115 protein-coding genes, 1 tRNA gene, 2 pseudogenes, 2 riboswitches and 1 other annotated feature (2 of these 121 cut by a window edge) are annotated in these 113,999 nt (G+C 39.1%); of the genes and pseudogenes, 84 read left to right on the top strand and 34 right to left on the bottom strand.

What is annotated here, in order from left to right; genetic code table 11:
- Together U9R83_RS19910 and U9R83_RS19905 are read right to left on the bottom strand one after the other, a co-directional pair.
- Positions 1-941 carry the 5' portion of a GerAB/ArcD/ProY family transporter gene (locus U9R83_RS19910; protein ID WP_014458583.1) on the bottom strand. 163 nt of this gene lie to the left of the window's left edge, so the window shows 941 of its 1,104 coding nt (coding positions 1-941); its start codon is at positions 939-941; the stop codon falls past the left edge of the window.
- Positions 942-962: 21 nt separating this feature from the next.
- Positions 963-2,393 (bottom strand): spore germination protein, encoded by a 1,431-nt coding sequence (locus U9R83_RS19905; RefSeq protein WP_014458584.1) that lies wholly within the window; start codon positions 2,391-2,393, stop codon positions 963-965.
- A gap of 118 nt (positions 2,394-2,511) precedes the next feature.
- Between U9R83_RS19905 and U9R83_RS19900 the strand changes: the two genes are divergently transcribed.
- The 3 genes from U9R83_RS19900 to U9R83_RS19890 all read left to right on the top strand — a co-directional run bounded on the left by U9R83_RS19900 (position 2,512) and on the right by U9R83_RS19890 (position 3,723).
- Positions 2,512-2,916, top strand: a complete 405-nt coding sequence (locus U9R83_RS19900; protein WP_208732936.1) for a secondary thiamine-phosphate synthase enzyme YjbQ — start codon at positions 2,512-2,514, stop codon at positions 2,914-2,916.
- Between the two features lie 103 nt (positions 2,917-3,019).
- Entirely contained in the window at positions 3,020-3,145 is a 126-nt protein-coding gene (locus U9R83_RS19895) for a hypothetical protein (protein WP_014458586.1), read from the top strand.
- Positions 3,146-3,597: 452 nt separating this feature from the next.
- On the top strand, positions 3,598-3,723 hold the full coding sequence (locus tag U9R83_RS19890; RefSeq protein ID WP_013058681.1) for a hypothetical protein: 126 nt from the start codon (positions 3,598-3,600) through the stop codon (positions 3,721-3,723).
- A gap of 130 nt (positions 3,724-3,853) precedes the next feature.
- Here the strand turns inward: U9R83_RS19890 and U9R83_RS19885 are convergent, their stop codons facing one another.
- Together U9R83_RS19885 and U9R83_RS19880 are read right to left on the bottom strand one after the other, a co-directional pair.
- Positions 3,854-4,396 (bottom strand): 5' nucleotidase, NT5C type, encoded by a 543-nt coding sequence (locus U9R83_RS19885; protein ID WP_057242965.1) that lies wholly within the window; start codon positions 4,394-4,396, stop codon positions 3,854-3,856.
- Between the two features lie 144 nt (positions 4,397-4,540).
- Positions 4,541-5,218, bottom strand: a complete 678-nt coding sequence (locus U9R83_RS19880; protein WP_014458588.1) for a C40 family peptidase — start codon at positions 5,216-5,218, stop codon at positions 4,541-4,543.
- 345 nt (positions 5,219-5,563) lie between these two features.
- Between U9R83_RS19880 and pfkA the strand changes: the two genes are divergently transcribed.
- Positions 5,564-6,523 (top strand): 6-phosphofructokinase, encoded by a 960-nt coding sequence (gene pfkA / locus U9R83_RS19875; protein ID WP_013058678.1) that lies wholly within the window; start codon positions 5,564-5,566, stop codon positions 6,521-6,523.
- Between the two features lie 26 nt (positions 6,524-6,549).
- On the opposite strand, the gene U9R83_RS19870 is transcribed toward pfkA, so the two are convergent.
- Positions 6,550-6,693, bottom strand: a complete 144-nt coding sequence (locus U9R83_RS19870) for a hypothetical protein (protein ID WP_013058677.1) — start codon at positions 6,691-6,693, stop codon at positions 6,550-6,552.
- A 158-nt stretch (positions 6,694-6,851) separates the two neighbouring features.
- Here U9R83_RS19870 and U9R83_RS19865 point away from each other — a divergent pair, with 158 nt between their 5' ends.
- The 5 genes from U9R83_RS19865 (at position 6,852) to safA (ending at position 11,067) form a co-directional block, all read left to right on the top strand.
- Positions 6,852-7,250 (top strand): universal stress protein, encoded by a 399-nt coding sequence (locus tag U9R83_RS19865; protein ID WP_013058676.1) that lies wholly within the window; start codon positions 6,852-6,854, stop codon positions 7,248-7,250.
- A 12-nt stretch (positions 7,251-7,262) separates the two neighbouring features.
- Entirely contained in the window at positions 7,263-7,982 is a 720-nt protein-coding gene (locus U9R83_RS19860) for an NAD-dependent protein deacylase (protein WP_014458589.1), read from the top strand.
- A 114-nt stretch (positions 7,983-8,096) separates the two neighbouring features.
- Complete coding sequence (locus U9R83_RS19855; RefSeq protein ID WP_140451039.1) at positions 8,097-8,327, top strand: hypothetical protein; 231 nt, start codon at positions 8,097-8,099, stop codon at positions 8,325-8,327.
- A gap of 612 nt (positions 8,328-8,939) precedes the next feature.
- On the top strand, positions 8,940-10,304 hold the full coding sequence (locus U9R83_RS19850; RefSeq protein WP_014458591.1) for a hemolysin family protein: 1,365 nt from the start codon (positions 8,940-8,942) through the stop codon (positions 10,302-10,304).
- A 139-nt stretch (positions 10,305-10,443) separates the two neighbouring features.
- A complete protein-coding gene (gene safA, locus U9R83_RS19845) occupies positions 10,444-11,067 on the top strand; it encodes a SafA/ExsA family spore coat assembly protein (RefSeq protein ID WP_080564747.1) in 624 nt (207 codons plus the stop codon).
- A 40-nt stretch (positions 11,068-11,107) separates the two neighbouring features.
- Here safA and U9R83_RS19840 read toward each other — a convergent pair whose 3' ends face one another.
- Positions 11,108-12,214, bottom strand: a complete 1,107-nt coding sequence (locus U9R83_RS19840; protein WP_014458592.1) for a mechanosensitive ion channel family protein — start codon at positions 12,212-12,214, stop codon at positions 11,108-11,110.
- 292 nt (positions 12,215-12,506) lie between these two features.
- On the opposite strand from U9R83_RS19840, the gene U9R83_RS19835 reads away from it, so the two are divergent.
- Positions 12,507-13,472, top strand: a complete 966-nt coding sequence (locus U9R83_RS19835) for a bile acid:sodium symporter family protein (protein ID WP_042991950.1) — start codon at positions 12,507-12,509, stop codon at positions 13,470-13,472.
- Positions 13,473-13,629: 157 nt separating this feature from the next.
- On the top strand, positions 13,630-14,082 hold the full coding sequence (locus tag U9R83_RS19830; protein ID WP_182421317.1) for a CBO0543 family protein: 453 nt from the start codon (positions 13,630-13,632) through the stop codon (positions 14,080-14,082).
- Between the two features lie 61 nt (positions 14,083-14,143).
- On the opposite strand, the gene U9R83_RS19825 is transcribed toward U9R83_RS19830, so the two are convergent.
- Entirely contained in the window at positions 14,144-15,577 is a 1,434-nt protein-coding gene (locus tag U9R83_RS19825; RefSeq protein WP_208732938.1) for an alanine/glycine:cation symporter family protein, read from the bottom strand.
- Between the two features lie 277 nt (positions 15,578-15,854).
- Positions 15,855-16,475, bottom strand: a complete 621-nt coding sequence (locus tag U9R83_RS19820) for a LysE family translocator (RefSeq protein WP_243549873.1) — start codon at positions 16,473-16,475, stop codon at positions 15,855-15,857.
- 221 nt (positions 16,476-16,696) lie between these two features.
- Between U9R83_RS19820 and U9R83_RS19815 the strand changes: the two genes are divergently transcribed.
- The 4 genes from U9R83_RS19815 (at position 16,697) to U9R83_RS19800 (ending at position 20,119) form a co-directional block, all read left to right on the top strand.
- Positions 16,697-17,179, top strand: coding sequence for a GNAT family N-acetyltransferase (locus U9R83_RS19815; protein ID WP_014458596.1), 483 nt, complete (start codon positions 16,697-16,699; stop codon positions 17,177-17,179).
- Complete coding sequence (locus U9R83_RS19810) at positions 17,176-18,102, top strand: DMT family transporter (RefSeq protein ID WP_014458597.1); 927 nt, start codon at positions 17,176-17,178, stop codon at positions 18,100-18,102. Before U9R83_RS19815 ends, U9R83_RS19810 begins: the two co-directional genes overlap by 4 nt.
- Before the next feature lie 24 nt (positions 18,103-18,126).
- Positions 18,127-19,065: an MBL fold metallo-hydrolase gene (locus tag U9R83_RS19805; RefSeq protein WP_208732940.1), complete on the top strand. Its 939-nt coding sequence runs from the start codon at positions 18,127-18,129 to the stop codon at positions 19,063-19,065.
- 202 nt (positions 19,066-19,267) lie between these two features.
- Entirely contained in the window at positions 19,268-20,119 is an 852-nt protein-coding gene (locus U9R83_RS19800; RefSeq protein ID WP_014458599.1) for a VOC family protein, read from the top strand.
- A 474-nt stretch (positions 20,120-20,593) separates the two neighbouring features.
- Here U9R83_RS19800 and U9R83_RS19795 read toward each other — a convergent pair whose 3' ends face one another.
- A complete protein-coding gene (locus U9R83_RS19795) occupies positions 20,594-21,979 on the bottom strand; it encodes a protoporphyrinogen oxidase (protein WP_014458600.1) in 1,386 nt (461 codons plus the stop codon).
- A gap of 221 nt (positions 21,980-22,200) precedes the next feature.
- On the opposite strand from U9R83_RS19795, the gene U9R83_RS19790 reads away from it, so the two are divergent.
- From U9R83_RS19790 to U9R83_RS19765, 6 genes are all read left to right on the top strand, one after another.
- Positions 22,201-23,526 carry a metallophosphoesterase gene (locus U9R83_RS19790; protein ID WP_115654772.1) on the top strand — a complete coding sequence of 442 codons (1,326 nt, stop codon included), beginning with the start codon at positions 22,201-22,203 and terminating at the stop codon, positions 23,524-23,526.
- A gap of 158 nt (positions 23,527-23,684) precedes the next feature.
- A complete protein-coding gene (locus tag U9R83_RS19785) occupies positions 23,685-24,107 on the top strand; it encodes a GtrA family protein (protein ID WP_115654771.1) in 423 nt (140 codons plus the stop codon).
- Positions 24,108-24,144: 37 nt separating this feature from the next.
- The gene (locus U9R83_RS19780; protein ID WP_243549871.1) at positions 24,145-25,830 is read left to right on the top strand and encodes a DUF6044 family protein; all 1,686 of its coding nucleotides are present in this window, start codon (positions 24,145-24,147) and stop codon (positions 25,828-25,830) included.
- Between the two features lie 12 nt (positions 25,831-25,842).
- Positions 25,843-26,832 (top strand): glycosyltransferase family 2 protein, encoded by a 990-nt coding sequence (locus tag U9R83_RS19775; RefSeq protein WP_115654769.1) that lies wholly within the window; start codon positions 25,843-25,845, stop codon positions 26,830-26,832.
- 107 nt (positions 26,833-26,939) lie between these two features.
- Positions 26,940-27,380 carry a hypothetical protein gene (locus U9R83_RS19770; protein WP_014458605.1) on the top strand — a complete coding sequence of 147 codons (441 nt, stop codon included), beginning with the start codon at positions 26,940-26,942 and terminating at the stop codon, positions 27,378-27,380.
- Positions 27,381-27,460: 80 nt separating this feature from the next.
- Entirely contained in the window at positions 27,461-27,907 is a 447-nt protein-coding gene (locus U9R83_RS19765) for a GNAT family N-acetyltransferase (protein WP_042991951.1), read from the top strand.
- Positions 27,908-27,919: 12 nt separating this feature from the next.
- On the opposite strand, the gene U9R83_RS19760 is transcribed toward U9R83_RS19765, so the two are convergent.
- Positions 27,920-28,216 carry a hypothetical protein gene (locus U9R83_RS19760; RefSeq protein ID WP_115654767.1) on the bottom strand — a complete coding sequence of 99 codons (297 nt, stop codon included), beginning with the start codon at positions 28,214-28,216 and terminating at the stop codon, positions 27,920-27,922.
- Positions 28,217-28,337: 121 nt separating this feature from the next.
- Positions 28,338-28,439: riboswitch (SAM riboswitch) on the top strand.
- A gap of 69 nt (positions 28,440-28,508) precedes the next feature.
- On the opposite strand from U9R83_RS19760, the gene U9R83_RS19755 reads away from it, so the two are divergent.
- From U9R83_RS19755 to U9R83_RS19740, 4 genes are all read left to right on the top strand, one after another.
- On the top strand, positions 28,509-28,847 hold the full coding sequence (locus U9R83_RS19755) for a hypothetical protein (RefSeq protein WP_014458608.1): 339 nt from the start codon (positions 28,509-28,511) through the stop codon (positions 28,845-28,847).
- A 100-nt stretch (positions 28,848-28,947) separates the two neighbouring features.
- Positions 28,948-29,106, top strand: a complete 159-nt coding sequence (locus tag U9R83_RS19750; RefSeq protein ID WP_016765258.1) for a DUF1540 domain-containing protein — start codon at positions 28,948-28,950, stop codon at positions 29,104-29,106.
- Between the two features lie 315 nt (positions 29,107-29,421).
- A complete protein-coding gene (gene alaP, locus U9R83_RS19745; protein ID WP_243549868.1) occupies positions 29,422-30,825 on the top strand; it encodes an alanine permease AlaP in 1,404 nt (467 codons plus the stop codon).
- A gap of 226 nt (positions 30,826-31,051) precedes the next feature.
- Positions 31,052-31,891, top strand: a complete 840-nt coding sequence (locus tag U9R83_RS19740) for a GNAT family N-acetyltransferase (protein ID WP_209367663.1) — start codon at positions 31,052-31,054, stop codon at positions 31,889-31,891.
- A 29-nt stretch (positions 31,892-31,920) separates the two neighbouring features.
- On the opposite strand, the gene U9R83_RS19735 is transcribed toward U9R83_RS19740, so the two are convergent.
- Positions 31,921-32,319 carry a GNAT family N-acetyltransferase gene (locus tag U9R83_RS19735; protein ID WP_209367661.1) on the bottom strand — a complete coding sequence of 133 codons (399 nt, stop codon included), beginning with the start codon at positions 32,317-32,319 and terminating at the stop codon, positions 31,921-31,923.
- A gap of 112 nt (positions 32,320-32,431) precedes the next feature.
- Between U9R83_RS19735 and pdxR the strand changes: the two genes are divergently transcribed.
- Together pdxR and U9R83_RS19725 are read left to right on the top strand one after the other, a co-directional pair.
- Positions 32,432-33,841: a MocR-like pyridoxine biosynthesis transcription factor PdxR gene (gene pdxR, locus U9R83_RS19730; RefSeq protein WP_209367659.1), complete on the top strand. Its 1,410-nt coding sequence runs from the start codon at positions 32,432-32,434 to the stop codon at positions 33,839-33,841.
- A 22-nt stretch (positions 33,842-33,863) separates the two neighbouring features.
- Positions 33,864-34,373, top strand: a complete 510-nt coding sequence (locus U9R83_RS19725; RefSeq protein ID WP_014458614.1) for a hypothetical protein — start codon at positions 33,864-33,866, stop codon at positions 34,371-34,373.
- A gap of 51 nt (positions 34,374-34,424) precedes the next feature.
- Here the strand turns inward: U9R83_RS19725 and U9R83_RS19720 are convergent, their stop codons facing one another.
- Positions 34,425-35,144 carry a poly-gamma-glutamate hydrolase family protein gene (locus tag U9R83_RS19720; protein ID WP_243549866.1) on the bottom strand — a complete coding sequence of 240 codons (720 nt, stop codon included), beginning with the start codon at positions 35,142-35,144 and terminating at the stop codon, positions 34,425-34,427.
- Positions 35,145-35,199: 55 nt separating this feature from the next.
- Positions 35,200-35,298 (bottom strand): annotated as a pseudogene (locus tag U9R83_RS19715) (class I SAM-dependent methyltransferase); the annotation flags it as partial.
- Between the two features lie 105 nt (positions 35,299-35,403).
- Here U9R83_RS19715 and U9R83_RS19710 point away from each other — a divergent pair.
- The 4 genes and pseudogenes from U9R83_RS19710 to U9R83_RS19695 all read left to right on the top strand — a co-directional run bounded on the left by U9R83_RS19710 (position 35,404) and on the right by U9R83_RS19695 (position 37,600).
- The gene (locus U9R83_RS19710) at positions 35,404-36,066 is read left to right on the top strand and encodes an MgtC/SapB family protein (RefSeq protein WP_014458617.1); all 663 of its coding nucleotides are present in this window, start codon (positions 35,404-35,406) and stop codon (positions 36,064-36,066) included.
- Between the two features lie 76 nt (positions 36,067-36,142).
- Positions 36,143-36,340: pseudogene (locus U9R83_RS19705) on the top strand (hypothetical protein); the annotation flags it as partial.
- Positions 36,341-36,390: 50 nt separating this feature from the next.
- Positions 36,391-37,032: an NAD(P)-dependent oxidoreductase gene (locus U9R83_RS19700; protein WP_116739418.1), complete on the top strand. Its 642-nt coding sequence runs from the start codon at positions 36,391-36,393 to the stop codon at positions 37,030-37,032.
- Between the two features lie 73 nt (positions 37,033-37,105).
- Positions 37,106-37,600: a GNAT family N-acetyltransferase gene (locus tag U9R83_RS19695; protein ID WP_116739416.1), complete on the top strand. Its 495-nt coding sequence runs from the start codon at positions 37,106-37,108 to the stop codon at positions 37,598-37,600.
- A 21-nt stretch (positions 37,601-37,621) separates the two neighbouring features.
- Here the strand turns inward: U9R83_RS19695 and U9R83_RS19690 are convergent, their stop codons facing one another.
- Positions 37,622-38,371 (bottom strand): sulfite exporter TauE/SafE family protein, encoded by a 750-nt coding sequence (locus U9R83_RS19690; RefSeq protein ID WP_016765247.1) that lies wholly within the window; start codon positions 38,369-38,371, stop codon positions 37,622-37,624.
- Positions 38,372-38,526: 155 nt separating this feature from the next.
- Here U9R83_RS19690 and U9R83_RS19685 point away from each other — a divergent pair, with 155 nt between their 5' ends.
- The 4 genes from U9R83_RS19685 (at position 38,527) to U9R83_RS19670 (ending at position 42,108) form a co-directional block, all read left to right on the top strand.
- Complete coding sequence (locus U9R83_RS19685) at positions 38,527-39,426, top strand: LysR family transcriptional regulator (RefSeq protein ID WP_014458621.1); 900 nt, start codon at positions 38,527-38,529, stop codon at positions 39,424-39,426.
- A complete protein-coding gene (locus U9R83_RS19680; RefSeq protein WP_140451048.1) occupies positions 39,423-40,061 on the top strand; it encodes a hypothetical protein in 639 nt (212 codons plus the stop codon). Before U9R83_RS19685 ends, U9R83_RS19680 begins: the two co-directional genes overlap by 4 nt.
- Positions 40,062-40,183: 122 nt before the next feature.
- Complete coding sequence (locus U9R83_RS19675; protein ID WP_014458623.1) at positions 40,184-40,750, top strand: TetR/AcrR family transcriptional regulator; 567 nt, start codon at positions 40,184-40,186, stop codon at positions 40,748-40,750.
- Between the two features lie 131 nt (positions 40,751-40,881).
- Positions 40,882-42,108: a DUF819 family protein gene (locus tag U9R83_RS19670; RefSeq protein WP_042991952.1), complete on the top strand. Its 1,227-nt coding sequence runs from the start codon at positions 40,882-40,884 to the stop codon at positions 42,106-42,108.
- A 42-nt stretch (positions 42,109-42,150) separates the two neighbouring features.
- On the opposite strand, the gene U9R83_RS19665 is transcribed toward U9R83_RS19670, so the two are convergent.
- Entirely contained in the window at positions 42,151-43,521 is a 1,371-nt protein-coding gene (locus U9R83_RS19665) for an amino acid permease (RefSeq protein WP_014458625.1), read from the bottom strand.
- A 67-nt stretch (positions 43,522-43,588) separates the two neighbouring features.
- Positions 43,589-43,820: a binding site (T-box leader), on the bottom strand.
- Positions 43,821-44,048: 228 nt separating this feature from the next.
- Here U9R83_RS19665 and U9R83_RS19660 point away from each other — a divergent pair.
- The 7 genes from U9R83_RS19660 to U9R83_RS19630 all read left to right on the top strand — a co-directional run bounded on the left by U9R83_RS19660 (position 44,049) and on the right by U9R83_RS19630 (position 51,393).
- Positions 44,049-44,942, top strand: coding sequence for a DUF4405 domain-containing protein (locus U9R83_RS19660; protein ID WP_243549864.1), 894 nt, complete (start codon positions 44,049-44,051; stop codon positions 44,940-44,942).
- 109 nt (positions 44,943-45,051) lie between these two features.
- On the top strand, positions 45,052-45,237 hold the full coding sequence (locus U9R83_RS19655; protein ID WP_033580328.1) for a Fur-regulated basic protein FbpA: 186 nt from the start codon (positions 45,052-45,054) through the stop codon (positions 45,235-45,237).
- Positions 45,238-45,431: 194 nt separating this feature from the next.
- Positions 45,432-46,559, top strand: a complete 1,128-nt coding sequence (locus tag U9R83_RS19650; RefSeq protein ID WP_115654755.1) for an NADH-dependent flavin oxidoreductase — start codon at positions 45,432-45,434, stop codon at positions 46,557-46,559.
- Between the two features lie 151 nt (positions 46,560-46,710).
- Positions 46,711-47,610 (top strand): DMT family transporter, encoded by a 900-nt coding sequence (locus U9R83_RS19645; protein WP_243549862.1) that lies wholly within the window; start codon positions 46,711-46,713, stop codon positions 47,608-47,610.
- Positions 47,611-47,654: 44 nt separating this feature from the next.
- Positions 47,655-48,008 (top strand): cupin domain-containing protein, encoded by a 354-nt coding sequence (locus U9R83_RS19640; RefSeq protein WP_226554981.1) that lies wholly within the window; start codon positions 47,655-47,657, stop codon positions 48,006-48,008.
- Between the two features lie 406 nt (positions 48,009-48,414).
- Positions 48,415-50,337: an LTA synthase family protein gene (locus U9R83_RS19635; protein WP_042991954.1), complete on the top strand. Its 1,923-nt coding sequence runs from the start codon at positions 48,415-48,417 to the stop codon at positions 50,335-50,337.
- A gap of 87 nt (positions 50,338-50,424) precedes the next feature.
- A complete protein-coding gene (locus U9R83_RS19630; protein WP_243549859.1) occupies positions 50,425-51,393 on the top strand; it encodes an LCP family protein in 969 nt (322 codons plus the stop codon).
- 37 nt (positions 51,394-51,430) lie between these two features.
- Here the strand turns inward: U9R83_RS19630 and U9R83_RS19625 are convergent, their stop codons facing one another.
- Complete coding sequence (locus U9R83_RS19625; RefSeq protein ID WP_043978354.1) at positions 51,431-52,012, bottom strand: YitT family protein; 582 nt, start codon at positions 52,010-52,012, stop codon at positions 51,431-51,433.
- Between the two features lie 200 nt (positions 52,013-52,212).
- On the opposite strand from U9R83_RS19625, the gene U9R83_RS19620 reads away from it, so the two are divergent.
- A complete protein-coding gene (locus U9R83_RS19620) occupies positions 52,213-52,710 on the top strand; it encodes a GNAT family N-acetyltransferase (RefSeq protein WP_115654752.1) in 498 nt (165 codons plus the stop codon).
- A 43-nt stretch (positions 52,711-52,753) separates the two neighbouring features.
- On the opposite strand, the gene U9R83_RS19615 is transcribed toward U9R83_RS19620, so the two are convergent.
- Positions 52,754-54,796, bottom strand: coding sequence for a catalase (locus U9R83_RS19615; protein WP_328575398.1), 2,043 nt, complete (start codon positions 54,794-54,796; stop codon positions 52,754-52,756).
- 172 nt (positions 54,797-54,968) lie between these two features.
- Between U9R83_RS19615 and U9R83_RS19610 the strand changes: the two genes are divergently transcribed.
- A complete protein-coding gene (locus U9R83_RS19610; protein WP_226554984.1) occupies positions 54,969-55,940 on the top strand; it encodes an NAD(P)H-dependent flavin oxidoreductase in 972 nt (323 codons plus the stop codon).
- A 70-nt stretch (positions 55,941-56,010) separates the two neighbouring features.
- Positions 56,011-56,406: a hypothetical protein gene (locus U9R83_RS19605; protein ID WP_014458637.1), complete on the top strand. Its 396-nt coding sequence runs from the start codon at positions 56,011-56,013 to the stop codon at positions 56,404-56,406.
- A 27-nt stretch (positions 56,407-56,433) separates the two neighbouring features.
- On the opposite strand, the gene U9R83_RS19600 is transcribed toward U9R83_RS19605, so the two are convergent.
- Positions 56,434-57,786, bottom strand: coding sequence for a C4-dicarboxylate transporter DctA (locus U9R83_RS19600; protein WP_014458638.1), 1,353 nt, complete (start codon positions 57,784-57,786; stop codon positions 56,434-56,436).
- A gap of 233 nt (positions 57,787-58,019) precedes the next feature.
- The gene (locus U9R83_RS19595; RefSeq protein ID WP_013058623.1) at positions 58,020-58,784 is read right to left on the bottom strand and encodes a sulfite exporter TauE/SafE family protein; all 765 of its coding nucleotides are present in this window, start codon (positions 58,782-58,784) and stop codon (positions 58,020-58,022) included.
- Positions 58,785-59,055: 271 nt separating this feature from the next.
- Here U9R83_RS19595 and U9R83_RS19590 point away from each other — a divergent pair, with 271 nt between their 5' ends.
- From U9R83_RS19590 to U9R83_RS19565, 6 genes are all read left to right on the top strand, one after another.
- Positions 59,056-60,330, top strand: a complete 1,275-nt coding sequence (locus U9R83_RS19590) for an ATP-binding protein (RefSeq protein ID WP_014458639.1) — start codon at positions 59,056-59,058, stop codon at positions 60,328-60,330.
- 147 nt (positions 60,331-60,477) lie between these two features.
- Positions 60,478-61,494, top strand: a complete 1,017-nt coding sequence (locus U9R83_RS19585) for a LacI family DNA-binding transcriptional regulator (protein WP_243549855.1) — start codon at positions 60,478-60,480, stop codon at positions 61,492-61,494.
- An 87-nt stretch (positions 61,495-61,581) separates the two neighbouring features.
- Positions 61,582-63,702, top strand: a complete 2,121-nt coding sequence (locus tag U9R83_RS19580) for an amylo-alpha-1,6-glucosidase (RefSeq protein ID WP_243549853.1) — start codon at positions 61,582-61,584, stop codon at positions 63,700-63,702.
- 66 nt (positions 63,703-63,768) lie between these two features.
- Positions 63,769-65,010, top strand: a complete 1,242-nt coding sequence (locus U9R83_RS19575; protein WP_140451056.1) for an ABC transporter substrate-binding protein — start codon at positions 63,769-63,771, stop codon at positions 65,008-65,010.
- Positions 65,011-65,033: 23 nt separating this feature from the next.
- Positions 65,034-65,936: a carbohydrate ABC transporter permease gene (locus U9R83_RS19570; RefSeq protein WP_016765225.1), complete on the top strand. Its 903-nt coding sequence runs from the start codon at positions 65,034-65,036 to the stop codon at positions 65,934-65,936.
- 14 nt (positions 65,937-65,950) lie between these two features.
- On the top strand, positions 65,951-66,772 hold the full coding sequence (locus U9R83_RS19565; RefSeq protein WP_014458643.1) for a carbohydrate ABC transporter permease: 822 nt from the start codon (positions 65,951-65,953) through the stop codon (positions 66,770-66,772).
- Positions 66,773-66,878: 106 nt separating this feature from the next.
- Here the strand turns inward: U9R83_RS19565 and U9R83_RS19560 are convergent, their stop codons facing one another.
- Positions 66,879-67,781: a TetR/AcrR family transcriptional regulator gene (locus U9R83_RS19560; RefSeq protein ID WP_208732958.1), complete on the bottom strand. Its 903-nt coding sequence runs from the start codon at positions 67,779-67,781 to the stop codon at positions 66,879-66,881.
- A gap of 266 nt (positions 67,782-68,047) precedes the next feature.
- Here U9R83_RS19560 and U9R83_RS19555 point away from each other — a divergent pair, with 266 nt between their 5' ends.
- On the top strand, positions 68,048-69,571 hold the full coding sequence (locus tag U9R83_RS19555) for a DHA2 family efflux MFS transporter permease subunit (RefSeq protein ID WP_243549851.1): 1,524 nt from the start codon (positions 68,048-68,050) through the stop codon (positions 69,569-69,571).
- Positions 69,572-69,605: 34 nt separating this feature from the next.
- Here the strand turns inward: U9R83_RS19555 and U9R83_RS19550 are convergent, their stop codons facing one another.
- A complete protein-coding gene (locus tag U9R83_RS19550) occupies positions 69,606-70,658 on the bottom strand; it encodes an aromatic ring-hydroxylating oxygenase subunit alpha (RefSeq protein WP_014458646.1) in 1,053 nt (350 codons plus the stop codon).
- Positions 70,659-70,867: 209 nt separating this feature from the next.
- On the opposite strand from U9R83_RS19550, the gene U9R83_RS19545 reads away from it, so the two are divergent.
- The 5 genes from U9R83_RS19545 to U9R83_RS19525 all read left to right on the top strand — a co-directional run bounded on the left by U9R83_RS19545 (position 70,868) and on the right by U9R83_RS19525 (position 75,396).
- A tRNA-Thr gene (locus U9R83_RS19545) sits at positions 70,868-70,940 on the top strand.
- A gap of 250 nt (positions 70,941-71,190) precedes the next feature.
- Positions 71,191-72,141, top strand: a complete 951-nt coding sequence (locus tag U9R83_RS19540; RefSeq protein WP_014458647.1) for an ABC transporter ATP-binding protein — start codon at positions 71,191-71,193, stop codon at positions 72,139-72,141.
- Entirely contained in the window at positions 72,141-73,664 is a 1,524-nt protein-coding gene (locus U9R83_RS19535; protein WP_014458648.1) for an ABC transporter permease/substrate-binding protein, read from the top strand. The genes U9R83_RS19540 and U9R83_RS19535 overlap by 1 nt, the downstream gene beginning before the upstream one ends.
- Before the next feature lie 332 nt (positions 73,665-73,996).
- Positions 73,997-74,752 carry a YwaF family protein gene (locus U9R83_RS19530; RefSeq protein WP_226554988.1) on the top strand — a complete coding sequence of 252 codons (756 nt, stop codon included), beginning with the start codon at positions 73,997-73,999 and terminating at the stop codon, positions 74,750-74,752.
- Positions 74,753-74,874: 122 nt separating this feature from the next.
- Positions 74,875-75,396 (top strand): NAD(P)H-dependent oxidoreductase, encoded by a 522-nt coding sequence (locus U9R83_RS19525; RefSeq protein WP_014458651.1) that lies wholly within the window; start codon positions 74,875-74,877, stop codon positions 75,394-75,396.
- A 24-nt stretch (positions 75,397-75,420) separates the two neighbouring features.
- Here U9R83_RS19525 and U9R83_RS19520 read toward each other — a convergent pair whose 3' ends face one another.
- Together U9R83_RS19520 and U9R83_RS19515 are read right to left on the bottom strand one after the other, a co-directional pair.
- Positions 75,421-75,786: a hypothetical protein gene (locus tag U9R83_RS19520; protein WP_014458652.1), complete on the bottom strand. Its 366-nt coding sequence runs from the start codon at positions 75,784-75,786 to the stop codon at positions 75,421-75,423.
- 223 nt (positions 75,787-76,009) lie between these two features.
- A complete protein-coding gene (locus tag U9R83_RS19515; RefSeq protein ID WP_371129326.1) occupies positions 76,010-76,741 on the bottom strand; it encodes an LCP family protein in 732 nt (243 codons plus the stop codon).
- 537 nt (positions 76,742-77,278) lie between these two features.
- On the opposite strand from U9R83_RS19515, the gene U9R83_RS19510 reads away from it, so the two are divergent.
- The 3 genes from U9R83_RS19510 to U9R83_RS19500 all read left to right on the top strand — a co-directional run bounded on the left by U9R83_RS19510 (position 77,279) and on the right by U9R83_RS19500 (position 79,932).
- A complete protein-coding gene (locus U9R83_RS19510) occupies positions 77,279-77,953 on the top strand; it encodes a hypothetical protein (protein WP_115654742.1) in 675 nt (224 codons plus the stop codon).
- A gap of 75 nt (positions 77,954-78,028) precedes the next feature.
- The gene (locus tag U9R83_RS19505; RefSeq protein WP_140451059.1) at positions 78,029-79,129 is read left to right on the top strand and encodes a M24 family metallopeptidase; all 1,101 of its coding nucleotides are present in this window, start codon (positions 78,029-78,031) and stop codon (positions 79,127-79,129) included.
- A gap of 224 nt (positions 79,130-79,353) precedes the next feature.
- Positions 79,354-79,932, top strand: a complete 579-nt coding sequence (locus tag U9R83_RS19500) for a suppressor of fused domain protein (protein ID WP_116739365.1) — start codon at positions 79,354-79,356, stop codon at positions 79,930-79,932.
- Between the two features lie 41 nt (positions 79,933-79,973).
- Here the strand turns inward: U9R83_RS19500 and U9R83_RS19495 are convergent, their stop codons facing one another.
- The 3 genes from U9R83_RS19495 to U9R83_RS19485 form a co-directional block, all read right to left on the bottom strand.
- Positions 79,974-80,915 carry a DMT family transporter gene (locus tag U9R83_RS19495; protein WP_208732959.1) on the bottom strand — a complete coding sequence of 314 codons (942 nt, stop codon included), beginning with the start codon at positions 80,913-80,915 and terminating at the stop codon, positions 79,974-79,976.
- Positions 80,912-81,592 carry a GntR family transcriptional regulator gene (locus U9R83_RS19490; RefSeq protein WP_208732960.1) on the bottom strand — a complete coding sequence of 227 codons (681 nt, stop codon included), beginning with the start codon at positions 81,590-81,592 and terminating at the stop codon, positions 80,912-80,914. Before U9R83_RS19490 ends, U9R83_RS19495 begins: the two co-directional genes overlap by 4 nt.
- A 74-nt stretch (positions 81,593-81,666) precedes the next feature.
- Positions 81,667-82,185 carry an acyl-CoA thioesterase gene (locus U9R83_RS19485; RefSeq protein ID WP_014458660.1) on the bottom strand — a complete coding sequence of 173 codons (519 nt, stop codon included), beginning with the start codon at positions 82,183-82,185 and terminating at the stop codon, positions 81,667-81,669.
- 150 nt (positions 82,186-82,335) lie between these two features.
- Between U9R83_RS19485 and U9R83_RS19480 the strand changes: the two genes are divergently transcribed.
- Positions 82,336-83,328, top strand: coding sequence for a D-cysteine desulfhydrase (locus U9R83_RS19480; RefSeq protein WP_208732961.1), 993 nt, complete (start codon positions 82,336-82,338; stop codon positions 83,326-83,328).
- Positions 83,329-83,363: 35 nt separating this feature from the next.
- Here the strand turns inward: U9R83_RS19480 and U9R83_RS19475 are convergent, their stop codons facing one another.
- Together U9R83_RS19475 and U9R83_RS19470 are read right to left on the bottom strand one after the other, a co-directional pair.
- Positions 83,364-84,713 carry a sensor histidine kinase gene (locus U9R83_RS19475; protein ID WP_243549847.1) on the bottom strand — a complete coding sequence of 450 codons (1,350 nt, stop codon included), beginning with the start codon at positions 84,711-84,713 and terminating at the stop codon, positions 83,364-83,366.
- Positions 84,710-85,381: a response regulator transcription factor gene (locus U9R83_RS19470; protein WP_014458663.1), complete on the bottom strand. Its 672-nt coding sequence runs from the start codon at positions 85,379-85,381 to the stop codon at positions 84,710-84,712. The genes U9R83_RS19475 and U9R83_RS19470 overlap by 4 nt, the downstream gene beginning before the upstream one ends.
- A 222-nt stretch (positions 85,382-85,603) precedes the next feature.
- Here U9R83_RS19470 and U9R83_RS19465 point away from each other — a divergent pair, with 222 nt between their 5' ends.
- A complete protein-coding gene (locus U9R83_RS19465; RefSeq protein ID WP_243549846.1) occupies positions 85,604-86,878 on the top strand; it encodes a S1C family serine protease in 1,275 nt (424 codons plus the stop codon).
- Positions 86,875-87,777 (top strand): peptidyl-prolyl cis-trans isomerase, encoded by a 903-nt coding sequence (locus U9R83_RS19460; RefSeq protein WP_243549843.1) that lies wholly within the window; start codon positions 86,875-86,877, stop codon positions 87,775-87,777. The genes U9R83_RS19465 and U9R83_RS19460 overlap by 4 nt, the downstream gene beginning before the upstream one ends.
- 318 nt (positions 87,778-88,095) lie before the next feature.
- Here U9R83_RS19460 and U9R83_RS19455 read toward each other — a convergent pair whose 3' ends face one another.
- Positions 88,096-88,551 (bottom strand): Lrp/AsnC family transcriptional regulator, encoded by a 456-nt coding sequence (locus U9R83_RS19455; RefSeq protein ID WP_209367621.1) that lies wholly within the window; start codon positions 88,549-88,551, stop codon positions 88,096-88,098.
- A gap of 120 nt (positions 88,552-88,671) precedes the next feature.
- Between U9R83_RS19455 and U9R83_RS19450 the strand changes: the two genes are divergently transcribed.
- The 4 genes from U9R83_RS19450 to U9R83_RS19435 all read left to right on the top strand — a co-directional run bounded on the left by U9R83_RS19450 (position 88,672) and on the right by U9R83_RS19435 (position 91,900).
- Positions 88,672-89,130, top strand: a complete 459-nt coding sequence (locus tag U9R83_RS19450; RefSeq protein ID WP_014458667.1) for a hypothetical protein — start codon at positions 88,672-88,674, stop codon at positions 89,128-89,130.
- A gap of 115 nt (positions 89,131-89,245) precedes the next feature.
- Positions 89,246-89,390: riboswitch (cyclic di-AMP (ydaO/yuaA leader) on the top strand.
- A 124-nt stretch (positions 89,391-89,514) separates the two neighbouring features.
- Positions 89,515-90,174, top strand: coding sequence for a potassium channel family protein (locus U9R83_RS19445; protein WP_014458668.1), 660 nt, complete (start codon positions 89,515-89,517; stop codon positions 90,172-90,174).
- A 3-nt stretch (positions 90,175-90,177) separates the two neighbouring features.
- Entirely contained in the window at positions 90,178-91,497 is a 1,320-nt protein-coding gene (locus tag U9R83_RS19440; protein WP_209367618.1) for a TrkH family potassium uptake protein, read from the top strand.
- Positions 91,498-91,819: 322 nt separating this feature from the next.
- On the top strand, positions 91,820-91,900 hold the full coding sequence (locus tag U9R83_RS19435) for a YjcZ family sporulation protein (protein ID WP_016765202.1): 81 nt from the start codon (positions 91,820-91,822) through the stop codon (positions 91,898-91,900).
- Between the two features lie 188 nt (positions 91,901-92,088).
- Here U9R83_RS19435 and U9R83_RS19430 read toward each other — a convergent pair whose 3' ends face one another.
- Positions 92,089-92,175, bottom strand: a complete 87-nt coding sequence (locus U9R83_RS19430; RefSeq protein ID WP_016765201.1) for a YjcZ family sporulation protein — start codon at positions 92,173-92,175, stop codon at positions 92,089-92,091.
- A gap of 173 nt (positions 92,176-92,348) precedes the next feature.
- Here U9R83_RS19430 and U9R83_RS19425 point away from each other — a divergent pair, with 173 nt between their 5' ends.
- The 5 genes from U9R83_RS19425 to U9R83_RS19405 all read left to right on the top strand — a co-directional run bounded on the left by U9R83_RS19425 (position 92,349) and on the right by U9R83_RS19405 (position 98,304).
- Positions 92,349-92,846, top strand: coding sequence for a tetratricopeptide repeat protein (locus tag U9R83_RS19425; protein ID WP_115654734.1), 498 nt, complete (start codon positions 92,349-92,351; stop codon positions 92,844-92,846).
- 409 nt (positions 92,847-93,255) lie between these two features.
- Positions 93,256-95,334, top strand: a complete 2,079-nt coding sequence (gene ggt, locus U9R83_RS19420; protein ID WP_115654733.1) for a gamma-glutamyltransferase — start codon at positions 93,256-93,258, stop codon at positions 95,332-95,334.
- A gap of 64 nt (positions 95,335-95,398) precedes the next feature.
- Complete coding sequence (locus U9R83_RS19415) at positions 95,399-95,650, top strand: hypothetical protein (RefSeq protein ID WP_181170509.1); 252 nt, start codon at positions 95,399-95,401, stop codon at positions 95,648-95,650.
- 89 nt (positions 95,651-95,739) lie between these two features.
- Complete coding sequence (rocF, locus tag U9R83_RS19410) at positions 95,740-96,639, top strand: arginase (protein ID WP_013084571.1); 900 nt, start codon at positions 95,740-95,742, stop codon at positions 96,637-96,639.
- A 231-nt stretch (positions 96,640-96,870) separates the two neighbouring features.
- Entirely contained in the window at positions 96,871-98,304 is a 1,434-nt protein-coding gene (locus U9R83_RS19405) for an amino acid permease (protein WP_014458672.1), read from the top strand.
- A 49-nt stretch (positions 98,305-98,353) separates the two neighbouring features.
- Here U9R83_RS19405 and U9R83_RS19400 read toward each other — a convergent pair whose 3' ends face one another.
- Positions 98,354-99,526: a hypothetical protein gene (locus tag U9R83_RS19400; protein ID WP_226554992.1), complete on the bottom strand. Its 1,173-nt coding sequence runs from the start codon at positions 99,524-99,526 to the stop codon at positions 98,354-98,356.
- Between the two features lie 167 nt (positions 99,527-99,693).
- Entirely contained in the window at positions 99,694-99,927 is a 234-nt protein-coding gene (locus U9R83_RS19395; protein ID WP_014458674.1) for a hypothetical protein, read from the bottom strand.
- 156 nt (positions 99,928-100,083) lie between these two features.
- Between U9R83_RS19395 and U9R83_RS19390 the strand changes: the two genes are divergently transcribed.
- The 3 genes from U9R83_RS19390 to U9R83_RS19380 are packed head-to-tail and all read left to right on the top strand — an operon-like array spanning position 100,084 to position 104,058.
- A complete protein-coding gene (locus U9R83_RS19390; protein WP_182421285.1) occupies positions 100,084-101,706 on the top strand; it encodes a spore germination protein in 1,623 nt (540 codons plus the stop codon).
- Entirely contained in the window at positions 101,696-102,925 is a 1,230-nt protein-coding gene (locus U9R83_RS19385) for a Ger(x)C family spore germination protein (protein ID WP_014458677.1), read from the top strand. Before U9R83_RS19390 ends, U9R83_RS19385 begins: the two co-directional genes overlap by 11 nt.
- A 17-nt stretch (positions 102,926-102,942) precedes the next feature.
- The gene (locus U9R83_RS19380) at positions 102,943-104,058 is read left to right on the top strand and encodes a GerAB/ArcD/ProY family transporter (protein ID WP_014458678.1); all 1,116 of its coding nucleotides are present in this window, start codon (positions 102,943-102,945) and stop codon (positions 104,056-104,058) included.
- 28 nt (positions 104,059-104,086) lie between these two features.
- On the opposite strand, the gene U9R83_RS19375 is transcribed toward U9R83_RS19380, so the two are convergent.
- Entirely contained in the window at positions 104,087-105,496 is a 1,410-nt protein-coding gene (locus U9R83_RS19375) for a polysaccharide deacetylase family protein (RefSeq protein ID WP_226701586.1), read from the bottom strand.
- Positions 105,497-105,654: 158 nt separating this feature from the next.
- Here U9R83_RS19375 and U9R83_RS19370 point away from each other — a divergent pair, with 158 nt between their 5' ends.
- The 3 genes from U9R83_RS19370 (at position 105,655) to U9R83_RS19360 (ending at position 107,743) form a co-directional block, all read left to right on the top strand.
- Positions 105,655-106,155 carry an RNA polymerase sigma factor gene (locus U9R83_RS19370; RefSeq protein WP_116739324.1) on the top strand — a complete coding sequence of 167 codons (501 nt, stop codon included), beginning with the start codon at positions 105,655-105,657 and terminating at the stop codon, positions 106,153-106,155.
- Positions 106,152-107,015, top strand: a complete 864-nt coding sequence (locus U9R83_RS19365) for an RsiV family protein (RefSeq protein WP_140451072.1) — start codon at positions 106,152-106,154, stop codon at positions 107,013-107,015. Before U9R83_RS19370 ends, U9R83_RS19365 begins: the two co-directional genes overlap by 4 nt.
- Before the next feature lie 197 nt (positions 107,016-107,212).
- The gene (locus U9R83_RS19360) at positions 107,213-107,743 is read left to right on the top strand and encodes an HTH-type transcriptional regulator Hpr (protein ID WP_115654725.1); all 531 of its coding nucleotides are present in this window, start codon (positions 107,213-107,215) and stop codon (positions 107,741-107,743) included.
- A 40-nt stretch (positions 107,744-107,783) separates the two neighbouring features.
- Here the strand turns inward: U9R83_RS19360 and U9R83_RS19355 are convergent, their stop codons facing one another.
- Complete coding sequence (locus U9R83_RS19355) at positions 107,784-109,073, bottom strand: globin-coupled sensor protein (RefSeq protein ID WP_208732968.1); 1,290 nt, start codon at positions 109,071-109,073, stop codon at positions 107,784-107,786.
- A 197-nt stretch (positions 109,074-109,270) separates the two neighbouring features.
- On the opposite strand from U9R83_RS19355, the gene U9R83_RS19350 reads away from it, so the two are divergent.
- The 6 genes from U9R83_RS19350 to U9R83_RS19325 form a co-directional block, all read left to right on the top strand.
- Positions 109,271-109,945, top strand: coding sequence for a C40 family peptidase (locus U9R83_RS19350; protein WP_014458683.1), 675 nt, complete (start codon positions 109,271-109,273; stop codon positions 109,943-109,945).
- Between the two features lie 258 nt (positions 109,946-110,203).
- Positions 110,204-110,551, top strand: coding sequence for a DUF2642 domain-containing protein (locus U9R83_RS19345; protein ID WP_014458684.1), 348 nt, complete (start codon positions 110,204-110,206; stop codon positions 110,549-110,551).
- Positions 110,552-110,569: 18 nt separating this feature from the next.
- Complete coding sequence (locus tag U9R83_RS19340; RefSeq protein WP_014458685.1) at positions 110,570-110,770, top strand: hypothetical protein; 201 nt, start codon at positions 110,570-110,572, stop codon at positions 110,768-110,770.
- 2 nt (positions 110,771-110,772) lie between these two features.
- A complete protein-coding gene (locus tag U9R83_RS19335; RefSeq protein WP_042991957.1) occupies positions 110,773-112,299 on the top strand; it encodes a glycosyltransferase family 2 protein in 1,527 nt (508 codons plus the stop codon).
- Positions 112,292-113,515 (top strand): nucleotide sugar dehydrogenase, encoded by a 1,224-nt coding sequence (locus U9R83_RS19330; protein WP_042991958.1) that lies wholly within the window; start codon positions 112,292-112,294, stop codon positions 113,513-113,515. The genes U9R83_RS19335 and U9R83_RS19330 overlap by 8 nt, the downstream gene beginning before the upstream one ends.
- A gap of 44 nt (positions 113,516-113,559) precedes the next feature.
- A protein-coding gene (locus U9R83_RS19325; protein ID WP_328575397.1) for a glycosyltransferase family 2 protein crosses the window boundary here: on the top strand, positions 113,560-113,999 show its start. 982 nt of this gene lie beyond the right edge of the window; only the first 440 of its 1,422 coding nucleotides appear in the window; the start codon lies at positions 113,560-113,562; its stop codon lies beyond the right edge, outside the window.

Raw genomic sequence — 113,999 nt, 5'->3', positions numbered from 1 at the left:
ATAATATTCGTCGTTGATCGATTTTTGAAGATCTTTTTAAAGCCTGAAACAGCTAAAAAGAAATACATTACAAAGGTTAAAAAAAACTGAAGAAGCCAGACAATAAGCAAAAATAATTCAAGTCTCTCAAAGAAAATTCCTTTTACTTCATGTGTTTGAACAAATTCGATTGTAGGCCAAACGGTTGTTTTTACTTCTGGAACGGATAAAGCGCCGACAACTAATACGTAAGTGATAATATATAAAAGTAAAGGAATAGAAAATCCGATGATGGAAACTTTTCGTAAATGCTTTTTGTTTTTCATATGTTTCGGTAGAAATACAATCGTTTCGATGCCTAAAAAGGAAACAGAGACGGTTGTAAAAGCAGAAAGAAGCGGGCTGAATCCATCAGCTAACACGGGCTGCAAGTTTTTTAAATCCACCATTCCGATGCTAAGAGCATATAAAGTAAGAAGGATAATGATGGTTATAGGTGTACATAGCGCCATTACTTTCCCAATAGAATCAATACCGCCAGTGATTAAATAGACGCCTGTTAAAATAAACGAAAGGATAATTAATTCAATAGGCATCGTTTCCAGTAAATAAAAATGAATCATTTCTGCCATAGCTCTTACTTCAAAACTTGCCACAGATGTGAAATAAACGACCATAGCAAAATTAAATATATTTCCAATCAGCTTGCCGGTTACTTCCTGTGTGAAATCAAACATACAGCTAATCGTAAAATACTTAACCATCCAGACTAAAAACAGAACAATTCCTATGAACAAAAGACCGTCCATAATCAGTACAATCCATCCATCTGCATTATTTGTCTGATTTGTAATGCTGCTTGGCAGTGTTAACAAACCGACGCCCAGCATAGTTGAAGAGATAATTGAAATGGCATAAAAGTCTGAAAGAAGCTTGCTTGATTGTGACTGTGATTGTCCCATATGGTCCTCCTTTTGTCAGTTTTATTCGGCTTTATTTTTAGACTGTTTTAGACTTTTGTTTGGCAGACGAATATAAGAGTCTTTCCACGCTTTTTTATTTAACGCAAAAAACGGTTTGAAGTAAGCCATACCAAAACTTTCGAGCTTGGTCAGATGAATGACAAGAACAAGAAAAAACATGGTAACTCCGTATAATCCAAAGATTGCTGCAATCATCATAGATACGAAACGCAAAATTCGAAACGAAAGGCCAATTCCGTACTGAGGAACTGTGAAGGACGCAATTGCCGATACGGATACAACAATAATCATAACGGAGCTAACGATATGGGCTTCCACCGCTGCTTGACCAATCACAACCCCGCCTACAAGTCCAACTGTTTGTCCAACAGGAGTAGGGAGACGCAGCCCGGCTTCGCGCAATAATTCAAGCGTCACTTCCATGACCACTGCTTCGATAAAAGGAGAAAAAGGAACGTTTTCTCGTGTGGCCGCAATAGTAATAGCTAGTTCGGTCGGAAGCAGGCCTTGGTTAAACGAAACGAGTGAAATATAAATAGCTGAAAAGAATAGGGTAATAAAAATAGACAAGTACCTTAGTAATCTTAGCAATGAACCAGCTATCCATCTTTCGTAATAATCATCGGGTGATTTCATAATCATATCGAAAGTTGTAGGCACTAAAAGAGCAAAAGGCGAGCCATCTACTAAAATGGCTACTCGCCCTTCATTCACCGCAGCGAGAACACGATCCGGTCTTTCTGTATTTTGTACTTGAGGAAACGGTGAGTAAGGCGCTTCTTCTAAAAATTCTTCAATCATTCCTGAGTCTTGAATGTTATCTAACGGAATGTCTAATAATTTCTCTCGGACTTGATTCACGATGTGAGTTTGACAGTGTTTATTATGAAAAACGATACTTGTTCGATGTTCCTTTGCATTTCCAATATAAATGTCTTCAATAACCATTTCTTCTTCGGTAGAACGCTGCCTTAAAAGACCAAGGTTTTCATCTAAGTTTTCGATAAGAGCAATTTTAGGGCCGCGCACTACTTTTTCTGTTGTAGGTTCGCTTAAAGAGCGCTGTTTGGTCATAGACATATTCAATGAGTATGCCGTTGTGCTTTCGCTAATAAACAGCAGGGGCTGACCTTTAAAAAAACACGAGATCGCTTGCTTGTATGTATAAACTTCTTTGTCTTTAATGACAGAAATAAACGAATCGATGTCATCGAGTGTTTGCGTTTCACTTTTTGCTTTGGTCTCAACAACATGCTGAGTAAGATTATCAAGTTTTTCTCCGTCGACTAATCCTTGGAGATAAATAATGCATATATATTTTGTGGGAGACAGCCATAATTTTTTGGAACCAACATCCGTATTTTGACCCACCAAATCTAGAAACGTTTGAACGGTGTAGTCTGCATTGGGCTGAAATTTTGAATCGAGCATAAATAAACTCACCGCCTGTTGTGTTAATGAGCTTAGTGTTTACGATGTAAAAACGAGTTATGCGAAAAATGTGGAAGAATAGAAAAGATATGTTATGGTAAAGAAAAGAGGTGATGGTATGCTACATTCATTTACGTTAAAAACGAATAAGCGTGACGAAATGATTGCCGTAACAAGTCAGGTGCAGGCAGTACTAAGAACAGAAGGATTAAAAGAAGGGGCTGTAGTGGTTTACTGTCCTCATACAACCGCTGGTATAACAATTAATGAAAATGCGGATCCCGATGTAAAAACTGATATGATTCGCCGTTTTGATGAAGTATATCCTTGGGAACATGAGTTAGATCTTCATATGGAAGGAAATACAGCGGCGCATCTCAAAGCGAGCACGGTCGGCTCCTCTCAGCATATAATCGTTCACGATGGGCAGCTGCTGCTGGGAACGTGGCAAGGAATTTATTTTTGTGAGTTTGATGGACCGAGGACTCGTACGTATTATGTAAAAATTTTATCCCTACAATAACTTTTTTTTATAAGTCGTTGTCCAACTTTTTTCTGAAAATTGTTATAAAACAAAGTTAATTTAATATAAATGTTATATAACAGTTAAAGGGAGAGATTGAACAATGGAAAAGATAGCTGCAGAACAAGAAACAGTGAAAAAAGAAAATGAAAAAACAAATTTTACATGGGTGGAAGAATATCCAACTATTTTAGACATTGTCAATGAGTATTACAGTACGTGTCGATAAAATAGGGAAGGCCGGGACAAAAGTATTTTAGTTGAAGGAGGATCCGAACGATTCACCGTTCGGGTTTTTTCATTGTGATGGTGAATGCAGGTTTACTGTATGTAGCTATGTCTCAATATGTTTTTTATAAAAAATATATAATAGTAGCAATTTTCCTGAAAGGTTTAATATAATAAATATTAGGGTACTGAATTGTATGAAATAAAGATAAAACGCATCGTTTCATACTATTTCCTTTTTTACCGCTAGTATAGCCTTGAAGAAAAAGTTTCACTTGATATACTAACTATACGCTTAGTCTTTAAGATAAAGATAAAGATGAAGATTCATTGTCATTGTTACACGCAGTGAATGAGCTGCCTTTGCTTGGCGAAAACGTCGTACAAACAAAGACAGATAGCGAATTGTTTTGGGTGCGTTCATTTAGTTCAAAACAGGGAGGCGATTAGTCTATGTTACTTGTACGTATGGCCATGATTGGTTTCTTTTCATTAACAGCCATATCATTGTTTTCTTTTCAGTCCGTTGAGATTATCCATGCTATTATGGACTTTTTCTCATCAGCTGATAAATATTAAAAACTCATATATTTCTTAAATAAAAAGCGGATAGCCCTTAGTGGGCTATCCGTCAAAAACCGCCCCGCAAGGCGGTTTTTTTATGCCTGTATTTGTTTTCTGATGACGAATTCTACATGTTTTTTTGAGCTCAACATTCGTTGAAATAAGTGTTCACGTACTGTTCAAACTGAAGCCAATCGTCCACGCGAGGGACATTTACTTCTTCGTTATACGGGTAGCTCATGGCAACAGCATGGCGACCTGTAGCTTGAAAAGCCTTCAAATTATGCGGTGCATCATCAAATAGCAAGTCTCCGTATATTTTATCTTTTTGGTGTGTAAACACGATATTGTACTTTCCGATAAACGGAAGGTGTTTTTCAACCCACTGCTCTTTTTCGGTATAAGCATAGGTACGACTGCTTGTGACAATTAAAATGGAAAACCTTTCATAAAGTCGTTTAAGAACCTCAACAGCATGAGGCAGAGGTTTTAAATGTAAAAAAAGCCCCGGCTGATCGAGGTAGTCATAAATTTTTGTGCCGCACTCCGGCTTTACATACTTTTCTGATTCCCAGCATTTTAACTTTTCAACCGATAAGCTGTCGCAATAATCTTTGTTATATTGGTTATGCCAATCCGTCATAAGATCACAAATGACAGAATCCATGTCAATTAAAAGGGTGTGCATTTATTCAACTTCCTTTACAGTATTCATCTACACGCTTGGTTTTGCAATGTAATGTAATGTGCTGCTTCTACTATACCAAATCTTTTACATGCATAAAAAGAGCAAGCCGCATCAAAATCGCACAGCTTGCCCTTTTTATCGAAACTACATTCTTTTAGCACCTAAATAGCGTTTGCTCCAATAGCTCTCTTTTAGAGAAGAGATGCTCACACCTTTAGATGAAGAGCAGTGAAGAAACTGGTTATTTCCTAAATAAATTCCTGCATGAGAAGGCCCTTTTGTATAGGTTTGGAAGAACACAATATCTCCAGCTTTTGGACTTGAGACGCGCGTTCCTTTTTGATAAATTTGCGCTACTGTTCGAGGAAGCTGAACCCCGCCGCCATGCTTGAACGCATAGCCAATAAAACCGCTGCAGTCAAAGCCGCTTGGCGTTGTTCCACCCCAGCGATAGCGAACGCCCATATACTGTTTTCCTTTGTTGATCACTGCGTTAGGATTATAGCGCGCTGAGCTAGAAGGCGATTTGCCCTTTGCTGAAACGCCTAGTTTAGCATATGTTCCTTTTCCGACAATACCATCTGCTGCTAGTCCGTTCTTACGCTGAAACGATTTTACAGCAGAAGCTGTAACAGTCCCAAAGTATGTAGTCGTATTCCCTTTAAAATAGCCTTTATTTTTCAACGTTTGTTGTAATTGTTTAACATCTTGGTGATTCATGCCTTGGCGCAGCGTTTGGTCGCCTAGAGCCGCTTGGCTGACAATCGGGCTAGTAGAAACAATAACGCCAGCAAGCGTGAGAGCTGCTATTACTTTTTTCATAAAACTAGTACCCCCTGAAAATTTTTCCTGATTTGAGTAAATTCATCATATCATCTTTCGACAGTGTTCTACGTTACAATTTCATTACATATATGAAAAAAATGAAATATAACGGTGAATATAGTCGTATAAAAGCTGTGTTTAAAAGGGTTCTTTAGGCGTGTAATTTTACTAGAAAAACTTTGAATATTTGACGGTAAATAACTAAAAGATATGAAAAAGTATGTACATTTAAAATTTAACAAAGAAATATGTTGTGAATTACTACACAAAAAGTTCGAACTCGGGTAAAATGTAGAACTATAATATAGTAGTCATGTATGTGACTTTGATGAGGTGAAAGTAATGAAAAGAATAGGTGTATTAACAAGCGGCGGAGATTCTCCAGGTATGAATCCTGCGGTTCGTGCTGTTGTGCGTAAAGCAATTCATGAAGGTATGGAAGTTTACGGTATCTATCAAGGATATCAAGGCTTAATAGAAGGAAATATTAAAAAGCTAGAAGTTGGAGATGTTGGTGACATCATTCAACGCGGTGGAACTATGCTTTATTCTGCAAGATGTCCAGAATTCAAAACAGAAGAAGGGCGTTTAAAAGGTATTGAAAACCTTAAGAAGCACGGTATTGAAGGCTTAGTAGTTATTGGTGGAGACGGATCGTATATGGGAGCTGTAAAACTAACAGAGCTTGGTTTCCCTTGTATCGGTATCCCAGGAACAATTGATAACGACATTCCAGGAACAGATTTTACATTAGGATTTGATACGGCTCTTCATACGGTTATCGATGCAATTGATAAAATCCGTGATACGGCTACTTCTCATGAACGTACGTTTATTATTGAAGTTATGGGTCGTAATGCAGGAGACATTGCTCTTTGGTCAGGTCTTGCTGGCGGTGCAGAAACAATCCTTATCCCAGAAGCAAAAGATGAGTTCCAAGAAATGGTTGATCGTTTGAGAAAAGGACAAGAGCGCGGTAAAAAGCACAGCATTATCGTAGTAGCCGAAGGTGTAGCTAATGGTAATGAAGTAGCGAAGCAGCTTCATGAAGCTGCAGGCATTGAAACGCGTGTAACAGTATTAGGACACATTCAGCGCGGTGGTTCCCCAACTGCTCAAGATCGTGTGCTAGGAAGCCGTTTCGGCGGTCGCGCAGTCGAACTTCTGCTAGAAGGTAAAGGCGGCCGTGCAATCGGTATCCGTAAAAATGAAATTGTAGATTATGATATTATGGAAATTTTAGGTGAACCTCACCATATCAATGCTGATATGTACCGTTTATCTAAAGAACTTTCAATTTAATCCCAGTGTTTCTGAGGCGAAACTTCTTATATAGAAGGAGTTTCGTCTTTTTTTGATTGCATGCCTGTCCCTTCGCAGTGTTTGCATGTTTTCATGTAACCGATACCAGGAATAACGGCTAGCTTTCCGAGTCCTTTGCAAAAAGTGCAAATTAATTCAAAACCAAACATTGGTTCATCCCCTCTGTACACGTTTTCTTTCAGTTTATCATAAAAGTAGACAAATAATTTTAAAAATTATAGAAATAATCAAAAAAATGATTACATTTGAACAGCGAGTGATATAGTAAAGAGAGAAGAACATTTTATAAAAGAGGAGAGGAAGCGTGATGTTTAAACGAATTTTACTTGCCTCAGATGGCTCAGAGCATGCAGCTAAAGCAACAGAAAAAGCCGTTCAGCTGGCTCAGCTGACGGAAAACAGTTTTATTCAAGTTATTTATGCAGTAGAGGGTGATTCAAGGTTAAAATCACTTAGCCGCGACGAGGAACGGGAAAGTCGGATACATACAACGGATGAAATTTTAAAGCAAGGAAATGTGGAGTATGAGATTACCTTTATGCACGGAGACGCGGCTAAAACAGTGATTCAATTTGCTAATCAAAATTCATTTGACCTTGTGGTAATAGGAAGCAGAGGGTTAAACCCTGTAAAAGGCATGCTGCTTGGAAGCGTTAGTTCTAAGATTGCACAGCAAGTAACGATTCCTGTGCTAATTGTTAAATAGGAGAGAAATGCAATGTCAAAACAATATAAAGAATTAAAACAGCTCATTGATGATGCTAAACACATTTGTTTTTTTACAGGAGCTGGAATGAGCACAGAGTCGGGCATACCTGACTTTCGCTCTCAAAACGGCTTATATCGCCAAAACAAAAGCTTTGTGGACATAGTAGCTGCTGACTTCTATGAACAGTATCCTCATGAGTTTTGGCCGCTGTTTAAAGAAATTTTTCATATTAAAATGCTGCATCAGTACAAAGCAAATACGGGCCATCGCTTTATTGCTGAACTAGAAGAAGCCAAAACCGTGCATGTGATTACGCAAAATATTGATGGCTTGCACCAAGATGCAGGAAGCACGAACGTTTTTGAAATTCATGGGTCCATTAAGAGAGCTCATTGTCCGAGCTGTAAAAAAGAGTATGACTTAGCGTATTTAAATCAGTCAGCCCTCCCACAATGTACAGCGTGTGAGCGCCTTTTAAAGCCAAATGTTGTTCTCTTTGGAGATGCCATTCATCAGTTCGATGAAGCAGTTACAGCAGCGCTGTCATCTGATTTATTCATCGTGCTTGGTTCATCGCTTGAAGTAGCACCGATTAATCAGATTCCGCTGCTTGTGAGCCGGTACAATCGTACAAATATGGTGATGATTAATAAAGAACCTACGCATTACGATTATTTGTTTGATTTGGTTATCTACGATTCCATTGGACAAGTGGTCGCAAATTTATAAGCGTCTATGTATGAACATAGCGCTTTTTTAGCATTTAGTGATAAAGTGTAGGGATGTATCATATGGTGTAGTACATCATCCATTCGCTAATGGATAGAAGGGATGTTTTTGCATATGAGTGTAGGCTTGAGAGTTTGTCTCTTCATTGTTGGTATTGCACTCAAAGTGACAGCTGTTTTGACTTTGATTTTTGAAATGAATCTTGTCCCTATTCACGGAAGGAGTCTTACTTATTATGCTGAAGCGATAGGTATGAAACTCCCCATTATCTGTTTTATCCTTGGTTTTTTTTGTGTAGCAGCAAGCTTTTATTTACCTGCTAAAAATCGCCGCACCAGTAAATAGCAAGGGCAGGAGACTAACTAAAACGTTTGACTGCAAAGTTTTTAACATTTAAAATAAAGTCAATAAGTTTAAAAAGAAATAGGATAATTATTCCTTAATCTTTTTAGATATACGGAAATAGAGGTGATTGGATGGGGCAGTGTACCACGTTGGCGAAGTAGCATTATATGCACCAGTGTCAAAGCGTACAATACAGTATTATACAAACCTACATTTGCTTCACGCATATCGCTCTTTATCACATAATCGCTCTTTTAAGACGTTAACAGACTTTAACTTTATAAAGATTGGAAACTACTAAATTTTTTATAAATGAATAGAAGAGAGAATCAGCGCTGAAGCAACATCATGAAATGAAGCGATGTGAGCCATTGCTTCACATCTAGAACAGCTGAATAAAGAATGACCTGCTACATTAACGAGTGAAACGTGAGATAAGGAAGAAAGACTGGCAGTTTTGCTCCATATAAAAATGTTTATACATTTATCATGTGATTCCTCCTTATATGCACTTTTCCATGTGATCAGTACAGGGATAGAGTTCTTTATCCAAATTTTTTATTTTTTAGGAGGTGAGTCCTTACTCGTTTTTAAACGAGCTAAGGAACTTGATTGGACATATTTAACTTGATTTTACTAGCGGTACTGATTGCATTAACTGCTTTTTTCGTTGCTACCGAGTTTGCGATTATTCGCGTGAGGAGTTCCAAAGTGGATCAGCTTATAGCAGAAGGGAGCAGCAATGCAAAAGCTGCGAAGCAAGTTATTTCAAATTTAGATGAATACTTATCTGCGTGTCAGCTTGGTATTACGATTACTGCGCTGGGAATTGGTTGGTTAGGAGAGCCTACACTTTCGCATCTCCTGTCACCATTACTTGATCAACTAGGGATAAGCGGAGCTTTAACAAAAGTATTATCTGTTGCGATTTCTTTTGCGATTGTTACATTTATAAACGTTGTGGTCGGAGAGCTTGCTCCGAAAACATTTGCAATTCAAAAAGCAGAGAAAGTCACTTTATTATTTGTTCGTCCGCTTATACTCTTTTATAAAGTAACCTATCCTTTCATTTGGCTATTAAACAGTTCTTCTCGTTTAATAACAGGGTTATTTGGTCTAAAGCCTGCTTCAGAAAATGAGCTTGCACACAGTGAAGAAGAGCTTCGCATCTTGTTATCAGAAAGCTATAAAAGCGGTGAAATCAATCAATCGGAGTTTAAATATGTAAGTAAAATTTTTGACTTTGATGATCGCGTTGCCAAAGAGATTATGGTGCCGCGTACGGAAGTCGTTTCGATTGATCAAGAAGATACGGTCGAATATATCCTTGAGATGGTCCAAGAAGAACGGTTTACCCGCTATCCCGTCATCGATGGAGATAAAGACCATATTATTGGAATGGTCAATATGAAAGAGATTTTAACCGAGATTGTCATGAACAACAGCAAGGAAAAAATAGACTTAAAACAGTATATCCGTCCTGTTATTGAAGTAATTGAATCGATTCCTATTCATGATTTGTTGCTTAAGATGCAGCGTGAACGTATCCATATGGCTATTCTAATTGATGAATACGGTGGAACAGCAGGGATTGTAACAGTAGAGGATATTTTAGAGGAAATTGTCGGTGAAATTCGTGATGAATTTGATGCGGATGAACTTCCATTAATTCAGAAAGTCAAACCCGATCATTATATTGTAGATGGAAAATTATTAGTAAGTGAGCTTAACGAGCTGCTTGGCACAACAATTGATGATACGGATGTTGATACAATTGGAGGCTGGGTCTTAACGGAAAAATATGACGTCAAGCAAGGAGAAAGCCTTAGCTTTGATCAGTATGACTTTACCGTTACGAAAATGGAAGGCCATCACATTCAATATATTGATGTGATTAAAAAACGTCAGGTGCATCAAAGTACGGATGAAGCGGTTAACGTGTCGGACATGAACCAGTCACAGGCTTTATCTTCATAATAAGAAGGCGCATTGCGAAAGAGCAGTGCGTCTTTTTGTTATAGAAAAAGTGTGCGGGGAAGATAATAAAGTAATATGATGGAACTAAAGGATAATATTACTGCTATGAATCTTAAAATCAATTTGCTTTAATAAAAATATGAAAACTCTATCAAAACTTTTATTAGTAACATTGTTGTCTGTCACTCTAGCTTTTGGTCTTAATAACACTGCGCAAGCAGCAACCGTACATACCGTTCAACCCGGAGATACGATGTGGAAAATAGCAGTAAAATATCAGGTTGGTGTTTCCGAGCTGATTGAAGCGAACTCCGCTATTAAAAACCCTAATTCGATCTATCCGGGACAAAAAATTACCATACCAACAGATAAAGCGGGAAGTTCATACGAAGAGCAAGTGGTTCAGCTAGTGAATCAAGAACGTGCTAAAGTAGGGCTTAAACCTTTAAAATCTAATTGGGAAGTAGCTCGCGTTGCTCGCTATAAATCGCAGGATATGATTGATAAAAACTATTTCAGTCATACATCGCCTACATATGGAAGTCCGTTCGACATGATGAAAAAATTTGGTATTACATACAGTACAGCAGGTGAAAATATCGCTGCTGGACAAGCGACTCCAAAAGAAGTGGTTAACGCATGGATGAATAGCGAAGGCCACCGTAAAAACATACTATCGAGTCAATTTACTGAAATTGGAGTAGGTTACGCTAAAGGCGGAAGCTACGGCCATTACTGGACTCAAATGTTCATTTCAAACTAAAAAAGAAAGGAAAAAAAGCTGACTACTAAGTCAGCTTTTTTTAGCTTCGAGCACTTTCTAGAAATTCTTTTGGATTGCCAGAAAGCTTTCCGTCCTGCTCAACAATGAGCGTACGCGTAGGGAACGCAAATTCTACGCCTTCTTCTTCAAGAATGTCCATAATTTCGAAGTTTATATTTTCTTTTACATCTAAGTAATCAGCAAAAACGGTTGTATTTGTAAAGAAATACAAATAGATATTTAAGCTGGATTCATAGAAACCGTCAAAGTTAACCAGAATCGTTTCATTATGAATTTCTTCGTGGTCAGTCAGCATCTTTTTAATTCTTGCCACAACGGTTTCTAATTTTTCTTTTGGTGTATTATAATTCAAGTTTAAATGAAAGGCAATTTGACGTTTTCCCATCTTTGCCCAGTTAATAATAGGTTCATTAGAAAGAGTAGCATTTGGAACCGTTACGACTGCTTGAGCGAACGTTCGAACTTTGGTGCTTCGAAACGTAATATCTTCTACAACGCCTTCAACACTCGGTGTTTTAATCCAATCTCCAATGGTAAAAGGCTTTTCGGTAATAATTACAATTCCGCCGAATAAATTACTAACGGTGTCTTTTGCGGCTAGGGCAAAAGCAAGACCACCTAAGCCAAGACCCGCTACAAAGCCGTTTACGTTAAAACCCCATTCTTCTGCGATGATGGAGATAGAAAGCATAACAACAACGATGCGGATGAACTTTTCAATAAAAGGAATAATGATTCGATCCACTTGGATATCAAAATTTTTGGCAAACGTTGCAAAAAATAAATTGGTAGAAGCAGCTAGATTATACAAGCCCCATCCTGCAAGGCCAACAGAAGCTGAACGAACTAAATGTCTTTCCGTGTCGGCTGTTAAAACATCAAAGGGAAGATAGGGAAGAGCAAGCTTGAAACCAATAATTACAAAAATCCAGCGCAGCGGCTTTTCAAAAGCTTCTAAAACGCTCGTAATCAAATTGATTTTTTTATTTTTGACAAAACCAATAATAAACTTAAACAAATAAGTCGTGAAAAGCTTGCGAAGAATTAAAAAGATCAAAAAGATCCCAATCGCAATCACGATTTTTTTCCAATCATCTAACGATGACAGAGACTTCAAAAAATCCATACAATCCTCCTAGTTACCAAAACTGTGCTACAGTCCATTTATATCCGTCAATTGAAAGCATTTCTATGTAGAGTGTTCTCTACCCTAAATTCATGCTTTTTAAAAGCTTCTTCCCTATTAAAATAGCACAAAAATACCTGTAAATCTATTTAAGTGATAATTATGAATATATCTCTTTTAGGTAAAAGAGACAGACAATAGTCTGAAAATAAGTTGTATAATAAATAGGTGATATTATAAACGTTAATTTATCTTATTATTTATTTAAAACGTTCGTTGGAGGGAGAAAGCTTTGTTAAGTCAATTAAATAGAATGCTAGAAAAATTGATGCCGTTTATTACGCCGGTCAGCTTGCTCATAGGAGTTCTTATCGGTTCGTCATTAAGTCAGTATACCTTCTTAATTCCATGGCTTTTTGCATTAATGACGTTTGCCGGAAGTTTGAATTCAAACTTTCACCAGTTAAATGCCACGATACACCGTCCATTTCCAATCATTATGGCCCTGTTTGTTTTACATATTTTTATGCCAGCATGGGCTTGGAGCGTTGGTCAAGTGATTTTTCCACATGATGTATTTACAAGCACGGGTCTTTTGCTAGCAGCAATTATTCCAACAGGAGTGACTAGTTTTATATGGGTCTCTATTTACAAAGGAAGCATTCCTCTTGCACTATCCATTATTTTAATTGATACTCTTTTAGCGCCGCTTATCGTTCCTTATACGCTTTTATTGGTGGTTGGAGACACCGTACATCTGGAAGCGCTAAAGTTAGTCAAAGATTTATGTTTTATGATTGTCCTTCCATCTCTGTTAGGTATGTGCTTAAATCAATATACAAAAGGAACAATTAAGCAGACATTAGGACCAAAGCTGGCACCTGTTTCGAAAATAGGGTTAAGTGTGATGGTTATGGTAAACGGGGGAGTGATTGCACCTTATTTAAAACATATTGATAAAAAACTGCTGTTTATCATCTTGATCGTCTTTTTAATGAGTTCAGCTGGTTATTTCTTCAGCTGGATGATTGGCAAATGGCTAAGATGGGACCGAGCAAAAGTTGTGACGCTTACTTTTTGCGGAGGCATGAGAAATATTAGCGCTGGAGCCGTATTAGCCGTATCTTATTTTCCAGCTCCCGTTGCTGTACCCGTCGTATTAGGGATGTTATTTCAGCAGGTATTAGCTGCTTTATCAGGGCGTTTAGTTCAAAACTATTACCAGAAAAAAGACGCTGAATTTGCTTCATTAAAATAAATGGAAAAAGCAAGGGACGAACTACAGTAATCATAAATTAAGCACTCTGCTTTAACGATCAGAGATAAGGTACTTTTACACTTGCTCAGTTCAATATAATGAGATGATTAGAAAAAGGTACGGTGTGACATACTAGAAAGAAAAAGGTCGGATATTCTTGCTTATTAATATAGCGCTGGCGTTTGTTTTACCTTGGGTTTTCGGCACCCTCTATTTACATCCTAAAAATCGTCGTTTACTACCTTTAGTAGGAACTGCTTTTTGCATTTTAGCAATCGTTATCAATGAATTAGGGAGCTATTATGGCTTTTGGAAACTCCGGACTTCTTTAGAAAATGAAGCATTAGAAGCGCTGCCTTTTAATTTAGGTGTCTATCCTGTATTAGCCAGCTATATGATTTTTTTAATCCAGCGAATCGGAAAGCCTCATTTTTTTATTTTTCTTATTGCGCTGCTTACAACATTTTTAGAAGGAACGTATATGTATACGGACAGAGTGATATACGGAAACGGATGGAATCTCGGCTGGACATTTTTTTCCTACTGGATTCCGTACATCGTAATTTATTTATACTATAGGTATTTGGTTAGTCTTAGACTGCTTCACTAGAAGAAAAAAAGAAGTAAATTTGCACAATAAAAAAAGCCGTGAATATTCACGGCTTTTTTTGTTAGATCGCTTCTTTCGAGCTAGATTTATCTTCTGAATGATCCCATGCATCAATATTATCAAGTCCAGAAATGCTGTCTTGATAGAAGACAGGGTCTTTTCCAGCTTTCTTTTGGGCAAGATAATCTTTGAGTGCAGAAAAGGCCACTTTCGAGAGCAAGAGAATGGCAATTAAGTTGACTACTACCATAAAGCCCATAAACAGGTCTGCTAAGTCCCATACAAGCTGAATTTGAGAAATAGAACCGAACACAATCATTGCAAGTACAGCAACACGATAAGTCATCAGCCAAGCTTTATTTGTGTTCAAGAACTCAATATTTGTTTCTCCGTAGTAGTAGTTACCAATTAACGTACTAAAAGCAAATAGGAAAATCATAATCGCAAGAGCGCCTGCTGCCCAAGAACCAATATGAGTGCTTAAAGCAGCCTGTGTTAACTCAATACCGCTTAAATTTTTATTTGTGTAAGCACCTGAAAGTAAAATGATAAAGGCAGTACTACTACAAATAATAAGCGTATCCGTTAATACACCAAAGGCTTGAATCAACCCTTGTTTTACCGGGTGGCTTGTTGTTGCAGCGGCTGCGGCGTTTGGCGCGCTACCCATACCCGCTTCATTTGAGAATAATCCGCGTTTAATTCCTTGCATAAGAGCTGCTCCAAGAGAACCTCCGGCAACTTGTTCAAAACCAAATGCATTCTTAACGATTTGAGCGATAAGAGAAGGCATTTCTTGAATGTTCATGATAATAATGAAGAATGCTACACCAATATAAGCAACAGCGAGTACCACAACAATGTATTCTGACATTTTTGCAATACGCTTAACTCCGCCAAAAATAATGGCAGCGAAAGCCACTGTCATAATAATTCCTAACACTAGACGATTCGTTCCGAACGCATTTTCAAACGCAAGGGTAATCGTGTTTGATTGTACAGCATTAAAAATTAAGCCGAATGATAAAGTAATTAAGATGGCAAAAAGTCCGCCCATCCAGCGCTTTTTTAACCCTTTTTCCATATAGTAAGCCGGTCCGCCTCGGAAGCCGCCGTCTTTGTCTTTTACTTTGTATATTTGTGCTAACGTACTCTCGATAAATGCTGAAGCTGAACCAATAACGGCAAGCACCCACATCCAAAATACAGCACCAGGTCCCCCTAAAGCGATCGCAATCGCAATACCTGTAATGTTCCCCGTACCAACGCGGGCTGCCATACTGATACAAAACGCTTGGAATGGCGAAATTCCGTCTTTAGAAGAGCTATCTGCACCTTCTTTTAATACACGAATCATTTCTTTTAACAGCCGAATTTGTAAAAACTTTGACCTGAATGTAAAAAACAAACCAAATGCAATCAGCATCGCAATCAGTAAGTAGGACCAAAGAAATTCGTTAATTGAACTAACAAAACCTTGAACTACTTCTTGCATAGTTTCACCTCTTCATGAATTATAGTAGAATAATAATAAAAAACGTGAATTTATAGAATTTTCCCTCTATTTAGATAGATTTCCCTATTTCCCCGCTGTTTTTCTTCATTATCCTTGTCGAATCCTGTTGCTAAATCTGAACCTTATATATATATAAAATAATAATTTTGGTCTTTTGTCAACTAACCTCACATGGAAAAATAGGGTGATATGACAAATGAAGCGGGTATGAAAAGGCGATAACAGCAGGGATGAAAGAAATTTCATTTTGTTTTACTTAATTGTTGCTAGAAAATAAAAGTTTTAGGCCAAGTACCCCAAAAACCGTTCCTTTTACATATTTTAATGTGTGCTGAAAGATACGGCTTTTTTTGACTTTTTTCCCAAGGCCAGAAGCAAATAGCGCAATAAGTGAAAAGATGATGAGCGTTTCGGCGATAAAGATGATACCAAACAAAATCATTTGCAAACTTACATATCCAAGAGACGAATTAACAAACTGCGGTAAGAACGTAATGAAGAAAATAGCTACTTTTGGATTGGTTAAGTTGCTAACAAATCCTTTTCTAAAGTGATGGTGCTGCTGAACGTTTTCTGTTAATTCCAACGGACCGCTTTTTTCGCGAAACGATTGGTAGGCTAAAAACAGCAGGTACAGAACACCTACAACCTTTAGAATCGTAAAGGCAATAATTGATTTTTGAAAGATAATAGATAGCCCTACTGCGGCTAAAAGAGTATGTACGAATGTTCCCGTGATAGATCCCAATACGGTTTTGATGCCTGCTTTGACGCCTGAAGCAATACTTTGTGTCATTACAAAAATCATGTCTTGTCCTGGTATTAAAACGATGATAAGTGACACGGCTATGTAAGGTATAAGCCAAGAAAATGTCATGATGATTCCCTCCCAACAGAATTTTAACCATTTCGACAAAAAGTTCTCAAGAGTGTGTGCTAATGAATTAATAGACTAATGGAGTAAAGTTAAGAAGGTGTAAAAGCGTAAAAAGAGGTTATTCTCCTTAATAAAAATCAATAAAAGGTGTAGGAAAAAAATAGGTGGTGTTGTATAATAATTCGATATACTTAATTTTTATAGAAAGAGGGTAAAAATTTATGAAGTACTGCTTAGCACAGCCGGAGGACGCTGCTACAGTTCACGATCTTATGTTGCAAGCCTTCTCCGTCTATCGCGATTCTGTCCCACCGTCCAGTGCTCTTGATGAAACAACGGAATCTATTATGCAATCGTTAAAGCATGGAAAAGAAGCTGTCATTTTATACGTCGAAAATAAGCCAGTAGCGATGGCGCGTTTTACGCTAGAAGAAACGAGCTTATATTTTTACCGTCTGTCTGTTGTTCCTGCTTTTCAAGGGAAAGGAATGGCTAAGCAGCTTATTCAATGGTTAGAAGCGTACGCCAAAGAGTGTGGTAAGGAAAGTTTATCATGTAAGGTGAGAATGAGTGTTTCTCGTAATATAGCTTTGTATGAATCAATCGGCTTTTACATAGAGGAAAAAGAAATGGTGCATAGAGGGGGAGTGGATATTCCTGTAGTAAATATGAAAAAAGAGATTCTAAAAGGAGTAATGGCATGAATAAATCAACTCTTCCTTTACCGCCTCCTGTCTTTCTTTTAATCGGTGTATTAGCCGTGTCCTTTTCTTCTATTTTAATTAAATGGTCGGACGCGCCTGCTTCTATTTTAGGCATGTATAGACTGCTGTTTACCGTCCTTTTATTTTTACCGTTTTTACCATGGAGGAAAATGAGCATCCTTTTAAAAAATAGCACGGTAAAGGAATGGATTATGCTGTCTGTATCAGGCTTGTTTTTAGGGCTTCATTTTCTGTTTTGGATGGAGTCTTTTTCACACACAACAGTTGCTAGCGCTATGATTTTGACTGCGCTTGAGCCAGTCTTCGTAGTGATAGGAGCTTATTTTTTATTTAAAGAAAAAACAAGCAAAGTAGGGATCATCAGTATTTTAATTGCTGTTAGCGGATCGGTGATTATCGCATCAGGCGATATCGGAGTATCCAAAACGGCTCTTTACGGAGACTTACTTTCTGTTTTAGGTACAGTGGCCGTTTCTGTTCATATGCTGGCGGGGCAAGATCTATGCAGGAAAATGCCTCCAATCATCTATAGCTTCGCCGTTTTTTTAATCGGTGGACTGGTTCTATTTGTCTACAATATTTGTGCAAACGTATCGCTGACTCAGTATGACACAAAGGACTGGTGGATTTTTTTGCTTTTAGCGCTTATTCCTAATATTTTTGGTCATGCCTTATTTAACTGGCTGTTAAAGTACGTAGATGCTACAACGATTTCAATGGCTATTTTAGGAGAGCCAATTGGTGCCATCATTCTCGCTTATTTCTTGCTTGGAGAAATGACAACCGTTTCTCAGCTAGTGGGAGGAATGATTGTGATGATTAGTGTGATGATCTTCTTAAAGTACAAAGCAGCAGAGCTGGAAAAAGTCATGGCTCTTCAAGAAAAGTCCAATATCAGCTAATTGGATAGGCAAGCAGCACCGAGTATGATACAGTTTATTTATCATTATTTACCATTTGGTAAAGAGGCTTTTATTAAACTACATAAAGCAGGTGTAAATATGCTGAAAAAACTAACGGACCACGTTTATTACTTTCCTCATTCTGAAGAAACGGATCGGCCGGTGCTCGGGCTTATATGCGGGGAGAAGTATAGTTTCGTCGTAGATGCTGGGAATTCTCCCGCGCATGCATCATCATTTTTAGAAGAAGTGGAAAAAATGGGAGCCCCTCCAATCAAAGGAGTAGCTATTACGCATTGGCACTGGGATCATACATTTGGCATTCATGCAATGAACAAGTATACAATCAGCCATCATTTAACGAAGAAAAAGCTGGCCTATTTAAAGACACTGCGCTGGGACGAGGATGCCTTGGATAAACGTGTTCGGGAAGGTGAAGAAATTGAATTTTGCCGGGACATGATAAAGAAAGAAATGCCGAGTCGAGAGATGTTAATTTTACAGGAGCCGGACGTAACGTTTCATCATCATATGGAAGTTGACCTAGGTGGAATCACTTGTTGGATTCAGCATATTGGAGGGGTACACGCGCAGGACTCTTCCGTTGTCTATGTCCCCAAAGAAAAAGTACTGTTTTTAGGTGATTGTCTATGTCCAGATTTTTATAGCGGTGACTGGAGCTATGATAAAGAAGACCTTGAGCGGATTCAGAGAGAACTTAAAGAATATGATGCGCAGTATTATCTTTCATCTCATTTTGACCCTGAAACTTCTGAGGAACTTTGGCGAGATTTAAACCAATTGAGTGCGATTGGAGAAATTGTAGGAAATGAAGTCGATTTAGAAAAAGCATGTTTTCAGTTTGAATGTGAAACGTATAAGAAGCCAACAAATGAGCAAAAAGAGAGAATACAGTATTTTGTTAATGGAAATGTCAAACGCAAAAGCAGAGAACTGTTTTGATAGTTTATGCATAATGGTAAATAAGCCCGCCTGTTCATACTATATTATGAGCAGGCGGGCTTATTCAATTGGTTGTGCTGTGATATAAGCTTTAAGTTATGATAGTAAAATAAATAACTTGACGAAACTAAGTTATAAAAATATAATAAGTTACATAAAGTAAGTTGATTAAAAAATGATATATTCAAAAGGAGAAATAATCATGAACTTTCACCGTGCACCCCATGTATTTGTTGGGAAAGTAAATTTAAAAGTAGAAAATTTAGAGCGTTCACTTGCTTTTTATCAGCAAATAATCGGGTTTAAACTTTTAGGGAGAAAAGAGAACAAAGCCTTGCTAACAGCTGATGGACGCACGGCGCTTTTATCGATTGAACAGCCGGAAAATGTTACAGCAAAACAGCCTCGTACAACAGGCTTATATCATTTTGCTCTATTGTTGCCGACTCGTTCTGATTTAGGAAATGTTCTTCAGCATTTGTTAAATAGCGGTTATCCGCTTCAAGGGGCGTCTGATCATCTAGTGAGCGAAGCGCTGTACTTGGCAGATCCAGATGGAAACGGCATAGAGATTTATCGAGATCGTCCGTCAAGTACATGGGAATGGAATGACAGTGAAGTAGTAATGGCTACAAAGCCTTTAGATGCAGAAGCGATATTATCTGAAGGAAACGGTAAACCATGGACAGGATTACCTTCAGCTACCTTAATGGGACATATTCACCTTCACGTTTCTGAATTAGAGCAAACGGAAAACTTTTATCGAAATGGATTAGGTTTTGAGGTTGTTAGCAATTACCATAATCAAGCATTGTTTATTTCAACTGGGCGCTATCATCATCACATCGGACTAAACGTTTGGAATGGAATTGGAGCGCCTAGTCCTCTTGAAAGCAGCGTTGGTTTGGAGTCATTTACACTTGTTTTTCCAGCTGAAGAAGCAAGGGAGCATGCAATAAGTCAGCTTCGTGAAATTGGAGCAGCTGTGTCTAAAGAAAACCAAGATTTCATCACAAAAGATCCATCAGGCAATATAATTAGATTAGTCCTTTAACATAAAAGCTGCCGCAGTTGGCAGCTTTTATTTATCGCAATGTTCGTCAAAATAGGAAAGAAATGTACACTTTTTTCTCAAATAGCAAGATGATAATGGCGAAAATAGTGTTATTTTCAGGGAAATAAACGAAGAGTCTTATGCTTAAAAAAGTTTGTAAACAAGCGGGCGTGGGAATAAAATACATATCTAGCATCATTTCTTATCGTTATTGAATCTTTATATAAAGTCTTTTCATATAAAACCTTGAAGGAAGGGAGCGGAAACCTGTGAGATATAAAGTGAAACATTGGCTTAGATTAACTTCAGACGAGCGCTATCTTGTATTGTTTGCTACTGCTGCTTTGCAAAAAGAAAAGCGATAAAAGAGTTGTTAATAGTAAGGAAAGTAGCTTTATATGCTAACGAAAAGGTAATAAAAGGCCTGAAAATAATATATTTATTTTCAGGCCTTTTATTGTTTTCAATCCTTGTTTAAGTCAACTGTTGAGAGATAGCTTCGGCCGTTTGTTTGCCGTTTGTTATACACGCTGCAATGCCTACTCCATAGTAAGAACAGCCGGCTAATGTAATAGCGGGGTGCTTGTCATGCAATTTTTGAGTCAAGCTGCGTACGAGTTCACCGTGTTTAAGGTGGTAGGTAGGCATCAATTTATCCCAATTTGTTACGTCGCTTTCAATGGGCTGCTCTTTGATCCCTAAGCTGTTTTCAATGTCCTTTTGTGCCACTGCTAGCAGCTCTTCTTTTGACATCGCCCGCAGGCTGTCAAAGTGGTGACTCGTGCTTTTATAAAACAGGCGAACTAACAAATTCCCTCGCTTAGAAGTATGAGCCCATTTTTTGCTCGTCCACGTGCAGGCATTGGCGATTAAGTTGCTTGATTGAGAAGCAATAAACCCGGTGCCTTCAGCGGGAAGGTATTCGTCTGGAACGTCATAGCCGATGTACACGCTAATGAGAGAAGAATCTTTTAACTGCTCAAAGTCTTCGTTTAATTCGCGATCGTTCAACAGGTGCTGAGCAGTCGTGTGCGGTGTAGCTAACACCACGTAATCTGCTGAATAGGCTTGCCCCGGCGTACTGATTTGGTAGCGCTCACCGTTCCGTTTTATGCTGGTGGTTGGCGTATCTTTTAAAATCGTTACATCAGAAAGCTCTTCTTCTAAGCGGTGAATAATCGTTGATAAACCTTGTTTAAACGAAATGAATTTTTTATTTCCTGCCGTTTTAAATTTCTTTTCATTGGCGCCCATTCCTTTAATGATGCTGCCGTACGTGTTTTTGTAGTCGAGCAAATACGGGAGAGTCGAAGAAATCGTGAGTTTGTCTAAATCGCCAGAGTAGACGCCGGATAAAATAGGTGCAATTTGTTTTTCTACTAGCTCTTCTCCTAAAAAATGTTTTAAAAAGAGTCCAATTGAGCTGTCTTTCGTAAACGTTGTATTTTTAGTGATTAAGTCTTTTAAAGCTGTAATTTTAGCTTTTGAAGAAATCAGCTCGCTTTTAAAAAGAGATTCCACGCTTGTTGGAATACCGAACATGGTATCTTCAGGAATTGGCAGCAGCTCATTAGCAGAGTAAATAAACGATTTGCCCGTTTCGTTATAGACTAAATCGTTTGTTAAGTACAGCTCTTCTAGCAGAGGCATAACGTTTTCTTTTCGAGCCACAATAGAATCTGCCCCTGTTTCCATAATAAATTCCCCAGCTTCACGCGTATTGATTTTCCCTCCTAAATGGGCATGTTTCTCTAGTAATAATAATTTGAGCGGGAGATTACGTTCTCGTTTTAGTTTCTGCAAATAGTACAGAGTGGTTAAGCCCGTAATTCCTCCTCCAATAACAGCGACCGTTTTCAAAATATTCACTCCTACATTTTCAACAATTAGTCTGTAATATACGAAAATCATACCACTATGACTAGGAAAAGTGTAATGAATTGATTGTGAACATAGTGTGTGCAAACACGAAAAGAAATATTGAAACTATACGATTAGATATTTTGAAATTACATAAAATAAAAGCTCATACACGTAGAGAAAATGACTGAGACGCAGCAGTGAAGAAAGGAGGAAGCATCATGCTCGGCGGTTTTATGGAAACGCTGAAAAAAGACTGGCTCGCTTTAGTATTAATAAGTGTTCTTATATGCGGGATTACCTTAAACGTACGAGCCGAAGAGAAGAGCGGACGAAGCGGATACATCGAACCAAAGCTAGTTTTTCCTGTGATCAGTGATGTTCATATTAAGGAAACAGGAACGCTTGATTTGCGTACTTTTCAACATGCATTAACGCAATTAAATGAACAGGCACCGAAACAAGATGCATTTGTAGTAGTAGGAGATTTGGCTGATACCGGCGCGTTGAAAGAATACGACCGCTTTTTTTCTATTTATAATCAAAATAAACAGCCGCAGGCCGTATCTCTTTTTACAATTGGCAACCATGAATACCGGGACAGCGTAACCAATCAGCAAGCGCAGCAGCGTTTTTTATCTAAAACCAAAATGAAGTCTCTTTACTTTCATCAAGTGATAAAAGGATATCATTTTATCATGCTTGGAACAGAAAGCCGTCTGACCGCTGGTGATTATTCAATCAAACAAATTAACTGGCTTGCTGAACAGTTGAAGATAGCAAAGCGAGACGATCCTAAAAAACCGATTTTTGTCTTTATTCATCAGCCTATTAACAATACACTGTACGGGAAAAACAGGTGGGGGATAGAAGTGAATGAACAGCTTCTTTACAATACGTTAAAACCTTATCCGCAAGTCATTACGTTTTCTGGTCATACCCACCATCCGTTGGACGACCCTCGTACTATTTTTCAAAGAGATTTTACCTCTCTTGCAACGTCTTCTGTTCGGTATATATGGCCTGGTGCCGGATATTTACAAGGTGAACTTCCTCCTGGCTACCGAGATGTGAGTCAAGGTCTTCTTGTAGAGGTTTATAATCAAAAAGTAGTCGTTAAAAGGCGGGATTTTCACGCAAATAAGTGGACGGGAGAAGCGTGGGAAATTGACATACCTGCAGATGCAAAAAAGTTTCACTACACGAATGAGCGAGATTTAGTAAAACCGATTTTTCTTCCAAGCTCTACTATTTCTGTTATACAAGAAAAAGCTTCAGCAAATCAGCTTTATATCCAGTTTACGCAAGCTGTGGATAATCTGATGGTTCATTCTTATCGCATTACCGTCAAAAATAAAGAAACTGGAAAAGTGGTCAAAACATATAATGCATTTTCTCAATATTACAGCGATCCTGTTCCGGATGTTTTAAGTCTTCCGTTATCAGGTTTGCAGCCTCATACTGCATATCAAATAGAAGTAGCGGCAGTGGATGCGTTTGACAATCAAAGCGACCAAAAATTAATGATTGAAGGCTCTACTAAATAGCTAAAAGAATCCTGATTTTTATGGATTCTTTTAGCTTTTTTTCATCTGTTTTTAATGTTATTTTCATTAGATTTTTAAGTGGAGTTGCTACACTGAAACTGTATTTAAAGTCATAATATGTAATTTTTATGGAAGTATCAAAATCAAAAGGAGTTTATATGAAAGGATCTTTTGTACGTTTTTTAGTAGTAGGGCTGGTCAATACAGCAGTAGGTCTTTCCATTATGTATGTACTGCTTCATATGTTTCATCAATACTGGGCAGCAACGTTTATCGGAAACGCAGCGGGAGCAGTCGTCAGCTACGTGTTAAATCGAATATTTACGTTTAAAAGCGGAGTTCATTTATCCAAAAGCATACTGCGGTTTATTTTGGTTATTGGCATTTGCTACGGCTTGTCTTACTATATTGGACTGCAGTTCTCCAGCTGGTTATTGCATCAACTTCCTGCTGCTGTGCGTCCGTTCAAAAAAGACGTCGGTATATTAATTGGAACAGGTCTGTATACGCTTTTAAATTATACGGGTCAAAAATACTTTGTATTTAATGCAAAAAAAGAAGCGGTCGTCATGCACGATTAGCTTTTAGTAATTATGAAATGGAAATAGGTGTTAACAGATGAAGAAAGAAACAGCTATGAATGAAGAAAAAACATTGCTTATTATCGCGTTCCTTTTGCTGCTTGCGTATGTATCCCCTATGTTTTTGCTCGGGGAAAATTCACATATACGCGTGCATGATAATTTAGACTCAAACATTACATGGTATAAAGTTCTGCATCGAAGCGGAGAGCTGTTTGGCTCCAGTCAGGCCGTATTACCTCAAATTATTAACGGATTGCCGAGGAATACGTTTGGAACAGAATTTAGCGGTATTCAGTGGCTGTATGGCTTATTTCCTACCATGCTTGCGTACAGCCTCAGCCAAACGGTTACGCGCGTATTTGCTTTAATTGGAATGTATTTATTATTAAAAAAGCATTTTATTAAAAGCGAGGATGCTTATGCGATTCGAGTGCTTGTATCGCTTGCTTTTGCACTTACGCCATTTTGGCCTTCGGGCATGCTGAGTACACTAGGACAGCCGCTGGCACTGTGGGCGTTTTTAACCATTCGAAGCCGCGAAGGAACATGGAAGGAATGGCTTACACTTTTACTGCTTCCGTTTTACGCGAGCTTTGTGCTCGGATTTTTCTTCTTTTTAGCGGCGATGGGGCTGCTATGGCTAAGAGACGTAGTGAAAAAACGAGCGTGGAATATTCCTTTTTTAAGCAGTATTGCAGCGATGACCGCTGTCTTTCTGCTCATTGAATACCGACTTGTTGATTCGCTTTTATTTCCGGAGGCCCCGACGAGTCGAAATGAATTTTTAAGCTCCACTCTAAGCTTTGGGCATTCCGTTCGCCTTGCTTTAAAGAACTATACGCTCGGGCATACGCATGTAATGACGCTTCATACCTTTGTCATTTTACCGCTTTCTTTTGTCGTATTGTGGTTTGTTGCTCGAAATCGCAAGGAAAAGCTTGAAAAAACGTTTTTGCAGTTATTTATTCTTAATCTACTACTGTCGATTTGGTATGCGTTTTGGTTTTATAAAGGATGGGAGCCGCTAAAAGAAAAATTTCAGCTTTTAAATACGTTTAACTTTGCTAGATTTCATTTTTTACGCCCGCTCATTATTTATTTGATGTTTGCCGTTGGCGGCTATGTTTTGTGGAAAAGGGGCAAGGCGTGGAAAAAGTTTGTGTGGGTGTGTTTGATTTTACAGCTGCTTGTGTTATTTATAGCGAATCCTGAACTTTACTATCGCTACAATCACGAGCCGTCAGTCAAAGAATTTTATGCTGTTCATCAATTTGATGAAATCAGCAGGTATATCGGAAAACCTAAATCATCTTATCGCGTAGCGAGCATAGGGCTTCATCCATCTATTGCTCAGTATAACGGCTTTTATACGCTAGATACGTATAACAACTTCTATCCGTTAACATATAAACATGAGTTTCGCAAAATCATTGCCAAAGAGCTTGATAAAAATAAAAAGTTAGAAAGCTACTATGATCACTGGGGGAACCGCTGCTATGTGTTTGTTAGCGAGCTAGGGAAAAAATATGATTACCGAAAAGACTCAACGAAAAAAATCCGTCATTTGCAGCTTAATATCAGCCAATTTAAAAAAATGGGCGGTCGCTATATTTTTTCAGCTGTTCCAATCGAAAATGCTGAAAGTGACGGTTTGCACTTTTTAAAAGCATTTAACGATAAACAGTCCGCTTGGAAAGTGTATGTATATGAAGCAAAGTAAGGGGGCAATAACATGAACAGACCTATTTTAACGATTGTTGTTCCATGTTACAACGAAGAAGAAGTATTCACAGAGACATCTTTTCAATTAACTACTGTAGTAAAAGAATTGATAAATGAACGTCTCGTATCAAGTGAAAGTACCATTTTATTTGTAGACGATGGAAGCAAAGACAGCACGTGGTCGCTTATTGAAAAAGAAAGCTGCAGTAATTTATTTGTAAAAGGGTTAAAGCTAGCGCGAAATGTAGGACATCAAAATGCTTTGCTCGCAGGACTAGAAGCAGCCCATAAGCAATCTGACTGCGTCATTTCCATTGACGCAGATTTGCAAGATGATATCAACGTCATTCGTACTTTTGTAGAGAAGTATTGGCTTGGGTATGAAGTTGTATATGGTGTTCGAGACAGTAGAGAAACCGATACATTTTTTAAACGAACTACGGCAGTAGGATTTTACCGTTTTATGAATAAGCTTGGAATTCAGCTCGTTCAAAATCACGCCGACTTTCGTCTCATGAGCAAACGTGCTCTTGGTGAACTTATGAAATATAAAGAAGGAAACGTCTTTTTACGAGGCCTTGTACCATTAGTAGGATTTCGTTCCGCGGAAGTCACATATGACCGCAAAGAACGGACGGCGGGCGAATCAAAATATCCCCTAAAGAAAATGCTCGCTTTTGCATTCGACGGGATTACATCTTTTAGTGTAGCGCCAATACGCTTATTAACGCTGCTTGGAGGAGCTTCTTTTCTCTTTAGCATTGCGTTTGGTATTTATGCGCTGATTCAAAAATATTTAGATCATACGCAAATTGGCTGGACGTCTCTTATTTTATCGATTTGGCTTGTAGGCGGCTTGCAGCTAATGGGAATGGGTCTTGTCGGAGAATATATTGGCAAGATTTTTAACGAAGTGAAACAGCGTCCTAAATATGCGATTGAAAGAGATTTATATACAAAACACTCATTAGACAAACAAAAAGATTTGCTTATGCATTAACAAGAAGCTTCTCCTAAATGGAGAGGCTTTTTTTGTTAAAGCGTTTATCATAATTTTTAAGTGAATAGGAGATGCTACTACTAAAATTTCTAAGGAGATTAAAATCTATGAAAAGACTATTTTATACAGTCAGCACTTTTTGTTTTGTTTGGCTTGCTTTTGCAAACATTCATGTCAGCGCTCTTTCGATTGAGAAGCTTCCAATGAAGAAATCATCTGAACAATGGTCGGTTGAACTGACAAAAGCGAGCATGACGGGAGATAATCAGCTAAAGTGGAAAAATAACGTCTATCATACATATGGATTAACCGTTGCAAACATTGGAAAAGATGTAGAGCGCGTGCAGGTCCAAGCTTTTCGGCACGAAGGAAAAAATAAGGCGAAATACAGCTTGTTTTCTCCTATTGAAAGGTCTAACTTAAGCAAAAGCGGTCAACGTTTTCGCTATGCGAATTTTGCTGTTCCTGGAAAAGCGGCAGGTTTAGACATTATGATTAACTGGACGGACGAACAAGGCAATCATCAAGAACATTTTGAATTTAAATAAAAGTCTTCGCTTAGGCGAAGACTTTTTTTGCAGGAATTTATCCTCGCATGTGGAAAACGAACACAAAAGGAGAGATCGTGATGATTGCAAAAGCTACTGAAGAAGAAATACAGGAAATTCGGACGAAATCTGCTGATGCGCTGTTTGAAGGAACAATGAAGCAGTTTCATCCGTCAGCTGAACGCGTAAATGAATTAGTTGGTAATGCCCTTGAAAAAGGCTGTTATTATTTAGTTTCGAGACAAGAAAATAAACTCGCAGGCTGGGTTCTTATCGGCCCATCCGCCGACTTCTTTTCAAAAGAAGAAATTGGCTTTATCTACGAATTATATGTTGTACCGGAATACCGCGGGCAAGGTCTAGCCAAGCCGTTAATGCAAAAAGCAATCAATGAATTGTCTATCAAAGCATATCCTGAAATCAGACTCAGCGTTCATGCTGGGAATTTTGCACAGCATGTGTATCGTGAACTTGGATTTGTAGATAAACAAATATCAATGAGCCTGCAGGTGGTAAAACGTCCGTAACGTTAGTGAATGTCAGCGAGTCCATAAAACATAAGATGTTATACATGCGATGAGGTTCGGTAATGAAAGTAAAAGTAAATAAGTAGCCCAAACAGCGCCTTTATCTAGTACTTCAACGGCTCCTCCACCTGTATTGTCTGAGGAGGGGGGATCTTCAAGCGCGTTCATAATCAGAGCCGCCGCTGCTAAAATAATCCCTCCAATGCTTCCGGTTGTTTTGACAATTGCAACGTGGAAAGTAGATGAAAAGGCAATGCTAAGAAGCAGCAGCAAGCTTCCCAAAAAAGCAGATAACATATATCGTTTCATGTGCTCACCATCCTTTATAAAATCATACCATATTTTACTTCTTTTTTCTTTTTATTGAAAAGCTATTGACGTAACCTATAAAACATATTAGAATAGTCAGAAATAATTTAAAAGCGAAATATTCTTATCTAGAGAGGTGGAGGGACTGGCCCTTTGAAGCCTCAGCAACCACAATTATTGAATGGTGCTAATTCCAGCATAGCCTAGCTCTGACAGATAAGAAGAGGAATCTTTTTCTATGATGAAACCCTCTTCTTAGGAAGAAACATTTCGTATAGAAAAGGTGATGACATTGAATAATAAACAAACGGCTTTATGCATTGACGATTATTTAGATCTATACTTATTAGCAAAAGAAATAAAAGACGAAACGTGGCAGCAGGAAATCTTAGCCGCGCTAAAAACGCAGCAAAGTCGTTCATTTGAAGAAAAACAATCCGCCCTCGTTCAAGAGATATGGGAAGATTTTAAACAGTTAAATGAAGATATTTCTTTTACGTATCGCTTGATTCAAGAAGAGCCAACTAACGAACAATTTCAGGCTAAATTAAGGAAATTAAGAGAACGGCGGATCACGCTGAGCCGTGAGTTATATTTAGCTAAAAAACAGTATGTTGAACACACGCAATAAAAAGATCCGCTTGATAAACAAGCGGTTTTTTTGCATGAAAATGTTAGAATCGTTATATTTCGGGTAGTGAATAGATAAGAAAAGCAAAGGAGGGATAACAGTGGCACAAGGTGTATTATGTGAAGTGAATGAGTGTATGTATTGGAAGTCCGGAAATAAATGCAGTGCAGAGTCCATTTACGTTGTGAGTCCTGAAAGTAGTCACCATGTTTCTGAAACGGAAGAACCTGGCTGTAAAACTTTTGAACCCGCGAGATAAATGCTAGTTTTTATAAAAAAGCATAAAATGAACGATGCGCTGACGGAGTTGAGTCGGCGTTTTTCTATTTCTTAAAAATACTATTACTTAGGTGCAATAATAAATACATAGTAAAAATGCAGTGTCTGCATCTAATTGTGCGTTTAAACAAAATGATAAGATAATTTTTTCGTTTTTCGACAAAAGAAAAGTGAGAGAAAGGTGATAGAATACAAATATATAGCCTAGCTGACTTTTAGCACAAACTTATATGAAAGCGCTAACAAAAGGCTGTATTCATCTCGTTTTGACAGATTGGAAAAAGGGGAGACGTTTATGCAGGGGAAAACTCAGGGGAAAGAATTGAAACGCGGGTTAGAAGAAAGACATGTGACGCTGATGTCCTTAGGAGCAGCCATAGGGGTAGGGCTGTTTCTTGGATCTGCATCTGCTATTAAATTAGCAGGACCAGGAATATTATTGGCGTACGGATTTAGCGGAATGATTATGTTTTTTATTATGAGAGCACTTGGAGAAATGGCGATTCAAAAACCTGTTGCAGGTTCATTCAGCAAGTACGCACGCGACTATTTAGGGCCGCTTGCTGGTTATTTAACAGGTTGGAACTACTGGTTTTTATGGGTTGTAACATGTATGGCTGAAATTACAGCCGTTGGTATTTATATGGGGTATTGGTATCCGGATGTACCAAACTGGATTTGGGCGTTATCGGCGCTTGTCATCATGACAACGGTTAACTTCTTAGCTGTTAAGGCATATGGTGAACTGGAATTTTGGTTTGCACTTATTAAAATTTTAGCGATTGTGTTAATGATTGCAGTTGGATTATTAATGATTGTGTTTGGAATCGGCAACGGCGGCGTTGCGACTGGTATCAAAAACTTGTGGGACAACGGCGGACTGTTCCCGAACGGATTCAAAGGTATTTTGCTGTCGCTGCAAATGGTTATGTTTGCGTATTTAGGAATTGAAATGATCGGCGTTACCGCAGGAGAAGTGAAAAATCCGGAAAAATCTTTAGCAAGAGCGATCGATTCTGTCTTTTGGCGTATTCTTATTTTCTACGTCGGTGCATTATTTGTCATTATGTCAATTTATCCTTGGCAAGAAATTGGTTCACAGGGAAGTCCATTTGTATTAACGTTTGAAAAAATCGGCATTCCAGCGGCGGCCGGCATTATTAACTTTGTCGTGTTAACAGCAGCTCTTTCTTCTTGTAACAGCGGTATTTTTAGTACAGGCCGTATGCTGTTTAACTTAGCAGAGCACGGAGAAGCGCCAAAAGGATACAGCCAGCTTACAAAAGGCGGCGTACCGGGAAAAGCAGTTTTAGCATCAGCGGGTGCGCTATTAGTAGGAGTAGCGTTAAACTACATTGTGCCTGCCAAAGTATTTACGTGGGTAACAAGCATTGCAACATTCGGTGCGATTTGGACATGGGGAATTATTTTGCTTTCTCAAATTAAGTATCGCAAAACCTTAAAAAAGGGTGAAGAGGCAAAGTTAAAATATAAAATGCCTTTATTTCCGTTAACGTCTTATGTGTCACTTGCATTCTTAGCGCTGGTTGTTGTTCTTATGGCGTACAATCCAGATACAAGAATTGCAGTTGTCATCGGACCATTATGGTTTATCGGTCTTATTATCGCGTACTACGCAAAAGGATTCCACAAACGAAGTCAGAGTTCAGCTGGGACTGAGCAAAAGCTAGTGAAATAAACGAAGAGACCTCTTTCTTGGAAAGAGGTCTTTTTTCATTAGTTTATGTGCGAATGCTTAGTTTCGAGTTATGGATATATAAATGTAGAAAATATTCTATTTATTCTGTACTATTTAGCTATGAAAGAGAACTCATGAGTTATTGAATGACAGCCAAAATAACGGCTAGCATTACGCTTCTTAAAGCCAAATAGGACGTCGAAAAGTCGGGAGAGAATATGGAGAAATGATTGAAACATTTAGTGAAAAAGATATAAAAGGTTTGCTGCTGCTATCGCGGCTAGAAAAATGGGATTATAGTGAAGCGGATTTACATACAATTTTTTCATCTGGAAACGTATTTGGGCATAGAAATGAGAAAGGTGACATTGTATCAAGCGTAGCAGTAGTTTTATATGAAAATCAGTCAGCTTTTATAGGAATGGTAATTGTGAGAAAAGATTACCGAAAACAAGGGTTAGCCGGGCAGCTCATGAAGCACTGTTTGCAAATTCTTTCCCCTGAGGTGAATGCCTACTTAATTGCGACAAAAGAAGGTGAGCACTTATATAAAAAAGCAGGGTTTAAAACCGTGGACTATGTAAGTAAATATATAAGCAATGAATACATACCAAGAGCATTTAAAGCTTCAGGGTTTTATACACGATCCTTAACGAGAAGGGACTTCAAAGAGGTTGTAAAGCTTGATGAAGAAGCATTTGGAGATAATAGAAAGCTATTTTTAAAAAGTAGAATTCAGCAAGCTGAAAAAGCAGTTGTCTTACAAAACGAACAAAATAAAATGACAGGTTATGGTTTAGCGGTTCGTACCTCGAGCAATATCGTGATTGGTCCCGTAGTTGCTCCAAACGCTGAAGAAGCAATGCTAGTCATTGATGAAATAGCGAAGAATTACAAAGAAAAGCTGAGAATTGACCTGTCTTCTCATGAGGAAACGTTAAAGAAATTTGTGGAAAATCACGGATTTCAGCTTCAAAATGAGCCTCCTGTTATGGCGTATGGTGTCAATTCCCTACCTGCTAGACAGGGCAATCTTTTTGCTATAGCAGCTCAGGCGTTTGGATAAAAAGAAAGGAGAAGCTCCTTTCTTCGCGTCTACCGAATTCTATCAATTTTAAACCCATTATCAATTTGATGAAATCCGACTTTTGGATAGTAGTTCATAGCAGAAGGAGCGGAAAGTAAAATCAGCGCAGTTTCTTCACCGGTTTCCGATTGAACGTGTTTGATGAGCTGTGTGCCGATTCCTTGATTTTGATAGTCTTTTACAACAGCTAAATCCGATAAATAGCAGCAGTAGCTAAAATCTGTTAACGCTCTGGCTATGCCAATGAGTTCGCTGTCGCTCCAAGCGGTAACAGTAAGAGAAGCGTGATCAAGCATTCTTTGAATCCGATCAAGATCTTGTGCAGGACGTTTAATACCGGAATGTACAAATACTTCAGCAGCTTGTTCCGCACGTATTGAAACGTTGGTTTTATACGTGATAGTCATTGCGTCATCTCCTTGATTTATAAGATATAGTCCAGTATATGAAGAACTTGAACTGAGAGTAAGTGTCAGAAACAGCGAATTTAATAGTATCAGTTAGAAAGGAAAGAATACCATGTTAGAGTTAATGCCCTTGCTCAATAAAAGAAAAGCAGATCCCATATACATGCAGCTTTATACTTACATAAAGAAACAAATTCAAAAAGGTACCATTCCACCTTATGAAAAACTGCCTTCCAAACGAAAGCTAGCTCTTCATTTAAGCATTAGCCAAAATACGGTTGAAGCGGCTTACGTACAGTTAGAAACTGAAGGCTATATCGAGATACTAGCCAGGAAAGGAGCATTTGTAAAAGAGATAAAAAATGAAGTCGTGCTTCAAGAACTGCCTCCTATCTCTGTATCTCTGCAACAAGAAGATCAAAAATCAACTGCCATTGATTTTAGCCATGGAAAGATAGACGTAGAAAAATTTCCGTATAACACGTGGAAAAAGCTAACGGTTCAAACTATTTATCATGATGAAAGCCAGCTCTTTTATAGCGGACATCCACAGGGCGAACTGCTGCTTCGTCAAGAAATTGCAGCGTACCTTTATCATTCAAGAGGAGTGCGCTGTACGGCGGAGCAAATTGTGATAGGTGCAGGTACGCAGTATCTTATGTGGCTGCTGTCTGTCATCTTGGGGAAAGAAAAAATAATTGGATTCGAAAATCCAGGTTTTCACCGGACGAGGCACGTTTTTCAAGAACAAGGCATGTCAGTTATCCCTATTTCTCTCGATAATTCTGGCTTAAAAGTGAAGGAACTGAAAGAAAGCGGAGCGGGTGCGGTGTATATTACGCCGTCTCATCAATTTCCTATTGGTATGGTCATGCCCATAGCAAGAAGACTTGAACTACTAGAGTGGGCGGCAGAAACGAATGGCTATATCATAGAAGATGACTATGACGGAGAATTTCGCTATAAAGGAAAACCGATTCCGGCCCTTCAAGGATTAGATCAAGACGATCGTGTTATTTATACGGGTACGTTTTCAAAATCGTTGATGCCTTCTCTTCGAATAAGTTATGCCGTGCTGCCACACCGGCTTCGTAAAAGCTATGTGAAGCACTGCGGACTTTTTAAACAGCCTGTTTCAAGGCTTCATCAGCATACGCTTTTTCTGTTTATGAAAGAAGGGCACTGGGAGCGTCACTTGAATAAAATGAGAACAGCATACCGTAAAAAACAAGCGCTGCTGCTAGATTGCTTGACTGCTATTATGGCAGAACGTGTAGATGTTATTGGAGAACATTCTGGATTGCATATTCTTCTTGAGGTAAAAAATGGAATGAGTGAGCAGAAACTAATAGAAGCAGCTGCCAAGCAAGGGGTAACGATTTATCCAACATCTATTTATTATCATAGTGCCGGTGACAACAACACGCCCTATGTATTGCTTGGATTTGCCGGACTGTCTAATGAAGAAATAAAAACAGGTGTAAACCTGCTGTTTAAAGCTTGGTTTGAACAGCAGGATTGAGAGATACGCTAGGGGGATTTCTATGAAAGTAAAGCGGAAATTATTTGGCTTATGGACAGGAGAGCTTACGGCAGCTTTAGTGTTTGCTGCGCTGTGGGTAGGGTACTTAAATGAGTTTCCTCATCTAGGTTTTTACTTAACAACATTTTCTAGTGTGTATGCTTTTATCATACTTGAGTTTATCTTGTTTCAAGGAAGCTTATACTGGTTTATGAAATGGAGGCGAGTGAGCCGAAAAGAAGATTCTCATTTGCCCTCCAGCTACATTCAATTGTTTCTGCTTTTTAAAAAACTGAATATAATTCTTCTTGCGTTAGGTTTAGGTGTACTCATTTACCACTGTGTGCAGTTAGGGGTTAAGGGACTTGCTTTTTTTCTAGGCCTTTACGCGTTTGTTTGGATTGAATATATTAACTACTATGTGATTAGACTTTCTTATCAAAGTCCAAGTGAAATCAAAGAGTTTTTTGAGCAAAAAGGCTTTAAGCGGTCTATTTTAGCAAGAGAAATAGATAAAAACCAGCGCGTTTGATTATACAGACTGCGCTGGCTTTTTTGTCTGGAAATCGAGAATTTTTGAAAATTAGTGGATCTGTAGGTAAAGGAAAGTTTGATAGGAAGAGGATGCTTCTTGTAAGGAAGATACGAATGTATAAAAAAGAGGTGTTACATTCATGCGGTTGTTTCTTGACCAGTCATGGTTTGCGAAAAATGATTTTCTTAGTTCGGCTGTGAGTTCAAGCTGCACGCCGGCTTTTAACAGGTTATCGTTCACAATATTTTGTTCGCTTGTTCCCGCTATGTTAGAAGGAGCGTCACGGACGGTAAAGCCGTGTTTGCGCAGTGATTGCTTCACCAGCTCTTTATAAAGCTGATTTTTTCCGCCTACATATACGATAGGCTGACTCCCGCTATAGCCGTGAATCGTCATGACGGACATACTTTGCTGAGCCATTCCTCTAGCAATCGGTTCATCAAAGTTTTCTGAGGTTATGTGCAGAACCCCGTTGTTGCTTGATTTGATGCCTTCGAATAAATAATAAGAAGCGGAAAAGCGATCAGCGAGTTCTTTGGCAACTTCTGATGTACCTGGTTCAATTCCGCCGCCGTGAATGGCCATGATGGATAAGTAGCTAAAGCGCTGCTCGTAGCGAATGTCGTAGTCTTGGTGAAGAATTTCGTGCTGCTGCAGTTCTGCATAAGAGGAGTAATAGTCACCGCTTGCATAAGAGGGAGGGAAAACCAAAAAGCAGTACATCAGAGACAACAAAATGCTTGTACTCCATTTGAATAAACGGTTCATTAATAATCACCTCCATTTATTCTATGATAAATAGAGGTGATTATTAATTTTTTCGCTTTTTGATAAAATGCCAGTTTACTTGAAACTCAATAGGCTCGCGTTCTAATCTCCCCCACTCATCAAATCTGCTGTAATAATCGATAACTTTATCCACTTTGATTAGCCTCCACTTTAAAAATTAGTTATAGTAAATTATAACAAAAATAGAAATAGTTAATAGGTGCATTTATGAAAAAGTGAAGAGAAAGGAGGGAAAAAAGTGACCGCAGCTTTTATTAGTCGTCTCGCGCTATCAGGTTTTTTAGGAGCTTTAGTTGGTTTAGAAAGAGAGTTTAGAGCTAAAGAAGCGGGTTTCCGCACTCATTTTTTAGTTGCTGTCGGCAGCACGCTGATTATGTTAATTTCGAAATACGGCTTTTCAGACGTGCTTCATCAAGATCATATGGCTCTTGATCCCAGCCGGATTGCAGCTCAAGTAGTAAGTGGTATTGGTTTTTTAGGAGCAGGTATGATTATTATTCAAAAGCAGCATATTAGAGGGCTCACCACAGCCGCAGGCGTATGGGCCACTTCGGGAATTGGTTTAACCATTGGGGCGGGTATGTATACAGTCGGCATTAGTGCAACTGTACTGGTGCTGATTGGCTTAGAAATATTGAACGTCATGTTTACATCTCTTTCTACTCATTCCCTTTTAATTAAGTTTGGTGCAGCGGATCAAGAGAATATTTATGAGCTGCTTGATAAGATTGAAAAAGAAAATATTATGATTTCATCCTATGAAATTCACCAAGATCATCATCAAGGAGAACTGTTTTATTTCGTTGAAATAAAAGGAAAGGCAAAAAAGAAACGAAATAAAATAGAATTGATTAAATCGATTCACTCTATGGCTCACGTGTTATTTATTGAAATTGAATAAGCACTCATTTATTTTTTCAAAAGAGAATGGTAGATTTCGTGTATGTAGGTGCTTCTAGCGGTTGATTGGAGGGTAAGGCGAAGACTCCTGCGGGAAAAGCGGAACAGGTGAGACCCCACAGGAGCGTAAGTGACGAGGAGGCTCAGCAGCCGCCCGCGGAAAGCGAAGCCTTGCACGGAAATCAACCGCGGTGTTAAAAGTAATCCATACTAACTCATTTATCCAATTTGTTCTCTCTATCTTGCTTAAACCGTTTTGCTGTGTTTTATCATAGCAAAAAAAGGCTATTACCTAAATATAGAGAATTTTACTGGAGGTTATAAAATGAAAATTGGAGTTGTAGGTGCTACAGGAAAAGCAGGAAGTTTTATCGTGAAAGAAGCTTTAAACCGCGGGCATGATGTAACGGCAATTGTACGTGATGCGAGCAAAGTAGATGAACGAGATGTTCGAACACTGGAAAAAGACATCTTCAATATCACGGCAAAAGATATCGAAGGCTTGGATGCAGTAGTGAATGCGTTTGGAGCTCCTGAAGGAAAAGAACATCTGCATGTAGAAGCGGGGCAGTCGTTAATTCATGTATTTAAACAAGCTCCGGACGTTCGTCTTCTTGTTGTAGGAGGAGCAGGCAGTTTGTTTGTTGATGAGGAGAAAACGACGCGTCTAGCAGATACGCCTGATTTTCCAAAAGAGTATAAAGCGACAGCTGACAACCAAGCTCAAAATTTAAAAGACTTAGAAAGTACAAGCGATATTAATTGGACGTTTATTAGCCCAGCAGCATTTTTTAATCCTTCAGGAAAACGAACGGATGCTTATAAAACAGGGAAAGATCATGTTATTTTAAACTCAGAAGGAAACAGCCATGTTAGCTATGCTGATTACGCGATTGCAGTCATTGATGAAATTGAGCGAGGAGAGCATGTAAACGAACGCTTTACCGTTGTATCCGACGCTAGATAAAAGAAAAGCCGCTTTATGCGGCTTTTTTTTGTGCATGATATACTATGGAAAAAGAAAAGGAGTCCAGCAGAAAATGGAGAATAAAGAAAACGTAGCACTAACGTTTTATAGTGAAGCCTACGAGTCATCTATACATAGCTATACGCTGCCTGAAGAGCAGCTCATTTATACAGCACTTCCCGCTGAAGCCTTAGCTAGGTGTGAGCAGGAAAGAGACAGAACGCCCGTTTTGATTGTGGCAGAAAACAAACTAGCCGGCTTTTTCGTGCTCGACGCAGGGGAAGCCGTTAAAGAATATACCGAGAGCTCCGGCGCGCTTTTAATACGGTCGTATTCCATTCATCCTGATTATCAAGGAAATGGGATTGGAAAAAAGTCATTAAAGCTTCTTCCTTCTTTTATCAAAAAGCACTTTCCGACTAAAAATGAAGTGGTGCTAGGGGTGAACCATAAAAACACGGCGGCGCAGCATCTGTATAAACGAAGCGGCTTTGTTGATACAAACCGGCATATTTTTGGAAGCCAAGGAAAGCAGTTTGTTTATCAGATGGACATAAAAAAAGCTTGAACAAAAGTTCAAGCTTTTTTCTTATATAACAAGTAGGAAGCTAGAGCAAATAGGCAGTGCTACAAGTGACGTTTTTAATACGGGAGCAGGGACGCGATTTGTGAATTTTGCTCCAATATATGAACCGACCATTGTGCCGACTACTACTTGGATCAACAGTGGAATATCTAAAAAGCCCTGCTGATAATAGCCCATTCCTCCGCCGATGGCAATTGGAATAATAACGAGCATTGTCGTTCCGGCCGACTGGCGAATAGACAAGCCTAACACCATCATAAGGCCAAGCTGGATAAATGGAGTTGATCCAATTCCAAACATTCCGGACAGAGCGCCGGTAATTAAGCCAATTAGTAAAGAGTAGACGACAAATTTAGCTCCTGTTGGAACAGTACGTTCTTTTTGCTGACGGGAAAATAAGAACATTCGTAGCCAAAGCAAAACACCAGATAGTAAAAGCATGCCGGCTGTTAACCATTTTAGCTCGCCTTCTGGGATAAAGGATGAAAGATTAGACCCAATCCAAGCGCCTAATGCACCGAGGATACCAACAGAGATACCGGATTTTAAAGATACGTTACCTTCGCGGTAATGACTGACTGCGCCAGATAAAGAAGAGAAAATCATTGCGGTAAGAGCGGTTGCAAGAGCAACGTGTACAGATACGCCGTACAGCAGCGTTAAAATTGAAATAATAAAACCTGATCCGCCTGCTCCGACAAATCCTAAGATCAGTCCGACGGCTAACATTGTTAAAACAATTGAAACATCCATAAACTAATTCCTTCTTTCAACACTTATTCTATGCAGACACATAACATTTTTAGCAAGTGCTACGTTCTTCATTTAAACATGAATTTTTTATGACGTCCAATGTATAATTTATATGAAATTGATAGTATTATGTAATAAGCAAAGGATGTGAAAAAATGGAATGGCAGCAGCTCGAATATTTTAATGTTGTAGCTCAAACGGAACATTTCACAAAGGCCGCAGAAAAATTATCAATCGCACAGCCTACGCTCAGCCGCTCAATTTCTAAATTAGAATCAGAGCTTGGCGTGCCGCTATTTGAACGAAAAGGAAGGCAAGTTATTTTAAATCGATACGGACGGCTTTTTTACGAACGAACGGCCAAAGTATTAAACGAAATGGAAGAAGCGAAACGTGAGCTTTCGGATTTGATTCATCCTCACCGCGGCAGTATTTCGTTTGCTTTTTTAAAATCATTAGGCGCTTCGTCCGTCCCAAAACTAGTTCATGCTTTTTTACAAGAGTATCCGAACGTTCAATTTCAAATTTTTGAGAACGCCACGAACATCATGCTCGATCAGCTTCAAACGGGGGAAATTGATTTTTGTATGTCTTCTGTAACGGAATCTAGGTCAGGAATTCAGTGGGAATATTTATGGAAAGACGAGCTTTACGCGTATGTCCCTGATACGCATTCTTTTGCCTCAAGGCAAGTGCTTTCGATTTCGGAGTTGGCTCATGAATCGTTTATCGCGTTAAAAAAAGGATATGGAAGCCGAACAATTTTTGATCAGCTGTTTGAAGAGGCCGAGATTATTCCAAATATTACGTTTGAAGGAGAAGAATTTTTAACGGTGATTGGTTTTGTAGCGGCTCATTTAGGGGTTGCCTTGCTTCCTGAAATAAAGGGAGTAGACTTGCGAGGCATTAAAAAAATAAAGCTCAAAGAAGACTCAGCTTCAAGGGTAATTGGGATTGCGTGGAACAAGGATAAATATTTAACTCCTGTTGCGAAAAGGTTCCAGGAATTTTTAATTCAGTATTTCAAAGACCATCATACGGGAGGAAAACGATGAAGAAAATTGCTTGCCTGCACGCTCATCATTCGAACATCTCTTATATAGAAAAAGCGCTGCCGTTTGCGAACTGTATGCATTTCGTAGACCCTGGACTTGTACATCGGGTAACAACCGACCCTAAGTTGGCAGCGGAGTCAGCAGCTGTAAAAGTAGAGAAGCAGTTAAAGTGGATGGAAGAATGTTCAGCGGATGCCATTTTACTCACGTGTACGAACTACATTGCTCTTTTACCAGAAGCATTTACAAGCGATATTCCAATTGTGAAAATTGATGAGCCTTATTTTCGCCGAATATGTGAAATAGAAGAACCGCAGCTTATCGTGTTTACAAATCCGGAGACCGTAGAGGGAACAATGAAGCGCCTAGACGAATTTGCATGTTATCAAAATGTAAAGATAAAGGTTCGCCCTGTTGTGATAGAAGGTGCTTTTGAACTAGTAATGACTGGAAACCTAGAGAAGTATAAACAGAAGGTGAAACATGTCTTGCATGAGCTAATAAAAGAGCATAACACTGTTGTTTCAGTGGCGCAGCTCTCGATGGTAGAAGCAGCGGCGGAGGTAAGCGACCGTATTATTACGCCTCTTCAACCGTTAGCGGAAGAAGTAAGAAAAATAATTATTAGGTCATAAGAAATGAAAGAAAGAAAAAAATAAATGGTAAAATATTCACTTTATTTTGACAAAAATTTCATTTCCCTATATGATAAGTAGTGTTATAGAAACCACTTATTATATAGGGGAGGCATCGTTTTGTGAAGAAAGCAAATGCACGCGATAAGATTTTAGAAACAGCATCGCGGCTTTTTCAGCTGCAAGGCTATCATGCAACAGGATTAAATCAAATTATTAAAGAGAGTGGGTCGCCAAAAGGGTCTCTTTATTATTATTTTCCAAAAGGAAAAGAAGAACTGGCGATTCACGCTGTTCAATATACGAATAAATACGTCCAAGTTCAAATTAGAGAAAGTTTAAATAAATCTTCTGACCCAGCGCAGGCTATTCAGTATTTTATTGAAGAATTGTCCAAGCAGTTTGAACACGAAGAAAGTATTGCTGGTATGCCTGTTGGACTGCTGGCTGGAGAAACGGCGCTTATTAATGAACCGCTGCGCGAAGTCTGCTACGCAGCGTTTCAAGATTGGGAAAAACTTTTTAGAGAAAAAATGATAGAGAGCGGATTTCAAGAGAAGCAAGCAGGAGAGCTTGCAGTTGTAATCAACTGTCTGATAGAAGGCGGTATTTTGCGTTCGTTAACAGAAAAAACAAGCGCTCCTTTGCAGCAGATTCAGCAGCAGATTCCGGTTCTGATTCGCAAATAAAAAAAGCTTTTCACTTTTAGAGTGGAAAGCTTTTTTTTATGGATTGACGGAATTTGGCATATATTGATAAAATTTAAAGGTATATTTTCTGAAAATTCTATTTCTTAAAAAGAGAAAGAAAGGAGTAGCTTGTGATTTTTACTATTATTCAAGCTGATGATACGTGGGCACTATGGGGAATTCTAGCGATTTGGGCTTCTGTTAGTATTTTTCTCGAACAAAAGTATAAGTGGGCTTCTTTTCTGTCAGGAGCTATTATTGCGCTAGCAGGAGCGCTTATCCTATCAAATTTAAAAATTATTCCAACAGAGTCTCCGGTCTATGATGCGGTTTGGGCGTATCTAGTACCGCTTGCCATTCCATTATTGTTATTTCAAGTCAATATGAAAGAATTATTTCAAGAAAGCCGGAAACTGCTTTTTATTTTCTTAATCTGTGCAGTAGGAACGGTCATAGGGAGCACAGCAGGCTTCTTGTTGTTAAAAGATTATATTCCTGAACTAGCAAAAATTGCAGCTGCTATTGGCGCTTCTTATGTAGGTGGAGGGGTTAACTTTGCTACCGTTACGGCCAAATTTGAACCATCAAGTCAAATGGTTTCCGCGACGGTGGTTGCTGATAATATGGTCATGGCTTTACTGTTTGCCGTGTATATGTTTGTTCCTTCTATGAAGTTTTTTAGGAAACATTTTAAGACGCCTCATATTCAAGAAGTAGAGGCCGGGCAATATGGAGAAAATGATCGTCATACGCTTGCAGAAAAATATTGGGCAAAAAAAGAAATTTCGTTAAAAGACGTGGCGGCTTCCATTGGTACATCATTTTTTCTAGTGGTTGTATCTTTTAAATTAGCCGAATGGTTTGGAACAATCATTCCAGCCGGTCCAAATGCTTCCGTAGTTCAAACGTTATTACATACTATTTTGAGCGAAAAATACTTATTGCTTTCCACACTTACGTTTCTTGTCATTTATCTGTTTCCTTCGTATTTTAAAAACATTAGCGGAAGCCAAGAAATCGGCACATACTTCATTTATATTTTCTTTGTTGTCATTGGAGTGCCGGCGTCCATTCCATTAATTGTTGAAAAAGCACCTCTTTTGATTCTATTTGTGCTCATTGTGGGGATGAGTAATTTGATAGTGGGACTGCTTTTAGGAAAAGTATTTAAAATTGATTTAGAGCATATTTTACTGGCGAGCAATGCAACGGTAGGGGGACCTACGACAGCAAGTGCAATGGCGATTGCTAAAGGATGGGGAGGTTTGGTTGGTCCTATCTTGGTAGTAGGAACGCTTGGCTATATTATTGGTAACTATATCGGCTTTGCACTTGGCTATTGGTACTTAACATTTTAAATAAAAAAACGCCTCCTCTGATGACTCAAAGGAGGCGTTTTTTTATTTAGCGTGCTTGACTACTGATGATCGATAAAAGCGGCCTTTAAAGATATACGTAGCTGTAATAAATAAATAGATAGCTAGTGTAATAGTCGTAATAACAACGGAGGTTGTGCAGATAACACCAATTAAAATAGCGCTTAGTGCAATTAGGGCAGCCCACGTCGTATAAGGAAACCATTTAACAGAGTAGCTGCTCGGTGCTTCTGGCTGAACTTTGCGGGATTTTAAGTGTGCGATCGCAATAATCAACCAAATAAACAATACCGTATATCCTAGGGATCCCATCAAATAATCAAATGTTTTACTTCCTGCAAACAAAGAAATCAACACGCCGACATAAAGGGATGATGTACACATTAAAATTGCATAGACAGGAACTTTGTTAACAGAAAGTTTTGAAAATATCTTTGGCACTCGACCGTCTACTGCTTGCGTATATAAAATACGTGATGAACCGTAAAGTCCTGAGTTCATGGAAGAAATAACGGCTAGCAAGATCACGGCATTCATAATATGATCTGCTCCGGGAATTCCGATCATTTTAAATACCATCACAAAAGGACTTTGAGAAACGCCGTTCACTTCATTCCACGGAATTAAGCTCACGATGATAAAAAACGGGAACAGATAAAAAGCAATGATGCGCGTTAATGTGCTGCGCACGGCTTTAGGTACTACTTTTTCAGGGTTTTTTGTTTCAGCTAGCGTTACCCCGATGATTTCAGTTCCACCGTAAGAGTAGATGACAACTAGCATCGCCGTAATTAACCCAGTTGGTCCTTTAGGGAAGAAACCGCCGTGATCGCTTAAATTTGAAAAACCCGATGCGGTATGGTGACCAAATGATACAAATAGTAACAGAAGTCCAGCGATGATAAAGATCACAATAACCGTAATTTTAATCAAAGCTAACCAGTATTCCGTTTCAGCAAATGCTTTAACTGAAAGCAAATTAATGACTGTGACAATAACGGATACACCTAAAGCAAGCATCCAAATTGGATAATCAGGAAGCCAGTACTGAATAAAAATAGCGGCTACAACGGCTTCAGCTGCAATGTTTAACACCCACATTTTCCAGTAAATCCAGTCCAAAAAGTATGCGGGATAGCTTCCTAAAATCGACTGAACTAAATCACGAAACGTTCGTGCTTCACTATTTCGAACCGCCATTTCAGCAAGACCTTGCATGATGAATAGTAAAATAATTCCGCCAATTAAATAGGCAATGATAACTGATGGTCCTGCCATATCAATAGCTGAGCTGCTTCCTTTAAATAAACCAGCGCCAATTGCTCCACCTAGCGCCATCATCATAATATGACGTGAAGTCATTGTTCGCTGCAAACCTTGGTTGTCCTTCTTCATGACTTTTCCCTCCACTTTTTTATAAAATAAAAAAAGCTTATCGTCTCCTACCTCATTATCAAATGAGAGAAGAGACGATAAGCTTTAGCTAACCGCGGTACCACTCTTGTTGGCTCTTAAAGAACCCTGCTTAAAACCTGATAACGAAGGTTAGACGTTAAAACTTAGAGAACACTTCTGCATTCTTTCTGAATTACCACTCCTGGGCGAGTTCAAAGTATTATTGGACTACGTTACACCAACCCGTAGCTCTCTTGACCGAATAATAAGCTTTTACTACTCCCAATCGCTGTGTTTTTGATTAAAATCTGAAAGTTCTTGATGAATAACCATTACTATACGTGCTTCTTTTTTTTTTGTCAACAGCTATTTTTGAAAAAGTAAAAATGATTTCACTCTACTTTTATAGAACTCAGGACTGGTTATTTTGGTAAAAAAATCAGTCGTTTCACCTAATTTTCACCAACTCTGCTTACATTAAGAAATATGAAAAAGGAGTTGTTTTGACAAATACATAGGTGAGGAGAATGAATAGAGTGAAAAAGATGATGTACGTCCGGTTTGGACTGGATCTTTTAATGGCCGTTACGTTTGTTTTGTTTTTTAACAAGCAAGTATTGGGAGGGTTAACGTTTCATGAAATTGCGGGGCTAGCGATTGCCGTCGCCTTTTTTACCCATGTGCTATTAAACTGGCAGTGGGTAAAGAAAGTTACGGTTAAATTATTTGATCGAAAGCTTCCGCGCAGAACAAAGTTCGGTTACTTTTTAAATATCATGCTGTTGATTACGATGTCATTTATTATGATTAGCGGTATTTTTATTTCAAGAGTAGTATTTCCAAATATTAATGTTGGGAACGAACAGTGGTTTAAGGTTTCACATATTTCCGTATCATTTTTAGTGTTAATTTTAGTAGCCGCTCACATAGGTCTTCATTGGCAATGGGTTATAAATGTATGTAAAAATATGACGAAATTCAAAAAGTCAAAGAAAAGCTTGAGCATAGCAGCTAAGCTCACAACCGCTGCGCTGTTAGTCATTGGCATATACGAAATAAATGAAACGGGTTTTCTTGGAAAACTTGGAGGAGTAGCGAGAGTGCTGAATGTAAGTTCCTCAGATATGCCGCAAAAAGGCGGTGGGAAGCCGGATTTTGATCGCCATTCATTTAGCGAGAACAAATCTTCTGCGACGGCATCTGCTGGTCACGAACGTCCAAACTTTGATCACGATGGCGGAGGTTTTGAAAGAGGGATGAAAGGAAAAGAAGGCGGTTTTGAAAGTCCAAATCCTTTTGTTGTAATCGGTACTTATTTTGCTATTATGTCAGTTTTTATTATTGTTATTTATTATATTGAAAAAATATTAACAGGTGTGAAGAGACGTAAAAAAATAACGGGTCCTGTTGCGGAAATTTAAAATAAAAAATCTTTCTATTTCACCGTTTTTTCATTGTACAGAAGTAAAATCATTTATGTAAAAGCGAATGCTTTGCAAAATTAAAATGAGATAAACTTAGGTGGTGGAAATCGTGAAACAACACACACAGCCTGAAACGGAACATAAGAAAAATTGGTTTATTAATGCGCTATTAAATTTTGGTATTTATAAAAAAGGAAATCGGCACCTATACGAACTGACACTTCAAGAGTTAGAAGCTCAATATGTAAAAGTAAAATCATTTATGTATAATCAGGAACCTCTTTCGCAATGATAAAAAAGCACTCAGTGTATGAGTGCTTTTTTTATATGAGAAAGTCTTATTCTTTGACAGGCAAAACTGTACAGATTAAAATCACAGTATATTTTAAAGTTACAGTTTTAAATGACACATATTATAGGAAGGAAATAGTTTCTACCTATAATATGCCACTATTTTTGACCGTATCATTTTTGGAGGGAAATAAAATGACAAATAAAAAGTATGAGCCGCTTTTACAGCCATTTACTTTTTCAAATGGCATCAAATTAGATAACCGCGTTATTCTTGCGCCTATGACAAATTTTTCATCAAATGAAGATGGAACAGTATCAAATGCAGAAGTAGACTACTATGTACGACGTTCAAAAGGTGTTAGCATGGTCATTACAGCATGTACATACGGAACGCCGAATGGAAAAGGATTTCACGGAGAGTTTGCTGCAGACAGCGATGAAATGATTCCTAGCCTGAGCCGTTTAGCAACAGCAATTAAAGATCAAGGGGCAAAAGCAGTTCTTCAAATTTTCCACGGAGGCCGCATGTGCCCGCCTGAGCTTGTTCCAAATGGGGATATTGTTAGCGCAAGCGCTGTTGCCGCAGAACAAGAAGGAGCACCGGTGCCTCGAGAGTTAACAAATGAAGAAATCGAAGGCATTATCCACGATTTTGGTGAAATGACGCGCCGTGCCATTGAAGCAGGATTTGACGGAGTGGAAATTCACGGAGCAAATAATTATTTAATTCAGCAGTTCTTTTCTCCACATTCTAATCGTCGCGAAGATAAATGGGGTGGCAGCGTAGAAAAACGTTTAACATTCCCACTAGCAATCGTAGACGAAGTAAAACAAGCCGTTTCTAAACATGCAAAAGAGCCATTTTTAGTAGGCTATCGCTTCTCGCCAGAAGAGCCTGAAACGCCTGGAATTACAATGGCTGATACGTTGAAGTTAGTTGATGCACTAGCAGAAAAAGACCTTGATTACCTTCACGTATCGCTAATGGAATTCTGGTCAAAACCGCGCCGAGGCGTGGAAGATACTCGTTCACGTATTGAAATTATTCAAGAGCGAGTAGGAAGTCGCGTGCCTGTGATGGGCGTAGGTTCTATTCATACAGCAGACGAAGCAGCAGCAGCTCTTGAAACGGGTATTCCACTGCTTGCGATTGGCCGTGAATTAATTATGGATCCAGACTGGGTTCAAAAAGTCAAAGAAGGCCGCGAAAATGAAATTGTGACAACATTAAGCAAAAAAGATCAGGAAAAGCTTGTGATTCCTGACCCGCTGTGGCAAGCCGTTATTAACACGCCAGGCTGGTTCCCGGTTGAAGATTAAAAGAAAGACAGAAAAGCGCAAAGACGATGGGACTGCCCCCGTGTCTTTGCGCTTTTTGCTTTTTTATAGAATAACGATTTTGAACCATTAATTTACAAATGAACTTCTTTATGTTTGAATAGTAATAGTTTTCTGAAAGTGAGGTGAAACAATGAAAGCAGGCCCAATGGTAAAGATGATGGTTTCAATGAGTATTTTTGGTTCAATTGGTTTTTTCTCCACACAAACTGGACTGCCTTCTTTCGATTTAGTATTTGTTCGCTGTATTTGTGCAACGCTTTTTCTCGGAATGTGCTGGTTTGTAACGGGTGAATATAAAAGAGAAAAATGGAATGCCAAAGAAATAAAGCAGATTTTACTGTGCGGAATATTTCTTGTGTTTAACTGGGTGTTTCTATTTAAAGCATTTGAAATGATGTCCGTTACGGTAGCTATTTCTATTTATCATCTTGCACCCGTCTTAGTATTGCTTCTGGGAAGCTTTATCTTTAAGGAGAAATTAACGGTTCTTGGCGTTATGTCTATTTTCATTTGTTTTGTGGGAACACTTCTGATTATTGGGGTGAAGGAACTTACGATTGATGGCTTCATGTCGTCAGGAATACTCTGGGCGCTTTTAGCCGCTTTGTTTTATGCATGCACGACGCTGCTCGGCAAAGGAATTATTCATATGAGTGCTTATGCTGTTACATTTCTTCAGACTTTTTTAGGAATCTTTCTATTATTGCCATTTGTTCATTTTAATAATTTTCATTTCCTGACAACGGCCAATTGGACAGCTGTTTTAGTAACGGGCTTTGTACATACTGGTTTAGTGTATTATTTGTTTTTCGACAGCCTGCGCTATTTAAAAACTCAGGTGATTTCGGTTTTAGTGTTTTTAGATCCAGCCGTTGCTATTTTATTAGATACAGCGTTCACGGGATTTCTCCCAACGATTCTTCAGCTGGCAGGCATTGTTTTAATCTTTTTAGGCATGATTTTTACCTTAAAGCGAAAACCATCATCTAAAAAAAATATTTCCAATACGAAAGTTCAAAAAAGCATATAGAACTTTCGTAGGTGTTCGTTCATTAAAATAAAGGGGAGCTAGTCATGAAAGTCAGTAAGCAAAACGCAGAACACTACGTGTGGGGAGGAAAATGCGATGGGTGGCACCTAGTGAAAAATAAAGACGTAAGTATTATTCATGAGCGTATGCCTCCTTATACGGAAGAGGTAAGACATTATCACTCAAAAGCACAGCAATTTTTCTTTGTATTAAAAGGAACAGCTTCTCTAGAAGTAGACGGAATTATTTATGATGTAAAAGCACATGAAGGAATAGAAGTGCTTCCGTCCATTCTTCATCAAATGATGAATCGTTCGAGTGAAGAGGTTGAGTTTCTTGTTATTTCACAGCCCTTTGCACAAGGAGACCGCATAGCTGTTGATGAAGATAAAGACTAAGCATAGATAAGTCTATTTTTACTAGTCCTAACAGTAAGCGAAGAATACCGTCCAGTACAATAGTACCTTTTCATTCAGTAAGTGAAATATTATGCCTAATAAAATAAAAATACTTTTATTGCAGAGCAGAAATGTGGTAAATTAATATGTATGCAATATAGGGAGAACAAAATTTACAAATTAACAATTGTGTAATATTAACATCATGATAAAAAATAAGAGATTACAAGTTAAAATGTAAATTTTGTAGATGACTAAAAAAAGAGATGAAGATGATATTGTTTGACAAATTGAATCATTTTCAGGTAATCTTTTGCAGGACGTAACCGTTACGATTTAATGTAGGGGACTTTCCTGAGGTTAGCTGAACATGAAATCTCTACTTTTTAGTGAAAGGAATTTGAAAATGAAAAAACTATTTTCAAAGCCGTTGTTTTACTTTTTTATAGCGGTTTTATTCATGTGGATCAAGTCTTACATGTCTTACAAAGTGGAGTTCAACTTAGATATAAGTGACTCAATGCAAAAAACGTTATTGTTTATTAATCCAATTAGTTCAACTTTGATCTTTTTAGGGTTAGCATTGTTTGCAAAAGGAAAAAGAGCCATCGTTTGGACGCTTATCCTTAGTACAATCATGACGGTCATTTTGTACAGCAATATTTTATATTATCGATTCTTCAATGACTTCGTTACATTGCCTACTTTAACGCAAACAAGCAATGTGGGTCATTTAGGAGGCAGTATCGCTGACTTAGTAAAAGTTCACGATATTTTCTATTTTGTAGATATCATTTTACTGATTGCGCTATTGTTTGTTCGAAAAATCGAATGGCCAAAAGCACGCCTTAAATTCCGCTATACGTTCATGGTGTTAGCGGCAGGAGCTATCGCTTTTGCAATTAACTTGCACTATGCTGAAAAAGATCGCCCTGAATTATTAACAAGAACATTTGATCGCAACTACCTAGTTAAATATTTAGGAGCATACAACTACACGGTGTATGATGCGGTTCAAACGTTTCAAAACTCAAAGCAGCGAGCATTCGCAAGCAGTGATGACTTAACAACAGTGAAAAACTTCAGTACAAGTCACTATGCAGCTCCAAATATTGAGTATGCCGGTAAAGCAAAAGGAAAAAACATTATTAAAATTCATCTAGAATCATTTCAGTCATTCCTGATTAACTATAAGTTAAACGGGCAAGAAGTAACGCCGTTTTTAAACTCATTAGCAAATGGAAATGAATTTATGTATTTTGATAACTTCTTCCATCAAACAGGACAAGGTAAAACAGCTGATGCAGAGCTTATGATGGATACGTCATTATACGGCTTGCCTCAAGGATCAGCATTTAGCTTAAAAGGCCGCAACACGTACCAAGCAGCGCCAGCAATCTTAGATCAAGAGGGCGGCTATACAAGTGCTGTGTTACACGGAGATTATAAAACGTTCTGGAACCGTAATGAAATTTATAAGCAGTTCGGTGTGGATAAATTCTTTGATGCAAGTTATTACAATATGACTGGTGATAACAAAGTAAACTATGGATTAAAAGATAAGCCATTCTTCAAAGAATCTATGCCAATGCTACAGTCATTGAAGCAGCCGTTCTATGCGCATATGATTACATTAACAAACCATTTCCCATTCGTTCTTGATAAAGGCGATGCTAGCATTGAGCCGGCAAACACAGGAGATGGAACGGTAGACCGTTATTTCCAAACGGCTCGTTATTTGGATGAATCACTTCAAGAATTCTTTACAGAGCTAAAAGCGTCAGGCTTATATGACAACTCAGTTATTATGATTTACGGTGACCACTACGGTATTTCTGAAAATCATAACAAAGCAATGGAAAAAGTTCTTGGCGAGAAAATTACGCCATATAAAAATGCTCAGCTTCAACGTGTACCGTTCTTCCTTCACGTACCAGGTGTAAAAGGTGGAGTGAACCATACGTACGGCGGTGAAATTGATGTAGTGCCTACACTTCTTCACTTAGTGGGAATTGACAGTAAAGAGTATGTTCAATTCGGTACAGATTTATTATCAAAAGACCATGATCAGGTAGTAGCATTTAGAAATGGTGATTATGTTTCTCCGAAATACACGTCAATTGACGGCAAGTATTACGATACAAACACAGGAGAACGAATTACAGCAACAGACGAAGCGAAAGCTTATAAAAAGAAAGTTGGAAGAGAACTAGAACTTTCTGATAAAGTGTTATACGGTGATTTATTACGATTTAATAAATTAGATGACTTTAAACCGGTCGATCCATCAAAATACATGTATGGAAAAGACCAAGAAACAGAAAAATAATGTAAGCTTTCACACCATACAATCCAAACAAGCAAGTAGAGGAGCTTTTTAAAAGCTTAGCTACTTGCTTGTTTTATGAGAACTTCATTGAAAAAGAAAGCTGGTGACAGAAACGTGGAGCGAACAAGACGCAAAAGAAGAAGAAGAGTTCGATGGGGCAGAGTGTTCTTTGCTTTGTTGTTTCTTTTTATTATCGTTGGAGGCATATACAGCTATTTCCAATATAGGCAAGGGCTATCGATGGCAAGCGATGGTAAATTTGCAGATGACGGTACGACATTTGAACAGTTTCAAGGCAGTCTCCCAAATAACGGAGAAGTAAATATGCTGCTGTTAGGAAGTGACTCGCGCGGGGAAAAGCATTCTCGTACAGATTCTATTTTAATTGCTCACTACGATTCTAAAAGCAAGCATCCAAAAATTGTTTCACTTATGAGGGATATGTATGTGGATATTCCAGGACACGGCAAGCAAAAACTGAACGCTGCCTACGCATTTGGAGGTCCTGAGCTGCTGCGTCAAACGATCAAACAAAATTTTGATATCGACATTAACTATTATGCAGTTGTGGACTTTGAAGGATTTTCAAAAATTGTAGATACGATTGCGCCCGATGGCATTGAAGTAACCGTGCCTCACGATATGTCTTCAGGAATTGGCATGACGCTTCACAAAGGCACCCAAGTTTTACACGGTGAACAACTGCTTGGCTACGTACGTTTTCGCCATGATAACATGAGTGATTTTGGACGCGTTCAGCGCCAGCAAGAAGTCGTTTTAAAGCTCAAAGATGAAGTAGCAAGCCTAAACAGCGTGTTTAAAATACCGAAGCTTCTGGGCGTAATGGATCCTTACATCGATACAAATTTAGATACAAAAAGCATGATGCTGTTGGCTAAAGATGTCGTAACAGGAAAGATGAAAGATGTTCAAAGCTTGCGATTGCCATTAGACGGATCATTTGAAAACAAAACGTATAGCGGTGTTGGTATGGTGCTTGATATTGATTTAGATAAAAATAAAGAAGCGCTGCAAGAATTCTTAAATAAAAAATAAAGAAAAGCCTCGAGACGGATATCTCGAGGCTTTTTCCTTACACATAGACGATGATGCGCTTGAATGACGTAATGAGACTGGTCACTATACCGGAGCATACAACAATGAATAATGAATAAATAGCTGTATCGTTTTGAAGCAGTAAAATACCTGAAATAATAATAGATGCGTCAATCACTAAAATGATGATGCCGGGGTTTAAAGATAACCATTTCGCAAGTATCAGAGAAAATAAGTCGACCCCGCCTTGACTTGCGTGCTGCCGGAGCATGATGCCGGTTCCGATTCCGTTAAAAACGCCTCCAAGGCAAGCGCTTAAGATAATGGGAAGGTGAAAAATCCCGTGAAGTGGAAACAGCAAATCAATCATAACGGCTGAGAGAACCATGCCATAGATAGCATTTAAAAAATAAGAGCGGTTAAAACCTAGTGCCAGAAGGTAAATGGGAAAGTTTAAGCAAAAAATCATAACGCCTACTTTATAGCCAAGTAAATAATTAAGGATTAAGCTAATTCCCGTAATGCCTCCTGTTACAAGCTGAAGCGGAAGAATAAAAACATTAATTCCGATACTAACAAACACACTGCCAATTCCTATGGCAATCAATTTTTTGTACATGCTGTCTCATCCTTGTCTATGAATCTCTTTATATGTATATGAAGACAAGCAGAGTTTCAGCACAAAGACTGCTTCAGAAACCATAATGCACGGATTAAATATATGCAAAGGAAGCTGTTTTAAGATGCAAATGTGTTGCATAAATATGGTTCACCATAGACAATAAGAACTAACGAAGAAGGTAAATGGAGGAGAAAAAATTGATCGTTCGAAAAGCTAGAGAAGAAGAAACAGCATCTATTGAAACAGTGACGCTTGCTGCTTATGAGCAATATGCAGCTGTAAAATCAGAAGCACACTGGAAAAGGTATCGAAAGGGAATTTTACATACCCTGAGTGAAGAAAAGAAATTTGAGTGCATTGTAGCTGAAATCGATGGAGAAATGGCAGGAAGCGTTTTGTTTTATCCGCCGAATACGGATGTATATGGAGGGTTGTTAAAGCCGTTTCCATGGGCTGAAATTCGTCTGCTGGCAGTTGCTCCGTCTCATCGCCGAAAAGGAGTGGCCAATGCACTTCTTGAAGCGTGTGAAAAAAAATCTCGGGAGCTAGGGTGTTCTTATTTAGGTTTACATACAGATCATTCAATGGAACATGCCATTAAGCTGTACACTAAAAGAGGTTACGTTCGCTTTCCTGATAACGATTTTTATCCGGTAAAAGATTTGCACGTTATGGCATTTAGAAAATCAGTTTAATAAAAAAAGCCTTTGAAATCATTGATTTCAAAGGCTTTTGTATTTATATAACGTGACGATTCCAGTGGCGGTGAGCTGAAACAGCTTCAATAAATTCATCTGTAAAGCGTGTAGTTTCTCCAGTTACGACACCGGGACTATTATCTAATCCAGCAGCTTTTAGCCACTTAACACCTTCATCCGTCGTGCCAATTGGTTTAAAATGCTCGAATGCTTCTTGAGCAAACGTCAGTGCTTCTTTACGAAACTTCTCATCAGCTGACGAACTTCCGACAACATAAACCGCATCGAATAAGACAGAATCACTTGTTAAGAACGTGTGCTGTACTTCAAGTTCTGACCCGTCTGTTCCTTTTACGTTTTGGAGGGTTGTGCTTACGATTTCAGGCTGAATGCCCTGTTGTTTTAAACTGTTTAACACTTGTGGTAGGTCGCTGCTAAAGTCATTAGGTACAATGACAGCTACTTTACGCGTATGTGGCTTTTTAATCGTCTGTTCTTGACTAAGAGCGGGAGATGACTTGGTCACTGGCGCGTCTTCGCCCGATGGAGGCGTTGCACCAATCGCTTGTGCTACTTGTTTAGCTAGCACTGTACTGACGTTGGCAAACATATCAACGACCTGCTGTTGAACAGACTTGCTTTTCACTTTTCCAAGTTCAAAGCTGAAAGCACTGATAATATGCTCTTTTTCTGGGTCGCTCATGCTATTCCAAAATAGCGTTGCCTGTGAAAAGTGGTCTTTAAAACTTTCGCTGCGGCTTCGAACTTTTCTTCCTTCCACTTTTTCTTGATAGTGAGCATAACCGCCCTCTGACTCTGGGACAGGAGCCGGAGTATTGGCTGCAAGAGAGTTTCTGTGATAGCTGACAGGCCCTTTGTTAATCGTTTGACGTCCGTAACCGTCTCGTTGATTGTTATGAAACGGGCAAACTGGACGGTTGATTGGAAGTTCGTGGAAATTCGGGCCACCAAGACGAATAAGCTGGGTATCCGTGTATGAAAACAATCTTCCTTGTAAGAGAGGATCATTGGAAAAATCAATTCCCGGTACTACATGCCCCGGATGGAATGCGACTTGTTCCGTTTCGGCAAATACGTTGTCTACATTTCGATTTAAGGTCATTTTTCCAACCAATTTGACGGGAATGTCTTCTTCTGGCCAAAGCTTAGTTGGATCGAGAATGTCAAAGTCGAACTTGAATTCATCTTCTTCAGCTATGATTTGAATGCCTAGCTCATATTCAGGGTAGTCTCCGTTTTCAATTGACTCCCATAAGTCGCGGCGATGAAAATCCGGGTCTTTCCCAGAAATGGTTTGAGCTTCGTCCCAAACGAGGGAATGCGTTCCGAGTACAGGCTTCCAGTGGAATTTGACAAAATGAGCTTTTCCTTCTGCATTAACCAAGCGAAAAGTATGTACGCCGAAGCCTTCCATCATACGCAAGCTGCGAGGAATTGCACGGTCTGACATTGTCCACATGACCATATGGGCAGACTCTTGGTTATTAGCGATAAAATCCCAAAACGTATCGTGTGCTGAAGCCGCCTGCGGCATTTCGTTGTGAGGCTCAGGCTTAACAGCATGAATTAAATCTGGGAATTTAATTGCATCTTGGATGAAGAACACGGGAATGTTATTGCCAACTAAGTCATAGTTTCCTTCTTCTGTATAAAATTTTGTTGCAAAACCACGAGCGTCACGTACTGTTTCAGCAGAACCTTTAGAACCTGCTACAGTAGAAAAGCGGACAAATACAGGTGTCTTTACACATGGATCCTGTAAAAATTTAGCTTTTGTATATTCACTTAAAGAGTCATACAGCTCAAATTCTCCGTGAGCAGCGAAGCCTCGCGCGTGAACGATACGTTCAGGAATGCGCTCGTGGTCAAAATGCGTCATTTTTTCACGGAAATGAAAGTCTTCTATTAGGGTTGGACCACGTTCGCCCGCTTTTAAAGAAAATTCATCTTCAGAAAGCTTTAATCCTTGATTGGTTGTGAGCGCTTGGTTTCGATCATCGGTTTTAAACTGTTCGAGCTGTTCTTGCTTGCTTTTTTCATTTACAGGGTGCTTTTTTGTCATATTTGTTTTCCTCCTTGACCTTCAATGGATAATCATTACAAAATGTGTACCCTGTCAAAAGTTGACGCAAACTGAAAAGTTGGAATTTTTTCGTATGAAATCCGTTATTTTCTTGTTATGATTATGAATAAGTATTCATAAATAAGAAAATAAAAAGAAAGGGGCTACATAGATGAAAACTCGTGTAACAGATTTACTAGGAATTCAATATCCAATTGTACAGGGAGGTCTAGCATATCTAGCATATGCAGAGCTTGCGGCTGCTGTCTCAAATGCTGGAGGACTTGGACAAATTACGGCTATGACGCTTCGAACGCCTGAGAAGCTTCGAGCTGAAATTAATAAGGTACGTTCTTTAACTTCTCGTCCTTTTGGGGTTAATTTTGCCGTTGGTGGTCAAACGGAAGGCTCTTATAAGGAACTTCTCGAAGCTGCAGTAGAAGAAGGTGTTCCGGTTATTTCAATAACAGGAGCAAATCCCGCACCTATTTTTGAAAGATTAAAAGGAACTGGAATTAAAACGCTCGTACTTGTAGCCAACGTGCGTCAAGCTCAAAAAGCTGAGAAGCTAGGAGCAGATGCCGTCATGGCGGTGGGGCAAGAAGCAGGAGGACATATCGGGCGTGAGGATCTGGGCACGATGGTGTTAATTCCTCGAGTAGCTGCGGCTGTGTCAATTCCCGTACTCGCAAGCGGAGGAATTGGAAACGGACAAGGATTATTAGCAGCGTTATCATTAGGCGCTGAAGGCATTGAGATGGGAACGCGTTTTATTGCGACAAAAGAATGTGTAGATGCTCATGATGCGTATAAACAAGCTATTATAGAAGCGAAAGAAACCGATACTGTGGTCATTAAACGCTCGTTTGGAGCGCCTGGACGCGTATTAAAGTCTGACTACACCCTTAACATTATTGAACGTGAACAGCAAGGAGACAGGTACGAAGAGCTAAAAGAAGTCATTAGCGGAGGAGCAAACTGCCGGTATATTTATGAAAATAAAATTGATGAAGGCTATGGATGGGCAGGACAAGTCGTTGGACTGATTGACAGTATCCCAACGGTACAAGAGCTGTTTGAGAGTATGATAGAAGAAGTAGAAGCTGGTTCTAAACGACTGCTGAGTATCGTAGAAAAAGAGTAGAGATACAAGCCGTCATACTGCAGCAATTGATCGCATATTTATAATCTATATCTCTAAATGAGGTGAGAGAATGAAAAGAATGCGAGCATTTGCTATTATGACGTTTTTAGTAGTAGGTTCAGGATATGCAGTTTTTATTAAAAAAGAAGAAGTGTCAAAAACAGAACAAGCACAAGCATACGAAGAGGCAAAACCTGTTATTAAACAAATGGACAAACTGGATATTTGGCATAAAATCAGCGGCGGTTTAACTGAAGCGGGCTATGAATCAAGGGGCGTGAATTCTTCCCTTTACTCAAAGGACAGAGTAGAGCTGGACGTGTATATGGAGCCTTCCGTTTCATCTGATGCCAAAACGCAAGAAACGATTAAACAAATGGTATATAAAATACTGGAAGAAAATAAATTTCAGCAAAAGGCCTTTCATGTAACCATTAAATTCCTGCCCGAAAAACAAGCAAAATAGACTTGTCTCGGCCAGGAATTTTTTTTATTAAAATGCTTTTTCATTGGCTGCTGGAATACTCTCTGGAATAGAAAATTCAGCATTTTTGGGCTGATACGCAATTTTTCCGTCCAGCACATCATTTGCTTTTTGTAGGTCTAATAAATTTTCCCATCTTGCGATAACAAAAGCAGCTACCGCATAGCCAATAATATTGACCGTTGTCCGGTAATTACCCATAAAGCGATCAGGAGCGAGCATCAGAGCAACGGCTGCTACCGGAATGGATCCGGTTGCTGCTGCGGTAGCAGAAAGAGCAACAAAGGCTGATCCTGGAATGCCAGCCATTCCTTTAGACGTAAGAAGCAGGACCCCAAGCATTAAAAGCTGATCTGTCAGGCTCAAGTCCACGCCCGTTGCTTGTGCTAAAAAGACAAGAGCAAGAGACAGGTAGATAGAAGCACCGTCTAGATTAAACGAATAGCCGGTAGGCACAACAAGGCCAACGACTGCTTTGTTGCATCCTGCTTGTTCAAATTTATCCATGAGCTGCGGCATAACTGCTTCAGTGGAACCCGTAGCAAATGCCAGCATAATTTCTTCTCGTATATATAGAATGACTTTCCATAAACTTAACTTCAGATAGATTCGTAAAATAGCAGCTAAGACAAGAACAAATGCTAGACAAGCAATTGTCATAGCGATAAAAAGCTTTCCAAATGCAGCAAGTGTTCCAAGACCGTACTGACTAACCGCATATGCCATGGCACTAAACGTGGCAAGAGCCGTTAACTTCATGATGTATCCCATAATTTTAAATAACACATCATTTACTTTTTCTAATACGTGTAGAAGAGTCTCCGCTGTTTTTCCACCTATATGGACAAGAGCGATGCCGAACAAACACGAAATTAAAAGCACTTGAAGCATGGAGTTGTTTGAAAACGCACCAACTGCACTGTCTGGAATCATGTTAAGAAAAAAATCAGCTTCACTCGGAAGTTCGGAGCCATTTGTCTTCGCGTCCACTTCGCTTGTGCTTAAGCTTGAAGGATCGACATTCATACCGGTTCCGGGATTCATGACGTTTGCTACTAATAGACCGATAAGTAGAGCGAATGTTGTGACAATTTCAAAATAAAGAATGGTTTTTCCGCCGATGCGTCCAACTGTTTTAATGTTTCCCACCTTAGCAATTCCGACAACGACTACTCCAAAAATCAGAGGAGCAATCAGCATTTTGATAAGCTTAATAAAACCGTCTCCAATTGGTTTCACAGCATTCCCGAAGCTTGGCCATAGATATCCTACGGCTATGCCAAGTACAATTGCCATCATAATTTGAAAGAAAAGACCTTTATAAAAAGGTTTTTGCTTACTTTTTGCCGCTGTTTGTGTCATCTGTTCTCCCTTCGTCGTACAATTTTTTGGGTATTACAATAGATGTTATGTTTTTTTACATTTTAACGTAAGGTTGTTTAATGTGTCATTGGTCTCTTTGACTAAAATTCAATAAAAATATTAGTTGAAGTGTATAAGAAGAGGAGGGAAGTGGTTTAAAACATTATTATTTTTAATGTAGATCTTTAAAAAAACTAATAAAAAGCACATGCAAAGGCATGTGCTTTTATTTGTTAAATTAATTTAATTCCGCTAATTAGAATGATGGTTGCCATAATGGCTTGAAGCGGTCTTGAAGGCACTTTAGTCGATAAACGGCTTCCGATTAACACACCTGGAATAGATCCAGTTAATAGGTTAGCAGTCAACATGTAATCCACGCTTCCAAAGCTTGCATTTAAAATACCAGCCACCGTAACGAGAAGAAACGCATGTGCAATATCAGTTCCAACCAGCTCAGATGTTTTTAGCTTAAATAAGTACAGCATCGCAATCGCAAATAATGAGCCCGAACCAATCGATGTTAGTCCGACAATGAATCCAAAGACTACGCCAATTCCGATTGTTAATCCTTTTTTCTGATTTAAGTCCATTTCCTGAAACCGATTTGGGCGAATGAATTTATCAAAAAAGACGCGAAAGATAATTGAAATGGCAACCAGCGTCATGACATATCCAAGAGCGTGCTTAATAATCGTTTCTTGATGCTCGTGAAAAGATGGAAATGCGTGAAGTGTGACAATAGCCAGCACAGCGCTCGGAATACTTCCGAAGGCTAAATATTTTGCTAATTTAAAGTTAATGGTTCGCTGTTTGTAGTGCTGAGCGACTCCAAATAATTTTGTGATAGAATTGTAGACAAGATCTGTTCCTACGGCAATGGAAGGGTTAATGCCGAGTACAATTAGTAAAGGTGTTAATAAAGCGGCACCTCCAACCCCCGTTAAGCCTACAAGGGTTCCAACGAATAATCCCATTAAGGTAATTGATAGTTCCATATTTCGTCCTCCTACTCTCAAAACCAAGTACATTGATCTGATTATAGAGCATTGTAACTCATATGTAAATAAAATTCTGAATATTTTTAGTGGAGTTGAAAAGGTTTTCTTAGCCTTCACTATTTTAGGGAACGGACGATAAAGTCATAGGAAGTTATAAAAAAGTAAATAGAATACGTTTATTTATCTATGATTACGCTCTAATTTGTGTTACAAATGTAAATGCAATAAAAGAGTTTATTTTTATATCATTTGAAAGACCGGTGAATGCATGAGTTTTGTCACGAAAGATTTGTTAATTAATTTTTTATTTATCTTATTGGCGCTGTTTTTAGTGCAGATGTTTTATTTAATCAAGTATGCTAAAAAAATTCATTGGTGGAAAGATCGTTATATCGCGGTATTTCCGATTTTAGCTATCACCTTTTGCCTTTTGTTTCCGGTTAACGGAGATTATGTCCCGGATGACTATCGAATGGATTTACGAAGAATTCCTTATATTTTAGGAACGTTATATGGAGGCTGGCCGCTAGGAAGCTTGCTTTTTGTCTTTATTTTACTGCTGCGCTTGCTAATTGGCGGGTACGATGTAGGGTTTTTATCAACATTAATTGCTCTTCCGATTTTATCCATTCCTTTATTTTTCATAACAAAATACTTTTTACATTTCTCATTAAAAAATAGAATTATCGTGAGTACCTGTCTCAGCGTAGTCGGTTCTTTATTAGCTATGCTTGTATCTATTTTTGTCTTGCACGTAACAAGCATTCCTATTAGCGTGTGGGTTCAATTCGCGATTTTAGATGTAGCAGGCATGTTTGTGATTACCATACTGTGGGAAGCGATACGGGCAAATTTATTAGTGCTGCAGCGCCTAATGAAAGCAGAAAAACTAGAAATTGTCAGTCATTTAGCCGCCAGCATCTCTCATGAGGTGCGAAATCCTCTAACTGCAAGCAGAGGGTTTATGCAAATGCTGCAAGAAGATGAAAAGGAACCTGCTAAAAAACGCTACATTTCGATTGCCATTAATGAACTAGACCGCGCAAAAGAAATCATTGATGATTACTTGCTGTTTGCCAATTCCGCTCCAGAACGAAATGAAAAAATGAATATATCAGAAGAAATTCATCACGTCACCCATATTATGACGCCTCTTGCCAATATGAACGGAGTCGCGATTGATTTTACATTCGATGAAGAAGTGAAGTTCTTCGTAATGGGAGAAAGAAGAAAGCTTCAGCAGTGTCTAATTAACTTATTTAAAAATAGTATTGAAGCCATGCAAAACGGAGGCACGTTAACTATTAAAGTAGGAAAAGAAGGCGGAGCTGTTATCGTTGATATTATTGATACGGGCTGCGGTATGACGCAAGAACAAATCAACCGGTTAGGCGAACCGTATTTTACAACAAAAGAAAAAGGTACGGGGCTTGGAACGATGGTATCTTTCAGCATTATTCATTATATGAAGGGAAAAGTGAGTGTGTCTAGCATAAAAGGAAAAGAAACGTGCTTTTCACTTCAATTTCCACTTTGTGAATAAAGAGCAGCTTTAGGGCTGCTTTTTTTATATGCAAAAGTTTTAGAGATAGATAAAAGTAAACTGATTATTAAAAAAAGTATTGAATTTAATAAATGAAAGCGTTACAATCTATTTAAAGTTATCCGAAACGTTTTGGAGGAATTTTGAGTGACAACGATTAAAGATATAGCGCGAGTTGCTGGCGTATCTGTAACAACGGTATCTCGGGCTTTAAACGGTTATTCAGATGTAAATGAAAAAACACGGCAAAAGATTGCAGCCGTAGCAAGAGAGCTGAACTACAGCCCTAATACGTTAGCTCGAGGACTGGTTATGCAAAAGTCAAAGACTATTGGACTACTAGTTTCAGGCATCAGCAGAGAAAGCGTAAAAGATAATTTTACATTTGAAGTGCTGTGCGGTGTAAATGAGCGAGCATCTACTTTGGGCTATGATTTGATTTTATTCAATACAAACACGATGATGCAGCGAGAAAAAACGTATACCCAGCTTTGTCGAGAGCGAAGGGTGGACGGGGCAATTATTCAAGGTATTAAAAAAGAAGATCTTTATTTAAAAGAAGTAGTAGAAAGTGATATTCCTTGTGTTTTAGTTGATATTCCCGTTCATTCTAATTCAGTGGGCTATGTCACCACTGATAATGCCTTGGGAGCTAAAAAGGCAGTTGAACATTTAGCGGGTCTTGGCCATCAGCATATTGGGATGATTAACGGGCATGAAGACGCATTTGTCAGCCAAGAACGTCTCAACGGATACAGAGAAGCGCTCAAAGAATGCGGTTTGTCGTTTCGTTCTGAGTGGGTTGTAAGCGGGAATTTTGAAGAAAAGAAAGCAGAGAAAGCTGCCCGTGAGCTTTTAAATCGGCATAAAGAGGTCACCGCTATTTTTTGTGCAAGTGATTTAATGGCACTTGGAGCGCTAAAAGCATGCAAAGAACTTGGCCTTGACGTACCGAAAGATATTTCGATTGTCGGATATGATAATATTGTTCTTGCCTCTTATTCATCTCCAAATTTGACGACAGTAGGACAGGAAGTATATCAGATTGGCTATGAAGCTGCAGATTTACTAATTGAAATGCTAGAAGGAAAAGAAACAAATATGGAGCGTTATCTTGATACAAAGCTAATTATTCGAGAATCAACAGCTAAAAACCACGGCTAGTGGTTTTTATATAATGTAAAAACCGAAACGTTTCGGTTTTGTGCTTCGTTTTTCCAAAACGTTTCGGTAAAATTTAGGGGGATGGAAATGGATTACCGTGTGATTAAAGAAAATGATTTATTTTTACTAACAGATCAAGCAGGAAATATCACTGAAAACCATCAGTATGGTTTAGGGCTATATATGAAAGATACGCGTTTTTTGAGCAAATTTCATTTGAAAATTAACGGTGTAGATCCTGTGTTATTGTCCTCAAGTGCCGATGAAAACCTGTTAGCCACAATTCTTCTTACTAATCCGCATATGGAAAAAGAAGGAGAGCTTGTACTATGGCGAGAGTCTTTAGAAATAGAAAGAGAGCGCTTTATATATGAGGGAGTTTTCTATGAGAAAATAAAATTAAAAAGCTATTTCCCTAAAAAAATTGCTTTTACATTAAGTATCCAAGCAGATGTCGATTTTAACGATATGTTCATCGTAAGAGGTTTTCAAACAGGGAACATCGGAAAGAGAACGGGACAAATAAAGGGAGAAAGCAGTTTAACATATACATACGAAGGAGCTGATGATATCAAGCGTTCGACACGGATTTCTTGGGATAAAAAAGCCTCACACGTGAATGAACAAGGAGAGGTTATGTTTTCTTTCGAACTGAACCATCAGGAAGAAGAAGAAATTACATTAATGGTTCAGCCAAAAATGGGCGAAGACACCAATCAAGATATTTTATCAGCGGAGGAAGCCCTTAGTTTACTAACGCAGTCATATAAAAAATGGGAAAAATCTTCTACAAGGGTAACAACGGATCATCCGACAATGCAGCGTCTTATTACAAGAGGACTTAACGACCTGCGCGTACTGCTAACGGATGTAGGATTTGGTGCTTTTCCTGTAGCAGGATTGCCTTGGTTTGGTGTGCCATTTGGAAGGGATAGTCTAATTGCAGCGCTTCAAATGCTAGCTTTTAATCCTGAAGTAGCGAAAGGAACGCTACGTACGATGGCAGCATATCAAGGAACGGCAAATGATCCATGGCGTGATGAACAGCCGGGTAAAATTATGCATGAAATACGTTACGGAGAACTAGCCAACACAAATCAAATACCTTTTACTCCGTACTACGGAACAGTCGACGCGACACCATTATTTTTAATTTTGTTAACGGAATATGTGAAGTGGACGGGAGACTTCGAGTTTGTACAAGAAATGCAAATGACTATTGATGGAGCTTTGACATGGATCAATGAATATGGAGATCGAGACGGTGATTTATTTCTTGAATACCATCAGGAGTCGAGTAAAGGAATTGCTAATCAAGGATGGAAAGACTCAGGAGATTCTGTTGTCCATCGCAGCGGTGAATATGCCAAAACTCCCATTGCTTTAGTGGAAGTACAAGGCTATGTATATCAAGCGAAAATGGGTATTGCTTCTTTATATGATGAGTTAAACAAAACAAATGAAGCAAATAAATTACGTGAAGAAGCCGAGCAGCTGCGTAAAAAGTTCAATGAAGCCTTTTGGATGGAAGACGTGTCATTCTATGCAATTGCACTCGATGAACATAAACATCAAGTAGGAACAGTTACGTCAAATCCAGGTCATGTACTTTTAGCCGAGATGATGGATGAGGAGAAGCTGAACAGAGTAGCAGAAAGGCTAGTATCAGAATCTATGTTTTCGGGATATGGAATTCGTACAATGGCGGAAGGAGAAGCCGGTTATAATCCAATGAGTTATCATGACGGGAGCATTTGGCCGCACGATAATAGTTTAATTGTTCTTGGGTTGAGTAAGGCGAACAAGCAACCAGAAGCCAATAAAGTTATAGAAGGGCTGGTTGATGCAGCTGAGCATTTTGAGTACGACCGTCTTCCTGAATTATTCTGCGGCTATTCAAGTAACCTTGGGAAACCTGTCAAATATCCCGTTGCCTGTTCACCTCAAGCTTGGGCAGCCGGCACGCCTTTAGCTTTCGTACAGGCAATACTGCGACTGTTTCCTGATAGTACAGCAGGTACTATACAGATAAATCCCTTGCTCATAGACGATATGAATGAAATCTCTGTAGAAAACCTTGTGATTGGCAGTGGAAAACTTTCATTAACGGTTAAAAAAGAAGGAAGCGAAACTATTATTTACGTGAAGGAAAATACGACAAAATACGAGCTTCTATCTCAATGTAAAGTAAGAGCTCATGTAGGTTAATACGACGGCGGCTTATTAAGCGTCACTTAATAAGCCGCAGGTCAATGAAATGAAAGGAGACAGCTAATGAAGAAGTGGGTACTCGCTTTAAGTTTGCTTCTGGCAGTAGCCGGAGTAACTTTAACTGGATGTTCAAATGTACAAGAAGTTTCTGGGAAAAATGGTCAAGTCGAAATTGTATTAGCCGGCTGGGGAGGCAACCCCACAGAGACGAAGCTGCTTAATCAAACTATTCAAGACTTTGAAAATCTTCATCCTTCCATTCATGTGAAGCATGAAGTAATCACTGATCAATACATGGATATTTTAAAAACGCGTTTAATCGGCGGAAACGGTCCAGATGTTTTTTATCTTGATGCACTTGAAGCGCCTGGTCTTATTAATACAGGGGTTTTAGAACCTTTAAATTCTTATGTAAAATCTGATTTTGATGTTCAGGATTTTGAGAAACCATTATTGAAAGCGTTTCAAAAAAATGGAGAGACGTATGGTTTTCCGAAAGATTACTCCACATTAGGCTTATTTTATAACAAAAAGCTATTTAAAGAAGCGGGAGTAGAAGTACCAAAAACATGGGATGAGTTTGAAGAGGTGTCAAAGGTATTTAAAAAGAAAGGGATTCAAGCGTTTGGTGTCACGCCCGAATTAGCGCGTATCTTCTACATGGCGCAGGCAAACGGAGGAGACGTTGTAAAGAACAATAAGGCAAACTTTGCTACGAAAGAAGTCGTGGATTCTCTTCAGCCGCTCATCGATCAGCATTTAAAAGATAAAACGTCTGTACAACCCTCTGATGTAGGCGCAAATTCAGGTACGGACATGTTTGCACAACAAAAAGTAGCTATGGTGATTGAAGGAAATTGGATGATTCCATTTTTACAGGAGTCCTTCCCAAAACTTGATTACGGTACAGCGGAAGTTCCGACAATAAACGGTCATAAAAATACGATGGCATTTACGGTCGCGTATGTAATGAATGCCGACTCAAAAAAGAAAAAAGCGTCTTGGGAGCTTATCCAGTACTTAACCGGGAAAGAAGGAATGGAAACTTGGACAAGTAAGGGTTATGCATTGCCAACAAGAAAATCCGTAGCGGATAAGCTTGGTTTTGCTGAAGACGAAAAACGAGGTCCATTAGTAAAAGGAGCTGCTTATGCAACTGTCTGGCAAGATGGTCCGTATTTGCCTATTATCATGAATAACTTTAATAACCAGTTTTTAAGCGCCTTTTTGGGACAAAGTGATTTAGAAACAGCTTTGAAAAAAGCACAAAAGCAGGCAAATCAAGAGATTAGTATTTATGAATAAGGCTAGGCGGGGGAGTGGAGGAAATGAAAAACGGAAAAATACGAACGTACAAACCTCGTGATGTAGGGCAAGGATATGCTTTTATGACACCTACACTGTTTGTACTATTGCTGTTTGTTATTGCACCTATTTTTTATGCCATCTTTTTGTCTTTACATAAAGTTCAATTGCTGGGAGGAACTGAGTTTCATTTTCGAGGGCTTGAGAACTACATGAAGGTTCTTGAAGATGACAAAGCTAAAATTGCTCTTTGGAATACGGTGAAGTATGTAGTAATTGTTGTACCGGTACAAACCGCATTGGCACTTATACTGGCTGCCACATTAAATGCAGGGCTAAAAGCAGAAAAAGTTTTTCGCATTATTTATTTTTTACCTACGCTTACATCATCGGCTGTATTAACGCTTATTTTTATGTGGATGTACAATCAGAATGGGATTGTGAACGAGTTTCTAAAGTTTGTTGGTCTTCCAACTTACAATTGGCTTGGAGATCCGCAAGTTGCTTTAATTGCCATTATGATTATGAACATCTGGGCAACAGCGCCATTTTTTATGGTTATTTATTTGGCAGCTTTGCAGGACGTACCCGATTCGCTGTATGAAGCAGCTCAGTTGGATGGGGCTAATGTGTTTCAACGATTTTGGCATATTACAGTTCCAAATCTGAGGCCGGTTACATCGTTCGTAGTGATCATGGGACTAATTGGTACGTTTCAGTTATTTGATCAATCATTTATTTTCTCAGGAGGCTCAGGAGGTCCTAATAACTCCACTCTGACTGTTGTTCTTCTTATTTATCAATATGCATTTAAAAATTTAGGTACCATGGGGTATGCTGCAGCACTAGCCTTTATGCTGGCGCTCGTGATTTTGGTGGCAACGGTTATTCAGCGGAAGTTTTCAAAAGAAGAAAGTATGTACTAAGGGGGGAAGAAAAAGTGAAGAAGAAAACGGGAGTCCTCATTTTATATACGATTTTAAGCATATACGCGCTGATTACGCTGATCCCATTTATTTGGGCGCTGTCAGCTTCTTTCAAAACGCTTGAAGAAATTGTGTCAGGTACGGTGAACTTTATTCCGAAACACTTTACGCTAGACAACTATAAACAAATTTTTGTGGAACAAAAGCTGTTCCCTCGCTGGATGTTTAATAGCTTATTTATTGCTGTTGTAGGAACAGCTCTGAATTTGCTATTTAACTCAATGGCTGGTTATGCCCTTGCACGCCTCAGTTTCCCGGGAAAGAAAAGTTTGTTTATTATTATTTTAGCTGTGCTTATGATTCCTGGACAAGTAACCATGATTCCTAATTTTTTAATTTTAAAAGAGTTAGGCTGGTTAAATACCTATCAGGGAATGATTGTACCAGGAATGGTAAATGCGACTTTTATATTTATGATGCGTCAATTTTTTATCAATTTCCCAAAAGAACTTGAAGAAGCAGCGGAGTTAGATGGGTTATCAAAGTTTGGAACATTCTTCAAAATAGTCCTTCCACTTGCAAAGCCTGCGCTAGCAGCACAAACAATTTTTGTGTTTATGGGGTTTTGGAATGACTTTATGAAGCCTTTAATTGTGATGTCTGATGAAAATATGTTCACATTGACTTTAGGTCTCAACACATTCAAAGGTCAGTATATCAGTTATTGGAACTATATTATGGCAGCTTCCATGGTTTTTACCCTTCCAATTTTGCTCATTTATGCGTTTTTTAACAAATATTTTATTAAAGGAATCTCGTTTACTGGAGGGAAATAAAAAAGAGGCTGGGGTAAAAATATTTTAGTTAGAATTATAAACGAACGATTAATTTAATTAATCGTTCGTTTTTGGTTATTATGATGAACGTGACTTTCATTTGTTTTTAATGAAGTTCACTCACATACTGGTCAATCATTGCCTGCAGATCCTCTAGCGGTGTCTTACTTTGGTTCATAGACAGCTGCTTTAATGATTGAAGGGCACTATCCACAACAAACTTCCGGGGAGTCGACTGTTTAAACAGCTCTTCTTCAATAAAACTAATAAGCTCTGTACATTTTTGACGTTCAAATTCATCCGTAAATTGTTTGTGAACCTGCTTTTTTAAATCGATAAGTGCTGCAGAAATGTCCTGTTCTATTTGATTTTTAGTATTCGGGCAAGATGGAAGCCATTCTTTAATCGTTTGAGGATCGAGCAAAATGTCTCCTGAATTTGCTACTTCGTCTACAAGAGGAAGCAGGCGCTTGACACTGTAGCTTATAATTTCATGCGGATCGGTACTTGTGCCGTTAACCATAAAATTATAGTGAAAGTTGCGATGAAGCATGCCAAGAAACATAATTGCGCAATCTAGCAGGTACGGTTTTTTTTCTTCTCCAAATAAATCAATGAACCGTTTGTAGAACCAGTTTACTTCAATAAACTGGGTTTTTTTTATGTATGCTTTTAAATCAGGGTCATTGGAAACAAATACTTCTTCAAGTAATGTAAAAAATTTATGTTTGTGATGGTTTTTCATCTGTGCATCAATTTGTTTAACAAATATATCTACATCGTTCAGACTTTTACCAACCAGCAGCTGATTCCGCTCTTGTTCAATGGTCGTATGAAGCCATGTGAAAACAGCGATTAATAATTCATTTTTTGAAGAAAAATAGTTGTAGAATGTTCCTTTTGAAATGCCGCTATAATCAATGATGTCTTGAATAGAAGTAGCTTGAAATCCTTTTTCAACGAAGAGATGGTGTGCATTTTTTACAACTTGCTGTTTTCGGTTATTCATTATTATCACCTAAATATAAAATTAGACTCATAGTCCAACTTTATGATACATGATTTAAAGCGTTTACACAAATGTTCTTTTTGAAGCGAATTATGATATTGCGTATATGTATTGATGTAAAAGGACTGTACCGTTAAAAAAAGCTCAGTAAATAAAGAAAATTAACGCAGGATTTTTCACTTGCATAAATTGAACTCACAGTATAATATACTCTATGTAGAACATGTGTCTAAAAAAATGAACTTAAAGTATAAGGGGGTACAATAATGAGTCAATCGATAAATCAAATGGAAAAGCCGCCTTATGGCATAATTGCTATTTTGTTAATTGGCGCTTTTATCTCATTGTTGAATGAAACGTTATTAAATGTGGCGCTGCCGTCGATCATGAAAGATTTAGATGTGACAACGTCAACTGTCCAGTGGCTTTCTACTGGTTATATGTTAGTGAATGGTATTATGATTCCAACTACTGCTTTTTTAATTCAGCGTTATTCTGTCAGAGGGTTATTTTTAACGGCGATGACTTTATTTACAGCAGGAACAATACTCGCTGGTGCTTCGCCCGTATTTTCTATCTTGTTAACCGCTCGTATTATTCAAGCATCAGGCGCGGCCATTATGATGCCACTTTTAATGAACGTATTGCTAACAAGTTTTCCATTAGAAAAACGCGGAGCTGCGATGGGTATTTTCGGTTTAGTTATGATTTTTGCTCCGGCAATTGGTCCTACCTTATCAGGGTGGCTAATTGAACACTATGAGTGGAGAATGCTGTTCCACCTTGTTACGCCAATCGCGGCAATTGTATTAATAGGCGCTTTCTTCCTATTAAAAGACAAAAAAGAAAAAGTGGAAATCAATTTGGATTTCCTATCACTTGTGTTATCTACAATTGGATTTGGAGGACTTCTATACGGGTTTAGCTCAGCAGGGGATAAAGGCTGGGATTCTGTAGAAGTATATGGCACCATTATTGTAGGAGCTGTGGCTCTGATTTTATTTATTACGCGTCAGTTTAAGCTGAAAACACCTATGCTTGAATTCCGCATTTTTAAATATCCAATGTTTGCTTTATCATCAACGATTTCGATGGTAATTACAATGGCATTATTCTCAGCCATGCTGCTAATGCCAATTTATGTTCAAACGGTACGAGGCATTTCTCCGCTTCATTCAGGATTATTAATGCTTCCAGGTGCGCTACTAATGGGTGTGATGTCACCGATTACCGGAAAATTATTTGATAAATTTGGAGCGCGTGCACTGGCTGTAACGGGTCTAACGATTACAGCTGTTACCACGTATTTCTTCAGTAACTTAGAGCTTGATACGACGTATACAACGCTCATTACGCTTTACACGCTTCGCATGTTCGGAATGTCTATGGTGATGATGCCGGTTATGACAAACGGATTAAATCAGCTGCCGCAGCGCTTTAATCCCCATGGTACTGCGATGAATAACACGCTTCAACAAGTATCAGGAGCTATTGGTTCGGCTCTTTTAGTAACAGTGATGTCAAATCGTACAGCTACGCATGCAAGAGAGCTCGCTCAAGATGCAATGAGCGGAGCAGGAGCAGCGAATGCAACGGCAGCCGGGGCAGCTCAAATGGAAGAACAAATTGGGATGCAGGCAATGGTACAAGGAATTAACGATGCGTTTGCCGTCTCAGTAGTACTAGTGGTGGTTGCCTTAATTCTTTCATTGTTTATGAAACGCGCCACGCCGGCAAGTGAAGATGAATTAATAAAGGAAAAAGCAGGACGCGAGCAGTTTGCTAAATGAAAAAGAAATCCCCGCTGAGACAGCGGGGGTTTTTTTAGCTTGTATATCTAAAGCTTAAGCCCATTTTCTTTAATAATTTCCGGTAGCCGATGGACGTTTGATCAGCCATAATATGCGCTTCCATCTGCAGGTCTAAAGGCAAGTCTTCAGGTTTTTGGTTTTCAACCATTTCACGGTCTTCGTCAAAGACGCGAAGGTTAAAGTCATACACACCTTCAACGGGAGAATCTTTGTCAAAGTTTCGAGCGATTGGTGCGAATAAACGTGTTTCGCGGGCTGAAATAGGGGAGACTGCATTCATAATCCACAGCTCTGCGCCTTCTGGGAAGTATACTTTTAGCGTAGCTGTAAACGGCGGATAAACATCAAAGACGCGAAGCCATTTAAAATCAGGTGGATTTAAATGCTGCTGTTCTTTGGAATAATTGCTCACGGTGCTCGTATATTCTACATGAAGCCCATAGTCTGTTTCGCTTACTTTATATTTAGGCACAAAGGCGTTGTTTCGATCACCAAATGTGTCCGTGTGCACCCAAGCAAAATGAGCTACGTCTAAAAAGCCTTCCATTTGACGACCGGCCGAACCCATGATATCAAAGCTCGGACAAACAATTTGCTGAAAATCAGGGTCCTCCCACGCATCGAAGTAAGGCAGGTTATCTTGTTCTCCTGTAAGCGACGTCCACACTAATCCAAATCGTTCAATAACCGGATAGACGGCCATACACAGGCGGGGAGAAATGTTGGCATCAGGGTGAGCTGGAATCGATGTACATGCGCCGTCCGTTGCATAGCGGAAGCCGTGGTAAGGACAGACAATTTCATCATCTTCCACCCAGCCCATGCTAAGCGGGGTGCCTCGGTGAACGCATAAATCACGAGCCGCTACTACTTTGTGTGTGGTACGGTATAGAACTAGATTTACGTCTAGCAATTTTACCGACGTTGGTTTCTCTGTTACATCACTGCAGCGTGCGACGGGGTACCAATACTTAGCGAGCGTCGTCCAATCTTCCAGGCTGAACGTGCAGCCTCTTGGGTAGGGAGTTGCCGTTTTTGATTTGGTCATGGTTGGTTGTTGTTCCATCTATTTTCTTCCCTTCTTTTGTAAGCTCTTTTACTAAGGGTAATATAAAAAAAGAAAATTCACACAATTTATGTAAGGAGTTCTAACATAAAATATGGAACTTTGTAGAAAGTGCGAATTTCAAAAGATGCAAATTAGAGAATATACCAATAAAAAAATTAAAAAAGCGCTTCCTAAATGAATTTAAACGTGATATAATTTTCCAAGACGCTGGTGTAGCTCAGTAGGTAGAGCACTTGCATGGTAAGCAAGAGGTCGCAGGTTCGATCCCTGTCGCTAGCATACTAAAAAACCTTCTTTCTTGTTGAAAGAAGGTTTTTTTATTTGTGTTGGCTTTAAAATTCTTCTCCGCCTCGTGAAAAATTTAACAGTTTGATAGCCTTATTAGGATGCTGTGAGAAAACATGTGTATCTTCTTCACTATGTCTTATGAATCATATTTAGAAATATTCTTAAAAGAATGTTTATTGCCTCTAAGTATTGGGTATACGAAACTAGGGGTTAAATTTCAACAGGGAGTGTGAACGATAATTTGATTACGTTTAAGAATGTGTCAAAGCAATATCCAGACGGTACGACCGCCGTGAAAAATATTAATCTAGAAATTAAAGAAGGAGAGTTTTTCGTTTTAATTGGTCCGAGTGGGTGTGGGAAAACAACCACCTTAAAAATGATTAACCGTCTTCATGATATTACCGAAGGAGAACTATACATAAAAGATAAGCTCGTATCGGATCACAACATACATGAGCTACGCTGGAACATTGGTTATGTCCTGCAGCAAATTGCTCTTTTTCCTCATATGACCATCGCTGAAAATATAGCTATTGTACCCGAGATGAAGCATTGGAAGAAAAACAAAATAAAAACGCGCATTGATGAACTGCTTACCTTGGTAGGACTAGACCCAAAGCAGTATCGAAACCGAAAGCCGTCTGAGCTTTCAGGTGGCCAGCAGCAACGTGTAGGTGTAGCACGTGCCCTCGCAGCTGATCCCCCCGTTATTTTAATGGACGAACCCTTTAGTGCCCTCGATCCGTTAAGCCGCGAACAGCTTCAGCAAGATGTTATTAGTTTAAAAGAAAAAATCAAAAAAACATTTGTGTTTGTTACGCACGATATGAGCGAAGCGATGACGCTTGGAGATCGTATCTGCCTAATGAAAGACGGGGAAATTGTTCAAGTTGGAACCCCGGAGGAATTCATTCAAAAGCCTAAAAATGAATTTGTAAAAACGTTTATTGGAAATCAAGGAAATGCTTTATTTGAGACATTGGATATGTTTGTCAAAGAAAGTGAACAGCCAGACGTAGAACCTACTGAAGAGCTAGCTTCAACCGCCACTGTTCAGCAGGCAATGGACGCCCTTTACGACCATGAAGCAATAGCTGTGAAAAAAGGGAGCAAACGCATTGGCGTTGTAACGCGTAAAACTCTATTAGCGTTTCTTTCTGATAAAACGAAAGAAGGAGGAACGCTGTGATGAATGCACTAAGCACATTATTGGATCAACGAGGAGATGCACTGTTTCAAGCTCTTCTGGAACACATTCAAATATCAGTACTGGCTCTTGTTATCGCCGTATTAATTTCAGTGCCGCTTGGACTGTACTTAACGAGGCATGACCGCATTGCTGAACCGATCATTGGCGTAACAGCCGTACTGCAAACCATTCCTTCACTCGCTTTATTAGGATTACTGATTCCTCTTGTCGGAATTGGAACCTTTCCCGCGGTTATTGCACTGTTTTTATATTCGCTTCTTCCTATTGTACGAAATACATATACCGGAATTAAAGAAGTGGACCCATCTTTAATTGAAGCATCCAAAGCCATGGGGATGAACTCATGGAGACGATTAATCAAAGTAGAACTTCCTCTAGCGCTTCCTGTCATTATGGCCGGAATTCGTACAGCAATGGTCCTCATTATTGGCACAGCGACAATCGTGGCTCTTATCGGAGCGGGCGGACTTGGAAGCTTAATTTTGCTTGGTATTGACCGAAGCGACAATAGTTTGATTTTATTAGGAGCCATTCCAGCAGCATTATTAGCGCTTATTTTTGATGGAATTCTGCGAACGATTGAACACTCAGCTAAAAAAGGATCCAAAAAACGCTCGTTTATTATGATCATCGTATTAATACTCATTCTTGTTTCTCCGTTTGCAGCGATGAGCGCAACAAAACCAGACCTTGTTATCGGAGGGAAAATTGGCGCAGAACAAGATATTTTAATTAATATGTATAAAGAATTAATTGAAGATCAAACCGATATGAAAGTAAATCTTCGTTCGTCGCTTGGGAAAACGGTATTTGTATTTGAGGCTCTGCGTAACAAGGAAATTGATTTATACCCTGAATATACGGGTACAGCCATTGTGACGCATCTAAAGGAACAGCCGGACAGCAAAGATGAAACAGAGGTGTACAGGCAGGCAAAAGAAGGATTTCAAAAGAAATTCGGCCTTGTCTATTTAGATCCAATGAAGTTTAATAATACGTACACATTGACCGTAACAAAGGAATTTGCAAAAGAAAATAATCTAACGACCGTTTCAGATTTGGCAAACGCAACAGATAAAGTAAAAGCAGGATTTACGCTTGAGTTTAAAGATCGTGAAGACGGCTACGTAGGCATTCAAAAAGAATATGGCCTTACCTTCCCGAATATTAAAACGATGGAGCCGAAGCTTCGCTATCGCGCTGTAGAAAAAGGCGATATTAACATGCTTGATGCTTACGCAACGGATCCTGAAATCAAACAGTTTGGTCTCAAAGTCTTAAAAGACGACCAGCAGTTCTTCCCTCCGTATCAAGGAGCGCCTGTGCTTCGTGAAGATACGCTAAAAGAGCATCCTGAACTGAAAAAAATCTTAAATCAACTGGGCGGTAAAATCAGTGATGACGAAATGCGTGAAATGAACTATCAAGTAAATGCAAAAGGAAAAACGGCTGAAGAAGTTGCTCATCAATTCTTAGTAAAAAAAGGATTAATTAAAGAGTAATAACGAAGAAACAGAGCTAGGACAACAGTATGTTAGTTCAAAGAAGATCCGAATGATAAATCGTTCGGATCTTTTTATTTTAGTTGCTTCTAATAGTTGATTGGAAGGCAACGCGAAGATTCCCGCGGAAAGCGAAGCCATGCATGGAAATCAAATGCGGTGCAAGAAGTGATTCATACTCGATCATTTACTCCATTCGTACGTCTTTAGATTGGCGTCATTTCGTTATGTTTCAATCTCTTTTTAATGCGAGAGAAGCATTAATGAAAATGAACCCATGTGAACAAGCTAAAGGTACCGAATTTGTTTTCTGATAGAAGGGAGGCGCTTTTATGAATTTATTTTTTGCGTGTCATCCTGTACAACATTCCTTTCAGCTTTTTTCAGTGGAACATCTTGTAACTTTAGCCATTATCGTGATCATAGGAGCATTTATTTTTTTGTGTCGAAAGCAGCTGCGAAAAAAGAGATTTGTGTTCGTTTTGCTTTCACTCGTTCTAATTGCTTCAGAAACCGCCTACCAGGCTTGGGAAATCAGATGTCATCAGTGGTCTGCTAAAGCTTCCTTGCCTCTTCAGCTCAGTGATATAGTCGTGCTGCTGGCTGCTGTTATGCTGATAACCAAAAACAGGTTTCTTTTTAATTTTGTGTACTTCGCAGGAATCAGCAGCTCTGTTCAAGCGATGATTACCCCTGATCTTGGGGGCTATGCGTATGCCCAGTTTCGCTATGTGCAGTTTTATGTATCGCATGGCGGTGTGGTACTTGCTTGCTGTATGCTAATTGCTACCTGCAGATATGAGCCGACGTTTCGTTCTTTATGGGTAAGCGTAGTATTTGTTAATCTGTACGGAGGATTTATCTATGCCATCAACCGTTTACTTGGGGCGAATTATTTATACATGATGAAAAAGCCAGAGCACGCTTCCTTGCTGGATGTTCTTGGACCTCATCCTTTGTATTTAGTATCGATTGAAGGAATTATGATTCTTAGCTTTCTTGTGCTTTATCTGCCGTTTTGGATACATAAGAAAATCAAAGGGAAATCAATTTTGTTGAAGAGAAATGCTAATACTGGTAATTTATAAGTGTAAACTAGCTAGGATTTCCTGAATGAAAAGGAAAAAAACGACTGAACAAGCTGTTAGAGGCAAACGTAAAAAACAGAAAAGAATAAAGCAAGCACAGACATTAGAAGGAGAGTATCAAAATGAAAACACTGGTTATTTTAGCGCATCCAAATTTAGCATCTTCTCGCATTAATAAAGCGTGGGCAGAGAGATTAAAGAAAGAAGAGAATGTACACGTTCATGATTTATACGCAAACTATCCTGATTTTAAAATTGATGTAGAAAAAGAGCAGGAGTTAGTTGTTCAATTCGATCGTATTGTGTTTCAATTTCCGTTTTACTGGTACAGCTCACCAGCACTCTTAAAAGAGTGGCAAGATGTTGTATTAACATACGGATGGGCTTATGGCAGCAAAGGCACTAAACTTCATGGAAAAGAGTTTATCGTAGCTACTTCGACAGGAGGACCTGCAGAAGCTTATCAAGAAGGCGGCTACAACCGTTATCCAATGAGTAATCTGCTTCTTCCGTTTCAAGCTACGGCAAATTTAACAGGCATGAAGTTCCAAACTCCGTTTTTATTTCAAGGAGCAGGCGGTGAATTGAGCGAAAAAGTCATTCAAGATAGTGCAGAAAACTACGCTCAATTATTAAGACAATAAAAAAAGCCGCGTCACAGCGGCTTTTTAATTTACATTTGTTCGTGAAAAAGAAGTAAGCAGCTTTTGAGGAGCAATATCTAATCCTTCAATTAGCAATCCCGTCATAGCCGTTAGACTCCCGACTTCAAACGATTCCCCGGCTCTCCAAAATGCTGATTCACCTTGTTTAATGTAAATTTTCAGTCCGTTATCGCCAGCTACCCAGCCTTCGCCGTGAACGACTAAAAGAAGCTGTGGAATCGTAGCTTCTTGACGAGGTGTATAATCATTTTCTTGAAAAGATAAAAAGCTGATTTTGACATCTCCAGTATGAGAAAGCAGCGGGTTTACTTTATAGGTGGAATGAAGAAAGGAACGCTCTTCTTCAGATTGAAAACCATATAATTTCATACTTTCATCTCCTTGACTAAAAAATAAAAACAGAAGTGCTTCTTATTTCATATACGCATACAGGAGAAAAAATAGAACTCAAAGTAAGCAGCTGATTGCTAGAAAATTGCTTGATTCCATCTCTATTTTTTGTCGAAGCTGAAATTTTTTTGAAGGATAGGAAGGAAAAATAGAAGTTTTTTTGAATAGTATAAAAAAGGTGTCCGTTAATGGACACCTTTTCCTAATTTAAAAATGACTGTAATGCTTGTTTATTTTCTTCAAGGTCGATGCTTAAAACAGCACCAATACCGGATATTCGTTCATTTGAATAGGAACCTTCAACCGGTAAACGAAGAGATTTTAAATCTGGCTGATTTCCAACTAAAAAATCTTTTCCTATCACGATAAATGTTTTTGGCGGAATATTTGTATCCACATATGGATCAATGACTCCCCATAGCTTAGGAGCTTTCGCCAGCGTCTTTACTTGAAGAGCTTCATCCATTAATTTACCGATAACTTCTTGTTGACGCTTCACGCGCCCGAAATCACTTTGGCTATCATGTCGGAATCGCACGTATCCTAGTAATTTATCTCCGTGAAGAGTTTGTTTTCCAGGTTTTAGCGTCATGCCAATTCCTGATGACATTTCGTGCGGCACGGTAACCGTAATTCCCTCAGGGGCAATCGTATCGGCAACTTTAGAAAAACCTTTAAAATCAACAACGGCATAATAGTTTACATCTACGCCAAAGTTTTCTTTAATTGTCTTACGCATTAATTCAGGCCCGCCAAATGCATAGGCTGAATTTAATTTGTTTTTGCCGTGTCCTGGAATATCCACATATGAATCACGCATCAAAGACACAATTTTAGGCTGATTGCTGTCTTTGTCATAATGAGCAATCATGATCGTATCGGCACGCGAATGTTCTTCACCTCGAGAGTCAATTCCAAGAAGTAGCACATTCATGCTATCTAAATTGGCACTTGCACCATTAAAATTAAACTGTCCATCTTTTCCAAAAGCTCCGTCTGCTTCTGCTAACCCTTGTTGGTATTGATAATACACATACGCACCAGCGGCGATTACAAGAATGAGAAAGAAAAGAAGTAGCTTTCTAAAGCGTTTCTTTTTTCTTTGCTTTTTTCTTTTATGTTGTTTACGTTCTGTACGTTCTTCCAAATGTCTCACCATCGCATTCAAAAATATTAATACTTTTTTGTTTGAAACCCATTATGCAAAAAATTATAAAACGACATAATAAAATTAACACTAAGGAATTAGATTAGCAAGTACGTTCACTAGTAAATCCGCAGAGACAGCTAAAATAAGAGAAATACGCAAATAGAAGAAAGAGGAAATAAAGGTTATTTTTTTCTGAAAAATTTGTTATAATCTATCATAGTTAGGGAAAAAGTTCTGTCTTTTAAGAATGGAATAAGAGGAAAGTCTCTGTTTGCGGAGAATCGAATATAGGTCTAAATGTAGAAAAAAGGAGTGAAGCGAATGAGTATATATGTGTCATCTTCGAACCTTGTGCTGATTCCAGAAGCGGCGTTAAGTCATTGGAAACCTTACGGCGCGGGGGAATTGACCGGAGCTATTATTTCAGGTAAAGATAGTGCTGAAATAATTAAAGAGCTTAATCAATCGTCTATTCTGCCTTTTACAAGTTTTTTCTATCGAAAGCATTTTGTTATTCTGTTTGATAAAGAACAAGTGAAAAATCATTTTGAGCAGCTGCTTTTATTGTATAAATCTCAGGGCTATGTTTTTTATTCTTCTACTCTATACGATGATCATTGGTCCCAGGTTCTTGAAGGAACGAAGCAGCTCCTAACGGTGAATGGGCAAGTGGTGCCGGTGCTTGAGCTTGAACAAAACGGTGAATTTGATGTTGTGCGTGATGAATGCGGTCTGCACATTGTGATAGATGATGACGAAGACGAAGAGAAGCAGCTAGAAAAAAAAGTTCATGAGCTTTCGCTTGAAGAAGGTACCTATTTTATTGGCGATCCGGGATTTGTTGAAAACCGAGACATGCTGGTAAAAGAATATTTTCCTAAAGGTACGTACGAATTTATTTATAGATACGGAGAAAATGGCTGGCTGATGAAAGTAAGTATTCAGCGAAAAGCGATTAAAGAGCAGCTTACTACTCTTCACGCGGCTTTATCTTAACCTCTATTCATTGTACAATATTGCTAAATAACTATGTTATAATAGTAATATTGCACAATGAAAGGGGTTTTTTTAATGGAAGCACGTTTACAAAAAGTCGTATCGTGGCTGGAAGAAAAGAATGTAGAAGCGGCCTTTATTTCGTCAACGGAAAACGTATTTTATTTAACTGGATTTCACACGGATCCGCATGAGCGTTTGCTTGGCTTATTTGTGTTTAACGAAGCGGAGCCGATGCTTGTTTGTCCATCAATGGAAGTAGGACAAGCAAAAGAAGCCGGCTGGAAGTTTGATGTGATTGGATATGAAGATCATCAAAATCCTTGGGAACTTATTAAAGAAGCTTTACATAAACGAAACGTAATAGATGTGAAAAAGGTTGCTGTAGAGAAGGAGCAGCTGCTGTATGCGAGAGCCGAAGAACTGCTTAGCTTATATCCAAATGCTGAGCTAGTCGGAGCAGAAGAGAAATTAAATCAGCTGCGTTTAATTAAAGATGAGCATGAAGTTGAGATTCTGCAAAAGGCAGCTGCCTTAGCTGATTTTGGTGTAGAAGTAGGCGTAGCTGCTTTAAAAGAAGGCGTTACGGAAATGGATGTTCTAGCTAAAATTGAATACGAGTTGAAGCGAAAAGGAATTCGTGAGATGTCGTTTTCAACGATGGTTTTATTTGGTGAAAAAACGGGAGAAGCGCACGGGAATCCAGGTCTTCGCACCTTAAAGCCAGGAGATATGGTTCTGTTCGATTTAGGTGTAGTGCTAGACGGATACTGTTCAGATATTACGCGTACAGTCGCTTACAAGTCTATTAATGATAAGCAAAAAGAAATCTATGAAACGGTACAGCGCGCTGAGCAGGCAGCTCTTGAAGCTTCAAAGCCCGGCACTCGCATTGGCGACTTGGACATGGTAGCACGCAATATTATTACAGAAGCAGGGTATGGAGAGTATTTCTTGCATCGTCTTGGTCATGGTCTTGGTATCAGCGTGCATGAGTTTCCTTCAATGAGCCGCAACAATGATGATGTGCTTCAAGAAGGCATGGTGTATACAATTGAACCGGGTATCTATATTCCAGGACTTGGAGGCGTGCGTATCGAAGATGATGTAATCATTACAAAAGATGGATACGAAACGTTAACGAAGTACCCAAAAGAATTACAAATTATTTCATAATAATGTCATAAAAAATAGAGGCTGCCATGGTGCAGGCTCTATTTTTTTATGAGAAAAGAAAAAATTGGTTAAGGTTTCTTGTTTGCTTCTTGAGACAATTTCATAGTATGTTACGAAACGATAACATTTCTATCACATTTTCTAAAAACTATATCGCAAGCGAGTCCAGTAGTATATGCTGTACAGTAGGGAGCTTTTTAAGGTCGCAAGCAAGGAGGTTTTGTATGAGTAATTTTACAAAAGATGAAGAATTAATTATACATAAAGCAATAGATGTATTTGGTCAAAAGGATCGAATTGAAGATTATTCAGATGAAAGAAAAAAGCATGGTATTCACGTTGTGGCGTGTGAAAATCATCCGCGTCAAGATGTAACCGCGTATGCAACGCTCGGTGGACATCAATGTCCGACAGGCTATACAGTTGGAGGGATCCCACTTCGAATTGAAATCGTTGGGGCTTGTCATGAGGAATTCGGTATTTATTCTGCTATTTTAGCTAACTGTATTTTCCATATGATGAAATCTCATGTGTCCATCTTCCCAGGAGCTATTTATAAAGATGTTATCACGGTTCTTGATGACAGCTTTCATATGCAACACATTTTGCTGATTCCGCCGTTTTTATGGGATAATTTCTCAACGATTGAACTATCTGATAAAAAAGTAACGTTCCTGCAGGCCGTTCCGATTTCAGAAAATGAACGTGCTTTTGCACTTGAGTACGGAGTAGATTCGTTGCTAAGCCGCTTTGATGCTGAGCAGGTGAATGTCTTCAATTTAGAAAGAAGATCTGTTGTATAAACAAAAAGAGCGCCGACTGAGACGCTCTTTTTTGTTATTGATTAGTAGGTCAATTCTTTTTGCGGTATAGCTTTTTTATGACTCGTTTGGTAGCTGTGAAGCACCATGCCTCCTATGATAACTCCCATTCCAACCCAAGAAAGAATCGATGGTAAAGGACTTGATAGAAGGAAGACCTCTCCTAGCAGGGCAAATAAAACTTCCATCGATTGTGTAGCTTCAACTGCACCTAACTTTTGAGAATCTTTTCTAACAAGGTCGGTTGCCGCAAAAAATAAAACCGTTGCACATACTCCTGAAAGTAAAGCAACTAAACTGCTTTGATACATCTGAGTTGTTTTTGGTAGTCCATCGGTCACGTAGGCATAGACAGAAAGAATAATCCAAAACGGCAGGCTTGAAAGTGTCATTCCAAGCACGCGCTGAAACGTATTAAGTGACGACACCTCCATCATTTTACGGTTGCCAAGCGGGTACGCAAAAGAGGCAATCAAAATGGGAATGGTACAAAGCAAGGCAGTAGCAGCCGACAGCTCAGTCGCATGCTCAAGCTGCATGAGCATAACGCCTATTAAAATAATAAACGAAAAACCTAGCTGTTTAAAAGGAATGGCTCCTCGCTTCTTTCCTTCCTTGTAAAACAAAGGAGCTAGGAGAGACCCCGATAAAATTGTAATTTGCCAAGTGCCTGCAATAAGCCAGCCGGGACCGTAGGCTGAAGCAAAACAAAGAGGAGCGTAAAATAAGCCAAATCCAACCGTGCTCCAAAGCAGCCATTTTTGCGGCTGGGCTTTTATTTCTGCCACCACAGGTTTGATGCCACCCCAAAAATAAACAAGCACAAGCAAAAGAGGTACCATAAAAAAATAGCGCAGAGATGCGCTCCACGCCCAGCTGCCTCCAGATAAATCCATCGCTCGATTTAAAACGAATGTAAAAGCAAAAAAGAATGATGCAGCAACGCCTAATAAAAGAGGCTTCACTTTGATTCCTCCTCACTTGTCAGCGCTTCACCTAGTGTCAGCCAGTTTGTTTCGACAAGCTGTGATGTCAGTGCGGAATCTTTTTGACAGCAAGCGTTTATGATTTCTTTGTGCTGATCAACGGAAGCAAGGCTGGAAAGAGAAGAAAAGCGAGCGATTTCCAGACGCTGAATTTTGGCGCTTGTTTGTTTTACAACACGTTCTAGCTCTAAATTATTCGCCCGTTTTAAAAAAACGGAGTGAAATGCTTCATCCGCTTCGATCGCTTTAAGTACATTTCTTGTTTTGATTGCATGTTCCAGAGATTGATTATGTTTGGTTAGTTCGCCCATATCTTCTTCTTGTAACAAAGTACAAGCCAGCTTAGCAGCAAGTGCATGAAGAGCTGCGACGACAATAAAAGATTGTTTTGCCTCCTCAAGGTTTAATGGAGCCACTTTTGTAGAAGAACCGGGTGTCGTTTGGACAAGGCCTTCATCTTCGAGCCTTTTTAATGCTTCTCGAACAGGAGTGCGGCTAACTCCAAATTGCTCAGCCAGTTCTTTATCCTGAAGCTTTTGTTCCGGCTGAAATTCAAGCATAACGATATTGTGTTTAAGTGTTTGATAGACTTCCTCCCTGAGGGAAAGTCGTTTGAGAGGTTGAATATTATTTTTCATAAAACCAATATATCGCATATTACATTAAATGACAATGTAAAAATTAAAAAACTTCGTCTAAAAAGCAGACAACTGCTTTTTAGATGAAGAGCTTAATTACTGCTGCGTAAAGATTTAGATAAGATGCTCGCAATCGATTTGCTGTGCTCGACCTGCGTTTTTTTGGACTCTTTACGTTCAAGAGCTACTTTTTGAAGGCTTTTTTCCTCTTCAGTTTGTGCAATGACTTGAGGAACGGGTGCTGGTTTTCCATTTTCTAATGCAACAAAGGTGAGAAAAGAAGTAGCTGCAATACGTTTAATGCCCGTTAACAAATTTTCGGCAATCACTTTAACAAAAATAATCATGGAGCTTTTTCCTGTGACAACAACAAATGCTTCATATGAAATAAAATCTTCTTCTGTGACAGGTTCAATAAAGTCAACGTGATCAATAGAAGCAGTAACACACGATTTTCTGGAATGTTTAGCTGCTGAAAGAGAAGCTGTCATGTCCATATCAGCTACAATTTTTCCGCCAAAAAGGGTGTGGTGATTGTTTAGATCATTTGGAAAAATGTGCTGTGATTTGACTACTCGTGAGACGCTGCAAAGTACTGCCTTTTCGCTCATTAAAAACACTCCTTCAAACTGTTTATATGGTTTAATGTATGTTGACTACTTGTTCTTATGTATACAAGTTACAGAGAGCCCTTTCGTAAAAAGCTCTTCACAAGCTTCTATATGATAAAATAGAGCAAATACAAAAGAGAGGATGAGAGCATGAACTTAACTCAATTTTCTAGAAGAAAATATACGGATTTCCCTACACCTTTAGAAAAGCTACCGGTTTTATCGCAGCAGTTAAACGGACCTTCAATTTATATGAAGCGCGATGATATGCTTGGACTAACAGGGGGCGGAAATAAGACGCGTAAGCTTGAATATTTAATAGCAGATGCAAAAGCGCAAGGAGCAGACGTGCTTGTAACGTGCGGAGCGATACAATCTAATCACTGCCGTTTAACGCTCGCTGCTGCCGTAAAAGAGCAAATGAAATGCGTGCTCGTATTAGAAGAAGGAGAAAATAAAGCAAGCGATCAGCCTACGGGAAACTATTTTCTTTATCATTTATTAGGCGCTCATGACATGCGGTTTGTCGCTGAAGGTTCTGATTTAACAGCGGAAACGGAAAAAGTAGCGCGCGAGCTAAGTGAAAAAGGTCATAAGCCGTATTTAATCCCAGTAGGAGGTTCGAATGTCATTGGTGCAACAGGCTACGCTGCCTGCGCACAGGAGCTGCTTATGCAAAGCTATGAGCAACAAATAAAGCTTAGCCACGTAGTTTGTACAAGCGGCAGCGGAGGCATGCATGCAGGATTAGTGGCAGGCTTTCAAGGCCTTCAAAGTGGCGTGTCTGTTATTGGAATGAATGTGAGTCGTGCTAAAGAAGAGCAAGAAATGAAAGTTGCCAAGCTAACGAGCGAACTTTATGATCATTTACATAGTAAAACGCCTTTTAAAAAAGAAGACATTGTGTGTATGGATGAATACGTCGGTCCAGGCTATGCTGTTCCGACAGAAGAGATGGTGGAAGCAGTCAAACTTGTGGCCAGTACGGAAGGGATTTTATTGGATCCTGTGTATACAGGAAAAGCGATGGCCGGTCTGATTGATTTAATTCGAAAAGGTTATTTTAAAAAAGATGAAAATGTGGTATTCGTCCATTCAGGAGGTTCACCGGCTCTTTATGCATATACATCAATTTTTTCATAAAAAAGCAAGGAGTTCGACTCCCTTGCTTTTTTAGTTTATATAGGAATAGTAATTGAAAACGTCACTCCGGCGTCTGTATTTTCAGCCGTAATTGCTCCATCGTGCATCGTAATAATACGCTTTACGATGCTTAAGCCAATACCGAATTCACCGTTTGCTCCTTTTTTAAACGGTTCAAACAAGTGTTGAAGCACGCTTTGATCAATCGGCGGACCATCATTGCTGATTGTACATTGAACGTTCGTTTGGTGTTTAGCAAGTGAAAGTGAAACCTTCGTCTCGGCATAGCGCAGCTGATTGTCGAGTACATTTTCAAGAACTTTTGTCCACAGTTCTTTGTCTCCTTTAATCGTTGCGTTTACGTCGTCAAATTCCCACTGTATTTCAGGGCGTCTCCACCGCAAGCGATCTACTACTTCATGAAGAAGTGCAGTAAAATCAAAATGGTCTTGTGCAAGCTGATGAGTGGACATATAGTCAAGCTTGGTTAAATAAAGCAAATCGCGGATTTTTTTCTCAAGATTTTTGGATTCATCTTCAATAACTTTTACCGTTTGAGATAAATCACCTTTTGGATAAATGCCGTCTTGAATCGACTGAGCGTAGCTTTGAATGACCATAACCGGTGTTTTTAAATCGTGTGAAATATTTTGAAGCAGCGTTTGCTGTGCTTCATCTTTAGATACGAGCCTTTTGCGCATTTGCTCGATGGACGCGCCTAGCTTGCCAATTTCATCGGAACGGTTCACTGTAACCGGCTCATGCCAATTTTGTTCGGCGATTTTTTTTACATCTTTTTCAAGCGATACAAGCGGCTTGCTTAAATATCTTGATAGCCAAATAGATGGAAGCCAGCTGAATAGAAATACAATCGAAATCACGAGAAGCAGCTGTTTAAAAAGAGTAGAAGTGAGCGCATTTCGGTACGTATCCCACGAAAATGAAAGCAAAAAAGCAGGCTGTCCGTTTACACTTACTTTTCGAATTACATAAAAAAGCGTCCGGTTGCCGAGGTCTTTTTCATAGCGAGCGACTATTTTTCGCTGACTGATTGCATCTTCCTGTGCTTTTCTCAAAAAGTCTTGAGGCAACACCCGTGATGAAAAATAAGAGATATCTGCATGCTCAGGCAATAAAATATGATCCACGGTTCGATTGCCAAGCGTTGGTTCACTATCTTCATTGCTAAAGTAGTATTCACCTGAGCGGCTTGGCAGGCCGTATTCTTTTAAAATATGCTGTTCATTTTCAATAGTGGTATAAATTTCGTTCGTGAAAAACTGCCTGAGCGTCGTTGGGAATAAAATAGCGAGCAAAATTGAAATAAGCAGTAAAATACCGGAGATGACGAGCCAAATTTGAAATGCAAGCGACTTGTTTTTCATGCTTTCATCATCCGGTATCCGTATCCGTAAATCGTTTCAATTCGTGCTTGCGGCATTTTTTTACGCACGCGTCTTACTAAATCATCCACCACTCGGTCCGTGCCGAAATAATCTTCCCCCCAAATGAGATTCAGCAGCTGCTCCCTTGAAAAAGCCTGTCCAAGGTCTTTTGAGATAGTGACAAGAAAATCAAATTCTTTAGACGTTAAATCAATCGGCTTTCCATTTTCACTGACTGTACGGGTATGTAAATCGATTTCATAAGGAGTCAGCGCAATGGTATCGGTTTTTTTTTGATTGGAATCATATACGCGGTTTAGCAGTTTGTTTGCTCGAATAACTAGTTCACGAGGCAAAAAAGGCTTTGATAAATAGTCGTCGCTGCCCATTTCAAGCCCAAGAACCCGGTCAATATCGGCATCGCGGGCTGAGATGAAAATAACAGGCACATGTGGCGTTTGCTGCTTGATTTCGCGAATGAGCTGATACCCGTCAATGTCAGGCAGCATAATATCTAAAATCCACAGATGCGGAGGCGTTGCAATCATTTCTTTGGCGTCCGTACCGTTAAAAAATGAGCGAACGTCCCAGCCTTCTTTTTGAAGGTAAAGGGTTAAAACTTCGTTTAAATTTTGTTCATCCTCTACTAAATATAGTGTAAAGCTCAAATTTGACACCTTCCTCTGAATATATGAAAATTAAGGTAAATAAAGCATATTGCGCCATCTATGCGCGTTTCTTTAAAGGTCTATGTACCCGCTATTATACTACGTGTTTGCTGTTATAAAGAAATTTTTCACAATTTCACACATTGTTTTGATACTTATCCCAAACTTTTATTTTATAGTATAGATAACATAAAATTTGCTACGTTAAAAGGAGTGTTTTTCATGGATCCACGTGATTATGAAAGAGAACAAGAACGAAAGGAAGAATACGAAAACCGCCAGCAGCGCTATGATCAGTATCAGCCTGCGTCATCATCACAACCTCCAAAAAGACGCTTATTTCCAGTGATTGCATCTTCAATTGCAGGAGCAGTACTTGGAGGAGGAATTGTGCTATACGGTGCTCCCCAGCTGGGGTTAATGGATTCAGCTGATACGCAAACAGCGAATCAAACAACGCAGACTCAAACCGCAACAACAACGAGCACAACGCCTCGAACAGTAAGCACAACCGTGAATCAGTCAGATCTTGTTTCAGTTGTAAATAAAGTATCAGCTGCTGTTGTAGGCGTGAACAATATTCAACAGCAAACAAATCCATTTTCTGGAGATACCCAAACGCAAGAAGCAGGAACGGGTTCCGGTGTTATTTTCAAAAAAGAAAATGGAAAAGCATACGTTGTGACCAATAACCACGTTATTGATGGCGCAAGCGAAGTAGAAGTGTCACTTTCAAACGGACAAAAAGAAAAAGCTAAAATTGTCGGAGCTGATGCGCTAACGGATTTAGCGGTGCTTGAGATGTCTGACAAAAATGTTGAACAAGTGGCGAAGTTCGGGAAATCATCGGATTTAGTAGCGGGTGAAACGGTGCTTGCAATCGGAAATCCTCTTGGTGAACAATTTTCTCGTACGGTCACACAAGGTATCGTGAGCGCAGCAAAACGCTCTGTCCCTATTTCAGACAATTGGAACGTGGATGCAATTCAAACGGATGCGGCGATTAATCCAGGAAACAGCGGCGGGGCCTTGATCAATTCTTCCGGTGAAGTAGTCGGTATCAACAGTATGAAAATTTCAGAAGACAATGTAGAAGGCATCGGCTTTGCTCTTCCAAGTGATGAAGTGCAGCCGACGATTGAACAGCTGATGAAAAACGGAAAAATAACGCGTCCATATATGGGGGTAGGTCTTCAAGATGTAGGTCAGCTTTCAGCTGCAACAAAACAAAACCAGCTAGGCCTAACAAGCGATACGTCTGAAGGAGTTGTCGTCACAACGGTTGAACCATTCTCTTCTGCTTCTGATGCAGGTTTACAATCAAAAGACGTGATTGTTGCAATCGATGGAAACGAAGTCAAAACATCCAGTGATTTACGTCAATATCTATACACAAAACGCAAAGTAGGAGACACGGTAAAATTAGACGTGTACCGAAATGGAAAAAAACAAACCATTGCTCTGAAGCTTTCAGAGCAGCAGGATAACAATGGATGAGTTCAACACCGTTAAAGCTGCTGCTAGCAGTATTAACAGCGTTCGGATTTCTAACAGGCTGCGGAGGGAAGCATTCAAACACGATGTTTCCTTCTGTAGAAATTAGTCAGCTATCTTCTGTCAAAGAAGTGGCAGCGTATGAAGGAGGCAAGGTGACAGGAGCTGAATTCAACCTTTTTTTAGCCGTTAAAGGGTTCTTAAATCCAGATGCTCCGCTAAATGATACAAGCTACCGCAAAGAGTTATTGCGGCAGCTTGTTATGCAAAAAATCTTAATTTCGTATCTAAAGACAAGCGATAAAGTACAAAAACAAGTTGAGGATATGTGGAAGCAAATTAAACGCTCCTATGACGAGGATACAAGAAAACAAGGTTATGAAGTGTTAAATATTCGTTCTAGTGATGTAACCAACCAGCTAACGAATCAGTTTAAATTAGAAGAATATTTCCGTAAACAAATTACGTCTTATGAACTAACTGCTTACTATAAACATATTGAAAACGATCTAACGCGCGTATCTTTTACGCAGCTGGCTTTTTCCACTTTACATGATGCCGAGGCCGCTTCGGCTGAACTGCAAAAAGGAACATCGCTTCAAGACGTTCAAAAAGAATATGCTGATGTCCAGACAATCAGCAAACTAGAGAATGCTGATAATCTAAAGCTTTCAAGTCTATCTCCCTCTTTTATAAATGTTTTAAAAAAACAGCACATCGGGGAGTGTAGTGAGCCCATTAAAATGGGTAAAGTCTATTATATTCTTATTTTAAAACAAAAAGATAAAAAAACGGAATCAGAAGTCAAAGAAGAAATGATGAAAGAACTTGTTTTGAATCATATCAACCGGTATATCCAGGATGAACTGCCAAGGTTTCACGTGACTTTCAACCTTAGGTAGTTCCCTTTTATATAGATTGATTGTTTTCAAAAAACAAGCAGGTAAAAGAGCTTTCTGTTAATAGAGAGCTCTTTTACATTTTTAAGTAGACAGAAATGTCAGCACCTGATAAAATAAAATTGTAAAACTTTCATTATTCGGAAAATTTATACCCTCCAGCTTTGGAGGGTTATTTTTTATGCTGTTGGACGAATCCATGAGGCTGAGACAAAAATATTTTCGTTGAAGGGAGATCCGAACGGGTTTGGTTCTTGATGAAGAATCAAACTCATTCGGATTTTTTTATTGGCAGGGTGAACGGATGTCGTTATGTCTCAATCACTTTTTATCTTTTAAATGACTCAATAATGCAGGAGCCATCTCCACGTGAGAAAGGGCGATGTGTGAAATCGTTTTGGCATAAGGTGTAATTTTGTTAATAAATTGTTCGAGTACGTGCAGATGAGGAAGCTGAAGCTTTGTAATAAAGCAGGCTTGCCCGGCGATGCGTTCACAGAATAAAGCGTAGGGATACTGAGAAATAAATCGTTTAAAACGTTCGTGCTCTCCGTTTTTCATCGTTACTTCAATAAAACACGATACAGGCAGGTGCAGCTTTTCATAATCAATATCGATTGTATATCCTTTTATAACACCAAAGCTCTCTAGCTGTCTTACTCGCTCTGCCACCGAAGGAGCAGACAGGTTAATTTGTTTTCCTAGCTCTCGTAAGGAAAGGCGGCTGTTTTGCTGCAGCGCCTGCAAAATCGATAAATCAATTTCATCAATTTTCAATTGAAAACCTTCTTTCTCATTAACGTTTCATTTGATTAGTAATAGTAGATAAGATGTTTTATATGTAATCTAAAATCTCTATTTTTCTTACTATAATAATTAAAAAGGAGTGAGTGAAAAATGGCAAGAGTTTTATTAACAAACGAAGAGGGAACAAATTTTGAAAAAGCATTGAATTTAATTCCACATGTAAAAAGGTTGTATGATGAGCTTTACGACACGCTTTGGAACAGCGATATAGTAGAAAAAGAGACCAAGGAAAAAACTAGGCTTTATCTAGCAGGTGTTAACGGCTGTGAGACGTGTATGAGCATGTCATATGTAGGTGATAAGACGCTTAATCAAAAAGTGTTAAGAGAAAAAGAGCTGGAAGAAAAAGACCGGCTGCTGTTTCGATTTATTGATGTATACCGAGTGCGTCCAAGGGAGTTGACCGATGCTGATATGGATCAATTAAAGAAATTTTACAGTGATACGCAGCTGTTAGAGCTTTTGGCTGTTATTAATTTATTTGATCAATTTCACAAAATGATTGTCAGTTTAGATTTATATGATTTTTGCAGCTTGCAGGGCAAGTGAAGTCTTCGCTAAAAATATCTTGACAGACAAAATCCACAGGAGTAAGATAGCTTTCGTGAAGTGAAACGTATCATGAATCGAATCGATCATTCTAAAAAATAGATCATAGACATTTGAATAAAAATCGCTTAATCCATTACGGAGCGGAGGACCCATTATTTACGCACATATTGTGCTCCGGGGTGAATCCTTAAAAAGGTAGGGTTACTCTTAAAACCCGAACCCGACAGCTAACTTCGCAAGCGTTTTGAGGGGGAAGAGTGTGAAAAAACACAGGAGCCTTCCTGTGTTTTTTTGCGCTTTTTTTAAGAAAAAGATGTAATTTTTTAGAAAAAGTATAAGCTAAGAGAACACACAGCAGTTGAAGGAAGGAATAAATACATTATGAAAAAACAGTTTGCTGTATTAGGATTAGGTCGTTTTGGAGGCAGTTTGGTTGAAGAGTTTGCTAATCTGGATGTGGATGTGCTCGCTATTGACCGCAATCAGGAGGTAGTAAATAAATTTAGCAACTTAGCTACATATGTTGTGCAAGCAAACGCGATTGATGAAGCTAGCTTAAAGGGGCTAGGTATTCGCAATGTTGATCATGCTCTTATTTCGTTTGGAGACGATATCGAAGCAAGCGTGCTCGCAACGATGCTGTTAAAAGATATGGGCGTTAAGCAAGTATGGGTAAAAGCGGTGAATATGTATCATCAAAAAGTGCTGGAGAAAATAGGAGCGGATAAAGTCATTCATCCGGAGCGCGATATTGCTAAGCGGATTGCTCATCACGTGGTGTCAGAAAAAATTATTGACTATATTGAACTGTCTAAAGACTATAGTATTGTTGAAATTGTCGCTTCTAAGAAGCTTCATAATAAAACGCTTTTTGATTTAAATATTCGCGCAAAGTACGGCTGTAATATTATCGGCTTTCAGCGAAAAGACGGGGAAATGGTGATTTCGCCTACGGCGCATGAAACAATTGAACAAGGAGATATGCTTATTGTCATCGGACATAATCGCGATTTAAACCGTTTTGAAGAAGAAGGAGTTTAACACATGAAAAAACAAAATATTAAACTCACCCCTCCGCAGCTGTTGCTCTCTATTTTTGGTGGAGGAATTATTATTGGTGCTCTTCTATTGATGATGCCTTTTTCTACTACTGAGCCAATCCGGTGGGTAGACGCTCTTTTTACGTCAACTTCCGCTATGACAGTAACCGGCTTAGCCGTCGTAGATACAGGTACACGTTTTACCGTCATCGGTCAAACGATTATTATGCTGTTAATTCAAATAGGCGGTCTTGGCATTATGTCATTTGCCGTGCTGATTTTTATGATGCTCGGTAAAAAAATTGGATTTAAAGAGCGTATGCTCGTTCAGCAGGCGTTAAATCAGACGAGCGTCGGCGGAGTTGTCCTGCTAGTTAAAAGGCTGTTTATCTTTTCATTTTTAATTGAGTTTGTTGCGCTTATCTTTTTAGCGATACGCTGGGTTCCGGAATTCGGGTGGTCTAAGGGGCTATTCTTTAGCTTGTTTCATTCAATTTCGGCTTTTAATAACGCTGGGTTCGGACTACTGTCTGATAACTTAGTTCAGTATGTAGGAGATCCCATTATTAATATAACGATTTCTTTTTTGTTCATTATTGGTGGGTTAGGATTTACCGTTCTTGCTGATATGTGGGTGAAAAAATCGTATAAAAAACTAACGCTGCATTCAAAAATTATGATTATCAGCACGTTCGCCATTAACGTGACTGCTATGCTTTTTATTTTTTTCTTAGAGTACGGCAATTCGCATACGCTCGGAAATTTATCATTAGGAGACAAAGTATGGGCTTCTTATTTTCAAGCGGTAACAACAAGAACCGCTGGATTTAATACAATTGATTTAGCTCACCTGCATGACGCAACGGTCTTTTTAATGGTTTTGTTAATGTTCATTGGTGCAGGAAGTGCGTCAACAGGAGGCGGTATCAAACTCACGACGTTTGTGGTGATTGTCTTTTCTGTGTGGTCATTTTTACGAAGCAGGGAAGATATTGTGCTGCTAAAGAGACGACTTCTTCCTCTTCATGTGTTTAAGGCCCTAGCCATCACGATGATTTCGATTATGTTTGTGTTTGGGGCTATTTTTCTGTTAAATATTTCAGAAAACCTCCCGTTTGTAAAAATTATGTTTGAAGTTGTTTCTGCGTTTGGGACAGTAGGTTTATCCATGGGAGCGACTCCTGAGCTTTCATACTTTGGACGCGTGATTATTATCTTTATCATGTTTTTAGGAAAAGTGGGGCCATTAACCCTTGCGTTTTCATTATCTAAGCAAAAGCGTGAAGCCGTTCGTTATCCAAACGAAGATATAATGCTAGGATAGAAAAATCGCCTTCGATGAGGCGATTTTTTTATATTATTTATACGTTCAAGACATATAAGAGGTTACGCACAAAACAGTTGCGATGAATAAAAAGAAGGCAAAGACAAGAACAATGGGCAATTTGGAATGTCGGCGCATTAAAGGCCCCCCTTTTTTATAGTAAAAATCTCTTACTATATATAACGAAAGAAACAAAAATATGATTCACTTTTTTTGGCGAAATTTGAAGGTTTTTCTCATAAAAATCCGCACCCCTGTCCTAAACATTTTGCCAAGCTCTTGCATACACTAAAAGCAGATAACAGGAAGTGAGGGATGTTACGTGGGAAAACAAAATTTCGCGTTAATCGTTGTGTTATTTGTTTTACTTGTTATTGTCGGTGCGTCTGGCTTTCGCTTTTAAACGTTAACTTTATTTGTGCATAGCCCCCGTCAAAAAGGGCATACTAGGCGGAAGTGAAAACCAAAAATTTCTTCAATATTGCCGAACAATGAGTTCCTCTACTCATTCATCTAATCGGTATGTAGCCATGCGAAAGCATGGTTTTTTTGAAATAGGAGAGGATGAATGATGTTCATCCCCTCTAGAAATTAGTAGTAGCAAGAACACCCTACGATTACTAATAGAATAAATAAAACAACGATAAATGAAAAACCAAAACCGCCTTTTGCGCCCATATGTGTAACCTCCTTTAATAAAAGTCTCTATATCCTATGTACTAATTGGGTTAAGTGATTGAGAAATTTGCCTATTTTTTAACGGTAACGATCTTTTGAGAAAAATGAAGAACACTTACTTTTTTCATTTTCGTAAAAATCCTTTATGATAGGAAGAAAAGGAGGGCAAACAGGTGGGAATACATGCACAATACGTCATGAATCAGCTAGAAGAGGGAAAGTGGAAAGAGGTCAAACGCGAAATTCAACAAGAAATGAAGAAAAACCCTCAAGCATCTGATTTGTACTGTTACTTAGCGGTTTGTTTAGCAAAGCAAATCGAAGAATCAATTATCTTTGAAAAAATGGTATTGAATTTAGAAATGGACCGAGCTCTTCATCAGGCATTAACATTAAATCCATCTTCAAGCTTGGCGCACTTCGTTCGAGGAATAAAATACCGGGAAACTCCGCTTATGTTTGGAGGGAATTACGAAAAATCGCTGTCTTATTTGCAGCGGGCGCAAGATCTTGGTTTTGAAGGGATTATGCTGCCGCTCGAACTCGCCAAAACCTATATTCAATTAAAAGAAATGGAAAAAGCGAAAGAACAAATCGCCTATGCCCGGGAAATCAATTGTACTCACGCGGATATTAAAAAAGTTGAAAACATGCTGCAAACAGGACGATAAATCAAAAGTCCTGTTTTATTTTTGGTTTTTAGTAAACATATGCTGATTTTCATAAAGAATTGCTTTTTATATAACAATAAGAATACTTATAAAAATTTTAAGAAGTGCATGTAAGTCCAATGACTTCTTAACTGCTAGATTTTCTACATTATTAGAGCGTTCAGTCTACATAATTCCAAAAATAGTAAGAAACTATCAGCCTATGGATAAAATGTTAGAAAATATAGATAATTGTAAATGAATAGAGAGAAAAGTTAAACATGCGACTAACTAAAAAAGCAAAGGTCTGATTTACTTTGCTTTTTGTTTATACACACATGTAAAAAATATCATAATAAACCAATTTATTCTTTGTGAAATCCATCGTTTCAGACGATGTGAAATAATGTATTTGAAGGAGGAGACCCAGATGAAGGTTATGAAGATGTTGGTTATTGCGTTATTTAGTGTATGTTTAGTTGTCACACCAGCTGCTGCTGAAGTTCCGGGTGTCGACCATTCAATGAAACGGGGTGCTACACAAGGAATTGTAGCGGCATCTCACCCGCTCGCTGCTGAAGCGGGGAGGAAAGTTTTAGCTGAAGGCGGAAACGCTGTGGATGCGGCAGCGGCCATTCAATTATCTCTAAACGTTGTGGAACCGATGATGTCTGGTATCGGCGGCGGCGGCTTTATGATGATTTATGAAAAAAAGAAAGATAAAATTACGATGCTAGACAGCCGTGAAATGGCACCGGCTGATGTTACGCCTAAACTGTTTTTAGATTCAAAAGGAAAAGTCATTCCTTTTAGTAAGCGTCACATAACAGGAAAAGCAGTTGGAGTTCCTGGTACGTTAAAAGGAGTAGAAACAGCCCTTAAAGATTATGGAACAATGGACTTATCAGATGTTATTAAACCTGCTATTACTCAAGCGGAACAAGGAATCAAAGTAAATTGGTCGATGGCTCAGTATATCGATGAAAATGCGGACAAGCTTGAAAGATACCAAACGGCCGGTAATGTATTTGTGCCGAATGGCAAGCCGTTAAAAGAAGGAGATAAGCTTGTTCAGCCTGATCTTGCGAAAACATTAAAGCTTATTCAAAAAGAAGGGTCAGATGCTTTTTATAAAGGAGAAATTGGAAAAGCGCTTGTTAAAGAAGTTCAAAAACGCGATGGAAGCATGACCATGGATGATTTAAAAAATTACGTTGTAAAAGAACGCGAGCCGGTAAAAACAACTTACCGCGGCTATGATGTGGTTAGCGCGGCTCCTCCTAGCTCCGGCGGATTAACCGTGCAGCAGATTTTAAAGCTAATGGAAGGTTATGACGTAGAAAAAATGGGTTCCAATACGCCTCAGTATCTACAGCATTTAACGGAAGCTATGCACTTAGCTTTCGCTGACAGGGCGGCGTATATGGCGGATGAAGATTTTTACGCAGTACCGAAAAAAGGACTGTTAGATGAAGATTATATTAAAGAACGTCGCAAATTAATTAATCCCAATAAAGCAACGCCTAATGTCAAAGAAGGAGACCCTTGGAAATATGAAGGGAAAGAAAATCCAAATAAAGCAACGGTAAAGGAAGAAAATCCAATTGGCCAAACGACTCATTTCTCTGTTGTCGATAAATGGGGGAACATGGTTTCTTACACGACTACCATTGAACAAGTTTTTGGCTCAGGAATTATGGTTCCGGACTATGGATTTATGCTAAATAATGAAATGACGGATTTTGATGCCACTCCGGGAGGCGTGAACCAGGTTGAGCCTAAAAAACGTCCTCGAAGCAGCATGTCTCCAACGATGTTGTTAAAAGACGGAAAGCCGTTCATGGCAATTGGTTCACCGGGAGGCCCAACCATTATTGCGTCTGTAGCAGAAACGATTATGAATGTTATTGACCATAAGATGCCGATTCAAAAAGCGATTTTAACACCCCGTATTTATTCAGGCGGCTATCCAACCGTAAGATGGGAACCTGGATTTAGTCAAGATACAATTCTTGAAATGATGGCCAAAGGACATGCGTTTGAAGAAAAGCCTGAGCATATTGGAAACGTTCAAGCGGTTATCTATGACTATGAAACGGGGAAAATGTACGGAGGCGCTGATAATACGCGCCAAGGCACGGTATTAGGAGTAGACGCAATTAAATATGTATCCAAACAGCCAAAACCAATTAAAGAAGAGAAAAAAGGAGAGTTTACAGTTGAAGTCAACCGTGCAGTGTACCCATTTACGGATAAGCAAGTGAAGCTGATTGATGGAAAGCCTTACGTTCAGTCCGACCGCCTGCTGTTAGGCTTAGGCGTCATTGATTCGAGTGACTTAAAGCTGTATAAACCAAATCACCACTCTTATTTATCAGTTATCAAAGTAGCCAAATCCCTTGGCTACAAAGTGAAATGGGATGAAGAAAAGAAAGTGGTCTCATTAGAAAAAGATCCTGGTGAAAACGATACAGGCGATGATGAAGACGGAGACGTTATTACAAATTAAAAAAGAGACTGAGACAAAAGTATTCTAAGTGAAAGAAAATCCGAACGATGAATCGAGATTCTTGATGGAGAATCCAACTCGTTCGGATTTTTTTATTGGTATGGTAAACGTAGGTTTCATTTATATATTGGCTCACTCCCTTTTTAAGAAAGCAAATAAAATTGGCGATTTTAAACCAAACGACAAAAAAATTGGCGTGGTTTGCCAAAGAGTTGTAGAAATCGACAGTTTTTTTGGCATGTGTAAGAAAAACCGTGATAAAAAGACTGATAGAATGCTACAAACAAAGTTGGCATCATTTTTGCATAAGAAATAGATGAGGGGCTGTATCAATGAAAAAATACATAGTTAAATAAACACCTATGTTTACTTCACACAGAATAACATGCAACGGAGGTATAGAAAATGAAAAAAGACATTTCAATTATCGGTGTACCTATGGATTACGGACAAACAAGAAGGGGCGTAGACATGGGGCCGAGCGCAATCCGCTATGCGGGCATGAATACACGCTTAGAAGCTCTTGGCTATACCGTACACGATGAAGGCGATATTAAAGTAGAGATTAAAGAACGGGCAGACGTAGATAAAAATACGAATCTAAAAAACTTAGCGGCTGTAGCCAGCGGAAATGAACAGCTGGCTGCAAGAGTTGAAGAAGTGAGAGAGCAAGACCGCTTTCCGTTAATATTAGGGGGAGACCACAGTATTGCGATTGGAACGCTTGCAGGAGTGGCAAAAGGTTCAGAAAATTTAGGCGTTATTTGGTATGATGCTCATGGTGATTTAAATACCGCTGAAACATCTCCATCAGGCAACATTCACGGCATGCCGCTAGCAGTGAGCCTGGGTATTGGACATCCTGTACTTTTAAATATTGGAGGGTATACACCAAAAATTAAACCTGAAAATCTAGTTATTATCGGTGCGCGCTCGTTGGATGATGGTGAAAAAGAGTTAATTAAAGAAAAAGGAATTAAAGTGTATACCATGCACGAAATTGATCGTTTAGGTATGACGCAAGTGATGAAAGAAACGATTGATTATTTAAGCGGTACAGACGGTGTGCACCTGTCGTTAGACTTAGACGGCTTAGATCCAGATGATGCACCAGGCGTAGGTACACCTGTAAAAGGCGGCATCAGCTACCGAGAAAGTCATTTAGCAATGGAAATGCTAGCGGAAGCAGACATCGTTACATCCGCTGAATTTGTAGAAGTGAACCCTATTTTAGATCAGCATAACAAAACTGCAGAAGTAGCGGTTGCGTTAATGAGTTCATTGTTTGGCGATAAGCTTTTATAAGAAAGAGCTACTTATAGGTATCGTGTGGAGAAAATCTGTTATGATCCAAGAAACGGTCATACAGGACTAAGCGGCTGCCATCCTCGCTACGGGGGTGGCGCCATTTGAAAATCATCCGGCATCAATGGACTTCAGTCAGGAAGAGCTACCTAATAAGCGGCTATAAAAACAAAATAAACCTAAAAAAATGAAAGCGATTTCATTTTTTGTGCAGCAAAGGGAGGAAATGGGATGAATATTCCACAGGGACAGCCAGGAGAATTAAAAAGAACGATGAAAACAAGGCATCTTTTTATGATATCACTAGGGGGATGTATTGGTACCGGTTTTTTCCTTGGGTCAGGTTATACCATCAATGAAGCAGGTCCGATGGGAGCAATGATTTCCTACTTAGTAGGAGGGATCATTATGTATCTAACGATGCTGTGTCTTGGAGAATTATCGGTTGCTATGCCAGTTGCAGGATCGTTTCAAACATATTCCACTAAATTTATAGGCCCTGCAACAGGTTTTGCGATTGGATGGCTGTACTGGCTAGGATGGGCAGTCACGGTTGCACTTGAGTTTTTAGCTGCCGGACAGTTAATGCAAAGATGGTTCCCAGACTCGCCCGTTTGGTTATGGTGCGCCATTTTTGGGGCGTTAATTTTTTCATTAAATGCACTTTCAGCTAAAGCATTTGGTGAAACAGAATTTTGGTTTTCAAGCGTTAAAATTTTCGCCATCATTATGTTTATTGTTGTAGGCGGAGCGGCAATGTTTGGAATCATTGATATGAAAAGCGGACAGGAAGCGCCGCTTTTATCAAACTTCTTTGCCGAAGGGCTGTTTCCAAATGGAGTAACGGCTTTGCTGATTACAATGATTACGGTGAACTTTTCGTTTCAAGGAACAGAATTGATTGGAATTGCGGCAGGAGAAAGTGAAAATCCGGAAAAAACAATTCCAAAAGCGATCAAGCAAACGGTTTGGCGTACGCTTTTCTTTTTCGTCTTATCTGTGTTTGTCCTAGCAAGCATGATTCCTCGTGAAAAAGCAGGCGTTGTAGAAAGCCCGTTTGTTGTTGTGTTAGACAGTGTAGGTGTACCTTACGCGGCGGATATTATGAACTTTATCATTTTAACAGCTCTTCTTTCAGTCGCAAACTCTGGATTTTACGCGGCTACACGTATGCTTTATTCTCTTTCAAGAGAAGGAATGGCAAGTCCTGCGCTTGGAAAAGTTAACAAAAGAGGAGTTCCATTTAATGCACTATTAATTACGCTTGTGATTTCATGTTTTTCTCTGCTTTCAAGCGTAGTGGCAGCTAAAACCGTTTTTGTGTGGCTGATTTCACTCGCTGGACTTGGCGCTCAAATTGGCTGGATTGCGATTACAGCTTCACTGCTTGCGTTTCGTCGTGCTTACGTGGCTAAAGGTGGAAAAGTAGAAGATCTGAAATTTAGAACACCTCTATATCCAGTTCTTCCTATCGTAGCGCTTATTACGAACTGTATCGTTATGATCAGTCTTGCGTTTGATCCTGAGCAGCGAATGGCGTTATACTGCGGAGGTATTTTCTTTATAGGCTGCTATGTTTATTATTATTTGAAAATTCGAAAACAAAATCAGTCAAAACAAGAGCAAGAAGTTCAGCTTGCGGAAAATAAACGAATGATTATTTAACATAAAAACCCGGAAAATCACGATTTTCCGGGTTTTTATGTACTCGCCTTTAGCTATCTAGTGTTGTTTCTTCATTTTTACGGTGGCGAAGTCTCCATAGCGTGATAAGGGCAACCAGTGTAAGAACAATACCGCTGCCGAGCAGGATATGACTCACTGTTTTATCCTGCTTTTTTTGGCCTTGTTCAAAATATTTCTTGTACATTGCCACCGCAGCTTTATTTTTCTTGTATTTTTTCGGAACGCTCATTTCTTTTCCGAGTTTCCAGCCGTCTTTATAAGCTTTTTGCTGTAAAGGTTTCACATCTTTATTCGAATAAAAACCTGCTTTGTACCATTTTTCTAGTTGAGGCTTGTCCTGAAGACTTTTAGGCGCTCTATAGGTTTGATAAGTGAAAGCTGAGTCGTATCCGTCTGCTTTTACGTCTTTTTGTTTTTGTTTCTGTCCTTTTTCATATCCTTGCTCAAAGGCTGTTTGCAATTCGCCTTCTGCTTCTGCGGGTACTTCGAGTGGAAGGTCGTGATAACCTTGTACGTAGCCTTGCTTTTCAAACTGCTTTTTTTGCTGCTCCAGCACTTCGGCTTGAGCGGTTTCAAAGCCTTCTGTAAAAGCCTGACGTGTGACATCCTCATCATCATACATGCTCGGAACACTCATTGAATCATTTTCAAGACCTTGGTCATAGCCTTCTTTTTTTGCTTTGACAGATAAGTCCATTAAAGAAATAGCTTTCTTGTAGCCTTGAACATAACCTTTATTCCAGTCGGAGGACTTAGAAGGGAAAGGGTCGATTTCTGATTGAATAGTAGCATGTTTGTAATCAAGGACGCCTTGCTGATAGCCTTCCTCTTCGCCGGCAGCCATTTCATTTTCTTGTTCAGTCTTAAGTTCTTCCTCTTTTTGCTGCTGACCTTTTTTATATCCTACCGTATACCCCATCATAAACCACGTGAATTCTTCAGAAGATTTGTCCAGCCCTGTTGTTTGATCAAACTGTTCAAATTTTTTCTGTGCGTATCCATCTTCTTCTCCAAGCGAATAGCCTTCTTGATAGAGAGAGTCAAAAATAGCTTTTACATCTTCAGTTGTATCCACGTCTGTTGACTGGTCCAAAACATCGGAAGAGGAATCCGGGGAATCGGGAGTAGCATAAGAAGGGATGGGATCACTTGCAAGAATAAGTAAGCAAGCTGTACTAATAACGGCTAATTTTTTTTTCATCATTTCTTCACCTTTTAGTTCAAAGTCAATGTTTATTTTGTAGTTTAAGCGTACAGCTTTCCATGCAGAAAGGCGTGTAAAAGTTTTTCCAATTATGAAAATTATAACATTTAAATGAAAAGGAGAATAGGTGGTAAAAAGGAGAAATATGTGTTTTTCGCAGAGTTTTATCTTTGGCGCTGTTTTGCCTTTTTTACTCTGTATGAGCGGTAAAATATTTCAGCCGCAAAACAGAATAAAAGGAAAAAAAGAACAAATAATTCGGCGAACTCCATTACGCGAAACGGGCTGTAGGCATTTTGAAGAGCCATTGAAAAACTAAACCCTTGCATCATATCCACGCTGATCGAAAATCCCATTAAGCATCCTAACAGCAAAGCTGATATCCAAACGATTTTCATACGTCTCACTCTCCATTTTTGTTTTTTCTTAAAAACATTCTACCGATAGTTTTTGTTATTTTTTTTGTCTTACGCTTTGATCGCTCTATTAAAAATTGCATACAAAGCATTTATTTGGAAAAAGCTAAAAAAAAGAAAAGAAAGGTGTTTTTAATCGTGCCTTCTTTATTTAAAAATAAAAAAAGCAAAGACGATAAAAAGGAAACAGAAGGTTCGCTACCGGAGGAACAAGAACTGCTGAAGCAGTCGCTTGAAGGTAATATAGCCAACATAAAAAAGCGAACGGGGAACAGCTCGGATATGGTGATCCGCTATATAAAAATCGGGGAACGGGCGACCATTCAAGCCGCTGTTATTTATATAGACGGGATTGTAGACAATCAGTCTATTCAAGAGCTGTTAGTAGACACCATGATGAAAGATGATGTGTTTTCTGAACCAATAACGCCTCAAAACGCCTTTACGTTATTAAAAGAAGATGTAGTAGGAATTGGAGACGTTGCGATTTTACATACGTGGAGTGAAGTTTTTCCAGCCTTGATGTCAGGAGACACGCTTATTTTGATAGATGGAAACAACCATGCAATGAGTGCAGGTACGAAAGGCGGAGAATGGCGTTCGATTCAAGAGCCGACTACACAGCTTGTCGTTCGGGGTTCAAAGGAAGGGTTCACGGAATCAATTGCTAAAAACATGCCCATGGTTAGGCGAATTATCAAATCGCCCGACTTATGGGTAGAAACGATGAAAATTGGAAAAGTAACGCAGACAGACGTTTCAATGATGTACATCAATGGAATTGCCAATGACAAAATCGTAAAAGAAGTAAAGCAGCGTCTTAACCAAATTAATATCGATAGCATCTTAGAATCAGGCTATGTGGAGCAGCTTATTGAAGACCAAACGTACACTACTTTTCCTACGATGTATCACACAGAGCGTCCCGATATCGTTGCAGGAAATTTGTTAGAAGGGCGTATTGCGATTTTTGTAGACGGAACGCCATTTGTGCTGATTGCACCGGCTGTCTTCATTCAGTTTTTTCAGTCTCCTGAAGATTATTATTCGCGCTTTGATATTGCAACATCGATTCGTTTTTTACGCATTCTTATTTTCTTTATTTCACTAATTGCACCGGCTACGTATGTAGCGATCACAACGTTTCATCAGGAAATGGTTCCGACGAAGCTGCTCATCGCCATTGCTGCACAGCGGGAAGATGTTCCGTTTCCTTCCTTGGTTGAAGCGCTCATTATGGAAGTCACATTTGAAATTTTGCGAGAAGCCGGTATTCGACTTCCAAGGGCGATCGGTTCTGCAGTTTCAATTGTAGGAGCGCTCGTGATTGGGCAAGCATCGGTTCAAGCGGGGATTGTATCTCCAGCGATGGTTATTGTTGTGGCGATGACGGCGATTGCAAGCTTTGCTACACCTTCTTTTGCCATTGCGATTTCCGCGCGGCTCATTCGTTTTGTTTTTATGATTGCAGCAGCTACTTTTGGGTTTTATGGCATTATTCTGTGCTTTTTAATGATGATTGTTCATCTCTGCAGTCTTCGTTCATTTGGCGTTCCATATATGACGCCTCTTGCTCCATTTATTCCGAGCAACTCAGGTGATACGATTGTTCGCATGCCGTGGTGGATGCTCAGACACAGACCAAGGCTCATTAGTAGTGGAAATATGACGCGAGAAGGAGAAGACCAGCGCCCAACACCTCCTAAAAGCCGGGGAATGGCAAACACTACGGTGAAAGAAGGCGATCAAAATGATGCGTAAAGGGCTCTTATGTACAGTAATGGCGTTTACGATTTGCTTTCTTTCAAGCTGCTGGAGCAGTAAGGAATTAACTGATTTAGCGATTGTCGCAGCGATGGGAATTGATAAAACAAAAGATGGTCAGTATCAAATCACGCTGCAAATTATTAATCCAGGTAACGTAGCCGGCGGTCTTCAAGGAGGCGGCGGAGGTACACAAAGTCCGTCTGTTTCTGTATACGGAGCAAAAGGCGCAAACTTAGTGGAAGCAAGCAGAAGAGCATCGAGCACTGTATCAAGAAGACTGTACTACGCTCACACAAACTTAATTGTTATCGGAGAAAGTCTAGCGAGAACGGAAGGCATTGATGTTATTATTGATGCCATTGACCGAGATCCGGAATTTCGAATTACATCTGATATGGTCATTGCAAACGGCGTAAAAGCTTCCAGCTTTGTAAAATCTCTTACGCCAATTGATAAGATTCCAGCTAATAAAGTCCTTAAAACGCTGGAGCTCACAGAGCAAAAGTGGGGAGAACATATGAAAGTATCGGCTCAAGAAGTTATGAAAAACCTCGAATCTCCTGGAAGTCAAGCGCTGATGTCAGGGTTTGGAATAAGAGGTAGCGCTCAAAAAGCCCAAACGCTGCAAAATCTGCAGCAAACTGCTCCTGAATCGACTCTTCGTGCAGAAGGACTCGGCATGTTTAAAGATGGCAGGCTGATTACATTTTTATATGGAAAAAAAGCGCGAGGCGTGATGTGGCTGCGGGATAAAGTGCAGGGAACAGATGTGAATATTTCATGGAAAGATAAAAAGAAAGCTATTGCTTATCAAGTCGTCCGTCAGCGAACAAACGTGAGTGCAAATATGGTGAACGGCAAACCAAAGATGATTGTAAGAACTAGGGTAGAAGGGGATATTGGTGAAATGGAAGTACCTGTAGATATTAAAAATCCATTTGTGATTCTTGATATTGAAAAAAAAATAGAAGCAGCGATTGAAAACGAAATAAAAGAAGCGTTTGCTTTTGCTCAAAAGAAACAGACGGATGTTGTAGGATTTGGAGAAGTCGTGCACGAAAATTATCCGAGGCAGTGGAAAAGGCTTCAGCACGAGTGGAGCGATGTGTATTTTCCTGAAGTGGAGATGGATGTGAAAGTAGAAGCGTATGTAAGACGAGCAGGTTTGCGAAACAAGTCGTTTATGTCTGATGCGGTAAAACAACGACAGTAAACAGGAGGGAGCAATGAGTGGAAAAAGTGAAAATTAGCTCTGTGCAGTTTTTTATTTTAATCGTCCTTTTTGAACATGGAAGCGCATTGCTCATTCCGCTTGCAATGGATGCAAAACAAGACGCCTGGCTTGCTATTTTACTCGGTATGTTTGGGAGCTTGCTGCTTTACCTCATTTACTACCGGCTGTATAGGTACTACCCTAACATGCTGCCGACAGAATACATGCAAAAGCTGCTAGGGAAAGTCTTGGGATCTGCACTTGCTTTTTTATATTTGCTTCATTTTTCATATGCTGCCGCTCGGGTACTTCGTGATTTTGGAGAAATGCTGCTGACATTTGGCTACCCCGACAGCCCTTTGTTTGTCGTGAACGCGATGCTGATGCTGTTGATTATTTATACCGTGCACAAAGGACTTGAAGTAGTGGCTCGGGCAGGAGAGCTCATGTTTATTTTGATGTATATCTTGGCTGTAGCAGGATTTGTGCTTATTTTTGTTTCAGGATTAATTGATTTTACTTCTTTAAAACCGATACTTGGAGATGGGATTTGGCCGGTTTTAAAAACAGTCGCCACTCAGACTCTGTATATTCCGTATGGAGAAGCTGTTGTGTTTACGATGATTTTTCCATATGTAAAAGATCCTAAAAAAGTAAAGCTTGTAGGCCTTTGCGGCATTGTGTTAAGCGGTATTAATTTAGCAATTACAATGGCGATCAACGTGAGTGTATTAGGGATAGGGTTGACTAACAGGTCGGTCTTTCCGCTTTTAAGTACGGTAGAGAGCATTAGAGTAGCTGATTTTTTAGAGCGGCTAGACGTGTTTTTTATGATTGCGTTAGTCATTGGAGGGTTTGTTAAAATCAGCGTCTTTTTTTACGCCGTGATTGTTGGACTTTCCACACTGTTTAAGGTAAAACGACCTTCTGCGCTGACATATCCTGTTGGCACGGTGATTTTATTTTTTTCTCTGACGATTGCAAGTAATTTTCAAGAGCATTTAAAAGAAGGGCTAACGATTATGCCGGTGTTGCTTTTTATCCCTTTTCACGTAGTGATTCCGCTTGCGCTGCTCTGTATAGCATTTATTAAACATCGCATAAAAAAAACAAAAGCGCTGCAGCCATCCTAATGGCTGCAGCGCATTCGTCTGCGATCTTTTACTGCAAATGCAGCTGCTCTCGCTCTTTTTTTACTTGTTCTAGCTGTGAAATCGTAACAAGCTGATACCCTTGTGCGTGAAGCTGCTTCATAATTTCAAGCGCTGCTTCGGCACTTGTTTGGTAAATATCATGCATTAAAATAACTTTTCCGTCTCCGACTTGGCTCATAACTGCTTGAACGGAGTGAGGAACGTTTCGATATTTCCAGTCTTCAGGATCGATATCCCATAGAGTCACGCCAACATTTCCGATATAACGTCTTACATTTGCGTTCACGGCTCCATAAGGAGGACGTACATGCAGTGGTTCATAGCCGCTCACTTGTTTAATGAGAGCTTGGGTATCGCCTATTTGGTGTTTGACCTGCGCTTCGTTCAAACGTGTGAGCTGAGGATGGTCCCAAGAGTGATTTCCGACTTCGTTGCCTTCCTTCACCATACGTTCGATTGTTTCAGGATAATATTGAACGCGGCTTCCTAACACAAAAAAGGTAGCGTGCCCGTTCACTTCTTTTAATCCATCTAAAATTACATTAGTAGATGAAGGGTTAGGTCCATCATCAAAGGTCATTGCAACGACTTTTTTAGTTGGATCAATAGGCGCTCCTTGCTGCGGCATTTCGTTAACGATATATTTTGGAGGCGTTTCTTTGACTTTATTTTTATTTGCTGCTTCGTCTTTGTAAGCATCGCTCAGCATGTCTTTAAATAAATCTTTTTGGATAGCGATTGTTTTAGTTTTCGTTTGTTCAGCACCTAGCTGATAAGGTTTAAAATAGATCACAATACTGTTTTCAAATAGCGCAAACTGACTGAAATTTTGATTAGCTGCCTGAGTTCCTTTTTGAAGGTCCGGGTCAAAATCAGCTGTTTTCATTTGTTTTTTTAATTCAGCATATGAAATAGCCGAAAGGCGATCTAAATAATTTGCATCTTCTTTAAATAAATCCTTTAACGTCATTTGTTTTTGAGCGGGCAGGTCAAATGTAAGGGTTTTGAGAGAAGATGTTCCTTTCTCTCCATTTATAGATTCATATTCATCAAAGACAACGCTTAGCGTTTGCTTGCTGTAATGGACGATTTTATATGTAATCGTTAATTCAGATTTTTTCTTTTTTGACTGCTTCTTCAGCTTTTTTTCATAGTGTGCCACTTGATCTGTTACGTAAGCTTGAATGGATTGATCAATTTCTTTTTTACCAAAGGAAGGGTAGCTAATGGCATAGCCTCCGTCGGTAAGGTCCTTAACTAGCGTTTGAATTTCAACGTTTGGATAGGTTTGATCTGTTTGAATACTTGCCGTTTTTTTCTCTGTACTGTTTGCTTTGACGATATAACCTGCTGTACCAAGAAGCAAAATACAGCATCCAAGCAGTGTCAAAATACGTTTGTAGCCCATGGTTTTCATGTAGTAATATTCCCCTTTTTGTATATATCTACCTAATAGACGTATGAGACCATCATTTAGTTTTACTTTTTTTAAAAAAACCAAACTATTTTTCTACTTATTCCGTCTACCTTATAGACGTACTTCAGCAAGAGAAAATAGAAGGGGCATGAAAGACGATGAAAAAACATGATGCATATCAGATGCTCGTAGCGTGCGTGACCGAGCATAAAGCGGATTTTTACCGGCTTGCTTTTAGCTATGTAAAAAATCAAGAAGATGCGCTTGATATTGTGCAAGAATCGATAAAGAAAGCACTCATTTCAATGGACAGTATTAAGGATATTCAATCAATTAAAAGCTGGCTTTATAAAATTGTTGTACGAACGGCAATTGATTTCCTGCGAAAGCATAAACGTTTAACCCTTGTGGACGATGAAGCGCTTGAGTACTTGAGCAGCGGACGCGAAGATCAGTATGAAGATATCGATTTAAAACAAGCAATGGATCAGCTGCCGGTTAAATATAAGACGATTATTATTCTGCGGTTTTTCGAAGATTTAAAAATGGACGAAATTGCGGAAATCATTGAGGAAAATGTAAATACGGTAAAGACAAGGCTATACAGAGCGTTGAACCTGTTGCGGATTACGATGACGGAGGAGGACTTAGAACAATGAATGAAAAAATAGAAAAGTTAAAGAAGCAGTATCATGACATTCCGATTCCACACGAATTAGACGATGTTGTCGCACAGGCACTTGCTTCACATCCTCGTAAAAAGAAATCCTATATTTGGCCGAGCGCAGTTGCGGCAGCAGCGGTGATTTTTATCACAACGGTGAATGTAAGTCCAGATGCGGCAAATGCAATGGCAAAAATTCCTGTACTGGGAAAAGTAGTAGAAGTAATGACATTTGAGGAACTGAAGCAAGAAGAAAAGCATTCTCGTATTGACGTAAAAACACCATCGATTTCAGGCTTGGAAAATAAAGGTCTTCAAACAAGCTTGAATAAAAAGTATATAAAAGAAAATGAACAGCTGTATGAACAGTTTAAAAAAGAGATGAAAACATTACAAAAAGGAGAGAAAGGAAACGTGGCTGTCAGCAGCGGCTATGATATTATGACGGATACCGATGATTTGCTTGTGGTTCATCGATATGTGGAAGAATCGAGAGCTTCAACGTCGAGCGTCAATCAGTACGACACGATTGATAAAAAACACGAAGTGCTCGTTACGCTTCCAAGTTTGTTCAAAGATAAAAGCTATATAAAGGTCATTAGTGAAAATATTAAACAGCAAATGAAAGATCAAATGAAACACGAAGAAGGCAAAATCTATTGGCTGACTGAAGAAGATATGGATCCTTTTAAAGAGATTGCTGAAAATCAAAGCTTCTACATTACAAAAGATCACAAGCTTAGAATTGTATTTGATAAATACAAAGTCGCCCCAGGATATATGGGAAACGTTGAGTTTGAAATTCCGACAGACGTTATTTCAAACCTTTTAGTGGGCAAACGGTATATTCATTAAAAAACAGGCATGAACGCTTAGCGTTCATGCTTGTTTTTTTACATAAAGAAACGAAAATATTTATTTTTATGCAAAATAAGTTGAAATATATAGGCAATCATGTATAATATTTTGTATATATTTTCATTCTTTTTGTTTATAAAGCCTTAAGAGGAAATTGATGTGAACGGTTGCATTTTTAGAGAGGAAGTGAAGAGGTGAAACGCACGTTAAATCAAGATACGATTAAAGATGCCATGCTGTTTAATCAGCTTGTGATGCAGGTAAGCAAAGCTCTTTGGAAGTCTACTGAAAAGGATTGGGAGCAGTGGGTTAAGCCGTACGATCTGAGCATTAATGAGCATCACATTTTGGGGATTGCTTATCAGCTGGAAATTGCGTCGATGACCGACATTTCAAAGCTAGGCGTCATGCATTTATCCACAGCTTTTAACTTCGCAAAAAAATTGCACTTGCGAGGCTATCTTACCCTTTCTAAAAATGAGAAAGATAAGCGGAATACATACGTACAGCTCACAGAAGAAGGAAAAAAGGTGTTTTTAAAAACGCTCGAGGATTATAATCCTCTTGAAAATCCTTTGTTTCAAGGAGCGATGCCGCTGCGAGATGTTTACGGAGAGCTGCCTGACTTTGTTGAGCTGACGGCTCTGATTCGAAGCATATACGGAGAGGATTTTGTCCAGTTTATCGAACGTTCTTCTCAAGAGCCCGCTAGCTTGAAAAAATAAAAAAGCCTTCTTGTGCAAGCTGAGAAGGCTTTTTTGCATATCAACTTTTTTCAGTTAACCGTTCAAGTTCTTCTGAGGAATGTGCCATCTTCTCAATTCGCAGAGACAGCTGCTTCATTACATTCGCTATTTTTTCAAGCTCTTTTTTTGTTAGAACGGTTTGCTGTTTGTTCTCGGTTGTTATGCTAAGAACGTTCGTGAAAAAAGAAGTAATGTTGTTCATATTGTCAGCCGTATCTTTTGTTAATGTAGCGACTTCTCCCCCTAACGCCGAGACGCTTTCGATTTGTTTTTGAATGTCTCCGATAAAAGTGGAAATATTGGAAATAGATTTCTTCGTTTCTTCTGCAAGCTTCCGTACTTCCTGTGCCACCACTGCAAACCCTTTTCCATGCTCGCCCGCTCGAGCAGATTCAATCGAAGCATTTAATGCTAATAAATTTGTTTGCTCAGCAATAGAAGTAACAATGGAAACAATTTGATGAATTTGCTGTGATGTATGTTCGAGCGTTTTCATTTTGTTTTGAATGAGCGACGTATTTTTTTGTATGCTTCCAAGCATGTTTTGTTCTTCTTTTAATTTTGCTTGACTCGTAACGGATTCCTTCTCAATGACTTCTGCTAGTTCAGAGCTTTTGTTTGCATAAGAAACGACGTCAGAAGACTGACTGTGCATTTGATTCATAAATTTCTTCGTTTCTTCAGATAACGAAGAAAGGATAGATGATGTACGAGAGATTTCTAGCTGAATTTTCTCTTTTTGAGTCTGAAGTCCAGCGCGCTGCTCGTCATATTCAAGCTCATAGGCTTTTAACACAATTTGCTGTTCTAGACTAATAAGTTTTGTCATACTTGCGATAAAAGCTAGACATTCTTCTTTTGATTCCATCGTACGTTCACATACTGAAAGAAGCGACGTAAATAAATTTTGGAATGCGCACAAATACCAGTTTGGCTCAAGTCCAATTTTAACGTGCATCTTGGAAATTTTTTGACGTTTTACCACAAAAGCGTCGTCTATTTGTCCATCAAACATTTCTAAGATGTGCTGTTTTAACGTTTGTTTTAATGCATGGACGCTGCTGTGCTTTTCGATAATCGCAACCAAATGAGCCTGTTCGCCAATAGCTTTATAAAAATCATTCACGATTTCTTCGATGGCGTTCAGCGCGTGAACTTGAAATCTGGCAATTCGTTCGAGATCCTCTGCTGTTAAGGAAATCATGTTAATCTGCTTTTTTATCATCGGGTCCGATACATGAAGCTTTACAGTAACGGATTCGACAGCCGCGGCTTCGGCGTGCACGTTGTTTCGTTTAAACCAATTCATGTTTATCACCTTTATTTGCTAGAATAGTTGTTTTTCTCTTCTTCTTCTTCTTCTTCTTATATTTCGGCGTTTTACATCCAAGAGTTGAGGCTGTTTAAGAAGATTGTTATCAAATTGTTATCTTCTATTAATTGAATTGTTATCCGCAGATGGTATGGTTGTACGGTGCTTAAAACATGATTCGGGGAGGAAACGAAATGAAAAAAATGCTATCGGCGCTTCTTGTAGGAGGAGCTTTATTTGCAAGTCCGGCAATGGGACATGCTGCGTTTGGCGACACGGTTTTAAAACAAGGGATGACAAATGATGATGTTGAACAAGTTAAAACGGTGTTAAAAGATAAAGGATTTTTAAAAGGCGAAGTATCGCGTTATTTTAATTATGAAACAAAAAAAGCGGTTATGGCTTTTCAAGAGAAACATAACCTAGAAGCAGATGGAATTGTTGGAGAGAATACATACAATGCATTAGGTAAAGGCGGCGTTGTAGAAGGCGAATCAGAAGTGAATACGGATAAAGTAATCAGCAAAGCAAAATCCTTAATGGGCACGCCGTACAAATGGGGCGGCACTACACCTTCAGGATTTGACTGCAGCGGATATCTTCAGTATGTATATAAAGAAAGCGTAGGCGTTGATATTCCAAGAACGGTTGAAGATATCTATAAAGCAGGTGAAAATGTAAGTGAACCGCAGGTAGGAGATCTTGTGTTCTTTGAAACGTACAAAGAAGGTCCTTCTCATGCAGGCATTTATCTTGGAGACGGAAAGTTTATTAACGCATCGTCTTCTAAAGGCGTTACAATTAGCGATAAAAATTCAAGCTATTGGAAAGAGCGCTATATAGGAGCAAAGCGTATTGCAGCCAACTGATTCTTCATTTAATAGATAAGAAAAGACAAAGCTTAGGAGCTTTGTCTTTTTTTGTTTGGGTTTCAATAGGTAGGAGGAAGTAGGGAATAATCCTATGCAAAACGGGCTGGTCATGTGCGTATTTGTATGAAAATACACCAAAAGTTCTGTCACCTTTATGATAAAGCTTGTATATATTGGTAAAGTAATCTCTTAAGTTACGTCAATGGTTGTAGGTAATTTGAAGGGAGAACCGTATAAAAAGGAGGAACAAAATTTATGTTTTTTTGTTGTTACCGTCGCTATGTAGAAAAGATAAAACACCTGTTGTTTTCAAATCGATTTGCTGAATTTATTCAGGAAAACACAAAGAAAGCGGTAGAAGAAGTCGTTTATTCTGACACGTTCAAAGAATACGTAATAAATATTATTAAAGAATTTCAAGAATCACCTTTTAAAGAAATTGCCGAGCAGTATATCGGAAAAGAAGTTGTGATTGAAACAACGGCTGGTCCACTAGAAGGTGTTGTGATATTTGTAGGAGATGATTATTTAGAATTAGTAGAGTCTCCAACATCAACAGTATTACTTCCATTTACAAGCATTGTTACTATTCAAAGCGCTTAAACGAAAGGAGAGAAAAGTATGTTTCAAGATGCATTAAGAGAAAATGTGGGTTCATTTGTGCAAATCATCACAGCTATCGACGTTATTAATGGAACACTGCTTGCTGTTACGGACGCAGCGGCTGTTGTGCGTACATCAAGCTCATATGGTGAGCCCACGGACGTAACCATCCCACTAGTAGCCATCACGTATGTTCGAATTTTCAGCGGAGTTGAGTGAGATTGAAAGTATCAGTCATTATTCCAGTCTGTAACGAAGAAGATTCATTATTACCTGTGCTTAAAGAAGCTCAAAAAATAAAGCCGTTTGAAATTATTGTCGTAGTAAATGGATCTAGTGATGCAACTAAGGCAATAGCCGAGGATGCAGGGTGTCGCGTCATTTACTATGAAGAAGCTCTAGGCATTAATATTGGAAGAGCCATTGGTGCTAAAAAAGCAAAAGGAGATATTTTGCTTTTTTTGGACGGAGATATAGCGGTTCCTCATGAGGAGCTGATGAAATATACACAAGCTATAGAAACTGGTCATGATATCGCTTTGAATAATCTTACGTGGATTATGAAACGAAAGGTGCGTCCTCATCCTGTTTCCGTTGCAAAATATATGCTGAACTTGTGCTTACAGCGTGAAGATTTATCTGTTCAAGCCTTAACAGCTATTCCTCATGCCATCAAAAAAACATCAGCAGCTAAAATCGGCTACGAGAACTTAGCTCATCCACCCCTCGCTCATACCATTGCTCTTTTAAAAGGAATGTCAATTGTTGCACCGTGTTCTTCAGACGTTATTTATACAAACAAGATTCGAAATACTCATAAGACCGTTCCTACCAATTCACCTTTTCCAATTTCCACAAACTATATCATTGGAGATCACATTAAAGCACTGACTCACCTTATTGAAGAAAAAGGAATAAGAGGCGGACTAACAGATGGTGATCGAAACCGGGAAATTGTTTCTGCCTATACACCGAATGTGAAGCGGAAAACCGGCGTTAAATACAGTGCTGTTATTCCAGTAGGCGAAGAAAAAGAGACGATTTCAAGCGTGATTAAAGAAGTAAAAAAGGCTGGAGTCGAAGAAATCATCGTGGTTGCTAATGGGGCGGATGAGGTGACAGTTAAGCGAGCAATTGAAGCTGGAGCCACTGTTCTTCATTACAAGCAGCGGCTTGGACATAATGTACCTCGAGCAATCGGTGCCATGTACAGCAGCGGTGAAGTTTGCTTGTTCGTAGATGGGGATATCGTCATTTCTGCAGAAAATTTACGTCCGTATCTAGAAGCAGCTGATCAAGGAATTGATGTAGCGCTTAATAATTTAGAGTGTCTGCTGGATGAAGTGCATCCTATTCACTCTGTAAGTGCGGCGAAATATTTTCTTAATATCATTTGCAAACGTCCCGATTTGACAATCAATACAACGACGGCGATTCCGCATGCAATTAAACGGGATGTAATGGAGAAAGTTGGCTACGAATCTCTTATTATTCCACCTTTATTTCAATTAAAAAGTATTATGTACGGCTTTATGGTTCAGCCCGTTCATTTTGTTGATGTGGCGCGAACGAACCGGATTCGAAAGGAGCACATGAAAGTCAAAGGTTTGGCGGCATCAACGCAGCGCATTCTAGGAGATTATGTTGAGGCCCTTGCATACTATATTAGCCAAACAAGTGAAAGAGGCGAGTTTCTTCCGGACATACGAAGACATGATATCTTGTTTGAGGTGTTGAAGAATGAATAAAAAAGTTGCTGTTATTGGTCTTGGCTATGTTGGATTGCCGCTTGCTCTTTTATTTGCAAAGAAAAACTATAGCGTCGTTGGTCTTGATATTGACGCACGAAAAATTGAGGCGCTAAAACAAGGGAAAAGCTATATTCCAGATGTGCATAGTGATGTGATTCAAAGCGAGAAAAATTTTGAAGCATATGAGTTACAAAAAGGTATCTCTGCATTTCAAGCATGCGATTATGTAGTTGTGACCGTGCCAACTCCTATTACAGAAAATCATAACCCCGATCTAGGACCAGTCATTAGCGCATCTGCATTCTTAAAAGAACAGATGGTAAAAGGGCAAACCGTTATTTATGAAAGCTCTACTTACCCAGGCACGCTTGAAGAAGTCGTGTTGCCTATTTTGAAAGATTCCAACTTACAGGCAGGTAAAGATTTTTATCTAGCTTATTCTCCAGAACGAGTTGATCCGGCAAACAAATCATACGATATTGAGCATATTCCAAAAGTAATTAGCGGCTACAGCAAAGACTGCCTTCATCACGTGCAGACGTTTTATGAAAGTATTTTTCAACAGGTGGTGCCTGTTTCTTCTCCAAAAGTAGCAGAAATGTGCAAACTGTTTGAAAACATTCAGCGCCTGGTCAATATTTCGTTGGTGAACGAAACAAACGAGCTGTGTGAGGAATTAGGAATAGACTTTTATGAGGTCTTACAAGCTGCATCTACTAAGCCATTTGGATTCACTCCTTATTATCCAGGTCCTGGAATTGGAGGACACTGCATACCCGTTGATCCGCTTTATTTCCTATGGAAACTAAAGCAAAATGGCTTAACGAGCGAACTTATTGAAGCCGCTCATCATATTAATGAAGAAATGCCAAATAAAGTAATTAGACGTGTTGAAAAGCAGCTGGCAGCAAATGAGAAACGAGTGTTTGTTGTAGGCATGGCGTATAAAAAAGATGTAAATGATATGCGTGAATCGCCGGCGCTGACGGTATGTGAAGGTCTTTTAGCAAAAGGATATGAGCTGACGTATCATGACCCTTATATTGACTCCGCTATATTAAATAAGCAAACGTATTTTTCTGTACCGCTGACAAAAGAAGAAGTTGAAAAAAGCGATATTGTACTTGTATTAACCGATCACAGTCAAATCGATTGGTCAATTGTAAAATACGCAAAAAAAGTTGTGGATACAAGAGGTATTTTAAATGAATGAAACCGCTGAATTGTTCAGTGGTTCTTTTTTTAGGGGGAATATCAATGAAAACTCTTTCTGTCGTTCTGCCCGTTTACAATGAAGAAGAAATGTTAAAAAACGTGCTTAAACAAATTAAAAAAGTGAACGTGCTTGAGATTATCGTAGTTGCAAACGGCTGTACCGATGCTTCAGTTAAAATAGCGAAAGAAGAGGGATGTACGGTAAAAGTAGTAGAAAAACGCCTTTCTCCACATGAAGCGAGAATGGAAGGGGCAAAGGCTGCTAAAGGAGATGCCGTCTTATTTGTAGACGGCGATATTATTCTTTCGGCTTCCGAGCTTGAGCGTTTTGTTCAGCCGCTGTTATTTGAACATAGCGATGTGGTGCTAAACAAGTGGGAAAAAACAAAGATGAATGCTTTTAACCGCAGCGAGCTGACGTGGAGTACGGTTCTGCATCATGCACTTGGAAAGCCTCATCGTGCCAACGCTTGTTTAAAAGC

Source organism: Priestia sp. LL-8 (genome assembly GCF_036227845.1).
GTDB lineage: Bacteria > Bacillota > Bacilli > Bacillales > Bacillaceae_H > Priestia > Priestia zanthoxyli.
This window is presented reverse-complemented; position numbering and strand designations above follow the sequence as displayed.

Excerpts from the sequence above, each read along its gene's own strand:
- U9R83_RS19445 (WP_014458668.1), top strand. The coding sequence starts at position 89,515 with ATGAAAAAACAGTTTGCTGTATTAGGATTAGGTCGTTTTGGAGGCAGT.
- U9R83_RS19530 (WP_226554988.1), top strand. The coding sequence starts at position 73,997 with ATGAATTTATTTTTTGCGTGTCATCCTGTACAACATTCCTTTCAGCTT.
- U9R83_RS19905 (WP_014458584.1), bottom strand. The coding sequence starts at position 2,393 with ATGCTCGATTCAAAATTTCAGCCCAATGCAGACTACACCGTTCAAACG.
- U9R83_RS19625 (WP_043978354.1), bottom strand. The coding sequence starts at position 52,012 with ATGTACAAAAAATTGATTGCCATAGGAATTGGCAGTGTGTTTGTTAGT.
- U9R83_RS19510 (WP_115654742.1), top strand. The coding sequence starts at position 77,279 with ATGAGTATATATGTGTCATCTTCGAACCTTGTGCTGATTCCAGAAGCG.
- U9R83_RS19465 (WP_243549846.1), top strand. The coding sequence starts at position 85,604 with ATGGATCCACGTGATTATGAAAGAGAACAAGAACGAAAGGAAGAATAC.
- U9R83_RS19895 (WP_014458586.1), top strand. The coding sequence starts at position 3,020 with ATGGAAAAGATAGCTGCAGAACAAGAAACAGTGAAAAAAGAAAATGAA.
- U9R83_RS19700 (WP_116739418.1), top strand. The coding sequence starts at position 36,391 with ATGAAAATTGGAGTTGTAGGTGCTACAGGAAAAGCAGGAAGTTTTATC.
- U9R83_RS19515 (WP_371129326.1), bottom strand. The coding sequence starts at position 76,741 with ATGAATGTGCTACTTCTTGGAATTGACTCTCGAGGTGAAGAACATTCG.
- U9R83_RS19555 (WP_243549851.1), top strand. The coding sequence starts at position 68,048 with ATGAGTCAATCGATAAATCAAATGGAAAAGCCGCCTTATGGCATAATT.
- rocF (WP_013084571.1), top strand. The coding sequence starts at position 95,740 with ATGAAAAAAGACATTTCAATTATCGGTGTACCTATGGATTACGGACAA.
- U9R83_RS19580 (WP_243549853.1), top strand. The coding sequence starts at position 61,582 with ATGGATTACCGTGTGATTAAAGAAAATGATTTATTTTTACTAACAGAT.
- U9R83_RS19450 (WP_014458667.1), top strand. The coding sequence starts at position 88,672 with ATGGCAAGAGTTTTATTAACAAACGAAGAGGGAACAAATTTTGAAAAA.
- U9R83_RS19900 (WP_208732936.1), top strand. The coding sequence starts at position 2,512 with ATGCTACATTCATTTACGTTAAAAACGAATAAGCGTGACGAAATGATT.
- U9R83_RS19690 (WP_016765247.1), bottom strand. The coding sequence starts at position 38,371 with ATGGATGTTTCAATTGTTTTAACAATGTTAGCCGTCGGACTGATCTTA.
- U9R83_RS19340 (WP_014458685.1), top strand. The coding sequence starts at position 110,570 with ATGTTTCAAGATGCATTAAGAGAAAATGTGGGTTCATTTGTGCAAATC.
- U9R83_RS19840 (WP_014458592.1), bottom strand. The coding sequence starts at position 12,214 with ATGGATTTTTTGAAGTCTCTGTCATCGTTAGATGATTGGAAAAAAATC.
- U9R83_RS19820 (WP_243549873.1), bottom strand. The coding sequence starts at position 16,475 with ATGACATTTTCTTGGCTTATACCTTACATAGCCGTGTCACTTATCATC.
- U9R83_RS19680 (WP_140451048.1), top strand. The coding sequence starts at position 39,423 with ATGAAGAAAATTGCTTGCCTGCACGCTCATCATTCGAACATCTCTTAT.
- U9R83_RS19480 (WP_208732961.1), top strand. The coding sequence starts at position 82,336 with ATGAACTTAACTCAATTTTCTAGAAGAAAATATACGGATTTCCCTACA.
- U9R83_RS19330 (WP_042991958.1), top strand. The coding sequence starts at position 112,292 with ATGAATAAAAAAGTTGCTGTTATTGGTCTTGGCTATGTTGGATTGCCG.
- pdxR (WP_209367659.1), top strand. The coding sequence starts at position 32,432 with ATGTTAGAGTTAATGCCCTTGCTCAATAAAAGAAAAGCAGATCCCATA.
- U9R83_RS19665 (WP_014458625.1), bottom strand. The coding sequence starts at position 43,521 with ATGAAGAAGGACAACCAAGGTTTGCAGCGAACAATGACTTCACGTCAT.
- U9R83_RS19535 (WP_014458648.1), top strand. The coding sequence starts at position 72,141 with ATGAATGCACTAAGCACATTATTGGATCAACGAGGAGATGCACTGTTT.
- U9R83_RS19740 (WP_209367663.1), top strand. The coding sequence starts at position 31,052 with ATGATTGAAACATTTAGTGAAAAAGATATAAAAGGTTTGCTGCTGCTA.
- U9R83_RS19560 (WP_208732958.1), bottom strand. The coding sequence starts at position 67,781 with ATGAATAACCGAAAACAGCAAGTTGTAAAAAATGCACACCATCTCTTC.
- U9R83_RS19395 (WP_014458674.1), bottom strand. The coding sequence starts at position 99,927 with ATGAAAATCGTTTGGATATCAGCTTTGCTGTTAGGATGCTTAATGGGA.
- U9R83_RS19785 (WP_115654771.1), top strand. The coding sequence starts at position 23,685 with ATGAAAGGATCTTTTGTACGTTTTTTAGTAGTAGGGCTGGTCAATACA.
- U9R83_RS19880 (WP_014458588.1), bottom strand. The coding sequence starts at position 5,218 with ATGAAAAAAGTAATAGCAGCTCTCACGCTTGCTGGCGTTATTGTTTCT.
- U9R83_RS19640 (WP_226554981.1), top strand. The coding sequence starts at position 47,655 with ATGAAAGTCAGTAAGCAAAACGCAGAACACTACGTGTGGGGAGGAAAA.
- safA (WP_080564747.1), top strand. The coding sequence starts at position 10,444 with ATGAAAACTCTATCAAAACTTTTATTAGTAACATTGTTGTCTGTCACT.
- U9R83_RS19770 (WP_014458605.1), top strand. The coding sequence starts at position 26,940 with ATGAAAAGACTATTTTATACAGTCAGCACTTTTTGTTTTGTTTGGCTT.
- U9R83_RS19405 (WP_014458672.1), top strand. The coding sequence starts at position 96,871 with ATGAATATTCCACAGGGACAGCCAGGAGAATTAAAAAGAACGATGAAA.
- U9R83_RS19735 (WP_209367661.1), bottom strand. The coding sequence starts at position 32,319 with ATGACTATCACGTATAAAACCAACGTTTCAATACGTGCGGAACAAGCT.
- U9R83_RS19590 (WP_014458639.1), top strand. The coding sequence starts at position 59,056 with ATGAGTTTTGTCACGAAAGATTTGTTAATTAATTTTTTATTTATCTTA.
- U9R83_RS19635 (WP_042991954.1), top strand. The coding sequence starts at position 48,415 with ATGAAAAAACTATTTTCAAAGCCGTTGTTTTACTTTTTTATAGCGGTT.
- U9R83_RS19355 (WP_208732968.1), bottom strand. The coding sequence starts at position 109,073 with ATGAATTGGTTTAAACGAAACAACGTGCACGCCGAAGCCGCGGCTGTC.
- alaP (WP_243549868.1), top strand. The coding sequence starts at position 29,422 with ATGCAGGGGAAAACTCAGGGGAAAGAATTGAAACGCGGGTTAGAAGAA.
- U9R83_RS19645 (WP_243549862.1), top strand. The coding sequence starts at position 46,711 with ATGAAAGCAGGCCCAATGGTAAAGATGATGGTTTCAATGAGTATTTTT.
- U9R83_RS19415 (WP_181170509.1), top strand. The coding sequence starts at position 95,399 with ATGGAGAATCCAACTCGTTCGGATTTTTTTATTGGTATGGTAAACGTA.
- U9R83_RS19605 (WP_014458637.1), top strand. The coding sequence starts at position 56,011 with ATGAAAAGAATGCGAGCATTTGCTATTATGACGTTTTTAGTAGTAGGT.
- U9R83_RS19440 (WP_209367618.1), top strand. The coding sequence starts at position 90,178 with ATGAAAAAACAAAATATTAAACTCACCCCTCCGCAGCTGTTGCTCTCT.
- U9R83_RS19430 (WP_016765201.1), bottom strand. The coding sequence starts at position 92,175 with ATGGGCGCAAAAGGCGGTTTTGGTTTTTCATTTATCGTTGTTTTATTT.
- U9R83_RS19805 (WP_208732940.1), top strand. The coding sequence starts at position 18,127 with ATGATACAGTTTATTTATCATTATTTACCATTTGGTAAAGAGGCTTTT.
- U9R83_RS19460 (WP_243549843.1), top strand. The coding sequence starts at position 86,875 with ATGAGTTCAACACCGTTAAAGCTGCTGCTAGCAGTATTAACAGCGTTC.
- U9R83_RS19500 (WP_116739365.1), top strand. The coding sequence starts at position 79,354 with ATGAGTAATTTTACAAAAGATGAAGAATTAATTATACATAAAGCAATA.
- U9R83_RS19725 (WP_014458614.1), top strand. The coding sequence starts at position 33,864 with ATGAAAGTAAAGCGGAAATTATTTGGCTTATGGACAGGAGAGCTTACG.
- U9R83_RS19865 (WP_013058676.1), top strand. The coding sequence starts at position 6,852 with ATGTTTAAACGAATTTTACTTGCCTCAGATGGCTCAGAGCATGCAGCT.
- U9R83_RS19350 (WP_014458683.1), top strand. The coding sequence starts at position 109,271 with ATGAAAAAAATGCTATCGGCGCTTCTTGTAGGAGGAGCTTTATTTGCA.
- U9R83_RS19550 (WP_014458646.1), bottom strand. The coding sequence starts at position 70,658 with ATGGAACAACAACCAACCATGACCAAATCAAAAACGGCAACTCCCTAC.
- U9R83_RS19595 (WP_013058623.1), bottom strand. The coding sequence starts at position 58,784 with ATGGAACTATCAATTACCTTAATGGGATTATTCGTTGGAACCCTTGTA.
- U9R83_RS19780 (WP_243549871.1), top strand. The coding sequence starts at position 24,145 with ATGAAGAAAGAAACAGCTATGAATGAAGAAAAAACATTGCTTATTATC.
- U9R83_RS19615 (WP_328575398.1), bottom strand. The coding sequence starts at position 54,796 with ATGACAAAAAAGCACCCTGTAAATGAAAAAAGCAAGCAAGAACAGCTC.
- U9R83_RS19610 (WP_226554984.1), top strand. The coding sequence starts at position 54,969 with ATGAAAACTCGTGTAACAGATTTACTAGGAATTCAATATCCAATTGTA.
- U9R83_RS19370 (WP_116739324.1), top strand. The coding sequence starts at position 105,655 with ATGAAAAAACATGATGCATATCAGATGCTCGTAGCGTGCGTGACCGAG.
- U9R83_RS19375 (WP_226701586.1), bottom strand. The coding sequence starts at position 105,496 with ATGAAAACCATGGGCTACAAACGTATTTTGACACTGCTTGGATGCTGT.
- U9R83_RS19600 (WP_014458638.1), bottom strand. The coding sequence starts at position 57,786 with ATGACACAAACAGCGGCAAAAAGTAAGCAAAAACCTTTTTATAAAGGT.
- U9R83_RS19475 (WP_243549847.1), bottom strand. The coding sequence starts at position 84,713 with ATGAAAAACAAGTCGCTTGCATTTCAAATTTGGCTCGTCATCTCCGGT.
- U9R83_RS19385 (WP_014458677.1), top strand. The coding sequence starts at position 101,696 with ATGATGCGTAAAGGGCTCTTATGTACAGTAATGGCGTTTACGATTTGC.
- U9R83_RS19800 (WP_014458599.1), top strand. The coding sequence starts at position 19,268 with ATGAACTTTCACCGTGCACCCCATGTATTTGTTGGGAAAGTAAATTTA.
- U9R83_RS19650 (WP_115654755.1), top strand. The coding sequence starts at position 45,432 with ATGACAAATAAAAAGTATGAGCCGCTTTTACAGCCATTTACTTTTTCA.
- U9R83_RS19660 (WP_243549864.1), top strand. The coding sequence starts at position 44,049 with ATGAATAGAGTGAAAAAGATGATGTACGTCCGGTTTGGACTGGATCTT.
- U9R83_RS19685 (WP_014458621.1), top strand. The coding sequence starts at position 38,527 with ATGGAATGGCAGCAGCTCGAATATTTTAATGTTGTAGCTCAAACGGAA.
- U9R83_RS19885 (WP_057242965.1), bottom strand. The coding sequence starts at position 4,396 with ATGCACACCCTTTTAATTGACATGGATTCTGTCATTTGTGATCTTATG.
- U9R83_RS19525 (WP_014458651.1), top strand. The coding sequence starts at position 74,875 with ATGAAAACACTGGTTATTTTAGCGCATCCAAATTTAGCATCTTCTCGC.
- U9R83_RS19720 (WP_243549866.1), bottom strand. The coding sequence starts at position 35,144 with ATGAACCGTTTATTCAAATGGAGTACAAGCATTTTGTTGTCTCTGATG.
- U9R83_RS19825 (WP_208732938.1), bottom strand. The coding sequence starts at position 15,577 with ATGCAAGAAGTAGTTCAAGGTTTTGTTAGTTCAATTAACGAATTTCTT.
- U9R83_RS19490 (WP_208732960.1), bottom strand. The coding sequence starts at position 81,592 with ATGCGATATATTGGTTTTATGAAAAATAATATTCAACCTCTCAAACGA.
- U9R83_RS19400 (WP_226554992.1), bottom strand. The coding sequence starts at position 99,526 with ATGAAAAAAAAATTAGCCGTTATTAGTACAGCTTGCTTACTTATTCTT.
- U9R83_RS19790 (WP_115654772.1), top strand. The coding sequence starts at position 22,201 with ATGCTCGGCGGTTTTATGGAAACGCTGAAAAAAGACTGGCTCGCTTTA.
- U9R83_RS19485 (WP_014458660.1), bottom strand. The coding sequence starts at position 82,185 with ATGAGCGAAAAGGCAGTACTTTGCAGCGTCTCACGAGTAGTCAAATCA.
- U9R83_RS19520 (WP_014458652.1), bottom strand. The coding sequence starts at position 75,786 with ATGAAATTATATGGTTTTCAATCTGAAGAAGAGCGTTCCTTTCTTCAT.
- U9R83_RS19815 (WP_014458596.1), top strand. The coding sequence starts at position 16,697 with ATGAAGTACTGCTTAGCACAGCCGGAGGACGCTGCTACAGTTCACGAT.
- U9R83_RS19345 (WP_014458684.1), top strand. The coding sequence starts at position 110,204 with ATGTTTTTTTGTTGTTACCGTCGCTATGTAGAAAAGATAAAACACCTG.
- U9R83_RS19760 (WP_115654767.1), bottom strand. The coding sequence starts at position 28,216 with ATGAAACGATATATGTTATCTGCTTTTTTGGGAAGCTTGCTGCTGCTT.
- U9R83_RS19505 (WP_140451059.1), top strand. The coding sequence starts at position 78,029 with ATGGAAGCACGTTTACAAAAAGTCGTATCGTGGCTGGAAGAAAAGAAT.
- U9R83_RS19810 (WP_014458597.1), top strand. The coding sequence starts at position 17,176 with ATGAATAAATCAACTCTTCCTTTACCGCCTCCTGTCTTTCTTTTAATC.
- U9R83_RS19695 (WP_116739416.1), top strand. The coding sequence starts at position 37,106 with ATGGAGAATAAAGAAAACGTAGCACTAACGTTTTATAGTGAAGCCTAC.
- pfkA (WP_013058678.1), top strand. The coding sequence starts at position 5,564 with ATGAAAAGAATAGGTGTATTAACAAGCGGCGGAGATTCTCCAGGTATG.
- U9R83_RS19855 (WP_140451039.1), top strand. The coding sequence starts at position 8,097 with ATGAGTGTAGGCTTGAGAGTTTGTCTCTTCATTGTTGGTATTGCACTC.
- U9R83_RS19575 (WP_140451056.1), top strand. The coding sequence starts at position 63,769 with ATGAAGAAGTGGGTACTCGCTTTAAGTTTGCTTCTGGCAGTAGCCGGA.
- U9R83_RS19365 (WP_140451072.1), top strand. The coding sequence starts at position 106,152 with ATGAATGAAAAAATAGAAAAGTTAAAGAAGCAGTATCATGACATTCCG.
- U9R83_RS19570 (WP_016765225.1), top strand. The coding sequence starts at position 65,034 with ATGAAAAACGGAAAAATACGAACGTACAAACCTCGTGATGTAGGGCAA.
- U9R83_RS19860 (WP_014458589.1), top strand. The coding sequence starts at position 7,263 with ATGTCAAAACAATATAAAGAATTAAAACAGCTCATTGATGATGCTAAA.
- U9R83_RS19775 (WP_115654769.1), top strand. The coding sequence starts at position 25,843 with ATGAACAGACCTATTTTAACGATTGTTGTTCCATGTTACAACGAAGAA.
- U9R83_RS19890 (WP_013058681.1), top strand. The coding sequence starts at position 3,598 with ATGTTACTTGTACGTATGGCCATGATTGGTTTCTTTTCATTAACAGCC.
- U9R83_RS19765 (WP_042991951.1), top strand. The coding sequence starts at position 27,461 with ATGATTGCAAAAGCTACTGAAGAAGAAATACAGGAAATTCGGACGAAA.
- ggt (WP_115654733.1), top strand. The coding sequence starts at position 93,256 with ATGAAGGTTATGAAGATGTTGGTTATTGCGTTATTTAGTGTATGTTTA.
- U9R83_RS19870 (WP_013058677.1), bottom strand. The coding sequence starts at position 6,693 with ATGTTTGGTTTTGAATTAATTTGCACTTTTTGCAAAGGACTCGGAAAG.